Genomic DNA, 110,929 nt, shown 5'->3' on the forward strand with positions numbered 1-110,929 from the left:
CCGGCGGATGAACCGCTGCTTACGACAATGTGGGGAAGGCTTTACCCGGGGCGCGCGGCACGGCCGGCGCGTGTCGGGGCATGGGCCGAGCCCGGGTTGGGGACGGGTGGGCGTGACGGCAGGCGACGGGTGATGCGGCGTACGCCGAACCCAACGGCATGGTTGGGCGTGGGGCGCAGCCATACCTGGCGGCGTGCGTGGTCGCGACGGCGGCCGACCGGTATCCCGGCATGGGCAGCCGTGACCGCACAAGCAGCCGCGACGGCATCGTTCCGGCGCCGCCCGGGCCCGCTACCTGCGGAAGACGTGCAGCGCCCTGCCCAGCACACCCCCCACCCGGCGGATGAAGCCGCGCCGGCGCCGGGGCAGGGTGATGTCGCCGGCGGCCCGCCAGTCGGCCGCCTGCGCCACCATCGCGGTCAGGCTCCGGTAGAAGGCCGAGGACCGGTCGGCCCCGTCCAGGTCGGCCCACGTCAGTATGTGCGAGAGGACGCCGTCGTACTCGTGGTACGGGCGGGCCCGCATGTGGTCGGTGAGCTTGGTCCGTATCGTCCGCTGCCGCTCGGGCGTCAGCCGGGAGGAGGGCAGTTCGTCCAGCAGCCGCCGCACATTGCCGACGACCAGGTCCACGAAGGCGTCGCGGCGCCGTGCGTCCACCCGCCCCAACCGGGCGTTCTGGTGGTCCTCCTCACGCCCGGGTGTCTCGGTCCCCACCCGGGCGTCCTCCGCCTCGGACAGCCGTGGCACCCGGAAGTTCAGCATCCGGGAGTCGTACGCCTGGTTGACCGCGACGTGGGTCAGCTCGTGGACCAGCACCGCTAGGTGATCGCTGCGCGACATGCCCGGCGGGTAGTCGTAGGAGACGGCGTAGCGCCCCTGGCCGAGGTCGCGCGTGTTGCCGCCGCCCGCGCCCGCCGTCCGATCGAAGCCCGCCCGGTTGACGTGGCCGAGCAGTTCCCCGAGCAGGCGCTGGACGTACGGGTCGCGGGTCTCCCGGGCGTAGTCGTGCAGCAGTTGCCGGTCCTGTGCCGTCGAGTCGTCCGCCACGATGCCCTCCGCTCGATGTGGCCTGGGGTGCGGTGGGCGGCCGCGCCGGCGTGCGGTGCCGCAGCCGTCGCACCGCACCGGTGGCGCGGTGACGCGTGCTCACGCGCCAGTCTGCTGAGTCCCGGCCGCCGCGCGGTATACGTAAACCCGCCTCACCACCTGCCTCTGCCCCACCCCCGGCCACATCTCCCCTGCCCCGTTGCTCCCTGTCCCCGTGTCCCACCTCCCCGTACCCCGGCTCCCCCGTGCCGGGTCCCCCGTGTCCCACCTGGCGGTGGTCAGACGCCCGTGCTGCCGTCGATGCGCTCCCGTATGAGGTCGGCGTGACCGCAGTGGCGGGCGTACTCGGCGATCATGTGGGAGTAGATCCAGCGCAGGCTGACCTCGCTGCCCCGGAACAGGCCGGTGTCCTCCAGCGCGTGGGCGGCGCAGTTCTCCCGGGCACGCTCCATCTCGTCCTGCCATATGAGGCGGGACTTCGCGTACGTGGCGTCCTCGTCGAGCCCGAAGCCGCGGTCGGCGGGCTGTACGTCAGCGTCCGAGCTGAAGATCACGGGGGCGTCCTCCCCGGTCAGGACCCTGCGGAACCAGGTCCGCTCGACCTCCGCCATGTGCTGGACGAGGCCGAGCAGGGTGAGCGGCGAGGGCTCCGCCGACGCTTCACGGAGCTGCTCTTCCGTCAGGCCGTCGCACTTCTGGGCGAGGGTGGCGCGGTAGAAGTCGAGCCAGCTCTCCAAGGTGGTCCGCTCATCGGCGACCACGGGCGGGAAGGTGCGGTCAGGTGTGCTCATGTCCGTCAAGAAGGTACGTCCAGGTGTGCTCATGTGCGTCATGGTGGCACGAGGGTCTGACAACGCCGCTGGCCTGGGCGTCTACGCACCCCGCCGCGATCGCTCGCAGCGCCGTCGGGTGCCGCTGGTACACGGCCCGCCCCTCGGCGGTCAGCGCCAGCCGATCAGTACACCGTGCCGGGCCCCGAACCCACGGCGCACGATCCGCTGCCGGGCGACAGACACCGAGAGACCGGACACGAGGACGGCGTTGGCCTGCGCGATGGCCACCGCGGCGGCGGAACGCACAGAAGCGTTTCAGCCATCCACAGCATTTCAGTCAGCCGCCGGAGTCGGCAGAGGCAGTTCGGTCCACACCGTTTTGCCGTCCCGGGTGTGGCGGGCGCCCCAGCGGTCGGTGAGTTGGGCGACCAGGAGGAGGCCGCGGCCGCCCTCGTCCGTGCTGTGCGCGCGTCTGAGGTGGGGGGCGGTGCTGCTGGGGTCGGAGACCTCGCAGATCAGCGAACGGTCGCGGATGAGCCGCAGGGTGATCGGGGTGCCGCCGTACCGGTAGGCGTTGGTGACCAGTTCGCTCACCACCAGCTCGGCGGTGAACGCCAGCTCCTCCAGGCCCCACGCGGTCAGTTTGGCGGCCGTGACCTCGCGCGCCTCCGCCGCGGCGGTCGGTTCGGCTTGCAGTTCCCAGGAAGCGACGCTCTCCGGTGGCAGCGCGCGCGTACGGGCGACGAGCAGCGCGACGTCGTCCCGAGGGTGGACGGGCAGCAGCGCGTCGACCGCCGCCTTGCAGCAATCCTCCAGGCGGCGGGCAGGCCGCTCCAGCGCTTCGCGCAGCAGTGCCAGCCCCTCGTCGAGGTCCCTGTTGCGCACCTCCAGCAGCCCGTCGGTGTAGAGGGCCAGCAGGCTGCCCTCGGTGAGTTCGAGCTCGACGGACTCGAACGGCAGGCCGCCCAGTCCGAGCGGCGGCCCCGCGGGCAGGTCGGGGAGGCTCATGTGCCCGTCGGGGTCCACCACGGCGGGCGGTACGTGGCCCGCGCGGGCGATGTTGCAGCGGCGGGACACCGGGTCGTACACGGCGTACAGGCAGGTCGCGCCGATGACCTGCGGACTCTCCGGGCCGCCGCCGGCCGACTCCTGCTCCTCGGCGAGGCGGTTGACGAGGTCGTCCAGGTGGGAGAGCACTTCGTCGGGTGCGAGGTCGAGGTTGGCCAGCGTGTGCACCGCCGTACGCAGCCGGCCCATCGTGGCCGCGGCGTGCAGTCCGTGCCCGACGACGTCGCCGACGACCAGGGCGACGCGGGCACTGGAGACCGGGATGACGTCGAACCAGTCGCCTCCGACGCCGGCCGCCGGGTCGGCGGGGAGGTAGCGGTGGGCGACCTCGACGGCCAGCTGTTCGGGCAGTTCGCGTGGCAGCAGGCTGCGTTGCAGGGTCAGTGCCCCGTAGTGCTCCTGGGTGTAGCGGCGGGCGTTGTCGATGCAGATGGCGGCGCGGGAGACGAACTCCTGGGCCAGTACGAGGTCGTCCTGCTCGAACGCCTGCGGCCGTTCGGCCCGCCAGAAGCTCACCAGGCCGAGCACCAGGCCGCGGGCGGCCAGCGGCACCACGATCAGGGAGTGGGCGCCCAGGCTCAGGGCCCGTTGCGAGCGTTCAGGGTCCTGGATGTACCAGCCGGTGCTGTGGGCCAGGTCCGGTTCGAGGATGGGCTGCTGCGCGGTGAGGCACTGGGCCTGGGGCGTACCGGGGGCGAAGCGGAACACCTCGCCCTCCGGGTACATCACGTCCAGCCCTTCCGGTACGACGGACCGTACGGCCGTACGGTGCACCGGCACGTACGTCCCCCGGGTGGGGTCCTGGCCGCGGGTGACCGGCTCCAGCAGGTCCACGGAGACGGCGTCGGCGAGGTCGGGGACCGCGACCTCGGCGAGTTCCCGGGCGGTCTGCGTCACGTCCAGTGTGGTCCCGATGCGCGCGCTCGCCCGGTTGAGCACCGCGAGCCGGTGCTGGGCCCGGTGCCGGTCGGTGACGTCTTCCACCATTTGGGTGACGCCGAGCACCGCGCCGGAGGCGTTCCGCATCCGGAACGCGGACACCGACACCACCCGTTCGTGGCCGGGATCGGCCCGCAGGCGGCAGGACTGCTCGGTGAAGATCAGCGGTTCGCCCGTCTCCAGCACCCTGCGCAGCCGCTCCTCGATGGTGGCCACGTCCGGGTCGATCAGGAAGTCCGCCATCCGCAGGCCCCGGTGTGCCGCGGCCGGGCGCCGGCTGATGCCCGCGATGGCCCGGTTGATGCGGAGGATGCTCAGGTCGGGGGCGTGCACGGCCAGGCCGATCGGTGAACGCCGGAACAGGCCGTCCAGGACCGAGCGGTCGATCTCCCACTGGGCGACCTCGGCCGCGGGCGCGGCGACGACGAACCACTCGTACCGGGAGCCGCCCCGGGCGACGGGGCGGACCCGCAGGCCCAGCTCGACGCGCTGCCCGTCGCGGTGCCGCACCGGCAGGAGTCCTGACCAGCCCGCTTCGCGCCGCGCCACCGCGACGGCCTCCGTGGCGGCGGTCCGGCCCTCTTCGTGGAGCAGGCAGGCGTCCGCCCGCTGCCCGAGCACCTCCCGCGCCGGATGGCCGAGAAGGGCTTCGGCGCGCTCGCTCCAGCCCACGACGGTGCCCTCGTCGTCGAGCACCGCCGAAGCGGCCCGGCTCAGCGCAAACGGGTCCTCCGGCCGCTCGGTGAACTCCGGCACCGGTGCGTCCATCGCTTCGCCCCTTCGACTCGCCGACCGGGCCCTGCGCCGTCATCCCTACGGCGACTCCTCAGGGTGACCCCGAGACCATGGTTTGAGCAGCTGAGCCCAGTATCGTTTCGGCCCGCCCGCCCCGCGCCCCGGGCGGCGAGCGGGACGCCGGTTCACTCGGCCGAGTGGGTGGCGGGGCGGTGGCGGACGTCGGCGGGTGCGGCCCGCGGGGCCGGCCGGTCCGGGCCGTACCCGCCGCTTATTCAGGGGCCGTGCCGCGACGGGCACGGTGCGCCGCGACGTCGAGGCGGTTGCCGCACAACGCCGGCGTGCAGTAACGCCGCCGGCCCGCCTTGCTCGTGTCGACGAACATCCCGTCGCACGTGGGCGCGGCGCAGGGCGGATGCGGTCGTGGGACAGGGTGCGCAGGACGCCCAGCAGGCCGGCGCCGGTCACCGCGGCCAGTTCGTCGGCGAGCGAGGAGCGGGGTCCGGTACCGGCATACCACTGCCATCGGCCGTCCGCGTCGCGCTCCATGGACACCTGCAGGGCCGCCCGTCCGAGCAGCGCGTTGGCACCGTCGGCGACGCGGTCCTCGCTGCCGGACTCCAGGAGTGCCCGCAGTTCCCGGCGCAGCGCGAGGACGTGTTCCAGGTCCTCCCCGGCCGGACGGCCTGCCATCAGCCGATGTCCGAGGCGGCCGTCGCTGCCTACTGCGCCCCTGGGCGGGATTCGAGGGCCGGCAGCGCTGGGTGGACCAGGTCTGCGCCGTCCGCCACGAGGACACCCGCGACGTCGTGGCGCGGCTGGGCGAGGTCACGACGCCCACCCTCGTGCTGTGGGGTGCCGAGGACCAGTGGCTGCCGCCCGCCACCGGCGACCGGCTCGCCGCCGCCGTACCCGATTGCCGGCGCGGGCCACGTCTCGCCCGAGGACCGGCCCACGGAGACGGCCGAGGCCCTGGTGGAGTTCTTCGCGCGGACGGGAGGGAGGGTGAAGGGGAGGCGGCACGGCCGGAGGTCGGCCGACGCCGGTAGGCCGACGCCGGTAGGCCGACGCCGGTAGGCCGACGGCAGAGGGCAGTAGGCAGGAGGCAGTGGCCGACCGGTGTCGTGATCTGTGCGGAACAGCCGCTCCTGACAGGGCCCACCCGGCAGGATGAGGCCCATGAAGATGGCTGACTTGGGCGCCGTCGCCGCTCTGCTCCTGGTGCCCGTCACGCTCGTGGCGGCGTGGTGGGGCAAGCGCGGCGCCGAACGGGCGGCTCGGGCCGCGGTCGTGGCGGGGCGGCACCAGGCCGACGCGTCCGTGGAGGCCGTACGGACGCAGGGGCGCGACGAGGACGAGCGGTGGCGGCGTGGCGCGCTCGGTGCGGCGTGCGCTGAGTTCCTCCGTGCCGCCGGTGCCCTGGTGCGGACGGTCGAGCGGCTGCCGGGTGTCGGCCACGGTCAGCGGGAAGCGCTCCTCGCCGACCACGCCATGGCGGTGGAGGACGCTTACGCCCCGCTGGAGCTCATCGCCCCGCCCGTGCTGCTGGCCCCGGCCGAGCGCCTTCGGTCGCAGTGCCGGTATCTGGGGCGCCTGGCCGTCGACCGGGCGGTGCTGCGTGCCGCGCTGGAGGCGCTGGAAGGCGGTTGGTGTCCCGGTGACCCGGAGGACTGCGAAGACGACCGCCACGGCGCGGCATGGACGGCGTGGACCATCCTTCAGGGGTGGCCCGACCAGGACGAGGAGGAGAGGTGGGAGGGCCGGGGCCTGCTGGAGTACTGCCTTGCGGAGAGCCGTGCCCTCTCCGGCGAGGAGGCGGCTCGGGTTGTCGCGCTCGCCGACCGCCGCCCCGCTGCCTGGTCCCGCATGATCGGGGGTCTGGTCCGGGATCCGCTCATCGAGCAGGCCGAGTCGGCCCGTGAAGCCTTCATCGCCACGGTGCGGGAGACCGCGTTCCTGAACGACGCGTCGTTCAGCGGCGCCTTCCCCCCTCCAGCCGCAGCACCGTCACCGAGTACGCCGGGAAGGTGTGGGTGAAGCGCGCGCCGAGGCCGCTGAGCGGAACGGAGCGGGGTGTCACCGCGGTGGGGGCGGTGAGTGTGTTGGTGGCTTCCGGGCCGGGGCCGGTGAGGATTTCGGCCCGGCCGGTGGTCGCGATGTCCGGTATGCCGTCGACCCGTACGGGGGTGGTACGCGGCGTGCCGCCGGTGTTGACGACGGCGATGTACAGCCGTCCGGTGTGGCGTTCGCGCGTGGTGACGGCGCTCAGGCCCGGCAGGGCGCGGGTCCTGGTGGGCAGGACAGTGTCGCCCCGGTGGGTGCGCAGCAGTTGCTGTGCGTAGGAGCTGGGTGAGTGGTAGCTGGTCAGGCCGTCGTAGGCGATGAGGTTGGTGGCCCAGGTGTTGTCGCGTACGTGGCTGAACAGGGGCGCGTAGCACTCCATCACCACATGGTCGCTGTTGCGGATGATGCCGGTGAGCCAGGCGGCGTCGCCGAGCGCGGCCCGCAGGTTGGGGGTGGGACGTCCTTCCTGCGCCGCCCACTCGCCCACGAAGACCTTCGGGGTGGCACGGTCGCGCCGGTCGTAGAAGTGCGCGCCGGCCGCGAAGGCGGCGGGTGAACGGTAGTAGTGCTCGTCGATGAGGTCGCAGGGGCGGCTGCGGACGGGGGTGGTCGCGATGAGTTCCAGGTGGGGGTGGGTGCGGGTGAGGGCGTCGTGGAAGGCCGCGTAGCGCTCCTCGTAGGAGCCGGAGGTGTCGAACCAGTCCTCGTTGCCGATCTCCACGTACCTGAGCGGGTACGGCGCCGGGTGGCCGTCGGCGGCGCGCCGGGCGCCCCAGGGGGAGGTGGCGGGCCCGGTGACGTACTCGATCTGGTCGAGCGCGTCCTGGATGAAGGGGCGCAGGGCGTCGCCGGTGGCGTGTTCGCCCTTGAGCGAGTAGCCCGCGTACACGCACAGCACCGGCTCGCAGTCCAGGTCCTCGGCCATCTGGAGGTACTCGGGCAAGCCGAGTCCGTCGGTGGACCAGTAGCCCCAGGCGGAGTTGCGGTGGCCTGGGCGCTGTTCGACGGGGCCGATGGTCTTCTTCCAGTCGAAGCGGTCGGCGATGACGTCGCCTTCGAGATAGTTGCCGCCGGGGAAGCGCAGGAAGGCGGGGCGCAGCGCGGCGAGTGCGGCCATCAGGTCGGGCCGCAGGCCGTTGGGGCGGTCGCGGTGGGTGGGCGGGAAGAGGGAGACCTGGGAGAGCCACAGGGTGCCGGTGGTGCCGGTGGTGCCCGCGGTGGTCACCGTCAGGCGCGCGTCGGTGGTGTGCGGGGCGGTGGGCGGGGTGCGCAGGGTCAGGTCGCAGCGGTGCCAGTCGTGGCCGGGGGCCGGGGCGGCGGCCCGCGCGTACACGGTGCCGTCGGTGCCGGTGAGGGCGAGGGTGAGCGGCCCGGTGGTGCCGTCGGCCTTGGCGAAGTACGAGGCGCGGTAGGTGGTGGCGGGGCGTACGGGGATGCCCCAGTACCCGTCGTTGGCCGTGCCGGAGCCGGGGCCGCGCACGGTGATCCGCAGGGACCGGGTGAGCGCTTCGTTGAGCGGTGCGGTGGGGTCCAGGGCGATCGTGGCGCCGCCCAGCGGGCTCCAGTGCAGCGGGGTGCGCGGGTCGGCCATGAAGCTGCGGTTGTTGACGAGTTCGGCGTACAGACCGCCTTCGCCGCTGTGGTTGATGTCCTCGAAGAAGATGCCGCCGAGCCGGGGCGGGACGACGGGGCCCGGCCGCCGGGCGTCGACGGCCAGCAGTGGTGTGGTGTCCCGTTCCGGTGCGCCGGCCAGCCGGGCCACCTGCGCGCCGGTCAGCGCGGTGTCGTAGCAGCGTACGTCGTCGACGCCGCCCTGGAAGTGGTCCGCCTCGGCGCCGGCGAACAGACCGCGTCCGACGGTGGTGGCGCCGGTGGCCCGCCAGCCACCCGGGGCGGGCACCTCGCCTTCCGGTACGCCGTCGACGTACAGCCGTAAGACGCCTGCCGCGGCGTCGTCGACGCCCGCCAGGTGGTACCAGCGCCCCGGTTCGGGGGCGGATCCCGCGCCGGCGACCGCGGCGGCGCCGTTGGCGTCGGCGGCGTCCCTGGGCAGGCGGGTGAAGGCGAAGGCCTGGGTGTCGTCGCGGAATTGCAGGTAGCAGGCGCTGACGGCGGTGCCGTCGATGGCGACGGCGGTGCGGTAGCCGCCGGTCGCGGTGAGGCGGACGCGGGCGGTCACGGTGAAGCCGTGGGAGGTGTCAACGGCGGGTCCGGCGGCGGTGGCGCAGGCCCGTCCGGCCAGGGCGAGACCCGGTCCGGTGTGTCCGCTGCCCCAGGCGGCGCCGCCGCGCAGGGTGAGGGTGCGGCCGTGGCCGGAGCTGTCGGCCGCGGTGGTGCCGTGTCCCTCGCCGAAGTCCCAGTGGGCGGCGGGGGCGGGCAGCTCGGGCCCGGGGGCCGCGGCGGCGGGCGGCGCTGCGCCGGTGCGCAGGGCTTCGGTCAGGGCCGTGGCGCCCAGTGCGGCGATCACGGCTCTTCGTCCGGGCCCGTCCGGGACCGGTTCCGGACGGAGGTGCTCAGTCACCATGGGATCCCTCTCCCCTCGACCACGTTCGGCCTGTTGCCGCATTTACTGTTCGGTATCTCGAACGCCGTACGGGATGCCGCGCATCTAGCGAGGGAGGATGCGCCCCGGCCCGCGCCGCGTCAACACCCGGCGCAGCGGCAGCACCTGACCCGATCCGGTGAACGGCGGCGATCCCCCGCGCGCCCATTGACACCGTCCGACGGCGCTCATTACGGTCACGCCACCATTTCGGACGCGTGACGAAATATCGAACACGATGGAGGGTCATCTCCCGTGCGCATCACCGGTATCAGCACGCACGTCGTCGGCACCCCCTGGCGCAACCTCACCTACGTACAGGTCCACACCGACGAAGGCCTCACCGGCGTCGGCGAGACCCGGATGCTGGGCCGCACCGACGCCCTCCTCGGCTATCTGCGCGAGGCGGCGGAACACCACGTCACCGGCTCCGACCCGTTCGCGGTCGAGGACCTGGTGCGGCGCATGAAGTACGGCGATTACGGGCGCGCCGGGGAAATCGTCATGTCCGGCATCGCGTGCGTGGAGACGGCGTGCTGGGACATCAAGGGCAAGGCGCTCGGCGTGCCGGTCTGGCAGCTCCTCGGCGGCCGGGTGCGGGAGCGCGTCAAGGCGTACGCCAACGGCTGGTACACCACCGAACGCACCCCGGAGGGGTACCACGCCGCCGCCCGCGCGGTGGTGGACCGCGGGTACCAGGCGCTGAAGATCGACCCGTTCGGCACCGGGCACCTCGAACTCGACCCGGCGGCCACCCGGTACGCCGTCTCGCTCATCGAGGCGGTACGGGACGCGATCGGCCCGGACCGGGAGCTGATGGTGGAGATGCACGGGCGGTTCAGCCCGGCCACCGCCGTACGCCTGGCCCGCGAACTGGCGCCGTTCGACCCGGCGTGGCTGGAGGAACCCGTACCACCGGAGAACCTCGAGGCGCTGGCCAAGGTCGCCGGCAAGGTGGACGCACCGATCGCCACCGGGGAACGCATCCACGACCGGGCCGAGTTCCGCGAGGTGTTCGCGTCACAGGCCGCCGACATCGTCCAGCCGGACGTGGGCCACTTCGGCGGCATTCTGGAGACCCGCAAGCTCGCCGCGACCGCCGAGACGCACTACCTGCTGCTCGCCCCGCACAACGTGGGCGGCGGCGTGCTGACCGCCGCGTCCCTCCAGCTCGCGGGCTGCACCCCCAACTTCAAGATCCTGGAGCACTTCAACGACTTCGCCGACGCCGGGATCAAGCAGGTGGTCAAGGGCGCTCCGGAGGTGGTGGACGGCTACTTCACGCTGCCCGACACGCCCGGTCTGGGCGTCGAACTGGACATCGACGCGGCGGCCGAGTTCCCGCAGCGGCCCGCCCGCTTCGACCTGTGGGCCGAGGGGTGGGAACGGCGCGATCCGGACGCCGGGCCCCGGTGACCGCCGTCGCCGTGCCCGCACGCACCCGCTCGGTCCTCGTCGAACGGCCCGGCAGCCACCGCCTGGTGAGCGCCCCCACCCCGTCCCCCGGCCCGGGCGAGGCGCTGGTGCGGGTGTCGGCGGCGGGGCTGTGCGGCAGCGACCGCGAGGTGTACGACGGCGGACGGCCGGGCCCGTACGTCCGTTACCCCCTCGTCCCCGGCCACGAGTGGTCGGGCACGGTCGCGGCCGTCGGCGACGGCGTGCCGCCCGGGCTGACGGGCCGCAAGGTCGTCGGCGAGAACTTCCGTACCTGCCTGACGTGCGAGCGCTGCCGGGCCGGTGACACCTCGCTGTGTGCCGCCGCGTACGACGAGACGGGCTTCACCCGGCCCGGCGCGTTCGCGGACACCCTGGTCGTACCCGCCCGACTGCTGCACCCGCTGCCCGACGACGCCGACCTCGCGGCCGCTGCACTGCTGGAACCGGCCGCGGTGGCCGCCGCTGCCGCGCTGGCCGCCCGCGCGGTGCCCGGCGACCGCGTCGCGGTCCTGGGCGCGGGCGCCCTCGGACTGCTGGCCGTACGGTTCCTGGCCGCCGTCTCCCCCGCCGAGCTGATCGCCGTCGACCCGCGCCGGGCGCGCGCCGAACAGGCCCTGGCGATGGGCGCGACCGGCAGTTGCTCCCCCGGTGGCGCACCCGGCGGCTTCGACGTGGTGGTCGAGACCGCGGGCGCGCCCGGCACCGCGGCAGCGGCGGCTGAACTCGCGCGCCGGGGCGGCCGGGTGGTCCTGGTCGGGCTGCCGGGGACCGGTGCCCGGGGCCTCGACCCGGCGCGGCTGGTGACCGACCACCTCACCGTATGCGGCGTCTTCGGCGCGCCGTCCGCCGCCTGGACCCATGCGGTACGGGTGTTCGCCACGGGCCTGCTGGATCCGGCGCCCTTGATCACCCACACCTTTCCGCTGGAGCGCTGGGGCGAGGCCGTCGCGCTCGTCGGAAGCGGTGATCCGACGGTGGGGAAGGTCTTGGTGCGCCCGTCGGCGTGAAGGCCTGTGCCCTGACGGTACGTCCGGCCCCTCGAACATCACCCGGCATCCCGAACAAGGAGCCTCATGCCCAAGCCGATACCCCTCTCCCGGCCCCTTCCCTTCCGCCACCCGGCAGACCACGCCCTCGCGCCGCTCGGCCACGCCGCCCCCGCCGACGATCCCGCCGACGCCTCCCCGTACGCGTTCCCCGACGGCGGCACCTGGCGCACCGAAGTGCCGTCCGTGGAGGGGCCGGAGGTGCTGGCCGCGGCCCTAGCGGAGGCCGGGCGGCTCGGTGTGCCCGTCCACCGTGTCAGTCAGGGCAGCGGTGTCTGGATGCTGACCGACACCGAGATCACCGAGATGCTCGACGCCTGCGCCGCGCACGGTACGGAGCTGTGCCTGTTCACCGGGCCGCGCGGCACCTGGGACGTCGGCGGCGGTGCCGGGCCGCGCGCCCGGGGCCAGGAGGCGGTGGCCGGCTGCGTCGAGGACGCGCTGCGCGCCACCGGCCTGGGCGTGCGCTGTCTGCTCGTCGCCGACGAGGGCGTGCTGTGGCTGCTGCACCGGCTGCGCGCGGCCGGCGCCCTGCCCGCCGGGACCACCTTCAAGGTCTCCGCGCTGATCGGGCCGGTCAACCCGGCGTCGTACGAGATCTACGAGCGGCTCGGCGCCGACTCCCTGAACGTGCCCAGCGACCTCACCCTGGACCAGCTCACCCAGATCCGCCGCGTCTCCCGCGCCCCGATGGACTTCTACGTCGAATCCCCCGACGACCTCGGCGGATACGTGCGGATGTACGACGTGGCACAGCTCGTCCGGCGCGGCGCGCCCCTGTACCTGAAGTTCGGGCTCAGCCGCTCCCCCGTGCTGTACCCGTACGGCGCGCAGCTGCGCGCCGCCGCCCTGGACTGCGCGCGCGAACGGGTGCGGCGCGGACGGCTGGTGCTGGACCTGCTGGCCCGGCTCGGCGCCGACGGCCGCATGTCGCCGCCCGGCTCCCGGCTGCCGGGCGAGCTGCGCCGCTTCCCCGTACCGGAGGAGGCCGGGCGACCGGCGCCGTACGGACCCCTCGCCCCCGAGGAGGCCCGGTGACCTCCCCCGTACACATACCCCGCCGTACCGCCGTGGCCGCCGCGCTCGGGCTGGGCCTCGGACTGGCCGGGTGCGGGCAGGAGGCGAAGGGCGGCAGCCGCTACCGGCCGGAGGGCACCGGCGGCACCGTCGGGATCGCCATGCCGACCAAGTCCTCCGAACGGTGGCTGGCCGACGGCCGCCACATGGCCCGGGAGTTCGCGGCCCGGGGCTACCGCACGGATCTCCAGTACGGCGACGACCGGGTGGAGAACCAGGTCGCGCAGCTGGAGAACATGGTCGCCAAAGGGCACCGGCTGCTGGTCGTGGCGGCGATCGACGGCTCGGCGCTCACCGACGTACTGCGCCGTGCCAAGGAGTCCGGGGCCGCGGTGATCTCGTACGACCGCCTGGTGCTCGGCACCCCGGACGTCGATTACTACGCCTCCTTCGACAACGCCCGCGTCGGCCGGCTCCAGGGCCGCTACATCACCGACGCGCTGCGGCTGGACGCCCGCGAGGGCGCGCGGTTCACCATCGAGCTGTTCGCCGGGTCGCCCGACGACAACAACACGCAGTACTTCTGGAACGGCGCGCTGGCCGAACTGCGCCCGTACCTGGACCGCGGACAGCTCGTGGTGCGCAGCGGCCAGACCGCGCTGAACCAGGCGACCACGCTGCGCTGGGACGGCGGTACGGCGCAGAAGCGGATGGACGACCTGCTGAGCAAGCACTACGGCGCCACCCGGCTGGACGCGGTGCTGTCCCCGTACGACGGCATCTCCATCGGCGTCATCTCGGCCCTGAAGAGCGTCGGTTACGGGTCCGCCGGCCCGGCCGTACCCCGTCGTGACCGGGCAGGACGCGGAGCTGGCGTCCGTGAAGTCCATCCTGGCCGGGCAGCAGACGCAGACGGTCTACAAGGACACCCGCAAGCTCGCGCGGCAGGCGGTGCTGATGGGTGACGCCGTACTGCACGGCAGGAAGCCGCAGGTCAACGACGCGAAGACGTACCACAACGGGGCCCGGGTGGTGCCCGCCTACCTCCTCGACCCGGTCAGCGTGGACCGCCGCAACACCCGGATCCTCGTCGAGGAGGGGTACCTGAAGGCCGCTGACCTGGGTGGTGCCCTGTGAGCGGGCCCCGGGACGCGGAAACCGTGCACACGGACGCGCCCGTGCTGGAGATGCGCGGCATCACCAAGACGTTCGGCGGTGTCACCGCGCTGGACGGCGTACGGCTGACCGTCCGTGTCGGGGAGATCCACGCCGTCTGCGGGGAGAACGGCGCGGGCAAGTCGACCCTGATGAAGGTGCTCAGCGGCGTGTACCCGCACGGCAGTTACGCAGGCGAGGTCCGCTTCGACGGCGACCGCTGCGCGTTCCGCGACATCCGGGCCGGCGAGCGCCGCGGCATCGTCATCGTCCACCAGGAACTGGCGCTGGTGCCCTGCCTGTCGGTGGCGGAGAACATTTTCCTCGGCAACGAGCGGGCCCGGCGCGGTGTCATCGGCCGGTACGAGACGCTGCGGCAGGCGTCCGCGCTCCTGGAACGGGTGGGCCTGGCCGAGGACCCGCGCACCCGCGTCGCCGGCCTCGGCGTCGGCAAGCAGCAGCTGGTGGAGATCGCCAAGGCGCTGGCCAAGGACGTCCGGCTGCTCATCCTCGACGAGCCGACCGCCGCGCTCAACGACACCGACAGCGACCACCTCCTGGACCTGGTGCGCCGGCTGCGCGACCAGGGCGTGGCGTGCGTACTGATATCGCACAAACTGGGCGAGATCCGGCAGGTCGCGGACACCGTGACGGTGCTGCGCGACGGGCGCACCGTCGAGACGCTGACCGTACGGGATCGGCCCGGCGACCCGCCGGCCGTCCCCGAGGAGCGCATCATCCGCGCCATGGTCGGCCGCGGCCTGGACCGGCGCTTCCCGCCGCGCACCCGCTACACGGGTCCTGACGCGGGCGAAGCGGCGCTCACCGTCGAAGGATGGACCGTGCACCACCCCGCCGACCAGCGGCGCAAGGTGGTGGACGGCGCGTCCCTGCACGTGCGGCGCGGTGAGATCGTCGGCCTGGCCGGGCTGGTGGGCGCGGGCCGCACCGAACTGGCGATGAGCGTCTTCGGCCGCTCCTACGGGCGGTACGCGGGCGGCACGGTGCGGCTCGGCGGGCGGCCGGTCGTCCTGCGTACCGTGCCGCAGGCGGTGGCGCACGGCCTCGCCTACGTCACGGAGGACCGCAAGACCTACGGCCTGAATCTCCTGGACACCGTGCACCGCAACATCTCGCTGGCCGCGCTGCCCCGGCTGGCCCGGCGCGGGGTGGTCGACCGGCACGCGGAACGGCGGGCGGCCGAGGACTTCCGTACGTCGCTGGGCATCAAGACCCGCACGGTCTTCGAGCGCGTGGGCTGGCTCAGCGGCGGCAACCAGCAGAAAGTCGTGCTGGGCAGGTGGCTGCTGGCCGATCCGGACGTGCTGATCCTCGACGAGCCGACGCGTGGCGTGGACGTGGGCGCCAAGTACGAGATCCACACGGTGATCGGGCAGCTGGCGGCCCGCGGCAAGGCGGTGCTGGTGATCTCCTCCGAACTGCCCGAACTGCTGGGGCTGTGCGACCGGCTGTATGCGATGGCGGCCGGGCGGGTGACCGGCGAACTGGCCCGCGCGCAGGCGTCGCAGGAGGCGCTGATGCGCCTGATGACCACCGAGCCGCCGGGGCCCCAGGAGGCGCCGGGTCCCCCGAGGGCCGTCCCCCTCCCCACCACGGACGAGAGTTGAGGCACCCATGACCACCGCAGTCCGACCGCCCGCCGACCGCCCCGCGGGCCCGCCGTCCGGCGCGGGGTCCGGTCCGTCGGCCGGTGCCCTGCTGTTCCGCGCGCTGCGCGGCAATATGCGGCAGTACGGCATGATCATCGCGCTGGCGGTCATCGTCCTGCTCTTCCAGGTCTGGACCGGCAACGCCCTGCTGCTGCCCAACAACGTCTCCAACATCGTCCAGCAGAACAGCTACATCCTCATCCTCGCCATGGGCATGATGATCGTGATCGTGGCCGGGCACATCGACCTGTCCGTCGGATCACTGGCCGCGTTCGTGGGCGCCGTGGCAGCCGTCCTGATGGTGCAGCACCACGTCCACTGGCCGGCCGCGCTGCTGCTGTGCCTGGTCATCGGCGCGGCGGCCGGCGCCTGGCAGGGATTCTGGATCGCCTACGTCGGCATACCGTCCTTCATCGTCACCCTCGCCGGCATGCTGCTGTTCCGCGGCGCGACCCAGATCGCCCTGGCCGGGCAGTCGCTGTCCCCGTTCCCCGGCGCCTTCCAGAACCTCGCTCAGGGCTTCCTGCCCGAGATGGGGCCGTACACCCGGTACCACAACCCCACCCTCGCGATCGGGCTGCTCGTGGTGGCCGGGATCCTGCTGCGCGAGCGGCGCGACCGGCGGGGCCGGGCCGCCCACGGGCTGGAGGTGCTGCCGCGTTCCCTGTGGCTGCTCAAGTGCGCCGCCATCACGGCGGCCGTCGCGGCCTTCACGCTGACGCTGGCCAGTTACCACGGCGTACCGGTGGTGCTGCTGATCATGTGCGCGCTGCTGCTCGGGCTGGGCTTCGTGATGCGGGACGCGGTCGTCGGCCGTCATGTGTACGCGCTCGGCGGCAACCGCGCGGCGGCCCGCCTCTCCGGCGTCAAGGACGCGCGCGTCACATTCCTGGTCTTCGTCACGATGGGCGTCCTCGCCGCACTGGCCGGCTGCGTCTACGCGGCCCGCCTCAACGCGGGCACCCCGCAGGCGGGCATCAACTTCGAACTGGAGGCCATCGCGGCGGCGTTCATCGGCGGCGCCTCCATGAGCGGCGGCATCGGCACGGTGTTCGGCGCGGTCGTCGGCGCGCTGGTGCTGGGCGTGCTGAACAACGGCATGTCCCTGGTCGGTATCGGCACCGACTACCAGCAGCTCATCAAGGGCCTGGTACTGCTGGCCGCGGTCGGCTTCGACGTCTGGAACAAGCGGCGGACCGGTACGTAGCACCGCCGGCGCGACACACCCGCAGCAGCACGCCGGGGCCCTGCCGTCCGACGGCGGGGCCCCGGCGCGGCGGGCGACCGGCACGGCGGGCGCCCCGGTCCGGCGCTGCGTGCCCGTAGGCCGGTCACGCGGCGGGCAGAGCTGCCCCGCCACCGGCCTCCGCCGCCCCGGCGGCTCCGGCCGTGAGTACGGCGCCGCCCTCGGCGGGCGTCTCGGAGAGCAGGGAGTCGTCCTCGACCCGGGCGCCCGGCAGCCGGTGCCGGGCCGCGACCAGGGCGGTGTCGACGTCGCGGGTGCCGGTGGAGACGCACAGGGTGTAGGCGACGTCGTCCATCCGCTGCCGGACCTCCGGGCTCCCGTCCGCCGCGTTCAGTACGCGCAGCGTCTCGTACTGCTCGACCAGGTCACGCAGTACAGCAGGGTGAGCCAGCAACATCAGGGGCCTCCTCGTTCGCCACTGTCCATGAACAACTGCGCTCCGTGTACCCGGCCGCCCCACCCGTACGCCCCCGACTTTCCCCCGCGCACACACGCCTCACGCAGCCCCGGCACACCGGCCCGCCGAAACCCGCCGCACCGCCCGTCTCACCCCGCGAACTCCGGCTGCGCCAGCCCCCGCCCCGCGTCCGGCACCACCAGCAGCGAACCGCCGAGCGGCGACCTGCCCGGCCCGCCGCGCGCCGTGGTGACGTACAGGTCCGTGAGCCCGGCACCGCCGAACGCGCAGGCCGTGGGACGGCCGGCCGGCATCGGCACGACGCGTTCCAGCTCCCCGCCGGCGCTGTAGTGCCGCACCTGGGCGCCCTCGAACATCGCCACCCACACCCCGCCGTCGGCGTCCACCGTCAGCCCGTCGGGGTAGCCCGCCGTGTCCGCCGGCTCCTCGATCTCCACGAACGGGCGGCGGCCGGCCACCAGCCCGTCGTCCGTGACGTCGAAGACGTCGACGCGCCGCGTGGGAGTGTCGATGTAGTACATCAGGCGACCGTCCGGGCTCCATCCGGTGCCGTTGCTCACCGTGACGTCCGACAGGACCCGGGTGGCGTGGCCGTCCGGCGCGATCCGGGTCAGCGTGCCGCGGCCCGGCGCCTCGTCGTACGCCATGGTGCCCGCCCACAGGGACCCGTCGGGCGCCACGGCCGCGTCGTTGCCCCGGCAGCCCGCCACGGGTTCGCGGCACAGCCATGTGAAGGCGCCCGCCGCGTCGTACGCGCCCACGCCGTCCCGCAGGTTGACCACCAGCCCGCCCCCGGTACGGGGCTTGGCCGCGCCGACGTGCTGCTCGGTGGCCAGGACCGTACGGCGGCCGGTGGCCGGATCGAAGGCGTGGACGCGGGCGGAGAGGATGTCCACCCAGATCAGCCGGCCGGCACGGGCGTCCCACGTGGGCCCCTCGCCGAGCCGGGCCGGCACGGCGGACGCCACTTCCCAGGCCCGGCTCACGGCTGCCCCCGGTGGCCGAGCCGCGCGGACAGCTCACCGGCGCCCTTACGGGCCAGCGCGGCCAGTTCGGCGCACCGCTCCTCGCTCCACCGGATCATCGGCACCGAGACGCTGAGCGCCGCCACGACCCGCCCGGAACGGTCCCGTACGGGTGCCGCCACACAGCTCACGTCCGGGTTGGACTCGCGCTGCTCCACCGCCACACCACGGTCTTGGATCAGCGCGAGCTGGTCGCGCAGTTCCGCCGGCGAGGTGACGCTGTGCTCCGTCATGGCCGTCAGCTCCGTGCCCTCCGGGACGCGTTCGGCCAGTGCGGGCTCCGGCAGCGAGGCCAGCAGCATCTTGCCGACGGCGGTGCAGTGCGCGGGCAGCCGGCGGCCCGCCGCGGACACCATCCGTACGGCGTGCGTGCTGTCCACTTTGGCGACGTAGATGACATCGGCTCCTTCGAGCATCGCGACGTGCACGGTCTCCCCGCACGTCTCGGCGACCTCACGCGCCACCCGCTGCCCCTCGGCCGCCAGGTCGAGCTGCTCGGCGTACCGGCTGCCGAGCTGGTACGCCCGCACTCCGAGCCGGAACCGCCCCGGCTGCTCCGGCACGCAGGCGAGATAGTTGCGCGCCACGAGCGTACTGACCAGCTCGTGCACACTGGTGCGCGGCAGGCCGAGCCTACGGGTGATGTCGGGGGCGGACAGCGTGCCGTCCCCGTCGAGGAAGAGCTCCAGTATGTCCAGGGCCCGCGTCACCGCGGGCACGAGCCGCCCCATGCGCTTCCACCCCTCATCCGTCCGAACCGCCCGGCATCACCGGGCGTTCGGTATACCGGCCAGACGTCGATATCACGGACAGAGCCTAGGGGGCGACCCTGGGGCCGGCAACGGGGACGGTGCCCCACTTGCCCAAAGCACCGCGCAGGCGGTGCTGTGCCGTCCGGTCCGCCTCGACCTCGCCGCTCGCGTTCCGCTTCGCCCCATCACCGTCCCAACCGGTCGAGGTATTGGGCCTCCCCGTTGCCGAGCGACCAGTCGGCATCGGTGTTCTCGGTCAGCACGACGAAAACGTTGCGGGGTTCCGTCCCCGCGTATTCCTGGGCGAGCTGGGCGATACGCCGGTACAGCGCCTGCTTCTGCGCAGCCGGCCGGCCACCCCGCAAAGTGATCGCCACGTACACGATGCCGTCGTCCCGCTGCACGCCGAGATAGGTGCCGTGACGCAGAACGCCGCGCTCTCCGTCATGTCCGGACAGGATCTGGAAACAATCGTCGTCCGGGAAACCCATCGTCTCGCCCAGTGCCTCTTGGACGGCACGTCCCAGTGCATTCAGTCGCCGGGCGTCACAGCCCAGAACGTCGATGCGGACAAGCGGCATTGAGCCTCCAAGGGCGATCGGCGGAGCAACAGCAAGATCGTACATACTAGTAGGTACACGTGCGCGAGTGCCGTGGCGTGACGGAAGCGACTGCACCGGCCGGACCGTCCGTCCGCCCGGCACCGTCACGGCGACCCGCCGGGCCGGTGCGGGCAGTCGCCTGCCGGGGTGAGGGGAAGGCGGGGGTAGAGGCCGGTGCGGTCCAGGGCCGGGCGGATGGCGGGACTGGCCGTGGTGAGGACCAGGCTTCCATCGGCGTGCTGCAGGGCGCTGCGGATCCCGAGGAGGGTGTACACGCTGGCGTTGTCGCACCAGGTGACGCCGGACAGGTCCAGGGTGAGGTGGCGTTTGCCGGCGGCCGCCAGGGCGGTGGCCGCATCCGACAGGGCGGTGACGGTGGCGTAGTCCAGTTCCCCGGTCAGGCACAGACGGGCTGAGCGGCGGTCGGCGGCGGTCTCGCGAGTGGTCAGCCGGGGCCGGGTGGTGGACATGTCCGGGGCCCGGAGGTTTTGCGCCATGCCCCTTTGCTGCCCCGTCAGAGCGGCACATCAGAGGCAGCGTAAGGGCGCGCAGTAGCACGTCAGGGCGCACTCCGCCACCCCGTCAACGCCCCTCGCCGGCGGCAGCTCCGGGCAGCAGCGGGCAGTACGGGGTGCCCCTATGCCTGTAGGTCGTGGGGCACTCGGCCGGGCGCCTCGGCATCGGCCTGCGCAGAGGTGGCGTACGCCGGGTCCTGTGACACCGGCGTCCTGCACCGCGCCTTCGCGGACGGCCTGCGCGCGGCGTACGGCAAGGTGCCCGTCTCGGGACACCGAGGGTGACCACGCCTCGCAAGCGCAAGAACGACGGTCGCCGGACGGGGTTCACCATGGTCGATCCGGGCGGCAAGCCGGCCACCGCCCTTGAGAACGCCGTCGTCCTCGGTGATTCCCAGGGCGCCACCGCCCAGGCCGTCAAGATCCTGGATGCGAACCTGGCCCGGGAGCAGGAGACCGCGCAGCCCGCCGACCTCGTCGAGGCCCTCGTGTACCGCGCGGAACTCGCCCTGCGTCAGGAGAACTCCGAGCGGGCCCGGGCCCTGCTCGCCCGCGTCCGCGCGACGGCGCTCCAGGACGGTGAGCGCGAGCGTCTCGCCGACTGCCTCACCGTGGCGGAGGAACTGGCGAAGGACCTTCCCGCGGGCCCGCGGAACTGACCGGTCCCAGTCCCGGTACGGCAGAACACCTCCCGGACCGGGACTGGGACCGCTTACGGCATCTCGGCCCAGCAGCACGCCACCCTGCGGACCGGCGGGTCCTCCTCCCCGGGCCTGCGTCAGGGCCGGCCATGAGGGCGCACGGCTGCGGGCCGTCGCCGCCGGACGGGCCGCAGTCCGCCCGATCGTGCCGACGCGGCCGTTTCCGAAGATCCGCCGCACAGCCACCTGCCGCCGGCTCCGGCAGCTACCGGGCCGGGGAACTGCCGAGGCCTTGCCCGGCAATCATGCACAGCTGTCCGGCGTGTCGAGGCCGCGGGCGGTGACCAGGTGGGCGGTGCCGTCGGCCAGCCGGTAGGACAGGCCCACCACCGCGACGCGGCCGGCGTCGACGGCCTCGGCCAGCAGGCGCGAGCGGTCCAGCAGCAGGTCGACCGTGTGCCGGATGTGCTCGTCGATGAACTCGGTGTCCTCGGTGTGCCCGGCGGCGCGGGAGGCCAGCACGCTGGGCGTCACCCGCTCGATGACATCGCGCACATAGCCCCCAGCGGTCGCACCGTCCTGGACGGCACTTCGGGTCGCCGCGACCGCGCCGCAGGCATCGTGCCCGAGCACCACGACCAGCGGGCTGGCCAGCACGCTCACTCCGTACTCGATGCTGCCCAGCACCTCCGGTCCCATCACGTGTCCCGCGGTGCGGACCACGAACAGGTCCCCCAGCCCCCGGTCGAAGATGATCTCCGCGGCCAGCCGGGAGTCGGAGCACCCGAAGAGCACGGCAAAGGGACTCTGCAGGGGGGCGATTTCGGTGCGGCGGGCGGAGTCCTGGTTCGGGTGCTGTGGCGCACCGGCAACGAACCGCTCGTTGCCGGCCAGCAGCATGTCGAAGGCTTCGCGAGGTGTCGGCGTCTGGTTATCGGTCATGGCCGGAAGATTACGGTCTGGCTCGAACGACCGCACACATGCCTCCCGGGCCGCGGCCGGCCGGGCATGATGCGGCGCACGTACCGCGGTGGAATGCGGGAAGTCAGCCGAGGCGTCCGTCAGCCTTGAGATCGCATTTCCAGAACGGCTTGTCCGCCGTGAGGTCCGTACCGAGGGTGTCGTTGATCCGCTGGGCGGCGGAGGACGTGAGGTGAAGAGCGGCACCGTCCACACTCACCCGGAATGTGCCCGACAATCCGGTCTCGCCGTGAATACTGGAGGGCGGGATGTCGTAGGACACCACGGGGCTCGGTCCGTCGTCCTCGTGTGTTCCCTCCCGTGTCTTGACGGTCACCGTGAAGGAGCCGGTGCCGGAAGGCACCTTGCCCGACGGGTCGACGAACTTGATGCTGTTGCCTTCCCTGTCGCGCAGGACGAAACCGCCACCGGCGGAGATGTGTCCTTCGAGGCGGATGCTCACCTGGCCTTTGACGGGGGACCAGCGGACCTTGCCGCCTGGCAGTGTCGCGGCGGGCGCGACGGCTTCGAAGCTGATGGCCTTGTCCTTCAGGGCGTTCGCCGCCTCCTCGGACAACGCGCACTCCACCGAACCTTCATTGATGGTGCCGATGGTCATATCGGCCGCGTAGGCGGCGGTCAGTGACCCCGCCACCCCGATGGCGACAGCAGCGAGCACGAGTCGACGGCGCATGGGACGTACCTCTTTCTCTTGGTGATCTGTCGGCTGGAATGTCCTGGCGTACCGGTTTGCCGCGGGACGGACGAAGCAGAGGGAGCGTGTTTGCCCGCGTGGCCATGAGTTCGGTGCCGCGGCGGGAATCAGGAGCCCTTGGGCCGAAATGTTGGTGAAGTGCGTTGCCGAATGCCGTGCGCACCTGTGCGTCGATGGCTGCTGATCGGTGTCGGACGAGAACGGGCGTGTGGCCCCGATGGGACGACGCCTGTCACCCCGGCATCTGGGCGCCGTGGGCCGTTCCTGCACATGCGTCACCAATTCAGTAAGCGAAGCATTTCCCGTCAACTTGCCTTTATGCAGACGTCGTTCGAACGAGTGAAAGGCCGGCGGCGAGCCCGCGAGAAATGGGCGCCAAGGCCGGCAGGTCTGCCTCAACGGCACGACGGGCGGCAGGGAGGCGGGCCGGGGCCGGGTCGGTCAGCCGCAGCCGCCGGCGGTGTCCTGGTCGTACGCGCCCACAGAGCCCAGCAGTTGGTGCGGCGGCGGGGCGATGGGCCCATGGCACCCCACGTGCTCGGCCTGGGGCTGTGCGGTCAGCTTCGCCACGAAGTCCTCGACGCGGTCCAGGCCCCAGAACCGGTGCCAGCCGACGGCGAAGTACGGGATGCCGAAGACCTCGTCGTCGTAGCCGGTGGCGAGCGCGTCGACCGCTTCGGCGCGGACCCGCGGGTCGTCCACCGCCTCCACCAGCTCGGCCAGCCGCTCACCGCCTGCGGCGAGCACCTTCCGTAAGGTCCCGGCGTCGCAGATGTCCTCGCCGCGTTCCCAGCGGGCGGCGGCCATCAACGCGTACGCCTCGTGCTGCCGTCCGAGGTGCCGTGCCTTGATCCACGCCAGGTGCGGCAGGTCCCACCAGGGCTCCTCGCCGTCCACGGGCCAGGTCATCCGGTACCCGAAGCGGGCGGCCATCCGCCTCGTGTCCTGCAGGATGTAGCGGTGCTTGGCCCGGCTCATCCGCACGTAGTGGAAGCCGCGGCCACGGGCCGTGAGTTCGTCGGTGATCCGCTGGTCGGGTTCCCAGAAGGGCCGGTGGTCGATGTGCTCGCGGGCCTGGGGATACAACTCCTCCAGGCGCCGCAGGCCCATCCAGCTGAACGGGGAACGCAAGCTGAAGTAGAGGCGTGGTGGGCGCTTCACCGGGTGCCTCCCAGGAGGGCCTTGATGGTGGGCGCGTCCAGTTCGGCCAGCGTGCCGGTGCGTTCACCCACCGTGTGCGCATAGCCGTGGGTGATGGCCGCCGTCGCTGTCGGTACGAGTTCGCCGCCGCGTCGGACGTAGCAGTCCATGCGGGCGTCGAAGAGGATGTCGCGGACGATGCCGGTGACCGCGAAGACGGTGTGCAGGTCCTCCTCCATGAAGGCGTCCGCGAGCATCCGGATGCGGGTGCGGTGCACGACGGGCACCCAACCGCGGCCGGCCAGATAGTCCCCGACCGCGATTCCCTGAGCCGCCAGGTACTGGTCGACGACATCCTCCAGAACCCGGATGTAGCCCGAGTGCTGCATGCGGCGGTCGTAGTGGCAGTAGTAGTACGGGATACGCCGACGCCACCGGAATGCGTGCGTTCCCGGGCCGGTCGGGACGGTTTCCGGGACGGCCGGTGCGGCCGGGCTCAGCAAGGCCGGAGGACTTCCGGTGCGGACGGGCGGGTCCAAGGCGTCGATGGAGTCGACGGCCAGTGCCTGGAGTCCGGGGGGCAGCGGCGGACGGTCCGTCCGGTCCCGGTCGGCGACGAGGGCCACCCGTACCGCACCCCGGAAGGCCGGACGCGTCCGCCGGGGGCCGTCGGCCACCATCCGGGCCTTCAGCCGCAGGCCCTGGCGCGGCACGGGCTCGGTGACGGTCAGCCGGGTCCGGGCCGTCTGCCCGACGGTGAGGGGCGCGGAGTAGCTCCCGGACGACTCCACGACGTCGAGCCCGTAGCCGAACTCCTCGTACATCCGGCGCGCGCTGTGGCCCGACCGGTCGAAGTGGTCGAGTACGGAGTCTTCCAGGAGGTAGAGGTACTGCTTGAAGCCGGCCCAGGTACGGACGTTGACACCCTCGTAGCGTGGGCGGCCGACAGCGCCGACAGCACGAGTACTGCTCGGCATATTCATGGCAATCTCCATAAGGCGATCAGGCGGCGGGCGGGGCAGACGGTTGGGACCGGCGAGCGGCGTGACGCGGGGAACGCTCCCCTCAAGTAGGTGCCTGGAGTCCGAGCAGGGCCGAGACGTACCCGTCGGCGTGATCTCCGCAGGTGACGCGCACCCATCCGGCCTGGACTCGCTCGCGCAGCCAGGCTGCCGCGACGGCCGTACGGACGATGCCGTCTGCTCCGTAGCCCGGCCCCAGGGGCGCCACTGGCGGTGGACCGACGGTGTCGGTGCGCACTGCCGAGGGGCCGTCCGGCGGGGACGGGGCAGGCAGGCGGGGATCGTAACGGGTGAACCGGTCCAGCAGCAGCGTGTCGGCGCACGGTGGGCTGGGCGCGGGTTCGAGGATGACGCAGGCGGCCTGTGCGCAGGGCCGCGCCCCGGCGCGTTCCGGGGCGCGGACGGCGTGCAGGGCGCGTGTGGTGGCGTCGTCCGGCTCGACGCCGATGACCACCACCCGTTCGGCGCGGTCCGCGCGGATCAGCAGCGCGGCCAGGCGCAGAGCTTCCAGGCCACCAGCGGCTCCGGAACACACGGTGAGGTTCGGGCCGGCCAGGCCGTAGCGCAGAGCGGTGGTGCCGGCGATGACGTTGGCGGACAGGTTGGGTCCGGCCAGTGGGCTGATGTCCCGGTACGAGCCGCGCTGCACGGCGCGGGCGGCCATCCGGACACTGTGGGCGTTGCCGAGATGCGAACTGACCACCACCGCGGTGCGCTCCGGTACCGACGGTGAGGATGGCGGACGTCCCGGAGGCAGCCCCAGGGCCAGGTGCGCGGCGCACAGGGCGAGGCGGGTGGCCGGTTCCTTCACGAACAGTCCTTTGCGCCCCAGCAGCAGGTGCGCCTCCTCGGGGGTGTGCCGCGCGATGGGCAGGCCCTCGGGCAGCTCCGGAACAAGCCCCGGTACGGCCAGAGCGAAGCCGGTCACCGCGACGGCGGTCATGGCATCGCCTCCAGTACGCCGACGGCGTTCACCCCTCCGAGGCCGAACCCGTTCACCTGCGCCAGGCGCACCGCGGCGGTGGTGCCGTTCCCGATCACGGGTCGTACGCCCCGCAGTTCGTCGATGGGCCTCCGCAGCCCCGTGACCGGCGGAACGCGCCCGGTGCGGAAGATGTCCAGCGCGACGGCGACACCGTGCAGCACCGCGCTGCCCGAGGTGTGGCCGATCGCGCCCTTGAGCGCGGTCAGCAAGGGCCCTGCCGGGGCGCGGGCGGCGAAGACCTCCCGCAGGACGGTGGCTTCGGCGGGATCATTGAGCGCGGTCCCGGTTCCATGGGCGATGACCAGTTCCACGTCCCGCGACGCGATGCCCGCGCGGCGGTGGGCGTCCCGGACGGCACGGGTGATGCCCGCGGGGTCGGGGGCCGTCTCGTGGCGGGCATCGCAGGACAGGCCGACACCCAGTACCCGGCCCAACGCGTCGCGGCCCTCGGCGGCCACGGCTTCCTCGGGCTCCAGCACCAGGGCGACCGCCCCTTCGCCCAGCAGGACGCCCTTGCGGTCCCGGTCGAAGGGCCGGACTCGCTCGGCGGGGACCGTGGCCGTACGCCCGATCAGAGCGAGCATGCTCACGGCGAGTCCGTCGCAGCCGGCGACGAGCACCGCGTCCGAGTCCCCGGCAGCCAGCAGATCGCAGCCCAGAGCCAGTGCGTGGCCCGAGGCCGAGCAGGCGTTCGCGAGGGTGACGATGCCGGTCGCCCCGGGCAGGGCCGACCGGACGGTCTCGGCGAAGTGCAGCTCGGCCGGGTCCGGCGGTGGGGCGTCCAGGCCCCACCGCTCCAGCCCGCGAATCTCCCGCAGGCCGGTGCCCACCAGGACGCTGACCCGCCGGCCGGTCGTGTCGAGCCGTGCCGCACGGACCGCGTCGCGCACGCAACGGGCCAGCCAACGGCTGGGACGCCGTGGGCGTTCCCCGTTCCCGTCCGCTATCTCGTACCCCTGCGTGACGCCGAGCCGGACGCCGTCCAGGTGGCGGAGCGGGGCCGCACCGCAGCGCCCTTCGAGCAGGGCCGCGAAGGTCTGCCGCCGGTCGCCGAAACAGGTGAGCAGTTCACAGCCGGTGATCACTGCGGGCATCGGGGCACCTCCTGAGCACGGCAGCTCCGGCCGCGCCGTCCCAGCCGAGCGAGGTGACGAGGGCGACCGCCCGGCCCGGCTCGGGCTGCGGTGCGCCGAACCAGGCCATTACGGCGGCCAGTTGGACCGCGGCGGATGCCCCGAGGCAGTCCCCGCTCGTGTCCGAGACACGGTGGTGACGGCAGACCGCTCGCGCCAGCAGGCGGTCCAGTGCTCGCTCCTCGGCCCTGGTACGGGGACAGTCCTCCGGGCCGCCGCAGGTGACGACCAGGTCGACCTCCTCCGGGGACACCTGTGCCAGGTCCAGCGCGCGCCTGGCACAGTCCTCCACCGTCGAAGACACCGCTCGCGGTGCCGCTTCGCCGGTGGCCAGTTCGACGGCGAGCAGCTCCGCGCGGCACCGGTGCTCGGCCCGGTCCCCCGTAGGTTCCAGAGTGAACAGGGCCGCGGCCTCGCCCAGCAGCCGGGCCTCCCCGCCGCCGTGCCAGTGGCGGGCGAGCCAGGCGTTCTGCGGGGAGTACTCCTCGGCCGCTCCGGCGATCATCGCGGTGGCGTGTCCTGCGCGCAGTGCGTTACGGGCGTACCGCAGTGCCGCCAGGGCTGCCGGCGGTCCCGCGGTGAGGGTGGCGTTGACCCCACGCAGTCCGTACCGGATGGCGGCCTGACCGGCGGCACCATTGAAGACCGCGTTGGGAAAGAGCTGCGGGCTCACCTGGTAGGGGCGGTCCTGGAGATAAGTCTCCCGGCCGAACTCCCAGGTGGAGCGGGCGCTCCCGAGGTTCGTGCCGAGGGCGAGGCCGGTTTCCTCGGTCTCCGAAGTGTGCGCGGCCAGTTCCGCGTCCTCCAGGGCCAGGCCACAGGCGACGACGGCCATGGCGGTCACCCGGTCATAGACGGAGGTCCCCTTGCGGCCGAGGTACTTGCGGATGTCGAAGTGGGGCAGGACGCAGGCGGTGTCGCGGGGAAGGGGTTCGTCGGACAGTGCGGAGGCGTCGGCCGTGCCGCCGGCGCCCCGGAGCACCGCCTCGGTGAACTCGGCCGCCCCGACGCCCAGCGGTGAGACGACTCCCCAGCCGGTGATGACCGGTGCCGGATTCATTCCACCCTCCCCAGCACGGTGACGGCGTTGTTGCCGCCGAAGGCGAAGCCGTTGTTCTGCACCCGGTTCAGCCGGGCGGGGCGGCCCCGGCCCGGCACCGGGTCGAGATGGGGAAGGCCGGGGTCTGTCTGTTCGTGGTGTGCGGTGGGCGGCATGAACCCCTCGGCCAGTCCCACGGCACAGGCGAGCACCCCGAAGGCGGTCGCGGCGCCCATGGTGTGGCCGAGCATCGACTTGACGGAGGCGGTGGGCGGCGGGGCGTCGCCGAAGACGTCGAGGACGGCACGCCATTCGGCCGCGTCGTTGACCTGTGTTCCGGTGCCGTGGGCGCAGATGTAGTCGATCTCGCCGGCCTCCACTCCGGCATGGCGGTGGGCGCGGCGGATGGCCGTCGCCATGCCGTGGGGGTTGGGCGCGACCATGTGGTCGGCGTCGCAGCCGAGGCCGTGGCCCAGCACCTCGGCGTAGATGTGCGCACGCCGGGTGCGGGCGGATTCCAGCGGTTCGAGGAGCATCGCGGCGCCCCCTTCGGCGATGAGCATGCCGTCCCGGTCACGGTCGAAGGGAGCGCAGGTCCTGGCGGCCATGACGCCCATCCGGCAGAACCCGGCGTACGCCCAGCGGCTGAGGGAGTCCGCACCGCCCGCGATCATGTAGTCGGCATCTCCGTGGGCGACGGCGTCGTGGGCGTAGCCCACCGCATAGTTGCCCGCGGCGCAGGCGCTGGCGATGGTCATCGGCTCGCCGGTCCAGCCGAGTTCCCGGGCGACGGCGCAGGCGATCCGGGAGGCGGGCAGCCGCCGGCTCACGTGCGGGTCGAGCCGGTCGAGCCCCTTGGCGGCCCAGCGGGCCGTTTCCTGGTCGACGAGCCCGCTCTCGCCTCCGGTCGTCCCCATGCTCACTCCGGCGCGGTGGCGCGGTAACCGGGCCGGGTCCAGGCCCGCGTCGCATACCGCGAGCCGTGCGGCCGCCGCCGCGAACAGCGAGGCCCGGCCCCACTGGTCCAGGGTGAGCGTCTCCACCATGGCGGACGGGTCGAAATCGGTGACGGCCCCGGCGTAGCGGGTGGGGAAGCCGGCGAATGCGTCGCCCGTCACTTCCGAGATACCGCTGCGGCCCTGGCGGAGCGCGTCGGTGAAGGCGCGGACGCCGATGCCGATGTTCGACACCGGTCCCACGCCGGTGATGACCACGCGGCGGGGCATGTCACTCCTGCGGTTTGGTGAATTTCTCGACGATGTCGTACACCGCTTGGAGGTGGTTCATGTTCGCCAGTTCCTCCTGCGGAATCTCGATTTTGTAGCGCCGTTCGATGCGGGCCAGCAGTTCGATCGCCTGGAGCGAATCGGATTCGTGGTCCTCGACGAACCGGCTGGTCGGGGTGAGTTCCCCGGGTTCGGTCTCCAGGACCTCGGCGGTCATCTCCCGCAGTTCCTCGAAAAGCTGTGTGGCGGCGGTGGTCACGGTTTCTCCCCGGGGTCGCTGGGCGGTGGCAGGGACGGCGTCTCTCCTCTGCCGCTGGAAAGGTGGGATTTCGGGCAGACGACGGCCAGCGCGGAGCCGACGGACAGGACGCGCCGCCCGCCGGCCCAGGTGGAGCCGCTGAACGTGAATGCGGTGTCGCGTGAATGATCGATGCGGATTTCGTGGCGCAGCGTGTCTCCTGGGAACACCGGGCCGTGGAAGACGCAATCGCGTGCCTGGGCGAAGATCGGAGCGGCGCGCGCAGGGGTGCCCGCAGTGGTGCTGCGCAGCCGGAGAACGACGCCCGCCTGGCCGAATGACTCCATCAGCAGAGACGACGGGGACGGGCAGGCAATGGCCTCGGGAGCCACCCGCCCGTCAGGCCCCGCGTGGCGCATCTGGTGCCCGTCAGGCCGGGGGCCGGAAACGGAACGTAGACGGAAGTCCAGCCGGAAGACCGAGGTCTGCCGGCCGTCGCCGCGTCGGCACCGGGCCCCGACGCGCAGCAGGTACGGGGCGCCGTCGTCGAGGGTGCCGGTGGCCCGCAGGTGCAGTGTGTCGCCGGTCGGCAGCGGTTCGGTGAAGCGGACCGAGCGTACGGCGGACAACACCGCACGGACCGAGGGCCCCCAGTGGTGCCGTACCAGGACCTGCACCGCCCGCCGCACGGCTTCGAGGACGAAGACACCCGGATACATGGGAGGCCTTGGGCTGGGTCCGGCCACGCAGGGATCGGAGCGGCGCACCGTCTTGGTTGCTTCCACCGTGAGCCCGGACAGGCAGTGAACCTCATCGACGGCATGCGAGTGGGCCGCTCCGGTCCCGGAGGCGGACGGCAGGGAAAGGACGACGGATGTCATACGGCGATGCCTCCGTCCACCTGGATGACCTGTCCGGTGATGTAGGAGGAGCGGTCGGAAACCAGGAAGTCCACGGCGTCGGCGACATCCTCGGGTCGCCCGTAGACGCCGAGAGGAATTCTTTCCAGCGCGGCTTTGCGGGCGCGTTCCGGCAGAGCGGCCGTCATGGCGGTCTCGATGAATCCCGGCGCCACGACATTGACCCGCACCCCGTGCGGCGCCATTTCCTTGGCCATGGCCTTGGACAGTCCGATGATGCCGGCTTTCGAGGCCGCGTAGTTGCACTGGCCGGCGTTCCCGTGGATTCCACCGACCGATGAGATGTTCACGACGGCGCCCTGCCGCCGCTTGAGCAGCGGCAGCGCCAGACTCCGGCAGAAATTGTAGGTGCCGCCGAGATTGGTGTCGATGACGGTACGCCACTGCTGTTCCCGCATGAGGGCCAGCGCACCGTCCCGCACCACTCCCGCACAGTTGACCAGTGCCTGCACGGGGCCGAACACCGCTTCCACCTCGGTGACGAACGCGTCCACCGCTGTGCTGTCGGTGACGTCGACGCGCGTGCCGTAGCAGCGGGTGCCATCCCGTTCGACTTGTACCGCGAGACGTTCGGCCTCGGCCTGTGCGTACCGATAGCAGAAGGCCACATCGAAGCCGGACCGGGCCAATTGCTCCACCACACTCCGCCCGATGCCCCGGGACCCGCCAGTCACCAATGCACAGGGTTTTCCCGTCATGCATCCCCCTGTTGCCGATGCCTCGTGCGGGCATGCCGACATCATTCGCGTTCACCTCGTCCCTTCATGGATGCCCACGCGAGCGCGGACAATAAAGAGGGAGCGATGTTGAATGTGTTGCCCCGGACGATGCAACACGTTCAACACGGGAGCGCTCTTCCCGGTTGCCGGACCCGGGTAGCCACCGACGAGGACCAGGGCGTTTCTGACGGATCTCCGCGACATCGCGACGCCCGGCATCGCGTACGCGGTACGCGTCCGGCAAACGCCGATGACGGCAGGTGAGAACGTCCGCTTCGCCCGGCACCCAGCGGGTGCTGACGCGCGTTACCGAGATGAGGAGGTGCGGTGGAGCATCTGCGTTCGTTGCGCGCATTCGTCAAGGTCCTGGAGGGGCTGGGTGACCTGCAGCCCATCGGGCTGGAGGTCGACTGGAACCTGGAGATCGGCGCGGTGATCCGGCGCTCGTACGATCTGCGCGCCCCCGCCCCGCTGTTCACCTCGATCAAGGGCATCGAGCCGGGACATCGCGTGCTGGGGGCGCCCGGTGGCCTCAGCAACCGGCCCGGTCTCACGTTCTGCCGGATCGCCACCGCGCTGGGCCTCCCCCCGTCGGCGTCCGGCCGGCGCATCGTCGAGACGCTGGCCCGCTGCCGGTCCGCCGAGGGCATCCCGCCGCGGATCGTGCCGCGGGAGGCGGCGCCGTGCAAGGAGAACGTCCGCACCGGCCCGGACGCCGACCTGCTGCGGCTGCCCGTCCCGTTCCTGCACCTCGGCGACGGGGGACGGTACCTGCAGACCTGGGGCATGAACGTGGTCCGCACCCCGGACGGGACATGGACCAACGCCTCGGTCAACCGCATGATGCTGGTGGACGGCCGGCGGCTGGCGTGCCTGGTGCCGCCGGTCCAGCACATCGGGATGATCAAGGCACAGTGGGAGCGGCGGGGCGAACCGATGCCCATCGCCGTCGCACTCGGCGTCGAACCCGGCCTTCCCTACGTCGGCGGCATGCCCGCCGGCGTAGGGGTGAACGAACTCGGCCTGCTCGGCGGTTACTTCGGCGAACCGCTGGAGACCGTACGGTGCGAGACCGTACCGCTGGAGGTGCCGGCCACCGCCGAGATCGTCATCGAGGGGCACGTCTCGCACACGGAAACGGCGATCGAGGGCCCGATGTGCGAATACCCCGGCTACCTGACCGGTGACGCCGCGCCACGCCCGGTGCTGAACGTCACCGCCGTCACCCACCGCGACGATCCGATCCTGCCCGTCGTCGCCGCCGGCCCGCCGGTGGAGGAGAACCACACAGCGTGGGGAATCCCCCACGCAGCCGAGTGCCTGCACCTGCTGCGGACGGCGCGGCTGCCGGTCACCATCTGCTGGATGGTCCCCGAGTCAGCCGGGCACTGGCTGGTGGTGGGGGTGGCACCCGACTGGCACCAGAGGCAGGGCACGTCCGCGCGGGAACTGTGCGACGCCATCGCCGACACGGTCTTCGGCAACAAACCCGGAATGGCCATCCCCAAGATCCTCGCCATCGAGGACGACGTCGACCTGACGGACGTGAGCCAGCTCGTCCACGCCTTCGCCAGCCGCGCCCACCCCGGAACCGGCGCCCTCCCCTATCCGGACCGGCTTGCCTCCTATCTGCCGGTCTTCATGGACAGCCGGGAACGCGCCGAGTGCCGCACGACCAAGGTGGTGCACAACTGCCTGCTCGGCGACCGGTACCCGCCGGGTGCGCGCCCCGTCGTCGCCGATTTCCGCCATGGCTGGCCCCCCGACGTCCAAAGCCGGGTGCTCGCCAACTGGCACGCCTACGGCTATGGCTGACCGGTCCGCAACGGGAGGTTGCTGTGACTCCGGATGAACGTACGTACTGGAAACGTACGCATGTGAACGACTCGTGGGACGGGGAACAGACCCGTTCCGTACGGGTGTCGGCTGACGTGGAGTCGGCCTGGGACGCCCTCCACCGCGTTTCGGTGAAGGACGTGCCCATCGCCCGAACCCTGTTCGCCTTGCGCGCTCTGCCCGCGCGGCTGAAGGGCCTGCGGTCCGGAGCCGGCGACCGCATCCCACTGCTGGAACAGCTCGTCGCCGCGGGCTTCACCCCCTTGGTCAGCGAGCGCCCCCACAGTGTGGCGCTCGGAAGGGTCGGGAAGTTCTGGGAAATCGCCCCGGAATACCAGCACTTGCCTACTCGCGAAGAATTCACGCGGTTCGACGCGCCGGGGTTCGCCAAAGCCGTCATCACGTTCGAGCTCTCCCCTCATCCCTCCGGCACCCGGATTTCGACCACGACGATGGTCCGGGGCACCGACGAGGCGGCGCGGCGGAAGTTCCGTGCGTACTGGCGGGTGATGCGCTGGGGCAGCGGGCCGGTCCGCACCGCATTCCTTCGCGCTGTCGCACGCGAGGCGAAATCCCGAGCCGCAGCGGACCCGCCACCCGAAGGGCCCGGACTCCGGACCGGCCCCACGGACCGTCGCGTGCCGGGGGAGGGCGGACCGTGACCGTTCGCGTCGTCGAGCCCATCGGCCGGGGGCCTCTCCTCGCCAGCGCCCACCCCCGTGGCTGCGCCGTTCACGTCGATCGGCTCGCCGCCGAGGCGGGAGCACGCAGGCGGTCCCGCGGCGCGCCCCCGACCGCGCTCGTCATCGGTGCGAGCGGGGGTTACGGTCTGGCTCTCACCCTCACCGGCATCGCCCGCTACGGTATGCGCGGAGTCGCGGTGTGCCGGGAGCGGGCGGCCGGCGCACGCCGCTCCGCCACCGCCGGCTGGTACCGCGTGCACCGCAGCGCCGATTTCGCCTCCCAGCAGGGCAGCGACCTGCTGTTCCGCAACGCCGACTGCTTCCTCGACGCGACGAAGTCCGACGTCCTGGACATCACCGCGGAACGGTTCGGCCGGATCGATCACCTGATCTACAGCGTGGCCGCACCGCGCCGCACCGACCCGGTCACCGGCGTCACGCACGTCTCCGTACTCAAGCCTCTCGGCGCTCCGCACCACAGCCGGACACTCGGTTGCACCGGCGAGGGCGAGCCGTACATCCTGGACACGGTGCTCGAACCCGCCACCGACCAGGAACGTGAGTCGACGGTCGCCGTCATGGGCGGCGCGGACTGGGCCTCCTGGACGCGACTCGCCGCCTCCCGCGGCCTGCTGGCCCCCGGATTCAGCACGGTGGCCCTCTCGCACATCGGCCCCGAACTGACCTCCGCGATCTACCGGCGGGGCACCATCGGCGCGGCGAAACAGCATCTGGAGGACACTGCCCGAGCCCTGGACCGTCACCTGCGCCCCCTTGGCGGCAGCGCGTCCACCGTCGTGCTGGGCTCCACCGTCACCCAGGCGGCGGCCGCCATCCCCGGCCGCTGCCTCTACCTCGCGATGCTGCGCAGGGTCCTGGGCGGCAGGATGCCGTCGACCATCGGTCCCTCCGTACGCCTGTGGGACCACCTGACGGGAGTCGCCCCCCTCTTCCCCGACCCCCGAGGCCGCATCCGTCTCGACATGTGGGAGACAGCCCCGGCCGTCCAGTGCGCCCTGCACGAGGCCTGGCAGCAACTCGGCAGCGCGAAACCGGATGCCTACACCGACACCGCCTGGCTGCGCGACCGCCTCCACGAGCTGTACGGATTCGGTCTGCCGGGAGTCGACTACACCGCCCCGGTGGAGACCGACCTCCCCTGGCCCGCCTCGGCCTGACCGGACGAGTGGTCGTCCCGGACCGCTGATTCCGGCATGCGATGCGCGGACACGTCCCATCGCCGCCGTTCCGGCCGGTGCTCCGAGCATGTCGGCACCGCGCCTGTATGCGCCCCCATGCGCCGATAAGCTCCTTTGCGCCTTGTCAGGTCCGCAATGAGCCATTCATCTCCGCTTGTCGGGGCATTCTCACCGCGTCAGGGGTCCACCCCGGCCCGTGATGCAGCTGTCCCGGCAACACGCCCGCTGAGGAGGCTCCGTGCGCGGCAGTCGGCAAGCCAACCTCGAACTGCGCGCGCTGCTCCAGCAGTCGGCGATGACTCAGGAGGCACTGGCGCGTGCGGTCAACACCATGGGCCACGAGCGAGGGCTCCGGCTCTTCTACGACCGCACCAGTGTCGCGCACTGGCTGCGCGGCTCCCGGCCGCGGCCACCGGTCCCCGAGCTGATCACCGAAGTGCTCGCCCGCCGGCTGGGCCGGCCGATCACGGTCGCCACCACCGGCCTGGCGGCTTCGCCCGAGGTCCGGCGCACCGTGCCCGAGGGCGTGGACGCGGCCGAACGGCTGACCCGGCTGAGCACCTGGGACACCGTGCCGGGCTACGGCGAGGACGTGTACCGCACGCCGTACACCGCTCACCCCTCCCACGGCGGACCGGACCGGGCGGTCGAGGCAACCGCGGCAGACCGCACCTGCCCACCGGACCAACGGCGCGAGGCCGACTCCATCCGGATGATGCTCACCTGCTTCACCACCCTTGACGCCTTCTACGGAGGCGGACACGCGCGCACCTCCCTGGTCCGATACCTGGCCACCGACATCGCCACCCGGCTGAAGGCCGAAGCGGACCCGTCGGCCTGGCAGGAACTGTCCGAGCTCGTCCTCCGGCTCACCGCCCTGTGCGGAACCATGTCCTTCGACGCACAGCTCCACCAGGTGGCCCAGAGCTATTACCGGACGGCCCTCGACCTGGCGAGGCAGTCGGCAACTCCCCTTGACAGGTCCCTGGTCCTGCACCGTATAAGCGTCCACGCGCGGTTCCTCGGGCAGTGGCGGGAGGCCCTGGGTCTGGCCGAGGCCGCCCTGGAGACGGCCCCGTCCAGCCTCTTGAACACCGTCCGCGCCCAGCGGACGGCACATCTCGCGGCCTGCCTGGCAGACCTTTCCGAGCACCGCAGTGCCACGTCCCGGATCCGCCACGCCGAGGAACTGCTGGCCCACGGGCAGGATGACGGGCAGAACACGGAGGAACAGACAGCAGGGCGAGCACACGTGCACTGGCGAAGGGCCGAGGTGCTGAGCGCCCAGGGCGCCGCGTCCGAGGCTGTCGCCGCCATGCGCACGTCCGTCCGGTTGCTGCCCGCAGCACACCGCCGAGCCCGCCTGCTGGCCAGAGCACGGCTCGCGATCCTGCTCATGGACGAGGGGGAAGCGGCACTAGCCACCGAAGTGGTGAACGCATTCCTCGACGAGACCATCGGCGTCCGTTCCGGCCTGGTCGCCCACGCACACGAGGACCTGCACGCTCGATGCGCGTCCCTCCGCCACGATGCCGAGGGCGCGGCGGTACGCCAACGTCTGCTGACGAGCAAGCCCCCCTGGGCCGCGCCGTACCTGGGCCGCCGCTGGAGCTGCCCGAGTTGAACGCCGCCGGCGCGCCACTTCTCGCGTCCGAGACCAGGATCCGGACCCTGCACGGCCCGACGCTCGCAACCTCCGCCTGCCAGACCTTGCGTCGCCTCCCGCACCTCCGCATATCCTGAGGCCGTCACGCTGAGTAACCCATACAGTGGCTGACGCGCCGTGCAGCACCGTCAGCATCAGTACCGACGGGGTCCGCCGGAGACCGCCGGACTCAGCATGCCCTTCCCCTACCTCTGGCCTGCACCATCGCAGGTCAACGACATTTCGTTCCAGCACCGGAGGAGCCCGACATGAAAATGCTCATGAACGTCCCCGAAACCGTCGTCGCCGACGCGCTGCGCGGTATGGCGGTGGCTCATCCGGAGCTGGTCGTGGATGTCGACAACCGGGTGGTGGTGCGGCGGGACGCGCCGGTTGCCGGGAAGGTGGCGTTGGTTTCCGGTGGGGGAAGCGGGCATGAGCCGTTGCACGGGGGGTTCGTGGGGGTGGGGATGCTGGATGCCGCCTGTCCCGGTGAGGTGTTCACCTCGCCCGTGCCCGACCAGATGGTCCGCGCCGCCGCGGCCGTGGACAGTGGTGCGGGCGTGCTGTTCCTGGTGAAGAACTACACCGGTGACGTGCTGAACTTCCAGATGGCCGCCGAGCTGGCGGAGGACGAGGGGGTACAGGTCGCCAGCGTGCTCGTCGACGACGACGTGGCGGTGGCCGACTCGCTGCACACGGCCGGGCGCCGTGGCACCGGTGCCACGCTGTTCGTGGAGAAGATCGCGGGGGCGGCGGCCGAGGAGGGCGCGCCGCTGGACCGGGTGGCGCAGCTGGCGCGCCAGGTCGTGGAGTGCTCGCGCAGCTTCGGTGTGGCGCTCAGTGCGTGTGCCACACCGGCCAAGGGCGGCCCGATGTTCGACCTGCCCGGCGGGGAGCTGGAGTTGGGTGTGGGCATCCACGGCGAGCCGGGGCGTGAGCGGCGGCCGATGATGACCGCGCGCGAGATCGCGGACTACGCGGTGGACGCGGTGCTGGCCGATCTCACCCCACGGCAGCCGGTGCTGGCGTTGGTCAACGGCATGGGCGGTACGCCGCTGCTGGAGCTGTACGGGTTCGCCGCCGAGGTGCACCGGGTGCTCGCCGAGCGAGGTGTGCCGGTCGCTCGTACGCTGGTCGGGAACTACGTCACCGCGCTCGACATGGCCGGCTGCTCGGTGACGCTGTGCCAGGCCGACGAGGAGCTGCTGCGGCTGTGGGACGCGCCGGTGCAGACGCCGGGGCTGCGGTGGGGGCGCTGAAGGTGGTGGGGGCGCTGAGGGCACGCGTGACGGTGGGCGTGGGCGGACGGCGCTCGTTCACGTGGGCCACGTAGGAACGCAGCAGCGTGGACATTGCAGGCGTACGTACGATCAGAGGAGCAGTTCGTGTCCCAAACGGCACTGGATGCCGGATTCTTCCTGCGCTGGATGGCGGCGGCCGCCGCCTCCGTCGACCGGGAAGCGCCCCGCCTCACCGACCTGGATTCCGCCATCGGCGACGCCGACCACGGCAGCAACCTCCAGCGCGGCTTCGCGGCCGTCGTCAAGGCCCTCGACGCCGAGCCGCCGCAGACGCCCGGTGCCGTGCTGGCCACGGCGGGACGCCAGTTGATCTCCACGGTGGGCGGCGCGTCGGGGCCGCTGTACGGGACGCTGCTGCGCCGTACGGGCAAGGCGCTCGGCGAGGCCGGCAGCGTCACCGCCGACGAGCTGCGCGCGGCGCTGCGCACCGGGGTGGACGCCGTCGCCCAGCTGGGCGGCTCCGCGCCCGGTGACGCGACGATGCTCGACGCGCTGGACCCCGCCGTCGAAGCGCTGGCCACGTCCTTCGCGGCCGCCGCCGAGGCGGCCGGGCAGGGCGCGGAGGCCACCGCGCCGCTCCAGGCCCGCAAGGGCAGGGCGAGCTATCTCGGCGAGCGCAGCATCGGCCACCAGGATCCGGGGGCGACCTCGTCGGCCCTGCTGTTCGCGGCGCTGGCCGAGACGGCGGACCAGGAGGCGGCGGAGTGAGCGCGCAGACCTCGTACGTGGGCATCGTGCTGGTGTCGCACAGCGGGCCGGTGGCCGAGTCGGTGGCGCGGCTGGCCGTCGGCCTGGCGGGTGGCAGCGCCGAGGCTCCGGTGGCACCGGCGGGCGGCACCCCGGACGGCGGCCTCGGGACCAGCGCGGAGCTGATCACGCAAGCCGCGCGGCAGGTGGACCGGGGCGCAGGGGTCGCGGTCCTGGTGGACCTCGGGAGCGCCGTACTGACCGTCAAGGCCCTGCTGGCCGAGGGGGACGAGCTGCCCGAAGGCACGCGGCTGGTGGACGCGCCGTTCGTCGAGGGCGCGGTGGCCGCCGTGGTCACCGCCTCGACGGGGGCCGGCCTGGACGCGGTCGCGGCGGCTGCCGGGGAGGCGTACTCGTACCGGAAGGATTGAGGGGAGACGGTGAGGCGGGAGTTTCCGGCCCGCCCCACCGCCGCCTCAGTAGAGCGACGGCAGGAGCAGTGCCGCTACGAGGACGGTGCCCGCCAGCACGAAGGCGACGTAGTCGCCGATGTGCCCGGAGTGCAGGCGGCGTACGGGGGCGGCCCAGCGGGAAGGCCGGTCCGGGACCCGCGGGCGGCGCAGGGCCCACCAGGCGAGGGCGCAGGCCAGGGCGGCGGACAGCAGGCCGAGGGCCACGCCCGGCACGGACCAGTGCGGTCCGGGCGTCGGTACGGGCGCGGCGGGAGGTGTGTGCAGGACTGCGGCCGCGTAGCCGGCCCGGTCGAGGAAGGCGTCCGCGGCCCGGCCGACCGCCGCGTGCAGGCCCGGTACGAGGCCCACGGCCAGCGCGCCCGCCAGCAGCGCGACCGGGACCGCCAGCATGGTGTCCGGGATGCGGCTGAGCGGGCCGGCGGTCTCGGGCTCCTCGTCCCGGCCGCTGGTCTCGTCGTCGCGGGTCTCCGCCCGGTCGGCGGTGTCGGGCCGTACGCCCAGCCCCAGGAAGACCCGGGCGACGGCGCGCAGCACCGCTCCCCCGGTGACCGCCGACACCACCACGAACACGGCCGCCGGCCAGCCTCCGGCCGCTTCCTCGGTGACGGCCTTGCCCAGCCCCGTACCGAAGGGCGGCAGTCCGGCCAGAGCCAGCCCGCCGACCGCGCAGACCACGCCCACCAGCGGCAGTTCCCGGCCGCGGCCGTGGAGTTCGCGTTCGTCGACGCTGCGGAAGCGGTCGAGGAGGATGCCCATGGCGGCGAACAGCGCGGCCTTGACGCCCGCGTGCCCGAGGACGTACAGCGCGGTGCCGCTCATGCCTTCCGGCGTCATGACGGCGAGTCCCATCAGGAACAGGCCGGTGTGCGCGACGGTGGAGAAGGCCAGCAGCCGCTTGAGGTGGCGCTGCTGCCAGCACATGAGCGCGCCGACGGCGGCGGTGAGCGTGCCGAGGGTGAGCAGCATCCGGTGGGCGTCGGCGGTGGGGATGCCGCCGGGGCCCGCGAAGACCGTCCAGTAGACGCGTGCCGTGCCGTAGACGCCCAGTTCGACCATGACGCCGGACAGCAGCATGCACACCGGGGTGGGTGCCACCGCGTGCGCGTCCGGGAGCCAGAAGTGGAAGGGGACCGCCGCGGCCTTGACGAGCAGGCCGGTCAGGACGAGGACGAAGGCGGTCAGGACGAGGATGTCCGGCCCGCCGGGCGGTCCGCCGGAGGAGGCGCCCGCGGTGCCTCCCGCGTCCGCGTGGGCCGCCAGCCGGCTGCCGATCTGGGCGAAGCCGAGTTCGCCGGTCCGTCCGTAGAGCAGGCCGACGCCGAGCAGCGTCGCGTAGCCGCCGAGGGAGTTGACGACGCCGAAGGTGAGTGCGCCCTGGACGGCGCGTTTCTCCTCGACGCGGTAACCGGTGAGCGCGTACGCGACGACGCCCATCAGCTCGAAGAAGACGAACGCGTTGAAGAGGTCGCCGGTGAGCGCGAAGCCGCACATGCCCGCCTGGAAGATCAGGACGAGCGCGGGGAAGGTGCCTGCCTGGCGGTGCGGCGGCTCGTCGAAGTACCGCCAGGAGTACGCGAGGACGGCGAGGACGAGCAGCGAGGTGACGGCGGCCAGGCCGACGCCGGTCCGGTCGCCGACCAGGACGATGCCGACGCCCGCGCCGCCGTGCGGATGCCAGCCGCCCAGCCATTCGACGGCGCGTGCGCCCGGCTCGTCCGCGGGCGTGCCGCGCAGCAGGACGCAGAGGGCGAGGACGGCCGTGCCCGCGGCGAAGACGGTGCCCGCGATCTCGGCGGCCCGGCGCGGCATCCGGCGGCCCGCCGCCACCAGGACCGCGGCGCCGAGCAGCGGGGTGGCCACGATGAGCGGGAGGGTGGCGGCGGGGGTGAGGGGCATGGCCGCGGCGGGCAGGAGAGTGCCGGTCGAGGTCACCCGCGCAGCTCCGAGAGTTCGTCCGGGTCGACGGTGCCGTGCCGTTTGCCCACCTGGACGACGAGGGCCAGCAGCAGCGCGGTGACCGTGGCGCCCACCACCACGTCGGTGAGGGTCAGGGCCTGGACGACGGGGTCGACGACCGGGCGCGTGCCGGGCTCCAGGTCGGAGAAGACGGGCGCGGTACCGCCGTGCCGGTAGCCGACGGCGAGCAGCAGGACGTAGGTGGATGCCTGGCAGACGGCGAGGCAGCCGACGGCGTTGATGAGGTTGCGGCTGGTGGCCAGCCCGTAACAGCCGATCAGGAAGGTCCAGCCTGCGACGAGATACGGCAGCACGCTCATGTCAGCTTCTCCTCGGATTTCTCCTCGGATTTCTCGGACGGGTGCGGAGGGTGGTGGTGAGAGGTCTTTCCGGGGCCGGTGCGCTCGTCCGCGTCCTCGATCTCGACCGCCTGGTCGAGGAAGGAGGCCAGCAGCACCACGACCCCGCCGGCGACCTCCACCCCGACGGCGGCGTTGAGCAGCGGGACCGTGCCGCCGGAGGCGAGCGTGCCGAAGGTGCCGTACGGGAGGAAGTTGGCCAGGTAGGCGGTTCCGGCGACCAGGCCGGCGGCGCCCAGCAGGAGGTAGGCGGCCTCCCCCGCCGCGTCCGCCACCGCGTACAGGCCGACCGGTCTGATCCGCTCCAGCGCGCGGTAGTCCACGGCGATGTAGAGCAGGTGCAGGGCGGTCGCGACGACCACTCCGCCCTGGAAGCCGCCGCCGGGGCTGAGCTGGCCGTGTGCGATGACGTACAGGCCGATGAGCAGGGTGACGGGGAGCGCGACGAGCGCGTAGCGGCGTACGGGCGGGGCGACGCGCGCCGGGCGGGGGCGCACCCGGTGCTCGTCGCGAGTCTGGCGGAGCAGGACGACGGTGCCGAGGGCCGCGCAGAACAGGATCGATTCCTCGCCGAGCGTGTCGAACGCCCGCTGGTCGAAGTTGACCGCCGCGACGGCGTTGGAGGTGTGCCGGGCGAGGGCGGCCTCGACGGCCCGCGCTCCGTACGGGTGCCGGTCGCCGCCGAACTCCGGCAGGTCCAGGCTCGCGGCCAACAGCAGGACGGCCAGGCCCAGCCCGCCGAGGGCCAGCACCCACATCCGGACGCGTCTGCTCACGGCCGCCCCTTTCCGGGCCCGTCCTGGTCCGTACGGTTCCCTGGGTCCGCCTCTCCGTGCGCGCCTTCGCGCTCCTCCTGGCCCTTGCGCCGCACCTTCCGTACGGAGAGCAGCAGCATCAGCGGCGTGAGGGCGGAGCCGACCGCGAGCTGGGAGAGGGCGACGTCCGGTGCCTGGAGGATGGCGAAGAGGAGGGCGAGGCTGAGGCCGAGGAGGGCCAGTACGGTCGACTGCCGGACCGGGTCGCGGACCAGTACGGCGGCGGTCGCGGCCGCCGCGACCAACGCCAGTGCCAGCACGGTCAGGGCGTCATTCATCGGCCGCACCGGACTTTCCCCCGGTCCCGGCGAGCCGCCCGGACAGCACCCGCGAGGACACGATGTTCCCGCCGGTCAGCAGCACCCCGATGACCAGGAGTTTCACCATCGCTCTGCCCGGGCCCGCGGCGACGCACAGCGGCAGCACCACCAGCGGTACGGAGAGGGCGGCGAGCGGCGTCATGGCGCGGTCGAGGGCGCGGTCGATCCGGTCGCGCGCCGGCCGTTCGGCCGGCTCGTCGGCGAGCAGCCGGGCGTAGACGAGCGTTCCGGCGGGGCCGAGGACGGCGAGGACCAGGCCCAGGTCGACGTACGAGGGCCGGGCGTAGCCCTGGGCGAGCAGCAGCATGACCAGGCAGCCGACGAGCGTCGCGAGGTTCTGCGCCATGATCCGCCGCTGTACGGGTCCGCTCGCCGCGCCCCACACCGTGGGGGCGAAGCCGACGAGGAGCAGGAGACCGGCGGCGAGCAGCCAGCCGTTCACCGCGGCCGGCCTTCCCCGGAGCCGATGCGCGCGGGCCCGGTGGGACGGGGCTTGCGGGCGGCACCGGTGACGGCGGCTCCGCGGGCCGCGCGGGCGGCGCACGCGCCGAGCAGGGCGGCCGCCGCGCCGACGAGGCACTCCAGCGGGTCCGGACTGCTGATGAGCACCAGCCACAGCGCGGCCAGCACGGCCCACCAGACGGCCAGTTCGACGACCGCCGCCGTCGCTCCTGACCACCTCCCGGCACCGGACATGCGCTCACCTCCGGCCTCGCCCGTACCCGGCCGTCAGGCTCTCATGCAGCACACCCTCGACGGACAAACCGCGCCGAACGGGCCATCCGGACAGTGCGCCGGCAGCGTGGAACTCCTGGCGGCCGGGCCCGGTTCAGCACGGCCGGACGCGTCAGGAGTGCAGCGCCCCGGCCGGCTCCGCCCCCTCCGCCACCGTCACCTCGGGATCGCCCCCGGCGGCGGCCAGCACCACGTCCAGCAGTCCCGGGAAGCGCGCCTCCAGGTCCTCGCGCCGCAGGTGCATCACCAGGCGGCGGCCCTCCCGCCGCTGGTGGAGCACGCCGCTCTCGCGCAGCACGCGCCAGTGGTGACTGGCGGTGGACTTGGATACTTCGGGCAGCAGCTCGCCGCAGGAGCGCTCGGCTCCATGAGCGGCGAGGCGGTGCACGATGCGCAGCCGGATCGGGTGCGCGAATGCCTCCAGGACGTCCGCAATGCGTAGTTCGGCACGGTCGGGGTGACTCAGTACGGCCATACCCCGAGCGTACGCGGACGGACCGACACGCGGGCCGCGTCCCCACCCCACCCCCTGCTCCGGACCCGCTCCCATCATTGCTACTGTTCTAAAACATACGAACTGACGGGCCGGCAGGTCCGCCCGCACCGGCCCGTCCGTACCACTGACGCGTGAAGGAGCCCTCATGACGGTCTACGAGGACAACTACTCCCTGGGCAAGCGGTTCCACGCCGCGCTCGCCACCGCCGACTGGGACGCGCTCCGCTCCCTGCTGCACGAGGACGCGGTCTGGGAGCTGCCCGGCGACAACACGATCTCCGGTGCGGCGCACGGCGCGGACGCCGTCGTCGAACGTGCCCGCAAGATCGCCGGGTACGGCCTGAACTTCGCCCTGCTGCACATCCTCGTCAGTCCCCGCAACATGGCGCTGTCCCTGCACAACACCGCGCAGCGCGGCGACCTGGTGCTGGACGAGCATCTGTCCACGGTGTGCACCGTGCGCGACGGCAAGGTCGCGGCCATCGAGACCTACCTGTCCGACGTGGACGGCATGAACGCCTTCTTCGTCTGAGGGAGCACCAGCGCCGACGGGTGATGCAGCGAGATCTCGACGGGCACCAGCCGGGTGGCCGTCGCCAGGGGCTCACCCGTCCCGGTGTTGCGGGCGAAGCGCGGGTGGGCGCCGCCGCTGACCTGGAGGCGGATGCGGTGCCCGGCGGCGAAGGAGTGGGCGGTGGGGCTCAGCGCCACCGTCACCTCCGCCGGGCCGGAGACGGCGTCCGGGCCGGCCCCGGGCGCCCCGGGCGCCGCCGCGGCGGGGTCCAGCCGCCGGATTCCGTCGCAGACGTTGACCGACCGCCCCCGCTCGTCGACGTCGCAGAGCCGGGCGAAGACGTCGGCGTACCCGGTGTCCGTGGCGACCCGCAGTTCCACGGTGACCGTACCGAGGACGTCGACCGGCCCGGTGAGCGGCGGGGTGGTGAAGGTCAGTACGTCGTCGCGGGCCTCCAGGGCGGCGTTGTCCCGGGGCCCGGCCGTCCGGCTGAGCAGCGGCCCGCCGACCGAGGGCGTCGGATCGGCCGGGTCGTAGCGGAAGGACAGCGGTGGCGCGGCCTCGGGCGCCCGGGGGCTCAGCGCGCCGTCGCCGTCGAGGTGCCAGCGGTGACCGGCCGCCGCCGGAGGCCAGTCGGGCAGGTCGCGCCACTCCTGGCGGCCCCCGACGTGTACGCGCACCCTCGTCCCGCGCAGGCCGGACGGGTCGTCGCACAGGTGCGCCCGCAGCCAGGCGAGGGTTTCGGCGAAGACCTCCGGCCAGCCCTGCTGCATCGCGGAGTTGTGCGTCCAGGGGCCGATGAGCAGGGCGGTGTCGCAGCCGGCGCCGCGCAGCCGCTCGTACTGCTGGAGCGTCTGGTCGAGGCACACGTCGTGCCAGCCGGTGATCAGGCTGGTCGGCACGCCCGCCCGCGCGCCGGCGGCTCCGGCGTCCGCGCCCTGCCAGTGGGCGTCGCCCGGGTCGGGGCGGGCCATCGCCTCGTCCAGGAACGGCACCCGGCCGCCGAGGCCGGGCACGTACGCCTCGCCGAGCGGCAGTGTCGTGGTGATCTTCCGCAGGTGGCGTTGCAGACGCAGTGCGGCGCGCGCGAAAGCCAGGGCGCCCCGGTCGAAATACATCCGGCCGACGGCGGAGACCACGGCGCTCTCCAGGGCGAACGGGCCCTGGTGCCCGAAGGGGTGGAAGAAGCCGTGCGGGTCGTGCATGCCGACCTGGACCACCATCGCGCGCAGTTCCGGCGGCGGGTCGGTGGCGAGGGCCCATTGCGCGTATCCGAGGGCGCTGGGCCCCATCGTGCCGAGGACGCCGGTGAACCAGGGCTGCCGGCGCAGCCACGCGACGGCCGCCCGGCCGTCCGCGGCCTCGTGCTGCCACAGGGTGTACTCGCCGCCGGACCCGCCGGTGCCGCGGCTGCTCTGCAGGACGACGTGGAAGCCCTGTTCGGCGAAGAGGATGCCGAACATCGACGCCCATGGGGTGCCGCGGCCGTACGGCGAGCGGACCAGCAGGGTGGGGAAGTCGCCGTCGGCGTTCGGGAAGTAGTGGTCGGTCAGCAGCGGGCTGCCGTCGGCGGCGGGCACCACGAGCCCGGGTTCGTACGCGACGTCGTGGTGTTTGGCGGGCATGTCGCGCAGGGTGCGCCGCACCGCCCGGGCGAGCAGGGGTGGCTTCTTCGCGAGGGAGTGGTACGTCGCCGTCGTCACGATGCCTCGATTCCTGGTGCGGACCGCTCTATTTCCCGTACGACGTACGAGAATAGCAGATGGTTGGATGGCGGCGGACAGCAGAGAGAGGTTGCCGTGACCCGAACAGACACACCCGGCCGTACCGCCGGAGTGGATCCGGAGGCGCTCTGGACACCGGCCGAACGCCCCCGGCGCGGGCGCCCCCCGGCGCACACCCGGGCCGGGATCACCGCCGCGGCCGTCGCCCTCGCCGACGCCGAAGGGCTCGGCGCCGTCACGATGCGCGCGGTAGCGGCCCGGATCGGAGCCGGCACGATGTCGCTCTACAGCTACGTCCCCAACAAGGAGACGCTGCTGGAGCTGATGATCGACGAGGTGAGCGGCGGCCACCGGCTGCCACCCGCACCGTCCGGCGACTGGCGCGCCGACCTGCGGCACCTCTTCCGTGAGCAGCGCGCCCTCATGCGGCACCATCCGTGGCTGCCCGCGGCGCTGCCCGCGCGGCAGACGTTCGGCCCGAACACCCTCGCCGCCCTGGAGTACGCGCTCGCCGTCCTCGCGCCCGCGGGGCTGGGCGCCCAGGCGGGGCTGGAGGTCTTCAGCCTGCTCTCCGGCTTCGTGGCGAGCCACGTCACCCACGAACTCGCCCAGGAGGCGACGGCCGACGCCACCGGCCGCGCCTTCCACGACGCGCAGGCCCGCTACCTGCGCTCCCCCGCCGTCACGGGCCCGTACCCGAAGGTCGCCGAGGCCCTGACGGCGCCGGGCGGCGCCCCCTCCCCCGACGCGACCTTCGACCGGCTCCTCAACCGCATGATCGACGGGCTGACGGCCGCCGCGTGACCCGCGCCCGGCGGCCGGACGATCACCGCGACGCACGCGACGCCCAGGAACGCCACCGCCGCGCCGCCGCTTTCCCGCCATGGTCCCTTCCGCGCCGGACAGGCCGCGCCGGCAGGTGACAGACGTGATCGGGACAGCGTTACGATGCCCCGGCGGCGCGGTCCCCCATGGCTGCCGCAGCCCGCCGAAGCCCTCCGCGGAAAGGCATCCGACCCATGACGGCACACTCCACCGACCGCCCGCACGCAGCGCCCCGGGGACCCTGGCTCGGCCCGGGCGTCGTGGTGCTGACGGGCATTCAGGCGGCAGGGAAGTCCACCGTCGCGCAGGCGCTCGCCGAGCGGCTGACGCGGTCGGTGCACCTGCGCGGTGACACGTTCCGGCGCATGGTCGTCCGGGGGCGGGCGGAGATGACGCCGGACGCCGGCGAGACCGCCCTCGCCCAGCTGCGGCTGCGGCACCGGCTGACCGCCGCCTGCGCCGACCAGTACGCCCAGGCCGGGTTCACCGTGATCGCCCAGGACATCCTGCTCGGCGAGCACCTGACCGAGATGGCCGAGCACATCAGGACCCGCCCGCTGGCGGTGGTCGCGCTGGTCCCGGACCCGTCTGCGGTCGAGGAGCGGGAGGCGGCCCGGCCCAAGACGGCGTACGGGCCCGACTGGAGCGTGCGCGACCTCGACGCGGCGCTGCGCGAGCACACCCCGCCGATCGGGCTGTGGCTGGACACCACGCACCAGACCGTCGAGCAGACCGTGGACGAGATCCTCGCCCGCGCCTGGACCGAGGGCGCGATCGCCTGAGGGCCCGTGTCAGTACCCCTTCGGCGGCCGGGTCGGGTCGGCCTGCTGCACCCGCTCCGCGAAGTTCGCGCCGGACTCGTCGACGCCGTACCGGTCGCGGACGTACCCGATGGTCGCGGTCATGCAGGCCACCACGTCGTACGGCGTCCGGGCGGTGCCGCACAGGTGGTACGCGGCGAAGGTCGGCGGTATGCACTGGGTGGCGCCGCGTGAGCAGTTGCGCGGGTGCCCGTCGGACATGACCGGGCCCCAGGCGTTGCCGTCGGTGGTGTTCACCCGCCAGCGCGGGTGGTTGTACGAGGACTCCCGCCGCGCGATCGTCACCAGTGCCGGCACGCCGTACTCGGGGTCCATACCGGTCAGTTCGCAGGCCAGCCGTGCGTAGTCGGCCATGGCTTCCGCGCCCGACGCGTCATCGGGGTCGTGGTACTCCACCTCGGTGAGGTCCACCGGCCGCACTCCCCTCAGGCACCGCGTCCGCACCGGGAACACCGCGTCCCGTGCCGCTGCCGGGCCTGCCGTCATGGTGCCCGCGCGGGGGGCGCGCGAACCGGCCGCGGGGTGCGGGCAGCCGCCGTTCCCGTGGCCGTACGGCGCTGTTCGTGTGGCGTACGGAGCCACCGGGGTCGCCGGTACGGGTGACCGTCGGGACCTCGTTCGGCTGGGATGCCGGCGAGGCTCCGCCAACCGGGTGAAGCGTGCGAACGACGGCTCCCGAAGGTCACTATGGTGCCCGCCATGACCACATCCCAGGCCACTACCGGCAACCCTCCGTACAGCCAGCTGGGCACGCTCATGATGATCGGCTGGAGCGGCGCGCACCCCGAGGACGGTCACGACGTACCCTTCCTGCTCACCTACTCCCTCGGCGACGGCAAGGACGGCCCGGAGACCGGGACGGAGGTCATGGGCACCATGCTCAGCCAGGCCGGGCTGCTGGTCGGCGGCGAGCTCCAGGACGCCTCCCGCACCCCCTCCCTGCCACTGACGCTGATCGTCGAGGCCGGCCGGGCGGTGCTGACCATGCCGATCTTCAGCGCGCAGTGCCCGGTGCCGCCGGAGTGGCTGGCGGCGGCGGACCACCGGGGGCAGGTGTACGGCATGTTCGCCACCCGGCCGTGGCCGGAGGCGAAGCCGGGCGGCCCGGTCAGCGAGGACATGCTGCGGGCCTTCGCGGGCGACGAGGGCGTGATCAAGAGTTCCGCGCACTGCCTCATTCCCGTGCGCACGCTACAGGGCCGCTAGTCCTGGGGCGCGCTCCCGGCCCGGGGCGCTCTCGCCGCCGCGTATGAGCACGGGAAACCCCGGATGCGGATCGGGCCGGGGGCGGTGACCCTGGAGAGGTGGGGGCGTCAGTGGCGAGGAGGACGACTCATGTCCATGATGGACAAGCTCAAGCAGATGCTGAAGGGCCACGAGGACCAGGCCGGCAAGGGCATCGACAAGGCCGGCGACATGGTCGACGACAAGACCCAGGGCAAGTACAGCGGTCAGGTCGACACGGCCCAGGACAAGCTCAGAGGCCAGTTCGGCAAGGATCAGGGCCAGGACCAGCCGCCGCAGTCCTGATCGGGTGCCGTCCCGGGCCGGGCGCCGCCTGTCAGGGCGCCCGGCCCGGGACGCGCGTGTCGCACCCCGGAATTCGTCAAGAGATTTCACAAGGCTTCACTCGTTCAAGCGACACAACCTTGCCTGATCGATTCTCCTCGTACACGTACCGCTACCGTTTTTCCGCACCCCGGCCCCCGGTGCCATCAGCCAGAAGCCGCGCTGCGGCCTGCACATCCGGTGGGGGGCGCCATGACCGAACGCACCGCCGACACGGCACTGCTCACGTACACGGTCGGAGACCAGCTCGTGCTCGCGCTCAAGGGAGAACTCGACCTCGCCCTGGCGCTGACCCTGCAACCCGTCCTCGGTGAGGCGCTGCCGCCCCGGCCCGGCACGGTCGTCGTGAACCTGAGCCAGCTCACCTTCATGGACTGCAGCGGCCTGGCCCTGCTGTGCCGGCTCCGCGAGCGGGTGACCGACCGCGGGGGCCGGCTGGTGCTGCTCAGGCCGCAGCCCGTGGTCCGCCGGCTGCTGCGCCTCGCACCGCTCGGCGAGCGTTTCGTCGTGATCGACCGGCTGCTGCCCGCCCGGTCCCTCAACTGAGCGCCGGGCGGGCAGCCGCTTCAGAGGAAGCTGACGCCCTGCGCGAGCGGCAGGTCGTCCGAGTAGTTGACGGTGGTGGTGGCCCGGCGCATGTACGCGCGCCAGGCGTCCGAGCCGGACTCCCGGCCACCGCCGGTCTCCTTCTCCCCGCCGAACGCGCCGCCGATCTCCGCACCCGACGTACCGATGTTGACGTTGGCGATGCCGCAGTCGGAGCCGTCGGCGGCCAGGAAGCGCTCGGCCTCCCGCTGGTCCCGGGTGAAAATGCTGGACGACAGGCCCTGGGGCACACCGTTGTGCAGGGCGACGGCCTCCTCGAAGGTGCGGTAGGTCAGGACGTACAGGATGGGCGCGAAGGTCTCCGTACGGACGACGGCGGTCTGCGCCGGCATCCGTACGACCGCCGGGCCGACGTACGCGGCGTCCGGTACCTGGTCGGTGAAGTGCCGCTCGCCGCCGGTGAGCACGGTGCCGCCGTCGTCCTGGGCGGCGTCCAGCGCCTTGGCCATGGCCGCGTGGGCAGCGGGGCTGATCAGCGGCCCGACGAGGGTGGCGTCGTCGAAGGGGTTGCCGACCGCAAGCTGTCCGTACGCGTGCACGATCTTCTCGGTCAGGCGGTCCGCGACGTCCTCGTGCACGATCAGCCGGCGCAGCGTCGTACAGCGCTGGCCCGCGGTGCCCGCGGCGGAGAAGACGATGCCGCGCACCGCGAGGTCGAGATCGGCGGACGGGGTGACCACGGCGGCGTTGTTGCCGCCGAGTTCGAGCAGGCAGCGGCCGAACCGGGCGGCCACGCGCGGCGCCACCTCGCGCCCCATCCGCACCGAGCCGGTCGCGCTGAGCAGCGCGATACGCGGGTCGTCGACGAGCAGTGAGCCGGTCTCCCGGTCACCGAGGAGCAGCCGGTGCAGCGCGGCCGGCGCACCCGTGTCGGCGATCGCCCGGGCCAGCAGGGCGTCGCAGGCCAGGGCGGTCAGCGGGGTCAGCTCGGAGGGCTTCCACACGACCGGGTCGCCGCAGACCAGGGCGACGGCGGTGTTCCAGGACCAGACGGCGACGGGGAAGTTGAAGGCGGAGAGCACGCCGGTCACGCCGAGCGGGTGCCAGGTCTCGGCGAGGCGGTGGCCCGGGCGTTCGCAGGCCATCGTGCGCCCGTAGAGCTGCCGGGACAGCCCCACGGCGAAGTCGCAGACGTCGGTCATCTCCCGAACCTCGCCGAGCGCTTCGGAACGGATCTTGCCGGCCTCGACGGTCACCAGGTCGGCGAGCGCGTCCTGGTACTCGGTGAGCAGCTCGCCGAAGCGTTTGACCAGCGCGCCCCGGCGCGGAGCGGGGACGGTGCGCCACTCGCGGAACGCCGCTTCGGCTGCCGCCACGGCCTCGTCGGTCTGCTGCGCGGTGGCGGCGGGCAGCCGGTACAGGACGCCGCCGGTCAGCGGTGTACGGGCGGTGATCCCGGTGCCCTCCGGGACGGTGGCGACGCCGCAGCGGCGCAGCCGGTCGGCGGCCAGGTCACGGAGTTCGGCGGTGCTGGGGAGCTGGGTGCGGGTGCTCACGGCGGGTGGCTCCTTCGGCGCGGTGGGAGGGGGCGGGTGCAGGCACGGCACGGCTGTTGCGCAGCCGTCAGGAAGGGCACAGGTTGCGGCGGGCGTCGTCCGCGCCCAGTGCGTCCAGCGCCTGCCGCAGCGAGGCGTCCTGCTGTGCGGCGTAGATCCGGAAGGGGTCGAGCACGGGCCTGCCGACGGCTTCGGCGAGCCGGTGCTCGTCGTAGTGGGTGCCGGTGCGTGCGGTGTCCCGGGTGCCCTGACCGGTCAGGTTGGAGGTGAAGATCCCGGCGGCCGAGCGGGGCAGGAAGTCCTCGTAGACGATCGGGCGGGCGATCAGCCAGCCGTGTTCCAGCAGTCCGGCCAGGTCGGCGGGCGGGCGCCGGCCGTCGCGCGGGTGAGCGGCTGCCGGAGCGTACGTGAAGTAGCCCAGCCCCTCGGCGGCGAGGCACTGTTCCGAACGCGGGAAACCGGCCTCCCAGAGAGGGCGGGCCACGTCCTGACGGGTGGCTCCGCCGTCGGCTCCCGCGTCGGCGAGCCGCCGGTCCGCCTCCGCGACGAGCGCGTCGTAGCGGGCGCGGCCCGCACGGCTCAGGGCGATACCGCGCGCCTCGACCTCGCCGAACCGCACCCGCAGCGCGCCGGTGGTCACGCTGCCGTCCGGTTCGCGGAAGGTGCGGGGTTCGTCCAGGGCGCGGAAGGAGGTCTGGCGCAGCAGGACGTCGGGGCCGTCCCAGCGGGGCGGTCCCTGGATCTCGTCGATCATGGTGATGCCGCGGTCCGCCATCCGCCGGTAGAGCGTGTCGATGTCCAGGACGCGGGGGGTGAGGTGGTTGATGTGGGTGCTGGTGACGCCGCCGATGTCGGCGGCGACGGCGGAGATCCGGGCGAGTTCGCGGTACCAGGCGCGGTCCACCGGCTCGGGGGACAGTTCGAAGGCGGCGACCGCCAGCGTGAGGAAGCGTTCCGCCTGCTCCGGTGCGAGGCCGTGCTCGCGTTCGGCGCGTTCGGCGAGCGTGAGCAGTTCGGGCGGGAAGAGGGTGCGGCGGTCCAGGAAGGTCTCCAGCCGGGCCTGGAGGCCGGCGTCGAAGAACCGGCGGTCGGCGACGGTGAGCATCGAGGTGAAGACGCGGAAGGGGTTGCGGTCCAGTTCCTCGGGCTCGACCGGGCGGAAGGCGGTGGAGACCACCGGCACCGCGCTCGTGGTGGCGTCCCGAAGGTCGTAGAAGCCCACCGGGTGCATTCCCAGCGCGGCGAACACCTGGGCGGCCTGGCGCAGTTCGCGGGGCGTGCCGACGCGGATGGCGCCGTGCCGCTCGGCGGCGACCCTGCCGGCCACCCGGCGGGCGTCCGGGTCGCGGCGCGTGACCTCGTCGTTCACCTCGCCCGTCACCTCCAGGAGGGTGGTGTACGCGGGCACTTCGGCGCCGTACATGCCGGACAGCCGACGGGCGAAGGCGGCGCGCAGCCGCCAGGTGGGGATCATGCGGTCCTCCGAAGCATGGCCGGGCGTCAGATGATGTGTGCTTCCGGGCGGGCACCGTCGTGCCGCACGCTGCCCTCCTCCCCCGCACCGGCGGACGGGTCGTCGAACCGCGTGGCGGCCAGCGGTCCGGCGTCGAGGAACGGCTCACGGCCCAGGTAGAGGTCGCGGACCAGCTCCCCCACGGCGGGTGCCTGGAGGAAGCCGTGGCCGGAGAACCCGGTGGCGTACAGGAAGCGGGACACGTCCGGGGCCTCGCCGATGAGGGCGTTGTTGTCGGGGGTGGTCTCGTAGAGGCCGGCCCAGCCGTGGCTGACCGGCATCGCTGCCAGGGCGGGCGCCCGGCGGCCGGCGGCCGCGCGGAAGGGCGCCAGCCACTCCCGGCTGAACTCCCGGCCGAAGCCCGGCTGCTGGCACGGGTCCGACATGCCGAGCAGCAGCCCGCCCGCGCCGTCGTTGTGGAAGTAGGCCGTGGAGGCGAAGTCGAGGGTGAAGGGGATGCGGGGCGGCGGGGCGTCCAGCGGTCCGGTGAAGGCGATCTGGCGGCGCAGCGGGGTCACGGGCAGCCGTACGCCGGCCATCGCGCCGACCTCGGCGGACCAGGCGCCCGCGCAGCAGATGACGGTGGTGGTGCGTACGGTGCCGCGGGGTGTCCGTACCGCGTCGAGGGCGCCGTCGCGGGTGTCGATCGCGGTGACCGGGCAGTGCGTGCGCAGGGCCGCGCCGTGCCGGGCGGCCGCGCGGAGGTAGCCGGTCACCGCTTCCCGTGGGAGCGCATAGCCGTCGGTCGGGCAGTGCGCGGCGGCGGCGATGCTGTCCGGATCGAGGTACGGGCACAGCTCGGCGGCCTCGGCCGGGCCGATGATCCGGCTGGGCACCCCGAGCGCGTTCTGTGCCGCCACCCCCTCTTCGAACAGGGCCCGTTCGGTGGCGTCACCGAGCAGGAAGAGGTAGCCCACGCTCTCGAAGCCGATGTCGGCGCCGGGACGCTCGCCGAACGCCCGCCACGCCTCCAGGCTGCGCCGGCCGATGCGGATGTTGAGCGGGTCGGAGAACTGGGCGCGTACGCCGCCGATGGGTTTGCCCGAGGAGCCGGAGGCGGGCGTGTCGCGCTCCAGCAGCAGTACGTCGCGCACTCCGGCCTCCGCCAGGTGGAACGCGATGCTCGCCCCGAGGATGCCACCGCCGATGATCACGACGTCGGCGTGTTCGGGGAGAGGGGCGGAGGCGATGCCGCTTTCCGTGGCCCCGCTGCCTTCCGTGGCCTCGCTGCCTTCCGTGCTGCTGTCCGTGCCCTCGCTGCTGTCCGTGTCCGTGCTGTCCATGGCCGTACGTCGCTCCATGCGGACGCCTTTCCGTCGGCTCGCTCGGTGCGGTGCGGGTTGCCGCCGCGCGGCGGCGGACGTGCTGCCGGGTTCCGGTACGTGTGGTGCCGCTGGTTCTGATGGTGACGGCCATGGTCCGCCACGTCCATGACGCGTCCGCCCGGCCGTGTCTTTCCGGTCGCCGCGCCCGCACTCCTCCCGGCCACTCCCCCGCACCCGGTCCCGCTCAGGCGGACCGCCGCGGGCCCGTACCGGTGCTGCCGGTCACTGGCGCAGGTCGTCCACGAGCGTCGGCGACGGGCGGGGGATCTCGCCGAAGTCCTCGTCACCCGCGACGGTGAGGCGGTCGATGACGTTCTCCAGGGCGGCGGGCAGCGTGGGCGCGAGACCGCTGTGCCACTGGACGAGCAGGGCGTGCCGGGCGGCGTCCGGCAGCAGGCGCCCGGCGTCGAAGGCGACGGGCGGCGGCGGTTCCTCGCCCGGGCCGTGGGCGGCCTGCGTACGCCAGTAGGCCGCGTCGCGGAACTCGCCGTGCCGGCGGTGGGAGAGGTACAGGCAGTAGGCAGCCGTACGGCTGCCGCCGCCGGCGCCGAACCGCCACCAGAAGTCGGCGGCCTCGGCGCGCCCGGTGATGTGCAGCAGGCAGGCGAAGACCAGGGCGCCCTCGGGGTCGATCCGGTGGTCGTCGACCAGCCGGGCCAGGCTGTCCGCCGCCGCCGCGGCGTTAACCACCAGGGCGCAGGCCAGGTCCAGTTCGTGGGTGGCCTCGTCGTGGGCGCTCGGGTAGGCGGTGGGCACCGGGGCGTCCGGGCGGGGACCGGCGGGGTACGCGGCCCCGGTGTCCTCGCAGGCGCCGCCGGTCAGCCGGTCGCGGGCGGCCGCGGTGTCGTAGGCGCCGTACGACTCGGCGAGCACGTCGGCGGCGGCTGCCAGCAGGGACTCGATGGTGTCCCGGCCGGCCTGGTGGGTGTGCGGCATGGGTCACTTACCCTTCGTGGGGCCTGGTTCGATGCCCAGGGCGGCGGCGATCCTGCGCTTGCCCCGGCTCGCGTGGGAGCGGACGGTGGCCTCGTCGACGCCGAGCAGGGCGGCGATCTGGCGGTCGCAGTACCCGATGACATGGCGCAGCACGATCACGTCGCACTGCCGCTCGGGCAGCCGCGCGATCGCGTCGTACAGGCCCAACTGGCTCTCCAGCAGGACGAACTGCTGCTGGCACTCGCGCAGCAGCGCGCGGGTGACGACGGCGAAGGCGGCACTTTGGGTCAGGGCCGTGGCGCGCCGGTGCCGGCAGAGCCAGTCGACCACGGACTCCTTGAGGACGGCCCAGGCGTAGGAGTCCACCGAGGACTGTTTGAGCGCGTACGGCCAGCACAGCCGTAATCGCTGGTAGGCGGCGCCGGTCACCTCCAGGGCGGCGTCCTCGCTGCCGGTGTGCAGATAGGCGTAGGCCAGCCATTTGCGGTAGTGCGTCTCGTGGAACGCCTCGAAGGCGATGGCCAGCCGCCGGCCGGCCCGGCGCAGCGGATCACCGGCCGGGCACGGCGGCCGGTCGCGGGTCACGGCCGCTCCCGCCGGCCGTGGCGCCCGGCGCCGGGCCCTCGGCCCGGGGCGCACGGCGGCAGCGGGCTGTCCCGGTACGTGCTCACGTGAAGTCCTCGATCCGTTCGCCGCGGTCCGGGAGGCCGGCAGGCCCCGGCATCAGCGGGAGGGCGGCGGCCCTTCCTTCCAATGAACCGGAAAACCCGCCCCGTTGTGGCACCGACCCCGAAGAAATCTCACCGGCGTGATGATGTGATGACTCGGTGCGGGGGCGCCCGGCCCCCGGCGCACGCCGGTGCACGGCCGTGGGAGCGGGGTAGTGCTCCGGCGCCGGACCGGCAGCCGTACAGGGAGGCGGAGAACGCGATGAGTGAGCAGCACGGCGAACCGGTGGTGGACCTGCAACTCGACCGGGCCCACTCGGCGCGCATCTACGACTACTTCCTCGGCGGCCGGACCAACTTCCTCGCCGACCGCACGGCCGCCGCGAGCGTGCTCGCCGTCTTCCCGTCGGCGGCGGTCGCCGCGCGGGTCAACCGCGAGTTCACGCACCGCGCGACCCGGGCCCTGACACGGGCGGGCCTGCGCCAGTTCCTGGACATCGGCACCGGCATCCCCACCTCGCCCAACCTGCACGAGATCGCCCAGGGCATCGCGCCGGACGCCCGCGTGGTCTACACGGACAACGACCCGATCGTGCTGGCCCACGCCGCCGCGCTGCTGCGCAGCACACCGCAGGGCCGTACCGCCTACCTCCAGGCGGACGTCACCGACCCGGACAGCATCGTCACGGCGCCGCAGGTCCGGCAGACCCTCGACCTCGGCCGCCCGGTCGCGCTGAGTCTGAACGCGCTGATGCACTTCGTGCCGGACGGGGGGCGGGACCGGGCGCACGGCATCGTCGAACGCCTCAAGGCGGCCCTGCCCAGCGGCAGCACGCTGACCATGTCCCACGCCACCGCCGACTTCGCCCCCGAGGCGATGGCCCGGGTCTCGGACATCTACGCGGCGGCGGGCACGCCCGTGGCGTTCCGTACGCAGGCCGAGTTCGCCCGCTTCTTCGACGGCTGGGAGCTGCTGAAGCCCGGCATCACCCTGGCGCACCACTGGCGCCCGGACGACCCGGACGACGCGACGCAGGTCCCGGACGCCGTGGCCGCTTCGTACGCCGCCGTGGCGCGCCGCCCCTGACGCGGGGCGGCCGGCGGCGTACGCGGGAGGCGGTCCCGCTACTTCCTGTTGCCCTGCTGGGCCGTGAACGCGGGCGGTGGCTCCACGTCGTGGATGTGCGGCAGCTGGGAGATCAGTTCCGTCGCCAGAACGGTGGTCTCGCCGAGGGTTTCGGGGATTCCCACGGCCTGCGCGGTGGGCTGGGCGGTGGCGGTGACCGAGCCCGCCAGCAGGGCCGCGGCGGCAATCTTTTTGATCATGCCGTGCACAACGAGCGCCCCGGCGCACGGGTCACCCCGCCGCCCGCACCGGTGTGCGGGACGGCGGGGTGCGGGCGGGGCCCGGCGGGCCGCCGCGCCGCTCAGGTGCTGCGGTCGCCCTTGTTCTTGAGCGAGTCCCGCATCCCCTGGACGTTGCCCTTGGCCTCGTCCACCGCCCCCTTGGCCTTGCCCTTGGCCTGGTCGGCGCGGCCCTCGCCCTTCGTCCGCTGGTCGCCGGTGATCTTGCCCGTCATCTCCTTGGCCTTGCCCTTGGCCTTGTCCATGGCGCTCTCGCCCATGACCTGCTCCCTCGGTCCGGTTGGTGGGACAGCACCACGCTGCCGCAGCCGGGCACCGGCCGCATCCGGAGGCGGCTACCGGTAGGGCGGGCCCGGTCCCGGCACCGCCCGTACCCGGACCGGCCGGTCCGGGCCTTCCCCGCGCGGCCGCCGCCACCGCCTCCATTGACCTCTCCGGCAGCCGGGGCCAAGGTGTCCCCCGCAGTCCCGGATCCGCCTCGACTCCAAGGACGCTCCCATGCGAAGACGCAGCTTCGTCAGCGGCCTCGCGGGCACGGCCGCGGGCCTCGGCCTGGCCGGCACCGCCGTCCCCGCGGCCACCGCCGCCCCTTCCTCCACCCCCGGTTGGACGGCCGTCCCGGTGCCCGACGCGCGGCCGGGCGCCCGGCTGTACGGCGTGGCCGCGGCCGGGCCGGGGCTCGCCTGGGCCGTCGGCGTGGAGGGACTGGGCGGCAACAGTGAGGGGACCGCGGTCGCGCTCCGCTGGGACGGTGCCGCCTGGTCCCGTACGGACCTGGGGCACCTCGCCCCGGCCGGCCCCCTGACCGCAGTCACGTCCGCCGGCACCCGTACCGCCTGGGCGGTCGGCGCGAACGGACTGCTGCTGGCCTGGGACGGCACGACCTGGCAGAAGACGCCGTACCCGGGCCAGGGCGGAAGCCGCACCACCGTCACCGACGTGACGGCCACCCCCGACGGCCGGGCCTGGGCCGGCGGCCGGCACGACGGCCGCGCCGGGCTGCTGCACTGGGACGGCCACCGGTGGCGCTGGTGCGCCCCGCTGCCGGACGCGGCGGCTCCCACCCCAGGGCACGTCCATGTGACGCCCGGCGGCGAGGTCTGGGTGTACGGCGACGTCATCGCCCGCTGGGACGGCACCTGGACCGTGCTCCCGCACACCACCGGCATCCGCGCGACCGTCTCCGGACTGCTTCCGGTGGCCCACGACGACATCTGGCTCACCGGTCACGCCTACGGCATCGGCGGCCCGCCCGGGAAGCCGCCCGGCGTCGTCCTCGAACACTGGGACGGCACCCGGTGGTCGCAGGTGAAGGGGCCGTACGGCGTCGGTCTGCTCAGTTCGGTCAGCGGTGACCCGTTGGGCCGGCCCGACCGGATCACCGGCTGGGACTTCTGGGACCAGAAGCGCTCCCACTACCTGCGGTGGGACGGCGCCTCCTGGGTGAGCGAGCGCGGCCCCGAGATGCCTGAGACGGCCCTGATGACGGACCTGACCCGGATCCCCGGCACGGCCGGATACTGGTCCGTCGGCACCACGTCCTTCTACGCGGGCACCACCGCCCGGATGCACGTCGAACGCTTCGGGTGCGGTCCGGTGCCGTCAGCTTGAGCAGTGGACCGACGCCGTGAGGCGCCGCAGCGCGGTGTGGGCAGGCGGGCCCCAGGTGGGCTTGCCTCCGGGGCGTCCGCGCAGGCCGGCGTCTCCGATGAGGATGCCGCCGAGGGCGCGTAGTAGCGCCCAGCCGCGGGCGCGGCACAGGGTCGCGGCGTCGGGGCCCGGCCGGTAGGCCGCGTGGAAGCGGTCGGCGGCGTCCTCCGGCAGCAGGATCCAGGCGGCGGCGAGGTCGCAGGCCGGATCGCCCGCGAAGAGGTCGCCGAAATCGATCACGCCGCTGAAGGTACCGTCCGTGGTCAGGAGGTTGGCCGGATGCAGGTCGCCGTGGAGCCAGAGCGCCGGGCCCGTCCAGCCGGGCGCGGCGACGGCGTCTTCCCAGACCGCGCGGACGGCGTCCGGGTCGGGGATCAGCCCCAGCCCGGTGGCCGAGGCGAGCCCTTGGTCGAACGATTCGGCGTGGCCGGCCAGCGGCCCTCCGCGGTCGCGGCCGGCGGGTGCCCCGGCGGGGGCGGGGCGGTGCAGAGCCGTCAGGAAGGCGGCCAGGGCGTCGGCCGCCTCCTCGGCGCGGGTGGCGGGGGCGTGGTCCGCGGGCGTGCCGGGCACCCAGGTCGTGACGATCCAGGGCCGCGGGAAGCGCTCGGAGGGCTCACCGAGGCGCTGCGGGACGGGGACCGGCAGTGGAAGGTGCGGGGCGAGGAGGGGCAGCCAGGCGTGCTCCTTGCGCAGCAGCGCGTCCGCGGACCGCGTCGCCCAGGGCAGCCGGACGGCGAGGTCGTCGCCGAGCCGCCACAGCTGGTTGTCCCAGCCCCGCGCGCCGAGCGTCACCGGGCGGTCGGCCAGGTCGGGATGCTGGTCACGCAGCAGGTCCCGGACCAGCTCCGCGGTGATTTCCGTACCGGTGTGGGTCATGCGGGGCAACGCTAGTCCGGCGGTGGTCGGCCCGGGCTTCTCAGGCGGGTTCGAGCCAGGTACGGCGTCGGACGTGGCTCGATATGAACCGGTCACGTAGTACGCGGGCACCTGCCCGGGCCGGTCATCCGGCCGGGATTTCGCCGGGTTTTCGGCTGCGTCTGCGGTTACGTCCTCGGCCACGTCTTCGGCCACGGTGAGGGCGAGCACCGGATGGCCCCAGCCCGCCTGTTCGGTCACGGCCGCGGTGAAAACCGGCCGCACCTCGTGTACGGCGCGCTGGACGCGGTCCGCCCGGAGCCCGGGGCGGACGTCGCCGCGATACCCCGGTCCCGGTCCGCGAGGCCGTCGAGCGGCTGACAGATGCCAGGTCAAGGGCGCGATGGAGGGGCCGGGCGGCGGGTCCGCCGTTCACCCGTTCGCCCGTTCCGGATCGCCGCTCGCGCGCGGGACTTCTAGCGTCCGTACGGCGGAGCGTCCCCGCCTGCGTCACCCGCGGCCGAAGGAGTTCGACATGCGCCGGCTCATCGCCGTACCGACCGCCCTGCTGGCCCTCGCCGTCGCCGCGTGCGGCGGCAGCGGACCGGGCGGCTCGGCGGCGTCGCCCGCCGCCTCCGGCTCCGCCCCGGGCGCGAGTCCCACCAAGAGTCTGGAGGGCGGCCCGTCCGGCGGCGCGAGCCCGTCGGAGCCGGACGGTTCCGGGTCCGCCGTTCCCGGCCAGCCGCTGGACTGCGGCGCGCTGCACGACGCCATGGGCGAGGGGCTGACCGCGCAGCTCTTCTCCGGGCCCGGTGCCGGGCCGACCGCGGGCTGTGCCGAGGCCCGGAGCGTGATGGCGGAGTTCTTCCGCAAGGCGGACGCGAACCGGCCGTCGCTGACGGTACGGGGCTGGGAGTGCCAGTACGAGAACGGGCCCACCGGCACCTGGCTGAGCAGCTGCCGCAAGGACGGCGGCCGGCAGCAGATGCACACCGAGGAGGCGGGCCGGTCGGCGCCGCCGGACGCCCCGGAGCAGTCGCCGGGCGATCCGGGCCGGTCCGAACCGCCGGAGGGCCCGGAGCTGCCCGGCGGGAGCGAGGAGTCGCAGACCTCGATCCGTCTGCCCTGGTTCCACGCCTGACGGCCGCCCTCGGTGCGACGGCCGCCGCCGGGCCCGTCCCGGCCGCTACCGCGCCTGCTCGATGCCCGCGAACCAGGCTGGTCCGTCGTCCATGGCCATCTTGATCCGCGCCACCGCGAACTCCTCCAGCTCCGGCAGGCCGTCCAGCGCGAACCAGCCCACCTCCAGCGACTCGTCGTCGTTGACGGCGGCCTCTCCGCCGACGGCGCGGCAGCGCAGCGAGACGTCCATGAACTGGCACGCGTCGCCGTTCGGGTAGCGCACCCGCTGGAGCGCCTCGACGAGGATCACCCGTTCGGGGACCACGTGCACCGCCGTCTCCTCGAAGACCTCGCGTACGGCGGTCTCGGCCGGCTGCTCCCCCGGCTCCGGGATGCCGCCGATGATCGACCACATGCCGTTGTCCGCTCTGCGGCCGAGCAGGACCCGGCCGCGGTCGTCGAAGACCACGGCGCTCACGCCTGGGAGCCACAGGAGCTGGTGGCCGATACCGGCCCGGATGTCGCGGATGAAGTCGGGTGTCGCCATACCGCGCACCCTAACGAGAGCCGGGTTACGGGAGCGTCGCCCGCAATGCGCATCGAACACGCGTCCGGGGAATGCGGTCAGGCTCCGGCCCGCCCCTTGCCGGTCCCGCATCTGCCGCGGATGCAGCGCACGGCGCTCTCGGCGTCGTCGACCGTGACCGTGAAGCTGCGGCCGTCGCCGAGCCGGAGCACCACGGCCTCACCGCGCCGTACGACCACGGCGGTGCCCTGCTCGGGACGCCAGCGGTAGCCCCAGCCGCCCCAGTGGCGCGGGGTGACGCGGGGCGCGAAGTCCGCGCCGACGACGTGGTCGAGGGGGATGCGGCGGCGGGGCAGGCCCATGTGGCCGCACCGCACCTCCAGGCATTCCTTGTCGACCCGTACGGCGACGTGCACGAAGGCGAGGGTGCCGAAGAGCATCAGCAGACCGGCCAGGACGCAGCCGACCACCGACATCACCAGCGGCGCCAGGCCGGAGGTCCAGGCGCTGTCGACGGCCAGCTCGATGCCCAGGGCCAGGCAGGCCAGACCGATGCCCGCCAGGAGCCACTGCGCGCGGTTGGTGGCACGCCCGTGCCACACCTCGGGGACGTCGGCGGGGTCTCGGTGACTGCCGGAACCCCCGCCGTCGCCGACGGGTCCGCCGTGCTCGCCGGGGGCTGTCGCCCCCTCGTGGGGGTGGTCCCTCATGACACGCAGCGTACGCTTCTTCGCCCCTCCTGGCAGCGTATCGCGCGTACTGCCGGAACCTCAGTGACGGACGGGTCCACCGGTCCGGGCCGGACCGGACAGCAGGCGGCCTTCGGCGTAGGCGAGCGCGGCCTCGGGGAGGCGGCCCGGACGGCCGCTGAGCAGGACGGTGACGGTGCCGGTGGGCTCGGCCGAGGGGGCCGGACCGGCCCCGACGCGGCGCAGCGCCTGGGCGGCTACCGCCTCGGCGGAGCCGAGCAGGACGAGCGCGGGGGCGCCGGGCTGCTGGAGGGCGGCGCGGATGCGCCCGGCGACCAGTTCGTAGTGGGTGCAGCCGAGGACGACGGTGCGTACGTCGCGCGGTGTGTTTGCGGCGGCGGCCGCCACGGCGGCGTCGATCGCGGCCTCGTCGGCGGACTCCACGGCGTCGGCGAGCCCCGGGCAGGGCACGCCGGTGACCTCGACACCGGCGGCGAACTGCTCGATCAGGCCGCGCTGGTAGGGGCTGCCGGTGGTGGCCGGGGTGGCCCAGATGGCGACCGGGCCGCCGGTGGCCGCGGCGGGCTTGATGGCCGGGACGGTGCCGACGACCGGCAGTCCGGGCTCCAGCTCGGCCCGCAGGGCGGGCAGGGCGTGCACGGAGGCGGTGTTGCAGGCGACGATCAGGGCGTCCGGGCGGTGCGCCGCGGCGGCCCGCGCGGTGGCGAGGGCGTGCGCCGCGATGTCGTGCGGCGGGCGGGGGCCCCAGGGCATGCCGTCCGGGTCGCAGGAGAGCACCAGGTCGGCGTCGGGCCGCAGCCGCCGTACCGCGGCGGCCGCCGCGAGCAGGCCGGTTCCGGAGTCCATGAGCGCGATCTTCACCCGGACACTTTACGCCGGGCCGCCCGGTACTTGTCATACCGGTGATCGCCGTCCGCCGCGCCCGCGGGGCCGCCCGGCCGGTTCCGGCCACGGCGGGTTCCGGTGCGGCACACTGCGGGCGTGGGAGCGATGGAGTGGATCGGTGCCGGGTCGCTGGCGGCCTGGGTGTGGCTGGCGCTGGGGCAGGGCTTCTTCTGGCGTACGGACGTCCGGCTGCCGGAGCGCGGCGATCCGGAGCGCTGGCCTCCGGTCGCCGTCGTCGTCCCGGCGCGGGACGAGGCCGCGGTGCTGCCGGTGAGCCTGCCGTCCCTGCTGGCGCAGAAGTACCCGGGACGGGCCGAGGTGATCCTCGTCGACGACGGCAGTACGGACGGGACGGGCGGGCTGGCCCGGGAACTGGCCGCCGGGCCGGGCGGGCTGCCGCTGACGGTCACCGCGCCCGGCGAGCCGGAGCCGGGCTGGACGGGCAAGCTGTGGGCGGTGCGGCACGGCATGGCGCTCGTACGGGAGCGCGGCGACGCGGAGTACGTGCTGCTGACGGACGCGGACATCGCGCACGCCCCGGACAGCCTGCGTGAGCTGGTGGCCGCGGCCCGCTCGGCGGACCTGGACCTGGTGTCGCAGATGGCGCGGCTGCGGGTGGTGTCGCTCTGGGAGCGGCTGATCGTCCCGGCCTTCGTGTACTTCTTCGCGCAGCTGTATCCCTTCCGGTGGGTCAACCGGCCCGGGGCGCGTACCGCCGCGGCGGCCGGCGGCTGCGTACTGCTGCGGTGTGCGGTGGCCGAGCGCGCGGGCGTGCCCGGCAGCATCCGGCATGCGGTGATCGACGACGTGACGCTGGCCAGGGCCGTGCGGCGGGCCGGGGGCCGGATCTGGCTGGGGCTGGGTGACCGGGTGGAGAGCGTGCGCCCGTACGCGGGGCTGGGCACGCTGTGGCGGATGGTCTCGCGCAGCGCGTACGCGCAGCTGCGGCACAATCCGCTGCTGCTGGCGGGGACGGTGGCCGGGCTCGCGCTGGTCTACCTGACACCGCCCGTCGCGCTGGCCGCCGGTCTGGCGTCCGGGAGCACCGCGGGCGCGGTGCTGGGCGGCACGGCGTGGGCCGTCATGTCCGGTACGTACCTCCCGATGCTGCGCTATTACCGCCAGCCGCTCCGGCTCGCGCCGCTGCTGCCGTGCACCGCGCTGCTCTACCTCCTGATGACGGTCGACTCCGCCGTCCAGCACTACCGGGGGCGCGGGGCCGCATGGAAGGGCCGGACGTACCGGGCGCCGGGCGCCTCCTGAGGGAGGCTCATTTGCTGGCCGGGGACCAGTTCAGCCCCCAGCCGTACGCCTCGTCGACCGTGCGCTGCGGGCTGACGCCCGGCGCGGGCACCAGGTAGCGGGCCTCGCGCCGCACGACCAGCTCGCTGCCGGTGTTGGTGATCAGGGCGAGGGCGCAGACGTTGGACGGGACGGTGCACTCGTCGAGCGAGAAGTCGACGGGGGCGCCGTACTGCGGCTGGAGGGTGACCGTCGCGTGCAGCCCGGCGAAGCTCTTGGCGCCCGCGTAGACGGTCACGAAGACCAGGATGCGCCGGATGCGGTCCTGGTGGTCCAGACCGACCGTCAGGTTCTCGCCCGCCGCGGCGGCGCCGGTGCGGTCGTCCTGGTCGAGCTGGATGTACGGCGGGGTGTGCAGCGCGCCGAAGTTGCCGCCGATGGGGTGGACCACGCCCGCGCTGCCGTCGGTCAGTTCGTACAGCGCGCACAGGTCGAGGTCCAGGTCGCCGGACTGCGGCAGCAGCGCGCCGCGGGCGCCGAGCGCCTCCATGGTCTTGCGGCCCAGCTTCTTGCCCAGGCGTCCGGCGGGCTTGCCGGCCTGCTGCCAGTTCAGGTTGACCCGCAGTGTGCCCGAGGTGCCGCCCTGCTTCGTCAAGGAGACGGCGGGCGCCTCCTTCGTGAGGGTGACCTTCGACAGGCTCACGGGTGCGGCGGGGGCGGGGACCGGTGCGGCGCCGTACGGCTGGGCGGACGGGGCCGGAGGCGGCGGGTACGCCCCGTACGGCTGGGCGGGCGGCGCGGCCGGGGCCGCCGGAGGGGCGGCGGGCGGGACCGGCGCGGCGGCCGGGGCCGGGGGCTCCTCCACGCTGATGCCGAAGTCCGTGGCCAGCCCGGCGAGCCCGGTGTCGTACCCCTGACCGACCGCCCGGAACTTCCAGACGCCCTGCCTGCGGTACAGCTCCCCGAGGACGAAGGCGGTCTCGGCGGTGGCGTCCTGGCTGTCGAAGCGGGCCAGTTCGGCGCCGCTGCCCGCGTCGAGCACCCGGATGTGCAGCCCGGCCACCCGGCCGAAGGCGCCCCCGTCGGCCGAGGCGGCGAGCACCACCTTGTCCACGGCGGGCTCCAGCCGGGCCAGGTCGACGGAGAGGCTGTCGGTCACCGTGTCCCCGGCGGACCGCTTGCCCTCGTGGCGGACGGCTCCGGAGGCGTGCGCGGGCTGGTTGTAGAAGACGAAGTCGGCGTCGTCGCGGACCTTGCCGGCCGTGGTCAGCAGCAGTGCGGACGCGTCCACGTCAGGGGTGCCGGGTCCGGTGCGCCACCCCAGTTCCAGCCGTACCGACGTGGCCGGTACCGCGACGTTGCTTCCCTTGGGCATCGGCATCATGACGCCTCTCTTTCGCTTCGCTCGCCGGGCTCCGGTGCGGTGCCCCTTCTGCACGGTGGCAGGTTCCAACCTACTTGCCGAAAAATGTCCGCCGTTCATCTGATGTGGACACGGCCTTTACACGATCCCTACGGGCGATCGCGACCGTTTTTGCCAAGTTCGCTCACATTATGGATCAGAGACTGCACACGACACGCGAAACAACCCTCTTTTCAGGCTCCCCAACCGGCACATCGTGGGCTTAACTTAAGAGGTATGACCTCCCCCCGCTCTACCTACGGCGGCGGCTACTACGCTTCGCCGTCCTTCCCGGACACCCCGATCTACGACTCCCTCGTCGCCGAGCGCGGCACTCCGCAGATTGCCCCGATCCGGGTCGAGTTGCCCTATGACTCGGGCTCGTCGTACATGCCGGCCCTGCCGTCGGCGCTGCCCGCGCTCCCCGCCGCGCCGTCCCAGCCGTATTCCGGCCAGGGTTACCAGGGCGCCGCGGACCGGCCGGCCGCTCCCCTGCAGAGCACCCCGGCGCCGTACATCCCCCAGCAGGCGGGCCCCCGCGGCTACCCCGCCCAGCAGCAACAGCCCCAGCGCCCCGCCGGGAACGGCGGCACGGGTTACGACGCGATGCGCCCGGCCGGTCCGGTCGCCCCTCGTCCCGCGCCGTCCCCGTACGACGATCCGTACGGCGGCCGCCAGCAGTACCCCCGCGGGTACTGACCCGGCGGGGCCGTAGGCGGGCGGAGGACCGGTCCTGCACGACCGGGCGGCACCGGTGACCGGGCCGCAGCGGGGGCCTGGCAGGATGAGGGCGTGCTGAACCCTTTCCTCCAGGCCATCCACCGGTATCCGGTCAAATCCGTGGCGGGGTCAGGACCCGGCGAGGCGGTCGTGGAACCGTGGGGGCTCGCCGGGGACCGCCGCTGGATGCTCGTCGACGGCGGGCGCCGCTTCGTCACACAGCGCGCGCGGCCCCGGCTGGCCGCGGCGGCCGCCGCGGAACTCCCGGGCGGCGCCCTGCGGCTGACGGCCCCGGAGATGCCGCCGCTGACCGTCGAAGTGCCGGAGCCCGGGGTGACGGTCCCGGTCGAGGTGTGGGGGGACAAGGTCGAGGCGGTGCCCGCGTCCGGCGCCGCCGCCGAGTGGTTCAGCACCTACCTGGGCGTACCCGTGACACTGGTGCACCTGGACGAGCCGGCTCTCCGGCGGCCCGTCGACCCGGCCTACGCGCGGCCGGACGAGACCGTCAGCTTCGCCGACGGCTTCCCCCTGCTCCTCACCACCACCGCCTCCCTCGCCGCCCTCAACGCCCTCGTCGCCCGGGGGGACCACGCCGACGAGGGCCCCCTGCCGATGGACCGCTTCCGGCCGAACGTCGTGGTGGACGGCACCGCGCCCTGGGACGAGGACGCATGGTGGCGGATACGTATCGGCGAGGTCACCTTCCGCGTGGTCAAACCGTGCGGCCGGTGCGTGATGACCACCACCGACCAGCGGACCGGGCAGCGCGGCAAGGAACCGCTGCGCACCCTGGCCCGCCACCGCCGCGTCGGTGACCAGCTCCTCTTCGGCCAGAACCTGATCCCGGAGGGCACCGGCACCCTCCGCGTCGGCGACCCCTTCGAGGTGCTCGCCCGCCGCCCACCCGCCTGAGTCCCGCCCGCCGACGCCCGCACGGCGGGCGCCTGACGCCCCGTCGGCACCGGCGCACACCCCCGGCCGCGGAGCGCCCGGCCGCATTGCGGGCGCGTGTCCGGCTGCCTACAGTGAGCGCACGGCGTTGCCGACTGCGGGAGCCGTGGGGAGTGTCTAGGTGCCGATGCCGACCTGGGAACCGCCCGGAGACCATCTCATTCCGGTGCAGCAGATGCGTCCCGGGGACCACGCCTTTGTGAGCTACGAGGACGACGAGGTGCGCTGGGAGGTCATGACCGCCTTCGTACGGCTCGGACTCGCCCAGGGCGAGAAGGTCATGCTCTTCCCCGACCCGTGGCTCCCGGAGGCCGAGGTGCTGGCCCGGCTCGACTTCACCGGCCACAGCACCGTGACCGCCCGCGAACGGGGGCAGCTGGTGCTGAGCAGCATGCGCAGGCTGATCCGCCCGGACCTGCGGTTCACACCCGAGCGGCAGCTCGGGCGGCTGCACTCGGAGACGGCCCGGGCCGCCGCCGAGGGCTTCGCCGGACTGCGGGCCTTCATCGACATGCGGTGGGTGCCCGACCTGAACGCCGACGTACGGGTGATGATGCACCGTGAGACGCACGCGGACGCGCTGTTCGACGACCGCCCGTACAGCGAGATCTGCGCCTACGACCGCCGCTGGTTCAGCCGCGAGGTGCTGCACGCGATGGACCGGGCGCACCCGCGCAGCCTCCTGGAACGGCTCGGCAGCCTGCGGTCGGTGCGCGGCGGGGACGGCAGCCTGCACTTCATCGGCGACGCGGACGCCCCCGCGCGCCGCTCCTTCACCACCGCGCTGGAGCTGGCGCTGTCCGGCAGCGCGGGAACGCGCCGGCTCACCGTGGACCTGACGCGTCTGCACCTGCTGTCGGTGGGCTGCGCCACCGCGCTGATCGCGCTGGCCGACCGGGCCGGCGGACACGACCTCGTGGAGATCCGCTGCGACCGCGTACACGCCCGCACGCTGCACCGGCTCGGCGCGGGCACGGTGACCCGGCTGGCCATGACGGAGGTGATACGGCCGTGCTGACCCCGGACCCGGCCACGTCCGAGGACGGGCCGGTCGACATGCGGACCGCCACGTGCCTGCTGCGGCGCCGCTTCACCGCGCGGGTGCTGCCGCAGCTGCGGCTGCTGGTGGAGGAGTGCGCCCTGCGCGAGGGCCTGGCGGAGCCGCGGCGCGGTGAGTTCGTCCTGGCCGTGGACGAGATCGCGGGCAATGCCGTGGAGCACGCGGGCGGCTCGGGCCGGCTGCTGCTGCGCCGCATCGGTGACGAACTGGAGTGCCGTATCACCGACTCGGGCCCCGGCTTCAGCGAAACGGTGATCCCGGAACTGCTGCCGGGGCTCGACGGAGCACACCACGGGCGCGGGCTGTGGCTCGCGCGCCTGGTGGCGGACCGGTTCGCGGTCCGGCCGGGCGACGCGGGGACATCCGGGGGCCGCGGGGCCGAGGTGACACTGGCGGTACGGGTGCAGTGACGCGCGCCCGGACGCGGGGGGCCACGCCCCGCCACCTCAGAGCGGACCCTCCTCCGGACCCCGCAGCCACTCCTGCGCCCGATCGCGCACGATCTGCTCACCGTGCTGTTCGGTGGCGTCGTCGCGCTCGTACTCCAGCTGGTCGACCACCGCGACCACCCCGTCGATACGCCCCGCCAGCCGCAGCGCCACCGGCACCTCGCTGCTGCGCCCCAGCCGCCCCGACAGCGTCACCACACCCGCCTGTACGGACACGCCGAGCGCGCCGGGCTTGAGGCCGAGGGTGCGCACAAGAACTTCGGTGATCAGCTCCTCGCGGATCTCCTCGTCCGGGCGCAGGAAGACCTTCAGCAGGTCACTGCGGGTCACCAGCCCGCACAGCCGGCCCTCCGCGTCGACGACCGGCAACCGGTCGATCTTCCCGGTCACCATCAGCCGGGCGGCCTCGGTGACGGTCTGGTGGGGGCCGATCGTCACCGGCGGGGAGGTCATCAGCTGGCCCGCCCGCAGACTGCGCTTCCTGGCCCGGGCCGCGCGGGCGCTGCCGGTCAGCCGGCGACGGTTGTACCAGCGGGTCTGCAGCATGTCCTGCGCGGCCTGACGGAACATCAGGTCCGTCTCGGAGATGACACCCACGACCTTGCCGTCCCCGTCGACGACGGGCAGCCCCGTCTTGCGGTGCCGGCTCAGCAGACTGACCACTTCCCGGAACGATGTCGTCTGACGGGCCCTGACGACCTCGGTGTTCATGAGCCGGCCGACCTGTCGGTGCTCCATCACGGGCCTCCCTCATGCAGGGATACAGTGTCGGCCGCCGCCGGGACCGGCTGAAGGCGGCGCACGCGGCGATACGGTGCGCGCCCCGCAGGTGCGGGAGTGCCGTGCGGGCCGCGCGCCGTACGCGGCCCGGCGCCCCCGTCCACCCGGCCGCGCGCGGCGCCGCCGGTGATTTCGCTCTCCGTTCGCCCGGTCCGTGCATGACGCGCGCCGGACGAGGTACCTGCGGACACGGAGAGGGGGCACGACGTGCTACGAGTCATCGCGGGACTGTGGCGCTGGCGGCGCAACCCGCTGCGCCGGACGACCGACCTCCTGGAGGCGTGGGTGGCGCTGGCCACCGCCCTGCTGATCGTGCTGGGCGGCGGCTTCACGGGCCTCGCGGCGGGCAGCGCCGCCCATGACGCGCTGCGGCGGTCCGTACGGTCCCAGGCGCAGGAGCGGCACCAGGTCTGGGCGACGCCGGAGCGGGCCGCTGCGCGCCCTTCCCCGGGCTCCGGCCCGGAGGCGGCCGCGGGCCGTGAGATGCACCGCCGGGTGGACGCCCGCTGGACCGCGCCGGACGGCAGCGAGCACAGCGGTCCGGTCGCCGCGCCGGGGGCCGTCGAGCCGGGCGAGCGGTTCCGGATCTGGACCGACGTGCGGGGCCGGGTGGTGGCGCGGCCGATGGACGCGCGTACGGCCGGGGCGCATGCGGTGCTCGCGGGGCTCGGCGCGGGGGCCGTCACGGCGGCGGTGGCCGCGGGCGGCCGGCAGCTGGTGACACGCCGGATGCTGAAGCGCCGATACCGGCGCTGGGAGCGGGAGTGGGAGCGTGCGGGCCAGGACTGGGGGCGGGCCGGAGCGGGCAGCTGAACGGCCGCCGCGGGCTGCCGAACGGCCCTCGGCACGGCCTTGATGCAGGCCGCCGGGCCGCCGCCCGTCGCCGTCGCCGAACTCCCGCGCATACAGGCTGACCATGTCATCCGGCGCCTGCCGGGCGCGCTACGGTGGAGCGGCCAGCCTCCCGGCTGGGGTTCCGGGCACACGTACGCGGACATACGCGGACGTACAACTGCCGGGCCGGTAACAGCCGCACGAGGTGGGGGCACGACAGCGCCATGGCACAGGGCTCGGTCCAGGTGACGCACACGGGCACATCGCGGTGGCGGCGCCGCACGGGCGAGTACAGCTCGCTGGCCGCGGCCCTCGAAGCCGCCGGGGACGGCGACGTACTGACCGTGGGCGCCGGTACGTACCGCGAGAACCTCGTGCTGCTGCGCGCGGTGACCCTGCGCGGCCCCGAAGGCGCGCGCGGGGCGGTGCGGATCGCGCCCGCCGACGGCGTGGCGCTGACCGTGCGCGCCTCGGCGACGGTCCAGGATCTCCAGGTGGAGGGGCAGGACTCCACGGCGCCCGCGGTGCTGGTGGAGGACGGGGCTCCGGAGTTGGACGGGCTGCGGGTGGTGACACGTTCGGCGTCCGGCATCGAGGTGCGCGGCGGCGCGCGCCCGACCGTACGCCGCTGCACGGTCGACAATCCGGGCGGTGTGGGCATCAGCGTGCTGGACGGCGCGGGCGGCATCTTCGAGGAGTGCGAGGTGGTGGCCGCCGGACGGTCCGGGATCGCGGTGCGCGGCGGCGCGCACCCGCGGCTGGAGAACTGCCGGGTGCGGCACGCCTCCGGTGCGGGCCTGTCGGTCGACGGCGAGGGCAGCGGTGTGGAGGCGGTCGGCTGCGAGCTGTACGAGATCAAGGGCGCGGGGGTGCAGGTGGCCGCGCGGGCCAGCGGCCAGCTGACCGACTGCTCGGTGCACCGGACCTCGGCCGACGGCATCACCCTGGACACCGACGCGGTGCTCACCCTCGCCGACTGCGACATCCACGACATCCCGGAGAACGCCGTGGACCTGCGCTCCCGGTCGGTGCTGACGCTGACCCGCAGCACGGTGCGGCGCTTCGGCCGCAACGGGCTGTCCGTGTGGGACCCGGGCACCCGGGTGGACGCCAACCAGTGCGAGATCCACGACAGTACGGGCGACTATCCGGCGGTGTGGGTCAGCGACGGCGCCACCGCCGTACTGGACTCGACGCGGGTGCACGACGTGCCGGACGCGCTGTTCGTGCTGGACCGGGGCTCGCGTGCGGACGTGGTGGACTCCGATCTGTCCCAGGTGCGCAACACGGCGGTGTCGGTGAGCGACGGCGCGACCGTGCAGCTCGACGACTGCCGCATCCGGGAGGCGGCGACCGGCGCCTGGTTCCGTGATCACGGCAGCGGCGGCACGCTCGCCAACTGCACCATCGACGCGGCACAGACCGGTGTGATCGTGACCAAGGGCGCCGACCCCACGGTGGAGCGCTGCGTGGTCGCCTCCCCGGCCGAGGCGGGTTTCTACGTCTCGGCGGAGGGGCGCGGCACGTTCACCGGCTGCCGGGTGACGGGCAGTTCGGGCTACGGCTTCCACATCATCGACGGCTGCCGTACGACGCTGACGCGCTGCCGCACCGAGCGGTGCGCACGCGGCGGGTACGAGTTCGCGGACGGCGCCGCCGCGCAGGGTGAGGGGTACGCGGGCGGGCCGGCCGTCCTGGACTGCACCAGCGACGAGAGCCGGGCGGCCGGGGAGCCGGCGGTACCGGCCCCCGCGGTGCGGGCTCCGGCGGCCGTACCGGCGACGCAGACCACCGGGCTGCTGGGCGCCGTACCGGTGCAGCCCGCGCAGACAGCGCAGCCTGCGCAGCCCGCACCGGAACCCGCGCAGGCCGCCGCGGTGAGCCGGCCCTCCGAGGAGGTGCTCGGCGAACTGGACAAGCTGGTCGGCCTGGAGAGCGTCAAGCGCGAGGTCCGCAGCCTGATCAACATGATCGAGGTGGGGCGTCGGCGCCAGGAGGCCGGGCTCAAGGCCGCCTCCGTCCGCCGCCACCTCGTTTTCACCGGCTCCCCCGGCACCGGCAAGACCACGGTCGCGCGGCTCTACGGCGAGATCCTGGCCGCGCTGGACGTGCTGGAACGCGGTCACCTGGTGGAGGTGTCCCGGGTGGACCTGGTGGGCGAGCACATCGGGTCCACTGCGATCCGTACGCAGGAGGCCTTCGACCGGGCGCGCGGCGGGGTGCTGTTCATCGACGAGGCGTACGCGCTCTCGCCGGAGGACTCCGGGCGGGACTTCGGACGCGAGGCGATCGACACGCTGGTGAAGCTGATGGAGGACCACCGCGAGGCGGTGGTGGTGATCGTGGCCGGGTACACGGCCGAGATGGAGCGCTTCCTCGCCGTCAACCCGGGCGTGGCGTCCCGCTTCTCACGGACCATCACCTTTGGCGACTACGCGCCGGAGGACCTGCTGCGCATCGTCGAACAGCAGGGCGAGGAGCATGAGTACCGGCTGGCCGATGGGGCGGGCGAGGCGCTGCTGAAGTACTTCACCGCGCTCCCCAAGGGCCCGTCGTTCGGCAACGGGCGGACCGCCCGGCAGACGTTCGAGGCGATGGTCGAGCGGCACGCGGGCCGGGTCGCCCTGCTGGCCGACCCGGACACCGACGACCTCACGCTGCTGTACGCGGACGACCTGCCCGACCTGCCCTGATACCCCGTCAACAGCCCTTAGGCTGCTCGGGATTGTTGCGCTGGTGCGGTACGCCCGCCCCGAGCCGGGCGATCAGCACGGCGCGGGTCTCCTCGAACACCGGGTCGGACTGATAGTCGCCGTGGCCCAGGATCTGGGCGGGCAGCGGATGGTGCAGGGTCCGCCCGAAGGCGAGCGGGTCACGCAGCGGGCCGAGGTCGATGTCGGGACCGTCCTCGCAGGTGAGCCGCATCGGACCACCGATGGGATCGGTCAGCCGCCACAGGTTGCGCCAGTCGTCCATCTCGCGGTGCAGCCCGGTCAGCGCCTCCGGCCCGAAGCAGGCGGGGAACCACCGCCCGTACAGGCGCTCCAGCGGCGAGCCGTACGTGAGCAGCGCGACCCGGCTGCGGGTGACCAGGTCCAGCTGCCAGACGGCGGCCGCCGCCAGCACACTGCCCTGGGAGTGGCCGGAGATGACCAGGCAGCCGTCGTTGCTCTCCGTCCAGGTCGCCATCCGCCACGTCAGGTCGGGCACGGCGCGCTCGGCGTAGCAGGGCGGCGCGAACGGGTGCGCCGCGCGCGGCCAGAAGGTACCGACGTCCCACAGGATGCCGACGGTACGGCGGGTGGAGCGGTCCCGGTAAGCGCGCCAGCCCATGACGGCGAGCAGCAGCACGCCGACACCCATCAGCCACGATCCGAGCGACTCCGCCGTCGCGGCGGCCGTGTGCACCAGCAGCGGTGCCTGCTCCGTGGCGCGGCCGGGCGCGCGGTCGGTGAGCCAGGCGCCGGCCACGGCGCCGGCGCCCAGCACGAGGGTGACGACGCAGACGGCGCCGACCAGGACCGGCGCGGAATCGGTGAGTCCGGCCCGTGCGATGGTCGCGGCGATACGGCGCGCCCGCTGCTCATCGAGGCGTTCCTCCTTGTCGTAGAGACCGGGGATGTCCGGTTCCACCTTGCGGCGCACCAGCAGCATCTGCACACCGGCCAGGACGGCGAAGGCCGCGACGACCACCAGGAGCACCGGGAGCACCGACGCCTGCCAGGACAGCAGGACGGGCGGCCCGGCGATCGGGGCACCGGTCCGCCCGGGAGTCGCGCCATCGTCCAGCCAGTCCCCCAGCCGCTGGGCCGCTCCCCCGGTGAGCACGCCGCCCAGCGCGCACCCCAGAAGGGCGACGGCCGCGCCGTGGAACCCTTTCAGCGCGGCGCGCCCGTCGCCGTGTCCGTGGCGGCGTGCGGCGTTCTGGAGGAACCCGGCGGTGACGACGAGACCGAGGACCAGCAGGCCCTGGAAGACGGCGATGCCGCCGAAGGCGCCACTGCCGGGCAGCCGGTCGCCGCTGACCCAGCCGGGCCGGGCCCAGGCCGTGTGGACGGCCGCCAGGACCAGCACGCCGAGCGTGCCGAACGGCAGCGCCCTGACCAGGAACCGGTCGCGGTGCTCGTCCGGTTCGGCCTCGCAGCGCGCGGTGCGGCAGACGATCCAGACGGTGAGCACCGCCAGCATCAGCACCAGCACGAGCAGGGCCCGGCCGAGGGCCGGCAGCACACCGCCGCTCCCTGTACGCCGGTCGAAGTCCAGCCCGGCCGCCAGCAGCGCGGCGGCGATGGTCAGGAGCCCGGCCGCGGTGTGCGCGGCACGCAGCCGGGCCACCACCCGGCGGCCGTACCAGAAGCCGCGGCGGGTCAGCGCGGGACGCTGGGCGGGCGGGACGTCACGGGAGGTGCCGGGGCGCCGCGGCGGCGGCGAGGCGGACTCGTACGCGCTCCACGTGCGGCGGGAGAGCCACCACAGGAAGCCGACGAGCAGCAGCGGCATCAGGGCGGCGACCACCACGCGGCGGCCCGGCCCGCTCCACGTGCCGCCCTGCTCCGGACTCAGGAAGCCCATCCAGGACTTGCCCGCGGCGCACGCGGCGCTGCCCGCGCACTGCCAGGCCGTCAGGTCCAGGGCCACTTCGCAGGCCGCGGCGACCAGCAGGACGGTGAGGCTGAGGGCGAGGAGGCGGACGAGGATGTCGTACACGCGGTGGCCCCTGTGGTGGGAGGGGGCGGCGGGACGCATCCAGTGGGCGAGGTTGGCGACCATGAACGGGAGCAGGATCAGCCACAGGGCGCGGGCCCCGTTGCCGGAGGTGAGGTTGCACCAGCAGTACGCCTCGCGGATCGGTTCGGCGCGGTAATCGTCGGGGCGCTGCTCGGCGTCGGCGTCGACGGCCCTGCGGTACACGGCGGCGGTGTCGTCGCCGGTGACCAGGACGGTGCGCGGGTCGCCGAGCATCCGCTCCGGAGTCGTGCCGCCGACGCCGTGCACCAGGAGCTCCAGGGCGGGTTGCCGTTCGCCGGGTGGTGCGGCGTCCGGGGCGGTGCCCCCCGGCCCGTCAGGGGCGGCGTCGGGCCCGTTGGGCGCGGCGTCCGGCCCGTCCCTGCCCAGGGCGGCGTCCGGCCCTTCCGGAGTCGTTCGGTGCGTGCTGCTCGCGCTGTCCACTGGTCTGTCCCCCGATGCCGTACGTGCCGGTCGGCGCCGCACGGTACCCGGCGGCGCCCACCACTGTCATGTCATGCTCAACCAGCGCCCGCGGCTCCGGGCGCACGGCTCGCGCCTGCCTTCTTCCCGGTTCCGCGGGCGCACACCCCACCCGGGCGGGGCGGATTCGCCCGCTGCCGCGTGCGAGGATGTGGGCGCAACGGCAGCCGGGCGGAAGGGACAGGCCGGGGTGAGCGACAACCAGAACCTGCTCGCGGAGCAGCGGCGCGCTCTGATCCTCGACGAGGTCAGACGGCGCGGCGGCGTCCGCGTGAACGAGCTGACCCGCAAGCTCAACGTCTCGGACATGACGGTCCGGCGCGACCTGGACGCCCTCGCCCGGCAGGGCATGGTGGAGAAGGTGCACGGCGGCGCGGTCCCGGTCAGCGAGCCGAGCAGCCACGAACCGGGCTTCGAGGCCAAGTCGGGGCTGGAGCTGAGCGCCAAGGAGGACATCGCCAAGGCGGCGGCCCGGATGGCGGCGCCGGGCGGCGCGATCGCCCTGGCGGGCGGCACCACCGCGTTCGCCCTGGCCCAGCAGCTGCTGGAGGTGCCGGACCTGACGGTCGTCACCAACTCGGTACGGGTCGCCGACGTGTTCTACAACGCGCAGCGGGCGGCGGCCGGCGGCGGCCAGGCGCCGCGGGCGGGCGCGGCGACGGTGGTACTGACCGGCGGGGTCCGCACCCCCTCGGACACCCTGGTGGGGCCGGTGGCGGACGCCGCGATCCGCTCCCTCCACTTCGACGTGCTCTTCCTCGGCGTGCACGGCATATCGGTGGAGGCCGGGCTGTCCACGCCCAACCTCGCCGAGGCCGAGACCAACCGCCACTTCGTCCGCTCCGCCCGCCGTGTCGTGGTGGTGGCCGACCACACCAAGTGGGGCACGGTGGGACTCAGTTCCTTCGCCACCCTGGAGGACGTGAACGTCCTGGTGACCGACCGCGGCCTGCCCGCACAGGCACGCCAGGAGATCGCGGAACTGCCGCCGGAACTGGTCGTCGCGGGCGAACCGGGCGACGGCACAGACGTCTGAGGGACCGGGGCTGCAGTGACGCCCAGCCGCAGGGCGTGCCCTGAGGTTCCGACCCGACCGGGGGTGCCGCCCATGCCTCGCCGCGTACGCCGGCTTCGTGGGCGTCGGCACCGGCCTTGGGCCGCCGGCCGGCAGGACGGCAGCGGACAGCTCAGGCGGTAGGTAGGTAGGTAGGTACGTAGGTAGCGGCTCAGGTCGGCGCTACGGAACGGCTCAGGCAGGCCAGTTGCCGGTCTCCAGGAAGCTGTCGATCGTCGCCGCGTACGGCGCGATGTCCAGGCCTTGTTCCGCCAGCCAGCCGTCCGAGTAGTACTTGTCCAGGTACCGGTCGCCCGGATCGCAGAGCAGGGTGACGACCGAGCCGGTGCGCCCCTCGGCGACCATCTCCGCGACGATCTTCAGCGCGCTCCACAGGCCGGTGCCCGTCGAGCCGCCCGCCTTGCGCCCGATGGCCCGCTCCAGGGCCCGTACGGCCGCCACGCTCGCCGCGTCCGGGACCTTCATCATCCGGTCGACGGCGCCGGGCACGAAGCTGGGCTCCATGCGCGGCCGTCCGATGCCCTCGATGCGGGAGGCGGTGGCGCAGTCCGTCTTCGCGTCGCCGGTGCGCCAGCCGTCGAAGAAGCAGGAGTTCTCCGGGTCGGGCACGCAGATGCGGGTGTCGTACTGCATGTAGTGCACGTAGCGGGCGATGGTCGCCGAGGTGCCGCCGGTACCGGCCGTGGCCACGATCCAGGCGGGTTCCGGGTACCGCTCCAGCCGCAGCTGCTGGTAGATCGACTCGGCGATGTTGTTGTTGCCCCGCCAGTCCGTCGCCCGTTCGGCGTAGGTGAACTGGTCCATGTAGTGCCCGCCGGACTCGGCGGCGAGCCGGGCGGAGACCGCGTAGACGGTCCGCGGGTCGTCCACGAGGTGGCAGGTGCCGCCGTGGAACTCGATCAGCCGGGTCTTCTCACGGCTGGTCGTGGCGGGCATCACCGCGATGAAGGGCACACCGATCAGGCTCGCGAAGTACGCCTCGGAGACCGCGGTGGAGCCGCTGGAGGACTCGATGACGGGCTTGCCCGGCCGGATCCAGCCGTTGCACAGCCCGTAGAGGAACAGCGAACGGGCCAGCCGGTGCTTGAGGCTGCCGGTCGGGTGGGTCGACTCGTCCTTCAGATACAGGTCGATGCCCCACTCCTCCGGCAGCGGGAAGCGCAGCAGGTGGGTGTCCGCCGTCCGGTTGGCGTCCGCCTGCACCTTGCGGACGGCTTCTTTCAGCCAGCCCCGGTAGTCCGGATCACTGCGGTCGACGTCCACGGTCGGCATCGGGCAGCCACTGTCGGGCACCCGGCCCGCGGGGCTGTGTGGTGTCTGTGCGGTGCTCATCGGCGCGCTCCCCGACCTTGTTCCAGGCCCGCGCGGAACGCCGGGCCGGTTCCGACTATAACCACCCGCCACACGCTTCTCACCTGCATAAACAACCCTTTGAGCATCCCCAAGCACCACTGGGACCGAACCAGGGGCGAGCTTTGGCCAAGGGGCACTGGTGCACGCGGCACGACGCAGGCAGACTGCGCACCAAGGGGGCGGGTGGAGAGCGCACGCCCGACGTGCTGAGGAGGTGATCGCCATGGCGGAGCCCGAGTTCAACGCCACCGGGGTACGCATAGAGAGATGGCTGCTCCGGTCGCTCACCCGGGCGGGCCAGGTCGTGATCAAGGACGGCAGACTGGCGCTGCTGACGAGCTACGGCACCGAGATAGACAGTGCGCCGGTGCAGGCCGTACAGGCGCACAAACCGCTGTTCGCGACCCGCGACCGGGCGCTGGCGACCCTGAACGGACACCGTTACTCGCTGACACTGGGCACCCCGGACCGCTTCCTGGATGCCGTACGCGCGGCACGCTCCGCTCGCGCATGACAGAGTCCTTTCGGGGGACGGTGCGGTTGCGGGAGCGCACTGGTGGGACGACCCTGGACTCGTATCACTGAGGGTTCACCAGCGGTGACACTGTGGTGGAAGGCGGCATCGCTGGATCCGATCTTCGCCCCCGACGTACGAGGGCGCCCGACCTCATCAGGGAGTCGCGGTCGTGATCAGGCAGCCCAGCAGACACTGCACGGTGGAGCTCCAGGCCCTTCCGGCCCGGATCGGCCAGGTGCGCAGAATCGTATCGGCGCAGCTCCGGTACTGGCGTCTCGACGCTTTGATAGACCCGGCGGCGCTCGGCGTGACCGAGCTGCTGGCCAACGTGCACCAGCACGCGGTACCCAGCAAACAGTGCACCGTGGAACTGCTCGTCCTCCTGGACCAGCTGACGGTCTCGGTGCGCGACCTGGACCCGCGGCTGCCCCGGGTACGGACTGCCGGCGCCCTCGACACCGAGGGCCGCGGACTGTCACTGATCGCGGCCCTGAGCGAGAGCTGGGGCGTGCGGCCCGACGGCGGCGGGAAGGTCGTCTGGTTCACGCTCCCCGCGCTCTCACCGGCCCCGGAGGAGGCGGTACGCCGTACCTCTGTGGGGCGCTCGTCGTGCGCCCGCGGCAAGGCGGTGCGCGAACCGGCGCTCACATCGGCCGAACCACCCCTGCGGACACCGGTGGACACCCGTCCGCGGGTACGGGGGGCCGGGGTCGGTTGAAGGGCGGGGCGGCAGGGCCACTGCGAAGGCCAGTCCCGCGGAGCGGTCCGCCGGGTGCCGGGCGGGGCTGCGGCGGGCGAGGCGTGGGGTGCGGACGTGAGCTTTCACCCGGTGGCGGCGCGTGGCGTGTGCGGGCGCGCGGCCGTGCAAGTCCGCGCGCCCTCGTTCACACTGTTCCGCCTTTCCCTCCGGCGGCGCCGAAACGCTCGTCCAGGACGGAGAGCCGGCGCCAGTACTCGTCCTCGTCGATCTCCCCGGCCGCGAAGCGCCGGGCGAGCAGGTCGATGGGCGACGGGCCGGTATGGCCTGCCGGTACGGGACCGGCGCCCCGCAGGCCACCGAGCGGCCGACGGCGGCCACGCCACACGGTGCGCCGCAGCAGGGTGATCACCCCGAACGCGACGGCCGCCCAGAACAGCGGGAAGAGGAGGAACCAGGGGCCGGGGCCGCCGCCGGTCCACGGTTGCGCGAGTTCGTGAACGGCGGGCCCGAACGCGGCAGGCTCGTACATGACAGATCATCTCCTTGTCGGCGCGGCTGCGGAGTCGCTCTTTCGAGCCTGGCCCGTCGGGAGCCGCCGGTCGTCGTACGGCCGGGGGCATCGCGCGTACCGCCGAGGGAGTAGACCGGCCCCCGCGGCACGGGCCTCACCGACCGCGGTTGATCTCTGTAACTACTGGTATGTACAGTCACCCCATGACCACTTCCGAACGGCTCATCGAGAGCACCCGGGAGCTCCTCTGGGAGCGCGGCTTCACCGGCACCAGCCCGAAGGCGATCCTGCAGCACGCCGGCGTCGGACAAGGCAGCATGTACCACCACTTCGCGGGCAAGTCCGACCTCGCGCTCGCCGCCATCCGCCGTACCGCCGAAGCCATGCGGGCCACCGCCGACACCACCCTCTCCGGGGACGGGAGCGCGTACGGCCGGGTGCGGGCCTACCTCCTGCGCGAGCGTGACGTGCTGCGCGGCTGCCCGGTGGGCCGGCTGACGATGGACCCGGACGTCATCGCCGACCCGGCACTGCGGCAGCCGGTGTCCGAGACCCTCGACTGGCTGCGCGGGCGGATCGCCGCAATTCTCCGCGAGGGGCGTGAACGCGGCGAGTTCGACGCGGAGCTGGACCCGGAGGAGACCGCGGCCGCCGTCGTCGCCACCGTGCAGGGCGGCTACGTACTGGCCCGCGCCGCCGAGTCGCCCGACCCCTTCGACACCGCCGTGCGCGGCGTGCTGTCCCTGCTCGCGGCCCGCGCCACCGGCCCGGCCACCGCCGGCTGACCGGCCGTCAGCGCGCCCACCGGAAAGGCGTCATCGCCATGGAGATCACCCGTACCCGTCCCGGCAGCCAGGCCGGCCCCGCCGAGCGCTTCACCGGCACCGTATGGCTCGACGAGCTCGCGGCGCCGCCCGCGCCGTCCCGCCTGCGCCTGTTCAGCGTCCACTTCGCGCCCGGCGCCCGTACCGCCTGGCACCGCCACCCGCACGGCCAGATCCTGCACGTCACCGAGGGCGCCGGCCTGGTACAGCGCCGGGGCGGCCCGGTCGAGGAGATCAGGGCCGGGGACACGGTGTGGACCGGTCCCGGCGAGTGGCACTGGCACGGCGCCACGCCCGGCACGTTCATGACCCACCTCGCCCTGGTCGAGGCGGCGGACGACGGCACGACCGCCGACTGGGGCCGCCTGGTCGACGAAGTCGCCCGGACCGCGTGAACCGCCCCCGTCTCTTCCCTCACTTGGAGCTTCTGTGCACGCCCTGCAGTACGCGGTCACCCTGCCCGCCGACTACGACATGGAGATCATCCGCGACCGGGTACGCACCCGGGGCCACCTCCTCGACACCTGCGAAGGGCTCGGAATCAAGGCGTACGGCATCCGGGAGCGCGGTGTCGACGGTTCGCCCGTCAATCAATACGCGCCGTTCTACCTCTGGGCCGACACCCTGGCGATGAACCGTTTCCTGCTCGCAGACGGCTTCCGCGGCGTGATCCGCGACTTCGGCCGCCCCGTGGTGCGGCACTGGACAGGCGTCCACCACGAGCGGGGACCGTCCGCCGGAGCGGTGCCCGGCTCCTTCGTCCGCCGTACGCAGGCGCTCGACGAGGGGACGGATCCGGCCACCGCCGTCGAGGAAGCGGTGGCCGGCCAGCGGCGGCTGGCCCGTACGGACGGAGTCCACACCACCGCCCTCGCGCTCGACCCCCGGCACTGGGAACTGGTGCACTTCACCCTCTGGGAGGGCACCGCGCCCGAGTCCGACGGGGAGCGCTTCGAGGTGCTGCACCTGTCCGCACCGGGGGCCGGGCTGCTGCCGGCCGGAGCGCAGTGGTGAACGAGCGCGCGCAGCCCACCGTCCGTACGGTCTCGGGGGACGTCACCCCCGCCACGCTGGGCCTCTGCGACGCCCACGACCACCTGTTCCTGCGCAGCCCGCAGCTGCCCGGCCAGGAACTCGCCGACACCGGTGCGGCGGCGGCCGAGCTGCGGGCCTTCCAGGAGGCGGGCGGCGGCACGGTGGTCCAGTGGACGCCGTACGGGATGGGGCGGCGCGCCGGTGAACTGCGGCGGCTCGCCGAGGAGTCGGGGGTGCGGATCGTCGCGGCTACGGGTCTGCACCAGGCGGTTCACTACGCGCCCGGGGTGTTGGGGCGGGTGATGGGGACGGATGGCGCTTCGGGCGTCGCTGCGGGCCGGGCCGGTCTGGCGGAGCTGTTCGTGGCGGAGTTGACGACGGGGATCGGGAGTTGGGCCGGGGACCGCGGGGACGCCGCGGAGGCCGGCGCCTCCGCCGCGCGCCCCCGTGCCGGGATGATCAAAGTCGCCGGCGGCTTCCACGGGCTGGACGCGCACGCCCGGTACACCATGGCCGCCGCGGCCGAGGCCCACCACGCCACGGGCGCGCCCATCGGCGTCCATCTGGAGCTGGGCACCGGCGCGCCGGACGTACTCGACCTGCTGTGCGGGACGTTGGAGGTGCCGCCGTGGCGCGTCCTCCTGGGGCACCTCAACCGCTTCCCCGACCTGGCCGTCCACCGGTCGGCCGCCGCTGCCGGGGCCTATCTGGCCTTCGACGGGCCGTCCCGTGCCCACCACGCCACGGACTGGCGGCTGCCGGACGCGCTGGCCGCGCTCGCCGACGCCGGGTACGGGGACCGGCTGCTGCTCGGCGGGGACACGACGACGGCGGCGGCCCGGTCGGCCGCCGGCGGGCCCGGTATGCCCTACCTGCTGCGCCGCCTGCGTCCGCGGCTCGAAGCCGCTCTGGGCGAGGCGCTGGTGCGGGACGTCTTCACGGTGAACCCGGGCCGTGCGTTCGCGGTCGCGTGGGAGCCGGGGGCGTAGGAGCAGAGGGCACAGGAGCAGGTGGCGGGCGCCTGGAGCCCGCGAGCGGACGGCCGTTGTCAGTGGGGCGGGCGACAATGGCGGCAGCGCGACCGTCGGCCACTGGAGGCACCATGCGACACCTGGGCATTCTCGCGCACAGCACCGAAGGGGCGGCGCTGTGCTTCCGGACCTTCTGCCAGGAGGCGTCCGCCGAGCTGGGAGCGTACGACCACCCGGACGTGACGCTGGACTGCATCAGCATGGCGCGGAGCATGCCCGCCTGGGACGCCGGTGATCACCACTCGGTGCGGGCGACGCTCGCGCGGAGCGTGGCGCGGCTCGCCCGCGCCGGGGCGGACTTCTTCGTCTGCCCGGACAACACCGCCCACATGGCGCTCGGACTGCCCGGCGAGGAGCTGCCGCTGCCCGGCCTGCACATCGCCGAGGTGGTCGCCGAACGCGCCGCCCGCGACGGGTACCGACGGGTCGGCGTCCTGGGGACCGCGTACACGATGGACGGCCCGCTCTACAGGAACGCGCTGGGAGCACGGGGCATCGCGTCCGACGCGCCGGACGAGGACGACCGGCGTACCGTCCACCGGATCATCTTCGACGAATTGGTGAACGGCGTCTTCGCCGAGCCCTCGCGCCAGGAGTACGTACGCGTCATCGAGCGGCTGGCGGCCCGCGGCTGCGACGCGGTCGCCCTCGTGTGCACGGAGATACCGCTCCTGGTGACGCCGGAGGTCTCGCCGCTGCCGACGCTGGACTCGACCCGGCTGCTGGCCCGCACGGCCTTCGAGACCGCCGTCGGCCGGCGGGCCGCGCCGCGGTGGCGCGGGGGTCCGGTCGGGGACTGAGGTGCCGCGGCGGGCGACGGGGCGAGGTGGCCGCGGGCGGGGCTTCCGGCGATTCGGGGGCATCAGGCGGTTCAGGGGCGGCACGGAGAGGCGGTCGCGGGCCGGGCGTCGGGCGGTTCGGAGGGGGCGGCAGGGCGAGGCGGTCGCGGGGCCGGTGACGTGCCGGCGCGGCCGTTCAGCCGGCTTCGGCTCCTTCCCTCCCCGGCCGATGCCCCCGCCGTCACTTCTCCCCCTCCGCCTCCAGGACCACCAGCGGGTCGTCCAGCACCGGCTGCCACGCCAGCTCGGCCGCGCCGACCAGGCTGTTGTGGTCGAGCGTGCAGGGCAGGATCGGTACGCCGCCGCTGCGGCCCCACAGGCTGCGCTCGGCGACGACGGCCCGCAACCGTTCCGGGTCGGCGCCCAGGAGTTCACGGTGCAGGCCGCCGAGGATGATGCGGTCGGGGTTGAGGATGTTGACGAGTCCGGCGATCCCGAGGCCCAGCCGGTCGATCAGCAGGTCGGCGGCGGCCCGTACGGACGGTTCCTGGTACTCCTCGCGCAGCAGGTCGGTGGCCTGCCGCAGCAGCGAGCCCTCGGGGCCCGGTGCGCGGCCCGCGGCGCCGAGGAAGGCGAGCGGGTCCGCCTCGACGTCCAGGCAGCCGCGGCTGCCGCAGTGGCAGGGCGCGCCCTCCGGGTTGACGGTCAGGTGGCCGACCTCCAGGGCCAGGCCCGAACTGCCGCTGTGCAACCGGCCGTCCAGGACCAGCGCGCCGCCGACGCCGCGGTGCCCGGAGGCGACGCACAGCAGGTCGCGGGCGCCGCGGCCGGCGCCGTGCCGGTGTTCGGCCAGGGCGACGAGGTTGACGTCGTTGCCCGTGAAGCCGACCGCGGCGGTGACGCCGGGGATGCCGGCCTCGGCGAGGGCGCGCCGGAAGAGGCGGCGTACGGGGGCGCCCGTGGGCCAGGCCAGGTGCAGCGGGTTGAGGGCCTCGCCGTCGGGTTCGGCGACGGCGGAGGGGATGGCGAGCGCCGCGCCGAGGCAGCGCCGCCCGGACCGTTCGAGCATTCCGGCCCCGGACGCCACCACTTCGGCAAGTACGTGGGCCGGATCGGCCGGGATGGTGTCGCAGCCGCTCTCGGTGGCGACGATCCGCCCGCCGAGGCCGACCAGCGCGGTGCGGAAGCCGTCGGCGTGAATCTGCGCGGCCAGGACGACGGGACCGTTCTCGTCGAGGAACAGCCGATGGGACGGGCGGCCTTGGGAGCCCGCCGAGGAGGTCGGGCGGGAGTCGACGGTGATCAGCCCGAGCGCTTCCAGCTCCGCCGCCACCGCGCCCGCGGTCGCCCGGGTCACGCCGAGTTCCGAGGTCAGGACGGCACGGGTGGGTGCGCGCCCGGTGTGTACGAGCTCCAGTGCGGGTCCGAGAGCGCTGCGGCCCCGCTCCAGCCTGGTTGTCCGAGTGTGGGTCACGGGCCCATTCTTGCTTTGTGCCGACGGTAAACAAAATACGGGGCCACCCTTCCGGGGAACGCGGCGCCCACCCGGGTCCCGCATGCTCATGGCCGAGGTGGCACACACCTCGTACGGCCGGGAGCGGGGCAACGCGTACCGGAGGCGTCCCGGTACGGCTACCGCACGGCGCGTACCGACGTGTACGAGGGAGTCGATACGCCGATGCCGGGTACCCGACCTGCCGGAAGAGACCATATGCGGACCATGATTGGCTACTTGGTCATGGATTCGGCCAGGGCATCCGGCCGGAGCGCGGGACGCACGCCCCGGCTTCGCCCGGCCATCCCGACACCTGGGGGCTGCATGAACGTCACGTCTCGGCTGCGCGGACCCGCACGGCTGATGTTCGGCAATCCGGTCTCGCTCGTCTACCTGGCGCTGGTGGTCGCGGCGGTGCTCTTCGCCGTGGTGGACCTGGCTTTCGTGCCGCACGAGGACGCCTCGTTCTCCGGCATCTGGGCCGCACTGCTCACCGCTCCCACGGTCTTCCCGCTGTGGCTCGCCGGTGATGCGCTGTGGGGCGACACCGGGTCGCCGCTGTGGTACCTGATCCTGACGCTGGCCGTCGCCGCGCTGGTCAACGCGCTGCTGCTCGGGCTGGTCCACCGCGCGCTGCGCGGGCGTCCGGGCGCGGGCCGGGCCGTTGTCAGTGGTGGCTGGCACACTCGGCGGCATGGAGATCACTGACTTCACCGAGTCCCTGGAGCGGGACGGGCAACTCCTCGCGGACGCCGCGGAGAAGGCCGGAGCCGACACGCCGGTCCCCGCCTGCCCGCAGTGGCGGGTGCGGGACCTGCTCTCCCACACGGGCCGGGTGCACCGCTGGGCGACGGGCTTCGTGGCCCAGGGCCTTCAGCAGCCGTCCCGGCCGCCGGAGGGCCCGGACCTGCCCGACGAGCAGCTCGCCGACTGGCTGCGCGACGGCTGCCGGACGCTGGTGCGGGCGCTGCGTTCGGCCCCGGCGGACCTGGCGTGCTGGACCTTCCTGCCCGCGCCGTCCCCGCTGGCCTTCTGGGCGCGCCGCCAGGCGCACGAGACGGCGGTGCACCGCGCCGACGCCGAGGCGGCGCTCGGCGCGCGCATCACCGCCGCCACGCCCGCCTTCGCCGTCGACGGCATCGACGAGCTGCTCGTCGGCATGCAGGCGCGCGAGCGCAGCACGATGCGGACGGAGTTGCCCAAGACGCTGCTGATACGGGCCACCGGGGCGGCCGGGACACCCGACGCGGCCTGGACGGTACGGCTGTCGGACGCGCCGCCGCACGCGGAGCGCATACCGAGCGCGCCGGCACCGGACGGCACCGCCGTGCCCGGGGCCACTGCGGCGGACTGTGCGATCGAGGGCCCGGCGCCCGACCTGTACCTCGCCCTGTGGAACCGCCGCCCGCTGGACGGCCTCACCATCACGGGCGACGCCGGGCTGGCCCGGCTGTGGCAGGAGCGCTCGGGCATCTGAGCGCTGGGGCGACCTGAACGCTCGGGCATCCGGCGGACACCGCACGGCGGACGGGGCCGGAGTCGCAGGGGTGCCGGGCGGCCCCGACCACCCGGCACCCCTTGCGACTCCGGAATCCCTGCGACTCCGGTGCGCCCCCTGCACTTCCGCACTTCCGGCAACGACCGACCTCGGGGCGCCGCATGACAGACTGTCACCATGTCTCCGACCCGCTCCCAGGCCGATCGCGACGCGATGACCGTCGAGATCGGTTTCACCCTGCTGACCGGCGCGTTCGTGGCCGCCCTGGCCTTCGTCGTGGTCGTGAGCCCCTTGCTGTTCACGGACCCGGACCGGACGTGGACGGGCGTGACCCTGGCGGCGGCCGGGAGCGCGGCGGCCGTCGCGTTCGTGTGGCGGGTGGTGCGGGTCCTGCGCCGCTTCGCCGGCCGGCGCTCCGGATAACGCTCCGGACCGACCGGCCGACGCTCCGGACACGGTTCGGGGCCGACCGGCCGGGAGCCCTGTCCGCGGGCGGCTACCCGAGCCACCCGGGGCGCACGAGCCCCGACTCGTACGCCAGTACCACCAGTTGGGCCCGGTCACGCGCGCCCAGCTTGACCATCGTGCGGCTGACGTGGGTCTTGGCGGTGAGCGGGCTGACGACCAGGCGGCGGGCGATCTCCTCGTTCGACAGCCCGATGCCGACGAGCGCCATCACCTCCCGCTCCCGCTCGGTGAGCGCGGCCAGGGTGCCGTCCGCGGCCGGTTCCTTGGAGCGGGCGGCGAACTCGGCGATCAGCCGGCGGGTGACACCCGGGGAGAGCAGCGCGTCACCCTCGACCACGGCGCGTACGGCACGCACGAGTTCTTCCGGCTCGGTGTCCTTGACCAGGAAGCCGGAGGCGCCGCAGCGGATCGCCTCGAAGACGTACTCGTCCAGTTCGAAGGTGGTGAGCATGACGACCTTCACGGTGGACAGGCGGGGGTCCTCGGTGATCTGACGGGTCGCGGCGAGCCCGTCCAGCACCGGCATCCGGATGTCCATCAGGACGGTGTCGGGGCGCAGGTCACGAATGGCGACCAGCGCTTCCTCGCCGTCCGCCGCCTCTGCGACGACCTCGATGTCGGGCTGGGCGTCCAGCAGGGCCCGGAAGCCGGCGCGGACCAGCAGCTGGTCGTCGGCGAGCAGTACCCGGATCACGACTCCTCCTCGGTGGCCTGGGGAATCACCGTATCCGGAGCGTGCCCGGCGCCGGGCCGACGCGGCTCCGGCGGTTCGGCGGGTGTCGCGGCGTGCAGCGGGATGCGGGCGCGCACCCGGAAGCCGCCGTCCCGGCGGGGTCCCGCCTCGACGGCGCCGCCGAGTGCGGCGGCGCGTTCCCGCATGCCGGCCAGACCGTTGCCGCCCCCGGTGACGTCACCGGCGCGCCCGGCGGCGGTGGCCGGGCCGTCGTCGTCCACGGTGATCTCCAACGCGTCGGGGAGGTGGCCGAGCCGGACCCGGGCGGTACGGGAACCGGAGTGCCGTACGACATTGGTCAGCGCCTCCTGGACGATCCGGAAGGCGGCGAGGTCGGCGCCCGGGGCGAGGCCGGTGCGCGTGCCGCGTACGGAGACCTCGACCGCCAGGCCGGCGTCCTTGGCCTGCGCGCACAGTTCGGGCAGCCGGTCCAGACCGGGGGCCGGGGCGCGCGGGGCGTCGCCCGGTGCCCGCAGCGTGTCCAGGACCTGCCGGACCTCGCCCAGCGCCTCCTTGCTGGCGGCCTTGATGGTGGTCAGAGCGGTGCGGGCCTGCTCGGGGTCGTCATCCAGGAGGGCGAGGCCGACACCCGCCTGGACGTTGATCACGGAGATGCTGTGCGCGAGCACGTCGTGCAGTTCCCGGGCGATCCGCAGCCGTTCCTCGTCGGCCCGACGCCGCTCGGCGGCCAGCCGCTCGGCACGTACCCGCGCGAACTGCTCGCGGCGTACGCGTGCCAGCTCGGAGACCGCGACCACCGCGACCACGAGGACGGTGACGAACAGCTGCTCGCCCCAGGGCGCGGGCCCGTCATCGGGCGGCGGCAGCCAGCGATAGAGCCAGTGACCGACCAGCAGGTGGCTCGCCCAGATCAGGCCGACGCCGCTCCAGGCGGTCGTACGGTGCCCGGCGACGATGGCCGCGAAGCAGCCGAAGGCGCAGACGAGCAGGACCGGGCCGTACGGGTAACCGGCGGCGAGGTAGACGGCGGACGTGAGCGCGGTGCCGAGGGCGACGGTGCGCGGGTAGCGGTGGCGCAGGAGCAGCAGGGCCGCGCCCGCGATCATCAGCAGGTACGCGAGCGGGTCGAGGTCGGCACGGCCGGGCTGCCCCTTCGCGGCGAACCGGGAGCCGACGAACACGAACACGGTGAACCAGACCGTCGAGACCCAGGGCAGCCGCCCGCCGGGCCGGCCCGCGGAGTCCCCGTCGCCCTCGCCCCGCCACGCGTCCAGGCGGGGACCGTACGGACGCAAACCGCCCAGGCGCGGGCGGTGCGAACTCGGACTGTCCGGACGCGGGGCGTGCGAACGCAGACTGTCCGCACCGTCCGCACTGTCCGGACGCCGGCCGTCCGGGCGCGGCCCATGGCAGAGCCGCGTCCACCGCGGCCGTCCGTTGTCCATGCCGCCACGCTAGACCGGCATCCCGTACGGCGGCGTCAGCCCGGCGTGGTGATCAGACGTACTCCCCGGGGAGTAGCCGCCGGACGCGCACACCGGCACGTCCCCGGACGCGCCCCGACGCGTCCCCAGATACGCACCCGACACGCCCGCCCCCGGCGCCCCCTAGTCCCGGTCCAACGCCCCCAGCGCCCGCCGCGCCACCGGGTGCGTACGGACGATCTCGGCCAGGGTGGTCGTGCCGCGGACGATCTTCGCGAAGGCGTGCCAGGCCGGGCGGAAGCCGGTCAGGGCGGCGTGGATCAGACCGGGGCGGCGGGAGAAGAGGGTGAGCATGCGGCGGCCGACGCCCATCTCGACACCCAGCCCGGCCTTGATCGCGAAGGCGTAGTTCAGGGCCTGGCGGCGGGCGTCCACCGCGTCGTGCGCCTCCGAGACGCGGGCCGCCCACTCCCCCGCGAGCCGACCCGAGCGCAACGCGAAGGAGATGCCCTCGCGGGTCCACGGCTCCAGCAGTCCGGCGGCGTCGCCGCAGACCAGGACGCGGCCGCGGGAGAGCGGCGAGTCGTCGGCGCGGCAGCGGGTCAGGTGGCCGGAGGAGATGCTCGGCTCGAAGCCCGCGAGGCCGAGGCGGCCGATGAAGTCGTCCAGGTAGCGCTTGGTCGCGGCGCCCTCGCCGCGGGCCGAGATCACACCGACGGTGAGGGTGTCGCCCTTGGGGAAGACCCAGCCGTAGCTGCCCGGGATCGGGCCCCAGTCCACGAGCACCCGTCCGGCCCAGTCCTCGGCGACCGTCGGCGGCACCGGGATCTCGGCCTCCAGGCCCAGGTCGACCTGGTCCATCTTCACGCCGACGTGGGCGCCTATCCGGCTGGCGCTGCCGTCCGCGCCGACCACCGCGCGGGCCAGCACCACCTCGCCGTCGCCCAGCACCACGGCGACGGTCCGCCGGTCCGGCACCGCGGAGCCGTGCTGCTCGACCCGGGAGACCGTGACGCCGGTGCGCAGCTCGGCGCCGGCCTCCTGGGCCGTCTTGACCAGCTGGGCGTCGAACTCGGGGCGGTTGATGAGCCCGAACAGCATGTTCTTGGAGCGGCGGGTGCGGGTGAGCTTCCCGTTGAGCGAGAACGTCACCGCGTGGACCCGGTCGCGCAGCGGCAGGTCGAAGCCGGGCGGCAGCGCGTCGCGGGAGGGCCCGATGATGCCGCCGCCGCACGTCTTGTAGCGGGGCAGTTCGGCTTTCTCCAGGAGCAGCACCCGGCGTCCCGTACACGCCGCGGCGTAGGCGGCCGAGGCTCCGGCGGGCCCCGCGCCCACCACCACGACGTCCCACACCTGCTGGTTCTCCTCGGCTGCGCTGTCGCTGCTCACCTGTGCTTCTGCTCCCGTTCGATGCCTTGCTGCGCGTACCGCCCGCATCCTACGGCGCGCCGTCGGCCGCCCTTCCTGTGGGAAGATCGGCCCCAGAATCGCCCGTACGTACGGTTGGTCCGGTGCGGTAGAACCGGACGGACCGGCACGTGACCCACGTGTACAACGCCGCGCCCACAAGGAGCGTTCCATGCCTGACAGCCCGCTCGCGCACACCGTCGCCTCGCTGCAGTCCCGGGCCAGGACCGAGCTGGCCGAGCTGGTGGCCTTCAAGTCGGTCGCCGACCCGGCGCAGTACCCCCGCAGCGAGTGCGAGGCCGCCGCCGAGTGGGTGGCGGGCGCGCTGCGGTCCGAGGGCTTCACGGACGTGGCGCTGCTGGACACCCCGGACGGCACCCAGTCCGTGTACGGCTTCCTGCCGGGGCCGGCCGGCGCGCCGACCGTGCTGCTGTACGCGCACTACGACGTGCAGCCGCCGCTGGACGAGTCCGCCTGGATATCGCCGCCGTTCGAGCTGACCGAGCGGGACGGCCGCTGGTACGGGCGCGGCGCCGCCGACTGCAAGGGCGGCCTGATCATGCACCTGACGGCGCTGCGGGCGCTGAAGGAGCACGGCGGCGTCCCGGTCAACGTCAAGGTGATCGCGGAAGGCTCCGAGGAGCAGGGCACCGGTGGCCTGGAGCAGTACGCCGAGGCCCACCCCGAGCTGCTGGCCGCCGACACCATCGTCATCGGCGACACGGGCAACTTCCGCGTCGGCCTGCCGACGGTGACGGCGACGCTGCGCGGCATGACGCTGGTCCGCGTCCAGGTGGACACCCTGGAGGGCAATCTGCACTCCGGCCAGTTCGGCGGGGCGGCGCCGGACGCGCTGGCGGCGCTGATCCGCATCCTGGACTCGCTGCGCGCGGAGGACGGCTCGACGGTCGTCGACGGCCTGGAGACGGACGCGCGCTGGGACGGCCTGCAGTACCCGGAGGAGGAGTTCCGCAAGGACGCCAAGGTGCTGGACGGCGTCGGGCTGACCGGCGGCGGCACGGTCGCCGACCGCATCTGGGCCCGCCCGGCCGTCACGGTCCTCGGCATCGACTGCCCGCCGGTGGTCGGCGCCACGCCGTCCGTGCAGGCGGGCGCGCGGGCGTTGGTGAGCCTGCGGGTCCCGCCGGGCACGGACGCCGGGAAGGCGTCGGAGCTGCTCACCGCGCACCTGGAGAAGGCCGCCCCGTGGGGCGCGCGGGTCACCGTCGAGCAGGTCGGGCAGGGCCAGCCGTTCCGCGCGGACACCGGCAGCCCGGCGTACGCGTCGATGGCGGAGGCGATGCGCGAGGCGTACGACGGGACCGAGATGCAGACGTCCGGTATGGGCGGTTCGATCCCGCTGTGCAACACGCTGGCCGCGCTCTACCCGCAGGCCGAGATTCTGCTCATCGGTCTCAGCGAGCCCGAGGCGCAGATCCACGCGGTCAACGAGAGCGTCTCGCCGGAGGAGCTGGAGCGCCTCTCACTGGCCGAGGCGCTGTTCCTCCAGCGGTACGCGCGGCAGTACGAGGCCGCCGGCAGCTGAGCCGCCCGGCAGCCGGGCCACCCGTACGGCACCCGGTGCCGGCCGGTCCGGGGCTCTCCCGGCACCCCGGACCATCGCTCCCGGACCGCCGCCTCCGAACCAACGCTCCGGACCGCCGCCAGCGTCCGCTCATCCCACAGGGACGCCAGCCTCAAGATTCAGCGGGCGTCCCTGCTCGCGTGCGCGCAAGGCCCAGCGCAGCCGGTTCCAGCGCACCGGGGGCAGCATGTCCGCCGCCTCCTCCTCGGTGGCGAACCGCCAGTCCCGCAGTTCGGGCCCGGGCAGCAGCAGGTCGCGGATCTGCTCGCCGGCCAGCCGTCCGCCGTCGAAGAGCATCCGCAGCCCGCCGAAGCCGGGCGGTTTGGGCGGTTCCCAGTCCAGCACCAGCAGGCGTGGCGCGCTGTGCAGCCGGATGCCCAGTTCCTCGGTGACCTCGCGCAGCCCCGCGCGGGACGGCGGCTCGCCCGGCTCCACGACGCCGCCGGGGAACTCCCAGCCCGGCTTGTACGTCGGATCCACCAGGAGCACCCGGTCGGCGTCGTCGAAGAGCAGCACCCCGGCCGCCAGGGTCTCCGCCGTGGGTTCGGGTGTCTGCACGATGTCGCAGGCCCCGGCGCCGGTGCGGACCGCTTCGGCGACCCGCTCGGCGGTCTCCCGGGGCGTCAGCCGCGCCGTGTCGATGACGTGCGCGTCCTGCTTGAGCCAGCCGAGCGCGTCCTCGTACGACTCCAGGTGGGCCAGCCGCCGTACCCGTGCCGCCGGACCGTCCACCCGGTTTGTACGCCGGTCCAGGCGCTCGCGGAGGATCGTTTCCTCCGCGTGCAGCAGAACGTGGCGTACGGGCACCCGGCGCGAGGCGAGGCCGCCGAATATCTCGTCGCGGTACTCCTGGCGCAGCAGCGGCATGGGTGTGATGAGCGGTCCCGGCACCTCGTTGAGCAGGGCGGCGGCCGTGTCCACGACGAGCCGGCGCCAGGACGCCAGGTCCTGGTAGTCACCGACCTGCGCCAGCCGCGCGGCGGGCAGCAGCTGCCGCAGCTCGCCGCCGACCAGTTCGGGGTCGTAGAGCGTGCTCCCGGGAAGCAGGTCCAGCAGGTGCCGGGCCGCGGTGGACTTTCCCGCACCGGACGCGCCGTTCAGCCAGACGATCACATTGCCCCCTTGTCCCTAGACCCCTGTGAGTTGCCCGTAACACCCTGCCACGGAAACTTTTGCGGGGACGGGGCTATCCGCGCGCTGCCGGGGACGTGGCCTTTTCCACCTTCGGCGCGATACCGGAAGGTTTGAAGACGCCCTTGTACGCGCTGATCGCGGCCACCGCGGCGACGAGGATGCTGGTGACCACGTCCTTTCCGGCGAAGTCCCCGGCGAAGAGCGCACTCCCCAGGCCCACCAGCACCGATACCACCACCTGCACCAGGGTCCTCGCGGCGTGCGACCAATGCGGCTGGTTGACGACGGAGATGAGCACCGGCGACGCGAACCCGATGATCAGCGCCCACATCTGAGCATTCGTCATGACGCTTTCCCTTTCCCGCTCGGGATGCGGGGCGTGCCTTTCGGCTGATCCGAAAGGCACGCCTCGACCGGAGCGTCGCCTCCCCCGCCGTACCCGGCAAGAGGCCGCGCACCGGATTTCCCGCGGCCGGACGTACACCGGCACGCCCGGCCCGTCAGCCCTTGTTCGCGCCCAGGGTCAGGCCCGCGATGAAGTGCCGTTGCAGGAGCAGGAAGACGACGATCGTGGGCAGGGCGACGAGGACCGAACCCGCCGCGAGCAGGTTGTAGTCGGTGAAGAACTGACCGCGCAGGTTGTTCAGGGCCGAGGTGACCGGGAGTTTGTCGCCGTCGGAGAGGAAGACCAGGCCCCACAGGAAGTCGTTGTACATCCAGGTGAATTGCAGGGTGCCCAGAGCGGCGAGAGCGGGCCGGCACAGCGGCAGGGTCACGTGCCGGTAGCGCGTCCACACCCCGGCGCCGTCCACGACCGCGGCCTCCAGGATTTCCCGCGGCAGGGTCCGCATGAAATTCGCCAGTACGAAGACGCAGAAGCCGAGCTGGAAGGCGATCTGCACGGCGAGCACGGCCCACAGCGAGTCGTAGAGCGTCAGTGAGTCGGACAGCCAGTACGGCAGCGGCACTTTGGTGAAGAGCACGTAGAGCGGCGTGACGATGACCTGTTGCGGCAGCAGGTTGCCGGCCGTGAAGAACATCAGCAGGAGCAGCGAGCCGCGCAGCCGCAGCCGGGCCACGGCGAAGGCGGTGAAGGACGCGAGGAAGAGGGTGATCAGGACGCCCGGCACCGCGATCAGAAGCGTGTTCAGGAAGTACCGGCCCATGCCGGAATCGGTGAACGCCTGCCGGTAATAGTCGAATGAGAGCCGGCTCGGCAGGGAGACGTATCCGTCCCTGGCGGTCTCCTCGTACGGGCGCAGCGACGCGTAGACGGCCAGCAGCAGCGGCGCGAGGAAGGCGAGCGAGACGGCGAGCAGGAAGCCGTGCACGCCCCAGCGGCCACGGCGGCGGGGTGGACCGCCCGCCGGCCCGGCGGGGCGCACCGGGCGCGCGGTCCGTACGGCGGGCAGGGTCATCGGCGCTGTTCCCCCCTCAGCTCCTGGACGAGATAGGTGATGATGAACCCGAGGGAGACCAGCAGCAGGACGACGGCGATGGCCGACCCGAAGCCGATCCGGCTCGCCTCGCCGATGATGTTGTCGGTCACCAGGACGGACAGCAGTTCCAGTCCGTTGCGGCCCTTGTTGACGGCATAGACGATGTCGAAGGCGCGCAGGGCCTCGATAACGGTGATGACGCCGACGATGACGTTCACCGGACGCAGGGCGGGCAGCACGACCCGGAAGAACGCCTGCCGCTCGGTGGCCCCGTCGATGGCCGCGGCCTCCTTGAGCTCCGGGTCCACGGATTTCAGCCCCGCGAGGTAGAGGATCATCACGTACCCGGTGTGCCGCCAGCAGGCGGCCAGCAGGATCATCCAGATGTTGAGGTCCGGGTCGCCGAGCCAGTCGACCGGGTCCCGCTCGTTGCCCAGCAGCGCGTTCAGGGCGCCCTGGTCCCGCGAGAGGATCAACTGGGCGATGAAACCGACGACGGCGAGCGAGAGCACCACCGGCATGTACAGGGTGGACTGGTAGAAGCGGCTGAACCGCACGCCGCGGTCGATGAGCACGGCGAGCAGCAGGCCGAACGGCGTGGCGAGCAGGCCGAGGGCGGCCAGCCACAGGAGGTTGTTGCGGACCGCCGGCCAGAATTGCGGATAGCCCGCGAAAAGGTGCTGGTAATTGCCGAGGCCGGCCCATTCGATGTCACCGACGCCGTCCCAGTCGGTGAAGGACAGGCCGATGGAGGCCAGGGTCGGTCCCCACACCAGGACGAGGTCGAGCAGGACCGGCAGGCCCAGCAGGACGCACAGAACGGCGAGGTCACGGCGGGTGTGGCGGCGCGGGCCCCGGCGTCCGGCGCGGCGCGCCGCGGTCTTCGGCATGGTTCCCGGCCCTCGGTCGGTCGTACGGTCGGCGGTGGTCACGGCGTCAGTCCGCGGCGAATATCTGTTTCTTCTGCCGTTCGATGCCGTTCACCAGGCCGTCGATGTCGCCGGGGTCGCCGATGAACTGCTGGATCGCCTGGATCAGTACCGTCGAGGCGAAATCGGGGCGGGTGTCGCGGTCCATGAACTGCGAAATCTGCCGGGCGCCGGCCACCAGCCGGACGGCTTTCTTCTGCAGGGCGTCGTACGTCTGGGTTCCGGCCGCGCTGTTGACCGCGACGTTGTTCGGGTCGCGCTTCAAGTAGATCTGCTCGGCCTGTGGTGTGGCGAGGAAGGTGAGCAGGTCGCGGGCGGCTTCCCGGTGCCGGGCCTTCTTCGCCATCAGGAACCCGTCCACCGGCGCCTCGACCGCTTCCTTGCCGTAGGCCGGGTCGATCTCGGGGAAGGGGAAGAAGTCCAGGTCCGCGCGGTTCTCGGCGGTGAACTGCTGCCCGGGGTGCGGCAGTCCGAGCACGGTCATCCCGGCCTCCTTGCGCTGGAGGGACTGCGCCGCCTCCTGCCACGTCCGGCCGTTCGCGCCTTTCTGGTGGTACGGCAGCAGGCTCCGCCACAGGTCGAAGACCTGCCGTACCTGCGGGCCGGTCCAGGATTTCTCGCCGCGCATCAGGGCGATGTGGAAGTCGTAACCGTTGGCCCGCATGTCGAGGTAGTCGAAGGTGCCCATGGCGGGCCAACCCTCCTTGTCGCCGAAGGCGAAGGGGGTGAGGCCGTCCTTCTGCATCTGCCGGGCGAGAGCGCGGTATTGATCGAAGTTCTCGGGGATCTCGTAACCCCGCGTCCGGAAAACGCTCTTCCGGTGGAAGACCGCCCACGGGTAGTAGTAGTACGGCACGAAGTACTGCTTGCCGTCCTCGCCCGTGGACTGCTTCTTCACCGCGTCGGAGAACCCGTCGAACTTCCTCCAGAGATCACTGATGTCGGCGAGCAGGCCTTTTCGTGCGAAGTACTGCATCCGGTATCCGGCGAACCACGTGAAGACGTCATCGGGCGTGCCCTGGAGGTAACGGTTGATGTTCTCCTGGAAGTTCTCGTGGTTGACGGTGTTGACCTTCACCGTCTTCTTCGACTTCTTCTCGTACGCCGCGATGGCGTCGGCGTACGCGCGTTTCGGCACCGCGTCGGAGGCGTTGGAGCCCAGGGTGACGCCGTCGCCGGGACCGTTGCCGCAGGCGGTGAGCAGTGACGGCAGCGCGACCGCCCCCGCACCGGCCGCCATGCCCCGTACCACGGACCGCCGGGGCACCCCGCGTACCGCCCGGCGCGTACGCCCGTCCGGACCGTCCCCCCATGTCTGGACCATGTCTTCTCCCCCTCCTCGACGGTGGAACCGAACAGAACCGAACGCGAGTGCTGGGATCTCACTCCCAACGGGGGCCTCAGTCAAGGCTTTTGGCGGGCCGTTCCCGGGCCGCCGCCTTTTGCCTTCCAACACAGTCCAACAAGCCTTACCGTAAACACTCGCAATTGACTGGTACATGACTCCCTGCACTCTCCGAGAACGGAGGACGCGAATCATGCGCCCGCACACCCCCCTCACCACCCGGCGCGCCCGGCGAAGAGTCCTCTCGGCGCTGTCCGCGGCGCTCCTGTGCTCGGCAGGGGTCACGGCCCTGCCCGCCGCGGCCCGTACGGCCGACGCCGCCGACGCCCCGCCGGACACCCGGGCCACCGCGGCCGCCTCCGCCGGAACAGCCGCGTCCGCCGCCCCGCGGCTGCCCGACGGCCTGGCCAAGACACCTCCCATGGGCTTCAACAACTGGAACTCCACCCACTGCGGAGCCGATTTCAACGAGGCGATGATCAAGGGAATCGCCGACATCTTCGTCGAGAAGGGCCTCAAGGCCGCCGGTTACGAGTACGTGAACCTCGACGACTGCTGGGCCCAGAAGGAGCGCGACGCCAACGGCAAACTCGTCCCGGACACCACCCGCTTCCCCAACGGCATCAAGGCCCTGGCCGACTACGTCCACTCCAAGGGCCTGAAGTTCGGCATCTACACCAGCGCCGGCACCACGACGTGTGCCCAGGCGATGCCCGGCGCGCTGGGCCACGAGTACTCCGACGCCCAGCAGTTCGCCGACTGGGGAGTGGACTACCTGAAATACGACAACTGCAACAACCAGGGGGTGGACGCCAAGAAGCGCTACATCACCATGCGCGACGCCCTGAAGGCGACGGGCCGCCCCATCGTCTACAGCATTTGCGAGTGGGGCGAGAACAAGCCGTGGGAGTGGGCGGCGGACGTCGGGCACCTGTGGCGCACCACCGGTGACATCAGTGACGTGTGGGACAGCATGGTCTCGATCTTCAAGGCGAACGCGCCGCTGGCGCCGTACGCCGGTCCCGGCCACTGGAACGACCCGGACATGCTGGAGGTCGGCAACGGTGGGATGACGGACACCGAGTACCGCAGCCACTTCTCGCTGTGGTCGATGATGGCCGCGCCGCTGCTGATCGGCACCGACCTGCGCAAGGCGTCGCAGGCGACCTTCGACATCCTCGACAACCGCGAGGTCGTCGGGCTCGACCAGGACCCGCTGGGCAAGCAGGCCCAGGTGCTGAAGTCCGAGGGCGGCCGCTGGGTCCTGAGCAAGCCGCTGGCCAACGGCGACCGGGCGGTGGCCCTGTTCAACGAGACCGACCGGCCGCAGCACATCACCACCACGGCCCAGGAGGCGGGCCTGCCGCAGGCGAGCGGCTACCGGCTGCGCGACCTGTGGAAGGGCGAGAACACCCACACCGCGGGTGAGATCGCCGGGACCGTACCGGCGCACGGCACGCTGCTGTACCGCGTCGCCGCCGACCGCCACTGGGCGCAGTACCCGCCGGCCCTCGACACCGCGGCGGACGGCGTCGCGCCGATCGAGGTCGGCAAGGAGGCCCGGATCGCCACCCTCACCCGCAACCTGGGCCGCACCCCCGCGCTGGACGTCAAGGTCGACCTCAAAGGCCCGCAGGGCTGGCGCGTCGAGCCGGTCACGTCCACCGGCACCCAGGTCCTGCCCCCGGGCAAGGAACTGGCCACCGCGTGGAAGATATCGCCGCTCGCGGGGACCAGGCCCGGACCGTACGAGCTGACGCTGACCACCGACTACCGCTCGACGCGCGGGCAACGGGTGACCCTGACGCTGCCGTTCGCGGTCACCGCCGTCCAGGCGCCGCCCGCCGGCACCTCGTACGCCAGCGACCTGACCTGGCTCTCCGCCACCAACGGCTACGGGCCGGTGGAGAAGGACATGAGCGTGGGCGGGCAGCGGCCCGGTGACGGGACACCGATCACCATCGGCGGCGTGCCGTACGCCAAGGGGCTGGGGACCCACGCGCCCAGCGAGATCACGTACTACACGGGCGGGAAGTGCTCGGCGTTCAGCGCGCAGGTCGGCGTGGACGACGAGACCGGCGACCAGGGGACCGTCACCTTCGAGGTGTGGGCGGACGGGCGGAAGGTCGCCGAGAGCGGCAGACTGACGGGCACCGACCCGGCGAAGGCGATCAGCGCCGCGGTCACCGGGGCGGGCACCGTACGGCTGGTCGTGCAGGACGCCGGCGACGGCTTCTTCTACGACCACGGCGACTGGGCCGACGCGAAGTTCACCTGCTGACGCGGGCGGTCACGGACCGGGGGCGGGCCTCACGGCCGGTCCCCGGTCCTCGGCGGAGCGGCGGGCCCGGCCCTGGTCAGCAGGTCGGCAGGCCGGGGACCGGCGCGTCGTTCCGGCCGCCCTTGAGGTAGACGGCGCTGACGTACACGCCGCTGTTGCCGCTGTCGTCGTCCGTCTTCGCCCACCAGGTGTTGGTCCACCTGCCGTACGTCTCCCGGCGGCCCAGATTCGCCTGGCAGTAGAAGTAGTTGGTGCCCGCGTTCAGCGTGCCGACGTGCTGGAAGGAGCCGGTGTACGAGGCGGCGGAGCGCCACACCTGGCAGTTGACCTTGCCGCCGCCGATCGGCGCGCACGAACTGGGCTCCGGGGCGCCGCCGGTGGCACCGCCGCCGCCCGAGGCGGAGGACCCGCCGCCGGACGCGGACCCGCCGTGCCCGCCGTCGCCCCCGCCGCCCGTACCGCCGGTCGCCGCGCCCCCGTCGCCGCCCTTGCCGGGGTCGCCGCCGCCACCGGGCTCGGGCTTTCCGGACGCGGCGCCCTTCGACGGCTCGCCCGGAGTGACGGGCGCCGCGCTCCGCTCCCCCGCGCCCTTCCCGCTCGCCTCGCCGCCCGGCTCGGCGTCCCCGGACGCCTTCGGTGTGCCCGACGTGCCCGTCCGGGCGGCCTGTTCCTCCGAGGGCGCGGCAGGCCGCCGCTCCGCGACCGTACCGCCGGAGTCCCGGGCCATCAGCCCGTACGTCACTCCACCGCCCGCCACCAGGACGGCAGCCACCGCGGCGGCGGCGAACACCGCGGTACGGCGGCCGCGCTGCGCCGGGGACGGGGCGGCGCCCGTGGCGGCGACGGTGCTGGTTTCCTGGCTGCCGGGGTGTCCGGCGCCGAGGTGTCCTGCGGAGAACTGTCCTGCGGAGACCGGACCGGTGGGGCTCTGACCGCTGACCGGGCCGGTAGGTGCCTGGCCTCCGACCGGCCCGGCCCCCGTGGGCGCGGACGGCGAGGATGGCGCAGGTGGCGCCGACGCCCAGACGTCCGGCGCGGTCGGCGTCCGCGGCGTACCCGGACTCCGGCCCGCACTCGGCTCCGCACCCGCACCCGCAGCCAGCCGCATCGTGTCGCGCCCCTCGGCCACCGCCGTCAGCAGTGCCCGTGCCTCGGCCGCGCTCGGCCGGGCGGCCGGGTCCTTGGCCATCAGCGCGTGCAGCACGGGCGTCAGCGGTCCGGCCCGGCGCGGTTCGGGCAGCGGTTCGGAGACGATCGCCGTCAGGGTCGACCAGACCGACGTACGGCGGAACGGCGCGCCGCTGCCCTCCACGGCCGCGTACAGCGTCATGCCCAGCGACCAGATGTCCGAGGCGGGCGACGGCGGCTGCCCCTGGGCGCGCTCGGGCGGCAGGTAGTCGAGCGAGCCGACGAGTTCGCCGCTGCGGGTGAGGTGAGTGGTCGCCCCGTCGTCGGGCGCCTCGATGCTGGCGATGCCGAAGTCGGTGAGGACCACGCGGCCGACCCCGGCGTCCGGACGGCCCGTACGCTGCTCCCAGCGCTCCAGCAGGACGTTGCCGGGCTTGACGTCCCGGTGCAGCACGCCGACCTGGTGGGCGGCGTCCAGCGCGTCCATCACCTTGGCTCCGATGGCGGCGATCTCCCGCGGGTCCAGAGCACCGCCCCGGTCGAGCGCGTCGTCCAGGGACGGGCCGTCGACCAGTTCCATGACGATGACCGGGCGCCCGTCCTCGTCGATCACGTCGTGCACGGTGACCACGCCGGAGTGCCGGACGCGGGCCGCGGCCCGTGCCTCGCGCTGCATCCGGGTCCGCAGGTCGGCCAGCTCCGGCGCGGACGCGTCGGTGTAGGCGCGCAGCACCTTCACGGCGACTTCCCGGCCCAGCACCTCGTCCACCGCCCGGCAGACGACACCCATGCCGCCGCGCCCGATCTGTCCGGTGACCCGGTACCGCCCACCGAGCAGCCGCCCGGTCAACTCTCCGGCAGTTCCGCCCCCTTCACGAGCCCCGCCGCCGCCCTCGTCCCCCGGCCCGTTCACGCCATTCACGCCACTCGCCCCGTTCGTCCCACTCGTCCCCTGCCATGGTCGGCACCAGCCTAGAGGCCCATGGGGCTCCGTAGGCCTCTTCAGACAGTCGGGGCGAAGGCATCGAGACGGGACTGTTGTGCGGCGGCGGCCGCGGCGCCCACCACGCCGGCATCCGTACCCGTCTGAGCCGGTACGACCGTGATGTCGCGGACGAAGGAGAGCGTGGCGTAGTCGCGCAGGGCGCGGCGCAGGGGGACGAAGAGGAGGTCGCCGGCGCCCGCCACACCGCCGCCGATGACCACGATCTCGATCTCGACCAGTGCCGCGGTGGCCGCGATACCGGCGGCCAGGGCCTGGGCGGCCCGCTCGAAGGAGTGACGGGCCGCCGGGTCGCCCGCGCGGGCCGCGGCGGCCACGGCGGCGGCGCTGGTGTCGCCGTCGGGGCCCGGGCGCCAGCCGTTCTCCAGCGCGCGGCGGGCGATGTTGGGACCGCTGGCGATGCGTTCGACGCAGCCGCGGGCGCCGCACGGGCAGGGGTCGCCGTCGAGGTCGACGCTGATGTGGCCGATGTGGCCGGCGTTTCCGGTGGGGCCGGGGTGCAACTGGCCGCCCAGAACCAGGCCACCGCCGACGCCGGTGGAGACCACCATGCACAGGGCGTTCGCGTAGCCGCGGGCGGCGCCCTGCCAGTGTTCGGCGGCGGTCATCGCCACGCCGTCGCCCACCAGGACGACAGGCAGCGCGCCGACGAGGTCCCGCACCTCGGCGACGACCGGGAAGTCCCGCCAGCCGGGGATGTTGACCGGGCTGACCGTGCCGCGCCGGGCGTCCACCGGGCCCGCGCTGCCGATGCCGACGGCGGCCACCCTGGCCCACTCGGGGCGCGCGGTCAGCTCGCCTACCACCTCGGCCAGCGCGCGCAGCACGGTGGCGCCGTCCCGATCGGCGGGCGTGGGCCGGGTGGTGCGGGCGAGCAGCCTGCCGTGCTCGTCCACCAGCGCGCCGGCGATCTTGGTGCCGCCGATGTCCAGCGCTGCGCTCAGGTCCGTCTGCATCGGTGTCGAATCTCCTGGTGGGCGCCTGGGCCGGGGTGCGTGGGCCCGGCACGGGAACGCCAGTCTCGTGCTAATTGACAACGTTGTCCAGAGGTTATGCTCGACGCCGTACCGTGCGCCGTCGCGCGGTACCGCCGGACGGTCCCGCCCGGCCGGCCACACACACCGACCACCCGGACACCGCCACAGCCATCATCGGCGTACCGGAGGGGGAACCGCCACACCCATCCCGTCCGTCTCTCCAGCAACAGCCGGAGCGAGCAGCGGAGCCGCGGCCCCACCAGGCCGCCCGGCCGCCGCGTCCGCCGCCGGCGCCCCACCGCCGCCGACAGAATCAGGACCGCGCACCGTGACCGACACCGCCCGGGGCACCTCCCGCCGCTACGGCAGCCGGCCCACGATGAAGGACGTCGCGGCCCGGGCCGGCGTCGGCCTGAAGACGGTCTCCCGGGTGGTCAACGGCGAACCCGGCGTCACCCCCGAGACCGAACGCCGCGTCCAGGACGCCATCACCGCCCTCGGCTTCCGCCGCAACGACTCCGCCCGCATCCTGCGCAAGGGCCGCACCGCCAGCATCGGCCTGGTCCTGGAGGACCTCGCCGACCCGTTCTACGGGCCGCTCAGCCGCGCCGTCGAGGAGGTCGCCCGCGACCACGGCGCGCTGCTGATCAACGGGTCCAGCGCCGAGGACCCGGCGCGCGAGCAGGAGCTGGTGCTCGCGCTGTGCGCGCGCCGGGTGGACGGCCTGGTGATCATTCCGGCCGCCGACGACCACCGCTACCTGGAGCCGGAGATCGCGGCGGGCGTGGCCACCGTCTTCGTCGACCGCCCGGCGGGCCGGATCGAGGCGGACACCGTGCTCTCCGACAGCTTCGGCGGCGCCCGCGACGCGGTGGCGCACCTGATCGCGCACGGCCACCGCCGGATCGGCTTCATCGGCGACCAGCCGCGCATCCACACCGCCGGGGAGCGGCTGCGCGGCTACCGCGCGGCGATGGCGGAGGCCGGGCTGGACGTCGACGAGGCGTGGGTCTCGCTCGGGTCGACCGCGCCCGACCGGGTACGGTTCGCGGCCACCGCCATGCTGGACGGGCCGCGCCCGGTCACCGCGCTGTTCGCGGGCAACAACCGGGTCACGGTCACGGCGGTACGGGTGCTCGCCAAACGCCCGCGCCCGGTCGCCCTGGTGGGCTTCGACGACTTCGAGCTGGCCGACCTGGTCTCCCCCGCGATCACGGTCGTGGCGCAGGACGCCGCGCGCCTCGGCCGTACCGCCGCCACGATGCTCTTCCGCCGCCTCGAAGGCGCCGACGTCCCCCCGCAGCGCCAGGAGATCCCCACCCGCCTCATCCCCCGCGGCTCAGGCGAACTCCCGCCCCCGGCGGGCGCCTGAACATCGCTACGGCGCTTCGTCCCCGACCCGGCGCACGACCACGTCATACGTACCGTTGGTGCCCCCGGCACCCGGTATCCGCGCGACCGTGGACGCGTCACCTCATCCGCCCCGATCCACCTCCCCCGGCAACAGCCCCCGCCACACAAGCCGCCACGACGCCCTCAACCCCGCCCGTGCGGGGTACGCGCCTACAAGCGCACTTGGGGGCGGGGGCAATCAGCCGCTGTGCGTAAACGTCCGGTAGGCGTGAGGCATCCGCGATGCGCCGGGCCCGCGTCCCTCAGGCGCGGCCGCCGAACTCCCGGCACACCAAGAATGGGGAACAGAGCAATGAACATCCGAGACCGAATCCTGGAGACCCTGAACTCGGACTCCAGGGAGACTTTCCTGCTTGCCCTGGGGCACCGCCTGGGGATCTTCACGCGTGAAGCCTTCACCGAAGACGCCGCTCATGGAACTCAGCGGGCCCGAGCCTGCAACGAGATGGCGATCGCCATCTGGTCGCAGGCGTGCGCGACAAAGGATGCCGAGGTGGACGGTTATCCGGATTCCGCATTCCTCACGGTGCTACTCGAAAAGGCCGACAGAGGCGACGCGCGGTCCCACCTCCGCAATGCCGTCGAGAGCGCCCTGCTCGTGGTGGCCGGCGATGGCGGCAGATGACGGCTGCTGCCCCGACTCCGGGAGGTGCACGGGCCTCGTGGCGATGTCTCTCACCCGGCCGGACTCGCGGCGGGCCGCGTCGTGCCCAGCATGGTGCAGGCCGCCTCGTCGACGAGGATTTCGTTCGCGGACGCGGCCGCCTTTTCCTTGATGCCGAAGTTCGTGCTCGTCAGGACCGCGACGCTCCGGTGGCCGCTCGCGTCGGTGTAGATTTCGCTGGAGTATCCGGGCAGGCCGCCGGTGTGGCCCCAGACGGTGCCGCAGGGGGTGTTCACCTTCATCAGGCCGAGTCCGTAACCGCCGCCTTCCTCGGGGGCGGGAACGGTGGTGCGCATCTGTTCCATCTGGGCCTTGGGCAGCAGCTTGCCGGAGACGAGCGCGGTCAGGAAGCGCTGCCAGTCCTGTGCGGTGGAGACCATGCCGCCTGCCGCCCCGGACCAGCTCGGGTCGATTTCGGTGGTGTCGACGTTTTTCTCGGGGCGTTCGGGGCCGGCGAATCCGACGCCTTCGGGCAGGTCCACGGTCGGGGCGAGGATGCTCTTGAGGCGCTCGGCGTCCGGTTCGTAGCCGGTCACGTGCTGTTTGCCGGCGCTCCATCCGGAGTTCGTGGCCAGGAAGGAGTCCTTCATGCCCAGGGGCTTGGTGATCTTCTGCTCGATCAGTTCGGCGAGGCTCTTCCCGGTGGCCTTTTCGAGAAGGAGTCCGAGGGCCGCGTAATTGGCGTTGCTGTAGGAGTACTTCGTGCCCGGTGCGATCGCAGGGTCCTGCCGGGGCGTGATGGCGAGAAGGTCCCGCGCCCGCCAGGCGCGGTGCTCCTGGCCGGTCAGGGAGGGCAGGAACTTCGGTGTCAGCAGGAAGTCGCCCAGGCCGCTCGTGTGGTTGAGCAGCATCCGTACGGTGATGTCCTGACCGCCCTTCACGACCCCGGGCAGCCACTTCTCCACCGGGTCGTCCAGACCGACCTTGCCCGCGGCGACCAGGTGCAGGACGAGGGTGGCGGTGACCGTCTTGGTGTTGGAGCCGACCCTGAACTGGTCGTCGGCGGCGATACGGTGGTCGGTTTTCGTCCAGGCGGCCTGGCGCGCGATTTCCAGGGGTGTTCCCCTGCCGCGGTCCACTCGCACGATCACCCCCGCGGACCCCTCGTCCGCCGCCTTCTGCGCGAGGCCGGCCAGCCGCTCGCCGGCCGGCGCGCCCGCCGCCTCCCGCTCGGCCGACGCCTGCACCGCGCCCGGGTCCGGGTCTGTTTCCGAGCAGGCCGAGAGCGCTCCGCTCATACCGGTCACCAGGGCCACCGCCAGCGCCCCTCGCAGGATCCGGTGACGCGATGATGTGAGTGCGGGCATGACGGTTCCCTTCGGCGCATGACAGGTGGCTCCGTGCGTCGACGGCCCGGGGCTCTCCCCGTACGGGGCTGCCCGGCGGGCCCGCCGCACAGCAACCATTCAGCCAGGGGCAGCCATCCGGCACATCGCTCGTCGGCGGGCCTCGCGCAGGCCCCGGGTCACTCGGAGGAGTGACATGGACGGTCGCCCGGCGGCCCGGCGCCCGTCCGCAGCGGGCGGTCAGGCCAGCGTGTTCCTGGCCAGTACCGCCGCCTGCGCCCGGCTCTGGCAGCCGGTCTTCGCCAGCATGCGGCTGACGTGCGTCTTCACCGTGTGCAGGCTCACCACGAGCCGGTCCGCTATCTCGGCGTTGCTCAGCCCGTCGCCGACCAGCCGCAGGACGTCGTGTTCCCGTTCGGTGAGGTCGCGCAGCCGGGCCAGCTCATGGCCGTCCGGCCGCCGCCGGGTGCTCAGGTGCCCCTCGATGATCCGCCGGGTCACCGCCGGGCTCAGCGCGCTGTGCCCGGCCGCGGCCGCCCGTACCGCACCGGTCAGCTCCTCGTACGAGCTGTTCTTCAGCAGGAAACCGGCCGCCCCGGCGGCCAGCGCCTCGTCGACGTACTCGTCCAGGTCGAACGTCGTCAGCATCAGCACCTGACTCCGCCCCGGCCCGAGCAGCTGCCTGCGCCCCAACTCGGCCAGCGCCCACAGCCCGTCCCGCCGGGGCATACGGACGTCCAGCAGCAGTACGTGCGGCCTCAGCCGCGCGCACGCCTCGACGCCCTCCTCCCCGTCGCCCGCGGTGCCGACCACGGTCAGATCGGCCTGACTGTCCAGGATCGCGCTCAGGCCGGCACGGATGACCGGCTCGTCGTCCACCACGAGGACGCTGATCCGCTCAGACATCGGCGGTCTCCAGCGGCATCGTGGCCACGACCCGGAATCCGCCGTCGCCGGTCGGTCCCGCGGTCAGTTCGCCGCCCAGCGCGTCCACCCTTTCCCGCATGGTGACCAGGCCGAGCCCGACCCCCGCGCCCGCGGTGCCGCGCCGCGCCCCGCGGCCGTTGACCACCTCGAAGCGCAGGTGCCCGGCGGTGCCGTCGACCGTGAGCAGGACCGGCGCCCCGGGCGCGTGGCGGCGGGCGTTGGCCAGTGATTCCTGCACGATGCGGTACCCCGCCAGCTGCACCGGGCTCGGCAACGACTCCAGCTCCGTCCCCAGGCGCACCTCCACCGGTCCTCCCGCGGCGCGGTGGCTGTCCAGCAACGCCTCCAGCTCCCCGAGCCCGGGCATCGGCCGGAGCGGCACCGCGTCCGCGGGGTCGCGCAGCATCCGCAGCAGGTCGCGCAGCTCACCACCGGTCTGCCGGCCCGCCGCCGCCAGCCCGTCGATCTGGGTACGGGCCCAGCCGGGCAGCTCGTCGCCCCGTGCGCGCAGGGTTTCCGCGTGCACGACGAGCAGGGTGAGCGAGTGCGCGACCACGTCGTGCATCTCGCGGGCGATCCGCGCCCGCTCCCGCTGCGCGGCCTGCGCCGCCTGCAGACGCCGCGCGCGGTCCGCGTCGGCCACCCGCTGCTCGGCCGCGGCGAGCAGCGCGCGCCGGGTACGTGCGGCGAACCCCATCACCCACGCCAGCGGCATCGGGGCCAGGGCGGCGAGGATGTCCAGGCCGCCCCGGAACTCACTGGCACCGGTGGTCATCCGGTTCGTGCACAGGCCGGCCGCGATCACCACACCGGCACCGAGCACCGCCAGCCCGGTCCGTACCCAGCTCGTGCAGAAGCTGCCCATGCTGTACAGCAGCACCGCGAGCGGCAGGAAGACCAGCGGGGTCAGCTTGGCGTCCTGGCTCGCGCTCCCAGCCAGTGCCGCCACGAGCGCGCCCAGACCCACCACGAAGGCGGTGGCCGGCAGCCGCCGTCGCAGCACCAGGACGACCACGGTCACCGCCTCGTAGCCGATGAGCGACGACCACGCCGGCCCCGCCGTGTCCACGTACGGCTGCGACAGCAGCGGCGGCAGGAAGATCAGCGCGACCAGCCCGGCATCGGCGCCCCACCGGGGCCACATGCCGTCAATTGTTCTCATGCGCCCGACACTAGGAGGCCGCACGTCGGTCTTCGTCACTCCTTGGAACGACTCACGGCTCACGGCTCGCGCCGTCACCGGTCGCCGTCCACCGCCGACGGCACCAGGCGCTGACTCCTCAGAATGACGAGCTGCCGCGTCGCCCGGGACATCGCCACATAGCGGTCCACCGCTCCCCGGACCCCCTCGCCGAAGTTCTCCGGGTCGACGAGGACGACCAGGTCGAATTCCAGACCCTTCGCCAGTTCCGGGGTCAGCGACCGGACGCGGGGCGTGGCCGTGAAGGCCGGGTCGCCGATGACGCAGGCGATTCCGTCGTCATGGGCGGCGAGCCAGGCGTCGAGGATCGTGTCGCGGTCGGTGGCGGGGGCGTGGGTGACGGGGATCCCGCTGCTGCGGATCGAGGTGGGTACGTTGGCGTCGGGGAGGGCAGCGCGGATGACCGGTTCTGCCGCCGCCATGACCTCTTGCGGTGTGCGGTAGTTGATGCTGAGGGAAGCGACGTCGGTCCGGGCCAGCCCGACCCGTTCGAGACGTTCCTGCCACGACTCGGTGAAGCCGTGCCGGGCCTGGGCGCGGTCGCCGACGATGGTGAAGCTCCGGGACGGGCAGCGGAGCAGCAGCATCTGCCACTCGGCGTCGGTCAGTTCCTGCGCCTCGTCCACGACGATGTGCGCGAACGGGCCGGCCAGCCGGTCGGGCTCCGTGGTGGACAGTTCGGCCTCGTCGACGAGGCTGACCTGGGCGTCCTGGCCGCGCAGCATCGTCACCAGGCCCTCGCCGTCGTCGAGGTCGGCGCCGGAGGCGGCCGCGGCGTCGATCAGGTTGTCGACGACCTGTGTCATGCGCTCGCGCTGGGCGGCGAGTACGGCCGCGTGCCGGCGCCTGGTGCGGGCCGCCTCCGGGTCGCCGAGGCGCTGCCGTGCCGCGTCCAGGAGCGGCAGATCGGACACGGTCCAGGCCTGGGGTGCGTCCTTGCGCTGGAGCCTGCGCACTTCGTCGGTGCTGAGCCAGGGGGCGCACAGCCGCAGATAGGCGGGGACCGTCCACAGGTCCGAGACCAGGTCGGCGGCTTCGAGCAGCGGCCAGGCGCGGTGCAGGGTGGTGACCAGTTCCTCGTCGTGGCGCAGCGACCGCTGGAAGTCGTGGGCCGGGACGTCCCCGTCGAGCTTGTCCAGCAGGATCGCGACGATCTCCTCCCAGATCTGCTCGCGCGCCTCGTTGTGCGGAGTGCCGGGGGCCGGTGCCTCGAACGCCTCGGCCCAGTCGTCGGCGCTCAGCCGGACGTCGCCCCAGTCGGTCGAGACCGTCATCCCCCTGGCGGGCGGTTCCTCGTAGATGCCGACGGCCTTCTCGATGGCCTTCACCATGTCGGCGGACGCCTTCAGACGGGCCGCCTCCGGGTCGCTCTCGTCCGCCGCCGCGGCCCCCTCGGCGACGAGGTCCCGCAGCGTGCACGTCTGCACACCTTCCTCCCCGAGGCTCGGCAGGACGTCGGCGACGTAGGACAGGTAGGGCTGGTGCGGGCCGACGAACAGCACACCGCCGCGGCGGTGCCCGAGGCGGGGGTCGGAGTAGAGGAGGTAGGCGGAGCGGTGCAGGGCGACGACGGTCTTTCCCGTGCCCGGGCCGCCGTCGACGACGAGGGCGCCGCGCGAGCCCGCCCGGATGATGGCGTCCTGGTCGGCCTGGATGGTGCCGAGCACGTCGCGCATCCGCGCCGAGCGGTTGCCGCCCAGGCTGGCGACGAAGGCGGAGTGGTCGTCGAGCGCGGCGTGCCCTTCGAGCCCGTCGGCGGTGAAGACCTCGTCCCAGTAGTCGCTGATCCGGCCGCGGGTCCAGCGGTACCGGCGGCGGCTCGTCAGGCCCATCGGGTCGGCGTGGGTGGCTCCGAAGAACGGTTCGGCCGCGGGGGAACGCCAGTCGACCAGCAGCCGGCGGCCCGCGTTGTCGGTGAGGCCGAGCCGTCCGACGTACACCGGCTCGGTGCTGTCCGCGGCGACCATACGGCCGAGGCACAGGTCGAGGCCGAAGCGGCGCAGGGCGCGCAGGCGTCCGGTCAGCCGGTGGACCTCCGCGTCGCGGTCCATGGCCTGCCGGCCGATCCCGCCGGGTGCCTTGAGTGCGGCGTCGAGGCGGTCGGACAGTTCGGTGATCGTCTGTTCCAGGCTCTCCGCCATGGCCGCGAAGTGCCGTTCGTCGGCCGCCGTCAGCTCCGGGTCGGCCTTGGCGGCGAGGCGGCCGGGCAGGTCGAACACGCCGGTGGTGGTGAGGGGGTTCATGCGTCAGCTCCGTTCTCGGGCCGGGCCTGCCGAGTTCTGCTGCACGTACGTCCGCGCCGCAGCGCGGGTCCCCCGCCGACTCGGCGTCGCCGCACACCTCAGGTGCCGACAACTCCGCACGTACTTCGCCGAACTCTTGTTTCCGCAGGTATCTGGCCTCGGCGAGCGATTGTGCGGCACGACCGGGGCCTTGCCGCAAGCCCCCCTGTGCGCTATAAGTTGAGAGTGGCAAGGAGTGGGTGACTCCTTGCCTTTGTTTTTTTGCCTGTGCCGCCCCGGTCCGTCGACGGGAACGGCCGGGCGGTGGCGTTCGGTTCGGACGCCGGTGATCTCGTGCCCGGGGACACCGACGCGGCGTACGCCGTGTTCGTACGCCGCTGGTGAGGCGCGTCGGGGCGGTCAGGCGGCGGGCACCGGGCGGCCCGAGAGGCCGTCCAGGTCGGCGCGGGTGAGCCCGGTCAGGCGGGCGACCTCGGCGATGTCGACGGCGCCGCAGTCCAGGCCGCGCAGCAGGTAGCCGCTGAGGGCCTTGGCGGTGGCGGGCTCGTCCATCACGTCGCCGCCCGCCTTGGCGACGTACGCGGCGAGCCGGGCCGCGGCCTGCTCCAGGCCCTCGCGGTAGAAGGTGTAGACGGCGGCGTACCGGGTGGGCAGGTGGGCCGGGTGCATGTCCCAGCCCTGGTAGTACGCGCGGGCCAGCGAGCGGCGTACGAGGCCGTGGTGCAGCCGCCAGGCGTCGTGGACCTGGGTGGTCGCGCCGACCGGGAGGACGTTGGTCGAGCCGTCGGAGAGGCGGACGCCGGTGCCCGCGGCGGCGACCTGCATCACGGCCTTGGCGTGGTCGGCCACCGGGTGGTCCGGTGCCTGGTGGGCGGCGCTGACGCCGCAGGAGGCGCTGTAGTCGAAGGTTCCGTAGTGCAGCGAGGTGGCGCGGCCCCCGGCGGCCTCGATCATGCGGGCGACGGTGGCGCGGCCGTCGGCGCCCAGGACGGACTGGGTGGTCTCGATCTGGATCTCGAACCCGATCCGCCCGGCGGGCAGGCCGTGGGCCTTCTCGAACGCTTCCAGCAGCCGCACCATCGCGGTGACCTGCTCGGGGTAGGTGACCTTGGGCAGGGTCAGCACCAGGCCGTCCGGGAGGCCGCCGGCCGCCATCAGGCCGGTCAGGAAGATGTCGAGGGTGCGGATGCCGCGGTCGCGGACGGCGGCCTCCATGCACTTCATGCGGATGCCCATGCAGGGCGCGGCGGTGCCGTCCCGGTAGGCGGCCGCGACGAGTGCGGCGGCGCGGGCGGCGGCCGCGTCCTCCTCGGCGTCCGGGCGCGGGCCGTACCCGTCCTCGAAGTCGATGCGCAGGTCCTCGACGGGCTCGCGCTCCAGCTTGGCCCGTACCCGCTCGTAGACCGGCTCGGCGAGGCCGGCGGGGATGCCCAGGACGCCGGCGAACGCCTCGGCGTCGGGGGCGTGCTCGTCGAGTGCGGCGAGGGCGGCGTCGCCCCATTCCCGGACG

Annotated in this window: 108 protein-coding genes and 1 pseudogene (1 of these 109 only partly in view); 46 read left to right on the forward strand and 63 right to left on the reverse strand. The window is 73.2% G+C overall.

All coding sequences use genetic code 11. The features are described 5' to 3' along the window. Window positions 1–291 precede the first annotated feature (291 nt). The 5 genes from ACZ4Z1_RS00440 to ACZ4Z1_RS00460 all read right to left on the reverse strand — a co-directional run bounded on the left by ACZ4Z1_RS00440 (window position 292) and on the right by ACZ4Z1_RS00460 (window position 5,088). A complete protein-coding gene (locus ACZ4Z1_RS00440; protein ID WP_468484357.1) occupies window positions 292–1,047 on the reverse strand; it encodes a hypothetical protein in 756 nt (251 codons plus the stop codon). A gap of 278 nt (window positions 1,048–1,325) precedes the next feature. Next, window positions 1,326–1,838 carry a DinB family protein gene (locus ACZ4Z1_RS00445; RefSeq protein WP_468484358.1) on the reverse strand — a complete coding sequence of 171 codons (513 nt, stop codon included), beginning with the start codon at window positions 1,836–1,838 and terminating at the stop codon, window positions 1,326–1,328. A 150-nt stretch (window positions 1,839–1,988) separates the two neighbouring features. Beyond that, a complete protein-coding gene (locus ACZ4Z1_RS00450) occupies window positions 1,989–2,126 on the reverse strand; it encodes a hypothetical protein (RefSeq protein ID WP_468484359.1) in 138 nt (45 codons plus the stop codon). Window positions 2,127–2,153: 27 nt separating this feature from the next. Beyond that, window positions 2,154–4,595: a SpoIIE family protein phosphatase gene (locus ACZ4Z1_RS00455; protein ID WP_468484360.1), complete on the reverse strand. Its 2,442-nt coding sequence runs from the start codon at window positions 4,593–4,595 to the stop codon at window positions 2,154–2,156. 238 nt (window positions 4,596–4,833) lie between these two features. After that, window positions 4,834–5,088 (reverse strand): CGNR zinc finger domain-containing protein, encoded by a 255-nt coding sequence (locus ACZ4Z1_RS00460; protein WP_468484361.1) that lies wholly within the window; start codon window positions 5,086–5,088, stop codon window positions 4,834–4,836. Between the two features lie 653 nt (window positions 5,089–5,741). On the opposite strand from ACZ4Z1_RS00460, the gene ACZ4Z1_RS00465 reads away from it, so the two are divergent. After that, the gene (locus ACZ4Z1_RS00465; RefSeq protein ID WP_468484362.1) at window positions 5,742–6,599 is read left to right on the forward strand and encodes a hypothetical protein; all 858 of its coding nucleotides are present in this window, start codon (window positions 5,742–5,744) and stop codon (window positions 6,597–6,599) included. Here the strand turns inward: ACZ4Z1_RS00465 and ACZ4Z1_RS00470 are convergent. Continuing rightward, on the reverse strand, window positions 6,535–9,147 hold the full coding sequence (locus ACZ4Z1_RS00470; protein ID WP_468484363.1) for an alpha-L-arabinofuranosidase C-terminal domain-containing protein: 2,613 nt from the start codon (window positions 9,145–9,147) through the stop codon (window positions 6,535–6,537). The genes ACZ4Z1_RS00465 and ACZ4Z1_RS00470 overlap by 65 nt on opposite strands. A gap of 276 nt (window positions 9,148–9,423) precedes the next feature. On the opposite strand from ACZ4Z1_RS00470, the gene ACZ4Z1_RS00475 reads away from it, so the two are divergent. From ACZ4Z1_RS00475 to mmsB, 6 genes and pseudogenes are all read left to right on the forward strand, one after another. Continuing rightward, window positions 9,424–10,584, forward strand: a complete 1,161-nt coding sequence (locus tag ACZ4Z1_RS00475; protein WP_468484364.1) for a mandelate racemase/muconate lactonizing enzyme family protein — start codon at window positions 9,424–9,426, stop codon at window positions 10,582–10,584. Between the two features lie 11 nt (window positions 10,585–10,595). Then, on the forward strand, window positions 10,596–11,612 hold the full coding sequence (locus ACZ4Z1_RS00480) for a zinc-dependent alcohol dehydrogenase (protein ID WP_468484365.1): 1,017 nt from the start codon (window positions 10,596–10,598) through the stop codon (window positions 11,610–11,612). A gap of 66 nt (window positions 11,613–11,678) precedes the next feature. Next, window positions 11,679–12,689: a hypothetical protein gene (locus ACZ4Z1_RS00485; RefSeq protein WP_468484366.1), complete on the forward strand. Its 1,011-nt coding sequence runs from the start codon at window positions 11,679–11,681 to the stop codon at window positions 12,687–12,689. After that, window positions 12,686–13,805: pseudogene (gene chvE / locus ACZ4Z1_RS00490) on the forward strand (multiple monosaccharide ABC transporter substrate-binding protein). The gene ACZ4Z1_RS00485 and the pseudogene chvE overlap by 4 nt, the downstream one beginning before the upstream one ends. 50 nt (window positions 13,806–13,855) lie before the next feature. After that, on the forward strand, window positions 13,856–15,451 hold the full coding sequence (locus ACZ4Z1_RS00495; RefSeq protein WP_468484832.1) for an ATP-binding cassette domain-containing protein: 1,596 nt from the start codon (window positions 13,856–13,858) through the stop codon (window positions 15,449–15,451). A gap of 7 nt (window positions 15,452–15,458) precedes the next feature. Beyond that, entirely contained in the window at window positions 15,459–16,700 is a 1,242-nt protein-coding gene (gene mmsB, locus ACZ4Z1_RS00500) for a multiple monosaccharide ABC transporter permease (RefSeq protein WP_468484367.1), read from the forward strand. A 124-nt stretch (window positions 16,701–16,824) separates the two neighbouring features. Here the strand turns inward: mmsB and ACZ4Z1_RS00505 are convergent, their stop codons facing one another. From ACZ4Z1_RS00505 to ACZ4Z1_RS00525, 5 genes are all read right to left on the reverse strand, one after another. Next, window positions 16,825–17,136 (reverse strand): DUF5133 domain-containing protein, encoded by a 312-nt coding sequence (locus ACZ4Z1_RS00505; protein ID WP_468484368.1) that lies wholly within the window; start codon window positions 17,134–17,136, stop codon window positions 16,825–16,827. A gap of 149 nt (window positions 17,137–17,285) precedes the next feature. Then, window positions 17,286–18,143: an SMP-30/gluconolactonase/LRE family protein gene (locus ACZ4Z1_RS00510; RefSeq protein WP_468484369.1), complete on the reverse strand. Its 858-nt coding sequence runs from the start codon at window positions 18,141–18,143 to the stop codon at window positions 17,286–17,288. After that, window positions 18,140–18,913, reverse strand: a complete 774-nt coding sequence (locus tag ACZ4Z1_RS00515; protein WP_468484370.1) for an IclR family transcriptional regulator — start codon at window positions 18,911–18,913, stop codon at window positions 18,140–18,142. The genes ACZ4Z1_RS00510 and ACZ4Z1_RS00515 overlap by 4 nt, the downstream gene beginning before the upstream one ends. A 206-nt stretch (window positions 18,914–19,119) precedes the next feature. Beyond that, entirely contained in the window at window positions 19,120–19,515 is a 396-nt protein-coding gene (locus tag ACZ4Z1_RS00520; RefSeq protein WP_468484833.1) for a tautomerase family protein, read from the reverse strand. A 125-nt stretch (window positions 19,516–19,640) separates the two neighbouring features. After that, window positions 19,641–20,033: an STAS domain-containing protein gene (locus ACZ4Z1_RS00525; RefSeq protein ID WP_468484371.1), complete on the reverse strand. Its 393-nt coding sequence runs from the start codon at window positions 20,031–20,033 to the stop codon at window positions 19,641–19,643. 299 nt (window positions 20,034–20,332) lie between these two features. Between ACZ4Z1_RS00525 and ACZ4Z1_RS00530 the strand changes: the two genes are divergently transcribed. Next, the gene (locus tag ACZ4Z1_RS00530; protein WP_468484372.1) at window positions 20,333–20,710 is read left to right on the forward strand and encodes a hypothetical protein; all 378 of its coding nucleotides are present in this window, start codon (window positions 20,333–20,335) and stop codon (window positions 20,708–20,710) included. 285 nt (window positions 20,711–20,995) lie between these two features. On the opposite strand, the gene ACZ4Z1_RS00535 is transcribed toward ACZ4Z1_RS00530, so the two are convergent. The 11 genes from ACZ4Z1_RS00535 to fabG all read right to left on the reverse strand — a co-directional run bounded on the left by ACZ4Z1_RS00535 (window position 20,996) and on the right by fabG (window position 30,768). Further along, entirely contained in the window at window positions 20,996–21,634 is a 639-nt protein-coding gene (locus ACZ4Z1_RS00535; protein ID WP_468484373.1) for a carbonic anhydrase, read from the reverse strand. 103 nt (window positions 21,635–21,737) lie between these two features. Beyond that, the gene (locus tag ACZ4Z1_RS00540; protein ID WP_468484374.1) at window positions 21,738–22,346 is read right to left on the reverse strand and encodes a hypothetical protein; all 609 of its coding nucleotides are present in this window, start codon (window positions 22,344–22,346) and stop codon (window positions 21,738–21,740) included. A gap of 462 nt (window positions 22,347–22,808) precedes the next feature. Beyond that, window positions 22,809–23,528, reverse strand: coding sequence for a DsbA family protein (locus ACZ4Z1_RS00545; RefSeq protein ID WP_468484375.1), 720 nt, complete (start codon window positions 23,526–23,528; stop codon window positions 22,809–22,811). Continuing rightward, window positions 23,525–24,484 (reverse strand): thioesterase, encoded by a 960-nt coding sequence (locus tag ACZ4Z1_RS00550; RefSeq protein ID WP_468484376.1) that lies wholly within the window; start codon window positions 24,482–24,484, stop codon window positions 23,525–23,527. The genes ACZ4Z1_RS00545 and ACZ4Z1_RS00550 overlap by 4 nt, the downstream gene beginning before the upstream one ends. Before the next feature lie 88 nt (window positions 24,485–24,572). Then, on the reverse strand, window positions 24,573–25,472 hold the full coding sequence (locus ACZ4Z1_RS00555; RefSeq protein WP_468484377.1) for a beta-ketoacyl synthase N-terminal-like domain-containing protein: 900 nt from the start codon (window positions 25,470–25,472) through the stop codon (window positions 24,573–24,575). Further along, a complete protein-coding gene (locus ACZ4Z1_RS00560) occupies window positions 25,469–26,608 on the reverse strand; it encodes a beta-ketoacyl synthase N-terminal-like domain-containing protein (RefSeq protein ID WP_468484378.1) in 1,140 nt (379 codons plus the stop codon). Before ACZ4Z1_RS00560 ends, ACZ4Z1_RS00555 begins: the two co-directional genes overlap by 4 nt. Continuing rightward, window positions 26,583–27,707 carry a beta-ketoacyl synthase N-terminal-like domain-containing protein gene (locus ACZ4Z1_RS00565; RefSeq protein ID WP_468484379.1) on the reverse strand — a complete coding sequence of 375 codons (1,125 nt, stop codon included), beginning with the start codon at window positions 27,705–27,707 and terminating at the stop codon, window positions 26,583–26,585. Before ACZ4Z1_RS00565 ends, ACZ4Z1_RS00560 begins: the two co-directional genes overlap by 26 nt. Next, window positions 27,704–28,912: a beta-ketoacyl-[acyl-carrier-protein] synthase family protein gene (locus ACZ4Z1_RS00570; protein ID WP_468484380.1), complete on the reverse strand. Its 1,209-nt coding sequence runs from the start codon at window positions 28,910–28,912 to the stop codon at window positions 27,704–27,706. Before ACZ4Z1_RS00570 ends, ACZ4Z1_RS00565 begins: the two co-directional genes overlap by 4 nt. A gap of 1 nt (window position 28,913) precedes the next feature. Next, on the reverse strand, window positions 28,914–29,171 hold the full coding sequence (locus tag ACZ4Z1_RS00575) for an acyl carrier protein (RefSeq protein ID WP_468484381.1): 258 nt from the start codon (window positions 29,169–29,171) through the stop codon (window positions 28,914–28,916). Further along, on the reverse strand, window positions 29,168–29,869 hold the full coding sequence (locus tag ACZ4Z1_RS00580; RefSeq protein WP_468484382.1) for a hypothetical protein: 702 nt from the start codon (window positions 29,867–29,869) through the stop codon (window positions 29,168–29,170). Before ACZ4Z1_RS00580 ends, ACZ4Z1_RS00575 begins: the two co-directional genes overlap by 4 nt. 158 nt (window positions 29,870–30,027) lie before the next feature. Then, window positions 30,028–30,768, reverse strand: coding sequence for a 3-oxoacyl-[acyl-carrier-protein] reductase (fabG, locus tag ACZ4Z1_RS00585; RefSeq protein WP_468484383.1), 741 nt, complete (start codon window positions 30,766–30,768; stop codon window positions 30,028–30,030). 348 nt (window positions 30,769–31,116) lie between these two features. Between fabG and ACZ4Z1_RS00590 the strand changes: the two genes are divergently transcribed. The 7 genes from ACZ4Z1_RS00590 (at window position 31,117) to ACZ4Z1_RS00620 (ending at window position 38,574) form a co-directional block, all read left to right on the forward strand. Beyond that, on the forward strand, window positions 31,117–32,604 hold the full coding sequence (locus ACZ4Z1_RS00590; RefSeq protein WP_468484384.1) for a UbiD family decarboxylase: 1,488 nt from the start codon (window positions 31,117–31,119) through the stop codon (window positions 32,602–32,604). Window positions 32,605–32,666: 62 nt separating this feature from the next. Next, window positions 32,667–33,287, forward strand: a complete 621-nt coding sequence (locus ACZ4Z1_RS00595; RefSeq protein WP_468484385.1) for a hypothetical protein — start codon at window positions 32,667–32,669, stop codon at window positions 33,285–33,287. Further along, window positions 33,284–34,486 (forward strand): enoyl-[acyl-carrier-protein] reductase FabV, encoded by a 1,203-nt coding sequence (locus ACZ4Z1_RS00600; protein ID WP_468484386.1) that lies wholly within the window; start codon window positions 33,284–33,286, stop codon window positions 34,484–34,486. Before ACZ4Z1_RS00595 ends, ACZ4Z1_RS00600 begins: the two co-directional genes overlap by 4 nt. Before the next feature lie 259 nt (window positions 34,487–34,745). Beyond that, complete coding sequence (locus ACZ4Z1_RS00605; RefSeq protein WP_468484387.1) at window positions 34,746–36,131, forward strand: hypothetical protein; 1,386 nt, start codon at window positions 34,746–34,748, stop codon at window positions 36,129–36,131. Window positions 36,132–36,421: 290 nt separating this feature from the next. Beyond that, window positions 36,422–37,414, forward strand: coding sequence for a dihydroxyacetone kinase subunit DhaK (gene dhaK / locus ACZ4Z1_RS00610; protein WP_468484388.1), 993 nt, complete (start codon window positions 36,422–36,424; stop codon window positions 37,412–37,414). 168 nt (window positions 37,415–37,582) lie between these two features. Further along, entirely contained in the window at window positions 37,583–38,164 is a 582-nt protein-coding gene (gene dhaL / locus ACZ4Z1_RS00615; RefSeq protein WP_468484834.1) for a dihydroxyacetone kinase subunit DhaL, read from the forward strand. Then, on the forward strand, window positions 38,161–38,574 hold the full coding sequence (locus tag ACZ4Z1_RS00620; protein ID WP_468484389.1) for a PTS-dependent dihydroxyacetone kinase phosphotransferase subunit DhaM: 414 nt from the start codon (window positions 38,161–38,163) through the stop codon (window positions 38,572–38,574). The genes dhaL and ACZ4Z1_RS00620 overlap by 4 nt, the downstream gene beginning before the upstream one ends. 45 nt (window positions 38,575–38,619) lie before the next feature. Here the strand turns inward: ACZ4Z1_RS00620 and ACZ4Z1_RS00625 are convergent, their stop codons facing one another. The 7 genes from ACZ4Z1_RS00625 to ACZ4Z1_RS00655 all read right to left on the reverse strand — a co-directional run bounded on the left by ACZ4Z1_RS00625 (window position 38,620) and on the right by ACZ4Z1_RS00655 (window position 43,276). Beyond that, window positions 38,620–40,512 carry a complex I subunit 5 family protein gene (locus ACZ4Z1_RS00625; protein WP_468484835.1) on the reverse strand — a complete coding sequence of 631 codons (1,893 nt, stop codon included), beginning with the start codon at window positions 40,510–40,512 and terminating at the stop codon, window positions 38,620–38,622. Window positions 40,513–40,544: 32 nt separating this feature from the next. Further along, a complete protein-coding gene (locus tag ACZ4Z1_RS00630; RefSeq protein ID WP_468484390.1) occupies window positions 40,545–40,892 on the reverse strand; it encodes a sodium:proton antiporter in 348 nt (115 codons plus the stop codon). Next, entirely contained in the window at window positions 40,889–41,707 is an 819-nt protein-coding gene (locus tag ACZ4Z1_RS00635; RefSeq protein ID WP_468484391.1) for an MnhB domain-containing protein, read from the reverse strand. The genes ACZ4Z1_RS00630 and ACZ4Z1_RS00635 overlap by 4 nt, the downstream gene beginning before the upstream one ends. After that, the gene (locus ACZ4Z1_RS00640; protein WP_468484392.1) at window positions 41,704–42,024 is read right to left on the reverse strand and encodes a Na(+)/H(+) antiporter subunit B; all 321 of its coding nucleotides are present in this window, start codon (window positions 42,022–42,024) and stop codon (window positions 41,704–41,706) included. The genes ACZ4Z1_RS00635 and ACZ4Z1_RS00640 overlap by 4 nt, the downstream gene beginning before the upstream one ends. Next, entirely contained in the window at window positions 42,017–42,508 is a 492-nt protein-coding gene (locus ACZ4Z1_RS00645; protein WP_468484393.1) for an MrpF/PhaF family protein, read from the reverse strand. The genes ACZ4Z1_RS00640 and ACZ4Z1_RS00645 overlap by 8 nt, the downstream gene beginning before the upstream one ends. Further along, window positions 42,505–42,762, reverse strand: a complete 258-nt coding sequence (locus tag ACZ4Z1_RS00650) for a hypothetical protein (protein ID WP_468484394.1) — start codon at window positions 42,760–42,762, stop codon at window positions 42,505–42,507. Before ACZ4Z1_RS00650 ends, ACZ4Z1_RS00645 begins: the two co-directional genes overlap by 4 nt. Before the next feature lie 151 nt (window positions 42,763–42,913). After that, on the reverse strand, window positions 42,914–43,276 hold the full coding sequence (locus ACZ4Z1_RS00655; protein ID WP_468484395.1) for an ArsR/SmtB family transcription factor: 363 nt from the start codon (window positions 43,274–43,276) through the stop codon (window positions 42,914–42,916). Between the two features lie 166 nt (window positions 43,277–43,442). Here ACZ4Z1_RS00655 and ACZ4Z1_RS00660 point away from each other — a divergent pair, with 166 nt between their 5' ends. Continuing rightward, a complete protein-coding gene (locus ACZ4Z1_RS00660; RefSeq protein ID WP_468484396.1) occupies window positions 43,443–43,829 on the forward strand; it encodes a nuclear transport factor 2 family protein in 387 nt (128 codons plus the stop codon). On the opposite strand, the gene ACZ4Z1_RS00665 is transcribed toward ACZ4Z1_RS00660, so the two are convergent. Next, the gene (locus tag ACZ4Z1_RS00665) at window positions 43,787–45,514 is read right to left on the reverse strand and encodes a CocE/NonD family hydrolase (protein WP_468484397.1); all 1,728 of its coding nucleotides are present in this window, start codon (window positions 45,512–45,514) and stop codon (window positions 43,787–43,789) included. The two genes, ACZ4Z1_RS00660 and ACZ4Z1_RS00665, sit on opposite strands and share 43 nt — an antisense overlap. Window positions 45,515–45,646: 132 nt before the next feature. Between ACZ4Z1_RS00665 and ACZ4Z1_RS00670 the strand changes: the two genes are divergently transcribed. Both ACZ4Z1_RS00670 and ACZ4Z1_RS00675 read left to right on the forward strand, forming a co-directional pair. Next, window positions 45,647–46,339, forward strand: a complete 693-nt coding sequence (locus ACZ4Z1_RS00670) for a TetR/AcrR family transcriptional regulator C-terminal domain-containing protein (protein ID WP_468484836.1) — start codon at window positions 45,647–45,649, stop codon at window positions 46,337–46,339. 215 nt (window positions 46,340–46,554) lie between these two features. Next, the gene (locus tag ACZ4Z1_RS00675; protein ID WP_468484398.1) at window positions 46,555–47,142 is read left to right on the forward strand and encodes an AAA family ATPase; all 588 of its coding nucleotides are present in this window, start codon (window positions 46,555–46,557) and stop codon (window positions 47,140–47,142) included. A gap of 9 nt (window positions 47,143–47,151) precedes the next feature. On the opposite strand, the gene ACZ4Z1_RS00680 is transcribed toward ACZ4Z1_RS00675, so the two are convergent. Continuing rightward, a complete protein-coding gene (locus tag ACZ4Z1_RS00680; protein WP_468484399.1) occupies window positions 47,152–47,592 on the reverse strand; it encodes a hypothetical protein in 441 nt (146 codons plus the stop codon). A gap of 288 nt (window positions 47,593–47,880) precedes the next feature. Between ACZ4Z1_RS00680 and ACZ4Z1_RS00685 the strand changes: the two genes are divergently transcribed. The 3 genes from ACZ4Z1_RS00685 to ACZ4Z1_RS00695 all read left to right on the forward strand — a co-directional run bounded on the left by ACZ4Z1_RS00685 (window position 47,881) and on the right by ACZ4Z1_RS00695 (window position 49,296). Continuing rightward, the gene (locus ACZ4Z1_RS00685; RefSeq protein ID WP_468484400.1) at window positions 47,881–48,387 is read left to right on the forward strand and encodes a DUF5949 family protein; all 507 of its coding nucleotides are present in this window, start codon (window positions 47,881–47,883) and stop codon (window positions 48,385–48,387) included. Between the two features lie 129 nt (window positions 48,388–48,516). Continuing rightward, window positions 48,517–48,711 (forward strand): antitoxin, encoded by a 195-nt coding sequence (locus ACZ4Z1_RS00690; RefSeq protein WP_468484401.1) that lies wholly within the window; start codon window positions 48,517–48,519, stop codon window positions 48,709–48,711. A gap of 231 nt (window positions 48,712–48,942) precedes the next feature. Further along, window positions 48,943–49,296, forward strand: coding sequence for an STAS domain-containing protein (locus ACZ4Z1_RS00695; protein WP_468484402.1), 354 nt, complete (start codon window positions 48,943–48,945; stop codon window positions 49,294–49,296). A 20-nt stretch (window positions 49,297–49,316) separates the two neighbouring features. Here the strand turns inward: ACZ4Z1_RS00695 and amaB are convergent, their stop codons facing one another. From amaB to ACZ4Z1_RS00720, 5 genes are all read right to left on the reverse strand, one after another. Then, window positions 49,317–50,852 (reverse strand): L-piperidine-6-carboxylate dehydrogenase, encoded by a 1,536-nt coding sequence (gene amaB, locus ACZ4Z1_RS00700; RefSeq protein WP_468484403.1) that lies wholly within the window; start codon window positions 50,850–50,852, stop codon window positions 49,317–49,319. A gap of 67 nt (window positions 50,853–50,919) precedes the next feature. Beyond that, complete coding sequence (gene hglS, locus ACZ4Z1_RS00705; RefSeq protein ID WP_468484404.1) at window positions 50,920–52,326, reverse strand: 2-oxoadipate dioxygenase/decarboxylase; 1,407 nt, start codon at window positions 52,324–52,326, stop codon at window positions 50,920–50,922. 26 nt (window positions 52,327–52,352) lie between these two features. Further along, window positions 52,353–53,666, reverse strand: coding sequence for an NAD(P)/FAD-dependent oxidoreductase (locus ACZ4Z1_RS00710; RefSeq protein WP_468484405.1), 1,314 nt, complete (start codon window positions 53,664–53,666; stop codon window positions 52,353–52,355). A gap of 246 nt (window positions 53,667–53,912) precedes the next feature. Next, complete coding sequence (locus ACZ4Z1_RS00715) at window positions 53,913–54,626, reverse strand: hypothetical protein (RefSeq protein ID WP_468484406.1); 714 nt, start codon at window positions 54,624–54,626, stop codon at window positions 53,913–53,915. A gap of 3 nt (window positions 54,627–54,629) precedes the next feature. Then, window positions 54,630–55,211 carry an RNA polymerase sigma factor gene (locus ACZ4Z1_RS00720; protein ID WP_468484407.1) on the reverse strand — a complete coding sequence of 194 codons (582 nt, stop codon included), beginning with the start codon at window positions 55,209–55,211 and terminating at the stop codon, window positions 54,630–54,632. A gap of 345 nt (window positions 55,212–55,556) precedes the next feature. On the opposite strand from ACZ4Z1_RS00720, the gene ACZ4Z1_RS00725 reads away from it, so the two are divergent. Continuing rightward, entirely contained in the window at window positions 55,557–56,381 is an 825-nt protein-coding gene (locus tag ACZ4Z1_RS00725; RefSeq protein ID WP_468484408.1) for an SAM-dependent methyltransferase, read from the forward strand. Window positions 56,382–56,419: 38 nt separating this feature from the next. On the opposite strand, the gene ACZ4Z1_RS00730 is transcribed toward ACZ4Z1_RS00725, so the two are convergent. Next, window positions 56,420–56,620, reverse strand: coding sequence for a hypothetical protein (locus ACZ4Z1_RS00730; protein WP_468484409.1), 201 nt, complete (start codon window positions 56,618–56,620; stop codon window positions 56,420–56,422). Window positions 56,621–56,721: 101 nt separating this feature from the next. After that, window positions 56,722–56,919 (reverse strand): CsbD family protein, encoded by a 198-nt coding sequence (locus tag ACZ4Z1_RS00735; protein WP_468484410.1) that lies wholly within the window; start codon window positions 56,917–56,919, stop codon window positions 56,722–56,724. A gap of 238 nt (window positions 56,920–57,157) precedes the next feature. On the opposite strand from ACZ4Z1_RS00735, the gene ACZ4Z1_RS00740 reads away from it, so the two are divergent. Then, window positions 57,158–58,270, forward strand: a complete 1,113-nt coding sequence (locus ACZ4Z1_RS00740) for a hypothetical protein (protein ID WP_468484411.1) — start codon at window positions 57,158–57,160, stop codon at window positions 58,268–58,270. Here the strand turns inward: ACZ4Z1_RS00740 and ACZ4Z1_RS00745 are convergent. After that, window positions 58,262–59,185 carry an aminoglycoside phosphotransferase family protein gene (locus ACZ4Z1_RS00745; protein ID WP_468484412.1) on the reverse strand — a complete coding sequence of 308 codons (924 nt, stop codon included), beginning with the start codon at window positions 59,183–59,185 and terminating at the stop codon, window positions 58,262–58,264. The genes ACZ4Z1_RS00740 and ACZ4Z1_RS00745 overlap by 9 nt on opposite strands. A gap of 514 nt (window positions 59,186–59,699) precedes the next feature. Between ACZ4Z1_RS00745 and ACZ4Z1_RS00750 the strand changes: the two genes are divergently transcribed. After that, a complete protein-coding gene (locus ACZ4Z1_RS00750; RefSeq protein WP_468484413.1) occupies window positions 59,700–60,305 on the forward strand; it encodes a hypothetical protein in 606 nt (201 codons plus the stop codon). A gap of 45 nt (window positions 60,306–60,350) precedes the next feature. Here ACZ4Z1_RS00750 and ACZ4Z1_RS00755 read toward each other — a convergent pair whose 3' ends face one another. The 3 genes from ACZ4Z1_RS00755 to ACZ4Z1_RS00765 form a co-directional block, all read right to left on the reverse strand. After that, on the reverse strand, window positions 60,351–60,833 hold the full coding sequence (locus tag ACZ4Z1_RS00755) for an NUDIX hydrolase (protein ID WP_468484414.1): 483 nt from the start codon (window positions 60,831–60,833) through the stop codon (window positions 60,351–60,353). Window positions 60,834–60,910: 77 nt separating this feature from the next. Continuing rightward, window positions 60,911–61,522, reverse strand: coding sequence for a hypothetical protein (locus ACZ4Z1_RS00760; RefSeq protein ID WP_468484415.1), 612 nt, complete (start codon window positions 61,520–61,522; stop codon window positions 60,911–60,913). A gap of 60 nt (window positions 61,523–61,582) precedes the next feature. Next, complete coding sequence (locus ACZ4Z1_RS00765; RefSeq protein ID WP_468484416.1) at window positions 61,583–62,383, reverse strand: glutamate racemase; 801 nt, start codon at window positions 62,381–62,383, stop codon at window positions 61,583–61,585. A 129-nt stretch (window positions 62,384–62,512) separates the two neighbouring features. Here ACZ4Z1_RS00765 and ACZ4Z1_RS00770 point away from each other — a divergent pair, with 129 nt between their 5' ends. Further along, on the forward strand, window positions 62,513–63,670 hold the full coding sequence (locus ACZ4Z1_RS00770) for a glycosyltransferase (RefSeq protein ID WP_468484837.1): 1,158 nt from the start codon (window positions 62,513–62,515) through the stop codon (window positions 63,668–63,670). Between the two features lie 7 nt (window positions 63,671–63,677). Here ACZ4Z1_RS00770 and ACZ4Z1_RS00775 read toward each other — a convergent pair whose 3' ends face one another. After that, window positions 63,678–65,030, reverse strand: a complete 1,353-nt coding sequence (locus tag ACZ4Z1_RS00775) for a TerD family protein (RefSeq protein ID WP_468484838.1) — start codon at window positions 65,028–65,030, stop codon at window positions 63,678–63,680. A 258-nt stretch (window positions 65,031–65,288) separates the two neighbouring features. Between ACZ4Z1_RS00775 and ACZ4Z1_RS00780 the strand changes: the two genes are divergently transcribed. The 4 genes from ACZ4Z1_RS00780 to ACZ4Z1_RS00795 all read left to right on the forward strand — a co-directional run bounded on the left by ACZ4Z1_RS00780 (window position 65,289) and on the right by ACZ4Z1_RS00795 (window position 68,192). Next, entirely contained in the window at window positions 65,289–65,750 is a 462-nt protein-coding gene (locus ACZ4Z1_RS00780) for a DUF6643 family protein (protein WP_468484417.1), read from the forward strand. Between the two features lie 93 nt (window positions 65,751–65,843). Further along, a complete protein-coding gene (locus ACZ4Z1_RS00785; RefSeq protein WP_468484418.1) occupies window positions 65,844–66,683 on the forward strand; it encodes an MOSC domain-containing protein in 840 nt (279 codons plus the stop codon). Between the two features lie 166 nt (window positions 66,684–66,849). Beyond that, entirely contained in the window at window positions 66,850–67,740 is an 891-nt protein-coding gene (locus ACZ4Z1_RS00790) for an MEDS domain-containing protein (protein ID WP_468484839.1), read from the forward strand. A gap of 38 nt (window positions 67,741–67,778) precedes the next feature. Next, entirely contained in the window at window positions 67,779–68,192 is a 414-nt protein-coding gene (locus ACZ4Z1_RS00795) for an ATP-binding protein (protein ID WP_468484840.1), read from the forward strand. Window positions 68,193–68,228: 36 nt separating this feature from the next. Here the strand turns inward: ACZ4Z1_RS00795 and ACZ4Z1_RS00800 are convergent, their stop codons facing one another. Further along, window positions 68,229–68,969 carry a CBS domain-containing protein gene (locus ACZ4Z1_RS00800; RefSeq protein WP_468484419.1) on the reverse strand — a complete coding sequence of 247 codons (741 nt, stop codon included), beginning with the start codon at window positions 68,967–68,969 and terminating at the stop codon, window positions 68,229–68,231. 249 nt (window positions 68,970–69,218) lie between these two features. On the opposite strand from ACZ4Z1_RS00800, the gene ACZ4Z1_RS00805 reads away from it, so the two are divergent. After that, window positions 69,219–69,824 carry an Rv1733c family protein gene (locus ACZ4Z1_RS00805; protein ID WP_468484420.1) on the forward strand — a complete coding sequence of 202 codons (606 nt, stop codon included), beginning with the start codon at window positions 69,219–69,221 and terminating at the stop codon, window positions 69,822–69,824. A 245-nt stretch (window positions 69,825–70,069) separates the two neighbouring features. Continuing rightward, window positions 70,070–72,538, forward strand: a complete 2,469-nt coding sequence (locus ACZ4Z1_RS00810; RefSeq protein ID WP_468484421.1) for a right-handed parallel beta-helix repeat-containing protein — start codon at window positions 70,070–70,072, stop codon at window positions 72,536–72,538. Between the two features lie 7 nt (window positions 72,539–72,545). On the opposite strand, the gene ACZ4Z1_RS00815 is transcribed toward ACZ4Z1_RS00810, so the two are convergent. Continuing rightward, window positions 72,546–74,960, reverse strand: a complete 2,415-nt coding sequence (locus ACZ4Z1_RS00815; RefSeq protein ID WP_468484841.1) for a hypothetical protein — start codon at window positions 74,958–74,960, stop codon at window positions 72,546–72,548. Between the two features lie 283 nt (window positions 74,961–75,243). Here ACZ4Z1_RS00815 and ACZ4Z1_RS00820 point away from each other — a divergent pair, with 283 nt between their 5' ends. Then, window positions 75,244–76,089, forward strand: a complete 846-nt coding sequence (locus ACZ4Z1_RS00820) for a DeoR/GlpR family DNA-binding transcription regulator (RefSeq protein WP_468484422.1) — start codon at window positions 75,244–75,246, stop codon at window positions 76,087–76,089. Window positions 76,090–76,302: 213 nt separating this feature from the next. On the opposite strand, the gene ACZ4Z1_RS00825 is transcribed toward ACZ4Z1_RS00820, so the two are convergent. After that, window positions 76,303–77,400, reverse strand: coding sequence for a PLP-dependent cysteine synthase family protein (locus ACZ4Z1_RS00825; protein ID WP_468484842.1), 1,098 nt, complete (start codon window positions 77,398–77,400; stop codon window positions 76,303–76,305). Between the two features lie 304 nt (window positions 77,401–77,704). On the opposite strand from ACZ4Z1_RS00825, the gene ACZ4Z1_RS00830 reads away from it, so the two are divergent. Further along, window positions 77,705–77,995: a hypothetical protein gene (locus ACZ4Z1_RS00830; protein WP_468484423.1), complete on the forward strand. Its 291-nt coding sequence runs from the start codon at window positions 77,705–77,707 to the stop codon at window positions 77,993–77,995. Between the two features lie 172 nt (window positions 77,996–78,167). Further along, window positions 78,168–78,716 carry an ATP-binding protein gene (locus tag ACZ4Z1_RS00835; protein WP_468484424.1) on the forward strand — a complete coding sequence of 183 codons (549 nt, stop codon included), beginning with the start codon at window positions 78,168–78,170 and terminating at the stop codon, window positions 78,714–78,716. Window positions 78,717–78,882: 166 nt separating this feature from the next. On the opposite strand, the gene ACZ4Z1_RS00840 is transcribed toward ACZ4Z1_RS00835, so the two are convergent. After that, window positions 78,883–79,227 (reverse strand): SHOCT domain-containing protein, encoded by a 345-nt coding sequence (locus ACZ4Z1_RS00840; RefSeq protein ID WP_468484425.1) that lies wholly within the window; start codon window positions 79,225–79,227, stop codon window positions 78,883–78,885. Between the two features lie 185 nt (window positions 79,228–79,412). Here ACZ4Z1_RS00840 and ACZ4Z1_RS00845 point away from each other — a divergent pair, with 185 nt between their 5' ends. The 5 genes from ACZ4Z1_RS00845 to ACZ4Z1_RS00865 all read left to right on the forward strand — a co-directional run bounded on the left by ACZ4Z1_RS00845 (window position 79,413) and on the right by ACZ4Z1_RS00865 (window position 82,899). Beyond that, window positions 79,413–79,994 (forward strand): TetR/AcrR family transcriptional regulator, encoded by a 582-nt coding sequence (locus tag ACZ4Z1_RS00845; RefSeq protein WP_468484426.1) that lies wholly within the window; start codon window positions 79,413–79,415, stop codon window positions 79,992–79,994. A gap of 38 nt (window positions 79,995–80,032) precedes the next feature. Next, window positions 80,033–80,428 carry a (R)-mandelonitrile lyase gene (locus tag ACZ4Z1_RS00850; RefSeq protein ID WP_468484427.1) on the forward strand — a complete coding sequence of 132 codons (396 nt, stop codon included), beginning with the start codon at window positions 80,033–80,035 and terminating at the stop codon, window positions 80,426–80,428. 34 nt (window positions 80,429–80,462) lie between these two features. Continuing rightward, window positions 80,463–81,047, forward strand: coding sequence for a DUF4865 family protein (locus ACZ4Z1_RS00855; protein WP_468484428.1), 585 nt, complete (start codon window positions 80,463–80,465; stop codon window positions 81,045–81,047). Further along, window positions 81,044–82,057 (forward strand): phosphotriesterase family protein, encoded by a 1,014-nt coding sequence (locus tag ACZ4Z1_RS00860; protein WP_468484429.1) that lies wholly within the window; start codon window positions 81,044–81,046, stop codon window positions 82,055–82,057. Before ACZ4Z1_RS00855 ends, ACZ4Z1_RS00860 begins: the two co-directional genes overlap by 4 nt. Window positions 82,058–82,170: 113 nt before the next feature. Beyond that, window positions 82,171–82,899 (forward strand): aspartate/glutamate racemase family protein, encoded by a 729-nt coding sequence (locus ACZ4Z1_RS00865; RefSeq protein WP_468484430.1) that lies wholly within the window; start codon window positions 82,171–82,173, stop codon window positions 82,897–82,899. A gap of 220 nt (window positions 82,900–83,119) precedes the next feature. Here the strand turns inward: ACZ4Z1_RS00865 and ACZ4Z1_RS00870 are convergent, their stop codons facing one another. Continuing rightward, on the reverse strand, window positions 83,120–84,352 hold the full coding sequence (locus ACZ4Z1_RS00870; protein ID WP_468484431.1) for an ROK family protein: 1,233 nt from the start codon (window positions 84,350–84,352) through the stop codon (window positions 83,120–83,122). Between the two features lie 345 nt (window positions 84,353–84,697). Between ACZ4Z1_RS00870 and ACZ4Z1_RS00875 the strand changes: the two genes are divergently transcribed. The 3 genes from ACZ4Z1_RS00875 (at window position 84,698) to ACZ4Z1_RS00885 (ending at window position 86,294) form a co-directional block, all read left to right on the forward strand. Beyond that, window positions 84,698–85,081, forward strand: a complete 384-nt coding sequence (locus ACZ4Z1_RS00875) for an SCO4225 family membrane protein (RefSeq protein WP_468484432.1) — start codon at window positions 84,698–84,700, stop codon at window positions 85,079–85,081. Next, entirely contained in the window at window positions 85,068–85,850 is a 783-nt protein-coding gene (locus ACZ4Z1_RS00880) for a maleylpyruvate isomerase family mycothiol-dependent enzyme (RefSeq protein WP_468484433.1), read from the forward strand. Before ACZ4Z1_RS00875 ends, ACZ4Z1_RS00880 begins: the two co-directional genes overlap by 14 nt. A 198-nt stretch (window positions 85,851–86,048) precedes the next feature. Then, window positions 86,049–86,294 carry a DUF6332 family protein gene (locus ACZ4Z1_RS00885; protein WP_468484434.1) on the forward strand — a complete coding sequence of 82 codons (246 nt, stop codon included), beginning with the start codon at window positions 86,049–86,051 and terminating at the stop codon, window positions 86,292–86,294. 73 nt (window positions 86,295–86,367) lie between these two features. Here the strand turns inward: ACZ4Z1_RS00885 and ACZ4Z1_RS00890 are convergent, their stop codons facing one another. The 3 genes from ACZ4Z1_RS00890 to ACZ4Z1_RS00900 all read right to left on the reverse strand — a co-directional run bounded on the left by ACZ4Z1_RS00890 (window position 86,368) and on the right by ACZ4Z1_RS00900 (window position 89,846). Further along, entirely contained in the window at window positions 86,368–87,033 is a 666-nt protein-coding gene (locus tag ACZ4Z1_RS00890) for a response regulator (protein ID WP_468484435.1), read from the reverse strand. Continuing rightward, the gene (locus tag ACZ4Z1_RS00895; RefSeq protein WP_468484436.1) at window positions 87,030–88,478 is read right to left on the reverse strand and encodes a sensor histidine kinase; all 1,449 of its coding nucleotides are present in this window, start codon (window positions 88,476–88,478) and stop codon (window positions 87,030–87,032) included. Before ACZ4Z1_RS00895 ends, ACZ4Z1_RS00890 begins: the two co-directional genes overlap by 4 nt. A 162-nt stretch (window positions 88,479–88,640) precedes the next feature. After that, complete coding sequence (locus tag ACZ4Z1_RS00900) at window positions 88,641–89,846, reverse strand: geranylgeranyl reductase family protein (protein WP_468484437.1); 1,206 nt, start codon at window positions 89,844–89,846, stop codon at window positions 88,641–88,643. A gap of 190 nt (window positions 89,847–90,036) precedes the next feature. On the opposite strand from ACZ4Z1_RS00900, the gene ACZ4Z1_RS00905 reads away from it, so the two are divergent. Next, window positions 90,037–91,410 (forward strand): M20/M25/M40 family metallo-hydrolase, encoded by a 1,374-nt coding sequence (locus ACZ4Z1_RS00905; protein ID WP_468484438.1) that lies wholly within the window; start codon window positions 90,037–90,039, stop codon window positions 91,408–91,410. Between the two features lie 129 nt (window positions 91,411–91,539). On the opposite strand, the gene ACZ4Z1_RS00910 is transcribed toward ACZ4Z1_RS00905, so the two are convergent. The 5 genes from ACZ4Z1_RS00910 to ACZ4Z1_RS00930 all read right to left on the reverse strand — a co-directional run bounded on the left by ACZ4Z1_RS00910 (window position 91,540) and on the right by ACZ4Z1_RS00930 (window position 96,218). Next, the gene (locus ACZ4Z1_RS00910) at window positions 91,540–92,562 is read right to left on the reverse strand and encodes an NUDIX hydrolase (protein WP_468484439.1); all 1,023 of its coding nucleotides are present in this window, start codon (window positions 92,560–92,562) and stop codon (window positions 91,540–91,542) included. A 73-nt stretch (window positions 92,563–92,635) separates the two neighbouring features. Then, a complete protein-coding gene (locus ACZ4Z1_RS00915; RefSeq protein ID WP_468484440.1) occupies window positions 92,636–92,929 on the reverse strand; it encodes a hypothetical protein in 294 nt (97 codons plus the stop codon). Window positions 92,930–93,083: 154 nt separating this feature from the next. Next, complete coding sequence (locus ACZ4Z1_RS00920; RefSeq protein ID WP_468484441.1) at window positions 93,084–94,001, reverse strand: carbohydrate ABC transporter permease; 918 nt, start codon at window positions 93,999–94,001, stop codon at window positions 93,084–93,086. After that, window positions 93,998–94,912, reverse strand: a complete 915-nt coding sequence (locus ACZ4Z1_RS00925; protein WP_468484843.1) for a carbohydrate ABC transporter permease — start codon at window positions 94,910–94,912, stop codon at window positions 93,998–94,000. The genes ACZ4Z1_RS00920 and ACZ4Z1_RS00925 overlap by 4 nt, the downstream gene beginning before the upstream one ends. 46 nt (window positions 94,913–94,958) lie before the next feature. Continuing rightward, on the reverse strand, window positions 94,959–96,218 hold the full coding sequence (locus ACZ4Z1_RS00930; RefSeq protein WP_468484844.1) for an ABC transporter substrate-binding protein: 1,260 nt from the start codon (window positions 96,216–96,218) through the stop codon (window positions 94,959–94,961). 271 nt (window positions 96,219–96,489) lie between these two features. Between ACZ4Z1_RS00930 and ACZ4Z1_RS00935 the strand changes: the two genes are divergently transcribed. After that, entirely contained in the window at window positions 96,490–98,577 is a 2,088-nt protein-coding gene (locus ACZ4Z1_RS00935) for an NPCBM/NEW2 domain-containing protein (protein WP_468484442.1), read from the forward strand. Window positions 98,578–98,653: 76 nt separating this feature from the next. Here the strand turns inward: ACZ4Z1_RS00935 and ACZ4Z1_RS00940 are convergent, their stop codons facing one another. Continuing rightward, window positions 98,654–100,555, reverse strand: coding sequence for a serine/threonine-protein kinase (locus ACZ4Z1_RS00940; protein WP_468484443.1), 1,902 nt, complete (start codon window positions 100,553–100,555; stop codon window positions 98,654–98,656). Between the two features lie 152 nt (window positions 100,556–100,707). Then, window positions 100,708–101,664: an ROK family protein gene (locus tag ACZ4Z1_RS00945; RefSeq protein WP_468484444.1), complete on the reverse strand. Its 957-nt coding sequence runs from the start codon at window positions 101,662–101,664 to the stop codon at window positions 100,708–100,710. Between the two features lie 349 nt (window positions 101,665–102,013). On the opposite strand from ACZ4Z1_RS00945, the gene ACZ4Z1_RS00950 reads away from it, so the two are divergent. Both ACZ4Z1_RS00950 and ACZ4Z1_RS00955 read left to right on the forward strand, forming a co-directional pair. Beyond that, window positions 102,014–103,057, forward strand: coding sequence for a LacI family DNA-binding transcriptional regulator (locus tag ACZ4Z1_RS00950; RefSeq protein ID WP_468484445.1), 1,044 nt, complete (start codon window positions 102,014–102,016; stop codon window positions 103,055–103,057). A 333-nt stretch (window positions 103,058–103,390) separates the two neighbouring features. After that, a complete protein-coding gene (locus tag ACZ4Z1_RS00955) occupies window positions 103,391–103,723 on the forward strand; it encodes a hypothetical protein (RefSeq protein ID WP_468484446.1) in 333 nt (110 codons plus the stop codon). Window positions 103,724–103,773: 50 nt separating this feature from the next. Here the strand turns inward: ACZ4Z1_RS00955 and ACZ4Z1_RS00960 are convergent, their stop codons facing one another. The 5 genes from ACZ4Z1_RS00960 to ACZ4Z1_RS00980 all read right to left on the reverse strand — a co-directional run. Next, complete coding sequence (locus ACZ4Z1_RS00960; RefSeq protein ID WP_468484447.1) at window positions 103,774–105,069, reverse strand: serine hydrolase domain-containing protein; 1,296 nt, start codon at window positions 105,067–105,069, stop codon at window positions 103,774–103,776. 219 nt (window positions 105,070–105,288) lie between these two features. Beyond that, window positions 105,289–105,954 carry a response regulator gene (locus tag ACZ4Z1_RS00965; protein WP_468484448.1) on the reverse strand — a complete coding sequence of 222 codons (666 nt, stop codon included), beginning with the start codon at window positions 105,952–105,954 and terminating at the stop codon, window positions 105,289–105,291. Next, window positions 105,947–107,137 carry a sensor histidine kinase gene (locus ACZ4Z1_RS00970; RefSeq protein WP_468484449.1) on the reverse strand — a complete coding sequence of 397 codons (1,191 nt, stop codon included), beginning with the start codon at window positions 107,135–107,137 and terminating at the stop codon, window positions 105,947–105,949. The genes ACZ4Z1_RS00965 and ACZ4Z1_RS00970 overlap by 8 nt, the downstream gene beginning before the upstream one ends. A gap of 74 nt (window positions 107,138–107,211) precedes the next feature. Further along, complete coding sequence (gene helR / locus ACZ4Z1_RS00975) at window positions 107,212–109,419, reverse strand: RNA polymerase recycling motor ATPase HelR (RefSeq protein WP_468484450.1); 2,208 nt, start codon at window positions 109,417–109,419, stop codon at window positions 107,212–107,214. Window positions 109,420–109,818: 399 nt separating this feature from the next. Beyond that, on the reverse strand, window positions 109,819–110,929 hold the 3' portion of the coding sequence (locus ACZ4Z1_RS00980; protein ID WP_468484451.1) for a DUF6986 family protein. Its footprint extends 173 nt past the window's final position; only the last 1,111 of its 1,284 coding nucleotides appear in the window; its start codon lies beyond the right edge, outside the window; the stop codon is at window positions 109,819–109,821.

The sequence above is a fragment of the Streptomyces sp. NPDC030165 genome (assembly GCF_055573595.1).

Coding starts and splice junctions, on each gene's coding strand:
- ACZ4Z1_RS00520 (WP_468484833.1), bottom strand. CDS start 19,515: ATGCCGCTTGTCCGCATCGACGTTCTGGGCTGTGACGCCCGGCGACTG.
- ACZ4Z1_RS00965 (WP_468484448.1), bottom strand. CDS start 105,954: ATGTCTGAGCGGATCAGCGTCCTCGTGGTGGACGACGAGCCGGTCATC.
- ACZ4Z1_RS00750 (WP_468484413.1), top strand. CDS start 59,700: ATGCGCCGGCTCATCGCCGTACCGACCGCCCTGCTGGCCCTCGCCGTC.
- ACZ4Z1_RS00560 (WP_468484378.1), bottom strand. CDS start 26,608: ATGCCCGCAGTGATCACCGGCTGTGAACTGCTCACCTGTTTCGGCGAC.
- ACZ4Z1_RS00830 (WP_468484423.1), top strand. CDS start 77,705: ATGGCGGAGCCCGAGTTCAACGCCACCGGGGTACGCATAGAGAGATGG.
- ACZ4Z1_RS00715 (WP_468484406.1), bottom strand. CDS start 54,626: ATGCCGCACACCCACCAGGCCGGCCGGGACACCATCGAGTCCCTGCTG.
- ACZ4Z1_RS00455 (WP_468484360.1), bottom strand. CDS start 4,595: ATGGACGCACCGGTGCCGGAGTTCACCGAGCGGCCGGAGGACCCGTTT.
- ACZ4Z1_RS00925 (WP_468484843.1), bottom strand. CDS start 94,912: ATGCCGAAGACCGCGGCGCGCCGCGCCGGACGCCGGGGCCCGCGCCGC.
- ACZ4Z1_RS00540 (WP_468484374.1), bottom strand. CDS start 22,346: ATGCGCCGTCGACTCGTGCTCGCTGCTGTCGCCATCGGGGTGGCGGGG.
- ACZ4Z1_RS00800 (WP_468484419.1), bottom strand. CDS start 68,969: ATGGAGCACCGACAGGTCGGCCGGCTCATGAACACCGAGGTCGTCAGG.
- helR (WP_468484450.1), bottom strand. CDS start 109,419: ATGAACCCCCTCACCACCACCGGCGTGTTCGACCTGCCCGGCCGCCTC.
- ACZ4Z1_RS00625 (WP_468484835.1), bottom strand. CDS start 40,512: ATGCCCCTCACCCCCGCCGCCACCCTCCCGCTCATCGTGGCCACCCCG.
- ACZ4Z1_RS00960 (WP_468484447.1), bottom strand. CDS start 105,069: ATGCCCGCACTCACATCATCGCGTCACCGGATCCTGCGAGGGGCGCTG.
- hglS (WP_468484404.1), bottom strand. CDS start 52,326: ATGATCCCCACCTGGCGGCTGCGCGCCGCCTTCGCCCGTCGGCTGTCC.
- dhaK (WP_468484388.1), top strand. CDS start 36,422: ATGAAAATGCTCATGAACGTCCCCGAAACCGTCGTCGCCGACGCGCTG.
- ACZ4Z1_RS00955 (WP_468484446.1), top strand. CDS start 103,391: ATGAACATCCGAGACCGAATCCTGGAGACCCTGAACTCGGACTCCAGG.
- ACZ4Z1_RS00795 (WP_468484840.1), top strand. CDS start 67,779: ATGCGGACCGCCACGTGCCTGCTGCGGCGCCGCTTCACCGCGCGGGTG.
- ACZ4Z1_RS00780 (WP_468484417.1), top strand. CDS start 65,289: ATGACCTCCCCCCGCTCTACCTACGGCGGCGGCTACTACGCTTCGCCG.
- ACZ4Z1_RS00550 (WP_468484376.1), bottom strand. CDS start 24,484: ATGCCGAGCAGTACTCGTGCTGTCGGCGCTGTCGGCCGCCCACGCTAC.
- ACZ4Z1_RS00535 (WP_468484373.1), bottom strand. CDS start 21,634: ATGACCGATAACCAGACGCCGACACCTCGCGAAGCCTTCGACATGCTG.
- ACZ4Z1_RS00460 (WP_468484361.1), bottom strand. CDS start 5,088: ATGGCAGTGGTATGCCGGTACCGGACCCCGCTCCTCGCTCGCCGACGA.
- ACZ4Z1_RS00850 (WP_468484427.1), top strand. CDS start 80,033: ATGGAGATCACCCGTACCCGTCCCGGCAGCCAGGCCGGCCCCGCCGAG.
- ACZ4Z1_RS00875 (WP_468484432.1), top strand. CDS start 84,698: ATGAACGTCACGTCTCGGCTGCGCGGACCCGCACGGCTGATGTTCGGC.
- ACZ4Z1_RS00505 (WP_468484368.1), bottom strand. CDS start 17,136: ATGTTGCTGGCTCACCCTGCTGTACTGCGTGACCTGGTCGAGCAGTAC.
- ACZ4Z1_RS00845 (WP_468484426.1), top strand. CDS start 79,413: ATGACCACTTCCGAACGGCTCATCGAGAGCACCCGGGAGCTCCTCTGG.
- ACZ4Z1_RS00840 (WP_468484425.1), bottom strand. CDS start 79,227: ATGTACGAGCCTGCCGCGTTCGGGCCCGCCGTTCACGAACTCGCGCAA.
- ACZ4Z1_RS00740 (WP_468484411.1), top strand. CDS start 57,158: ATGCGAAGACGCAGCTTCGTCAGCGGCCTCGCGGGCACGGCCGCGGGC.
- ACZ4Z1_RS00685 (WP_468484400.1), top strand. CDS start 47,881: ATGACCACATCCCAGGCCACTACCGGCAACCCTCCGTACAGCCAGCTG.
- ACZ4Z1_RS00775 (WP_468484838.1), bottom strand. CDS start 65,030: ATGCCGATGCCCAAGGGAAGCAACGTCGCGGTACCGGCCACGTCGGTA.
- ACZ4Z1_RS00570 (WP_468484380.1), bottom strand. CDS start 28,912: ATGCCCCGCCGCGTGGTCATCACCGGCGTGGGACCGGTGTCGAACATC.
- ACZ4Z1_RS00825 (WP_468484842.1), bottom strand. CDS start 77,400: ATGCCGACCGTGGACGTCGACCGCAGTGATCCGGACTACCGGGGCTGG.
- ACZ4Z1_RS00565 (WP_468484379.1), bottom strand. CDS start 27,707: ATGAATCCGGCACCGGTCATCACCGGCTGGGGAGTCGTCTCACCGCTG.
- ACZ4Z1_RS00630 (WP_468484390.1), bottom strand. CDS start 40,892: ATGAGCGTGCTGCCGTATCTCGTCGCAGGCTGGACCTTCCTGATCGGC.
- ACZ4Z1_RS00745 (WP_468484412.1), bottom strand. CDS start 59,185: ATGACCCACACCGGTACGGAAATCACCGCGGAGCTGGTCCGGGACCTG.
- ACZ4Z1_RS00690 (WP_468484401.1), top strand. CDS start 48,517: ATGTCCATGATGGACAAGCTCAAGCAGATGCTGAAGGGCCACGAGGAC.
- ACZ4Z1_RS00655 (WP_468484395.1), bottom strand. CDS start 43,276: ATGGCCGTACTGAGTCACCCCGACCGTGCCGAACTACGCATTGCGGAC.
- ACZ4Z1_RS00675 (WP_468484398.1), top strand. CDS start 46,555: ATGACGGCACACTCCACCGACCGCCCGCACGCAGCGCCCCGGGGACCC.
- ACZ4Z1_RS00485 (WP_468484366.1), top strand. CDS start 11,679: ATGCCCAAGCCGATACCCCTCTCCCGGCCCCTTCCCTTCCGCCACCCG.
- ACZ4Z1_RS00660 (WP_468484396.1), top strand. CDS start 43,443: ATGACGGTCTACGAGGACAACTACTCCCTGGGCAAGCGGTTCCACGCC.
- ACZ4Z1_RS00730 (WP_468484409.1), bottom strand. CDS start 56,620: ATGATCAAAAAGATTGCCGCCGCGGCCCTGCTGGCGGGCTCGGTCACC.
- ACZ4Z1_RS00755 (WP_468484414.1), bottom strand. CDS start 60,833: ATGGCGACACCCGACTTCATCCGCGACATCCGGGCCGGTATCGGCCAC.
- ACZ4Z1_RS00915 (WP_468484440.1), bottom strand. CDS start 92,929: ATGACGAATGCTCAGATGTGGGCGCTGATCATCGGGTTCGCGTCGCCG.
- ACZ4Z1_RS00725 (WP_468484408.1), top strand. CDS start 55,557: ATGAGTGAGCAGCACGGCGAACCGGTGGTGGACCTGCAACTCGACCGG.
- ACZ4Z1_RS00465 (WP_468484362.1), top strand. CDS start 5,742: ATGAAGATGGCTGACTTGGGCGCCGTCGCCGCTCTGCTCCTGGTGCCC.
- ACZ4Z1_RS00880 (WP_468484433.1), top strand. CDS start 85,068: ATGGAGATCACTGACTTCACCGAGTCCCTGGAGCGGGACGGGCAACTC.
- ACZ4Z1_RS00885 (WP_468484434.1), top strand. CDS start 86,049: ATGTCTCCGACCCGCTCCCAGGCCGATCGCGACGCGATGACCGTCGAG.
- ACZ4Z1_RS00515 (WP_468484370.1), bottom strand. CDS start 18,913: ATGGGGCGGCTCGTGCCCGCGGTGACGCGGGCCCTGGACATACTGGAG.
- ACZ4Z1_RS00920 (WP_468484441.1), bottom strand. CDS start 94,001: ATGACCCTGCCCGCCGTACGGACCGCGCGCCCGGTGCGCCCCGCCGGG.
- ACZ4Z1_RS00650 (WP_468484394.1), bottom strand. CDS start 42,762: ATGTCCGGTGCCGGGAGGTGGTCAGGAGCGACGGCGGCGGTCGTCGAA.
- ACZ4Z1_RS00770 (WP_468484837.1), top strand. CDS start 62,513: ATGGAGTGGATCGGTGCCGGGTCGCTGGCGGCCTGGGTGTGGCTGGCG.
- ACZ4Z1_RS00905 (WP_468484438.1), top strand. CDS start 90,037: ATGCCTGACAGCCCGCTCGCGCACACCGTCGCCTCGCTGCAGTCCCGG.
- ACZ4Z1_RS00580 (WP_468484382.1), bottom strand. CDS start 29,869: ATGTATCCGGGTGTCTTCGTCCTCGAAGCCGTGCGGCGGGCGGTGCAG.
- ACZ4Z1_RS00735 (WP_468484410.1), bottom strand. CDS start 56,919: ATGGGCGAGAGCGCCATGGACAAGGCCAAGGGCAAGGCCAAGGAGATG.
- ACZ4Z1_RS00710 (WP_468484405.1), bottom strand. CDS start 53,666: ATGGAGCGACGTACGGCCATGGACAGCACGGACACGGACAGCAGCGAG.
- ACZ4Z1_RS00495 (WP_468484832.1), top strand. CDS start 13,856: ATGCGCGGCATCACCAAGACGTTCGGCGGTGTCACCGCGCTGGACGGC.
- ACZ4Z1_RS00970 (WP_468484449.1), bottom strand. CDS start 107,137: ATGAGAACAATTGACGGCATGTGGCCCCGGTGGGGCGCCGATGCCGGG.
- dhaL (WP_468484834.1), top strand. CDS start 37,583: ATGGCGGCGGCCGCCGCCTCCGTCGACCGGGAAGCGCCCCGCCTCACC.
- ACZ4Z1_RS00810 (WP_468484421.1), top strand. CDS start 70,070: ATGGCACAGGGCTCGGTCCAGGTGACGCACACGGGCACATCGCGGTGG.
- ACZ4Z1_RS00640 (WP_468484392.1), bottom strand. CDS start 42,024: ATGAATGACGCCCTGACCGTGCTGGCACTGGCGTTGGTCGCGGCGGCC.
- ACZ4Z1_RS00695 (WP_468484402.1), top strand. CDS start 48,943: ATGACCGAACGCACCGCCGACACGGCACTGCTCACGTACACGGTCGGA.
- ACZ4Z1_RS00525 (WP_468484371.1), bottom strand. CDS start 20,033: ATGGCGCAAAACCTCCGGGCCCCGGACATGTCCACCACCCGGCCCCGG.
- ACZ4Z1_RS00790 (WP_468484839.1), top strand. CDS start 66,850: ATGCCGACCTGGGAACCGCCCGGAGACCATCTCATTCCGGTGCAGCAG.
- mmsB (WP_468484367.1), top strand. CDS start 15,459: ATGACCACCGCAGTCCGACCGCCCGCCGACCGCCCCGCGGGCCCGCCG.
- fabG (WP_468484383.1), bottom strand. CDS start 30,768: ATGACGGGAAAACCCTGTGCATTGGTGACTGGCGGGTCCCGGGGCATC.
- ACZ4Z1_RS00895 (WP_468484436.1), bottom strand. CDS start 88,478: ATGGACAACGGACGGCCGCGGTGGACGCGGCTCTGCCATGGGCCGCGC.
- ACZ4Z1_RS00935 (WP_468484442.1), top strand. CDS start 96,490: ATGCGCCCGCACACCCCCCTCACCACCCGGCGCGCCCGGCGAAGAGTC.
- ACZ4Z1_RS00555 (WP_468484377.1), bottom strand. CDS start 25,472: ATGACCGCCGTCGCGGTGACCGGCTTCGCTCTGGCCGTACCGGGGCTT.
- ACZ4Z1_RS00445 (WP_468484358.1), bottom strand. CDS start 1,838: ATGAGCACACCTGACCGCACCTTCCCGCCCGTGGTCGCCGATGAGCGG.
- ACZ4Z1_RS00865 (WP_468484430.1), top strand. CDS start 82,171: ATGCGACACCTGGGCATTCTCGCGCACAGCACCGAAGGGGCGGCGCTG.
- ACZ4Z1_RS00945 (WP_468484444.1), bottom strand. CDS start 101,664: ATGCAGACGGACCTGAGCGCAGCGCTGGACATCGGCGGCACCAAGATC.
- ACZ4Z1_RS00760 (WP_468484415.1), bottom strand. CDS start 61,522: ATGAGGGACCACCCCCACGAGGGGGCGACAGCCCCCGGCGAGCACGGC.